The following is a 109,982-nucleotide window of genomic DNA, read 5'->3' as shown; positions in this document are numbered from 1 at the left end:
CAACCCGCTCAACGCGACGAACGTGGACCGCGACAACGTGCGGGCCTACTTCGGCGGCAGCGAGCAGCTCGTTGGGACCGCCTACAAGGAGGTCTCCTTTGACATCGAGCTGGCTGGCAGTGGCACCGCGGGCACCGCGCCGCCCTGGGGCGCGCTGCTGTGCGCGTGCGGCTTCGCAGAGACCACGGCGGCGACGCCTGCCCGCATCGAGTACACGCCCATCACGGACAACGTGCCGAGCGTGACCATCTACTACTTCATGGATGGCGTGCTGCACAAGCTGCTCGGTGCCCGTGGCAACTGCGAGATCAGCGCAGGCATCGGCGAGATCCCGAAGCTGAAGTTCACCTTCCAGGGGATCGACGGCGGCGACACGGTGGCGGCCACGCCCGCCACAACGCTCAGCGCGTTCAAGACCCCCGTCGTCATCAACGATGCGAACAGCGGCGACGTGACGCTGGGCGGCACGCTGACGGCGGGCGCCGTGACCGGTGGTCAGGGTTACCCGGGCAAGGGCCTGTCGCTCAGCCTGGGCAACGAAGTGCAGTTCGTCCCGCTGACCAGCGGTGAAGGCATCGACCTGACGGGCCGCGCGGTCAGCGGCAAGGTCTCGCTGGACCTGACGCCCGCGCAGTACGTGGCGGCCATGGCGGACGTGAAGGCCAACGTGGTCAGCGCCCTGTCCTATCAGTTCGGAACGCAGGCCGGCAACACGGTCCTGCTGTTCGGCCCCGCGGTGCAGCGGTTGAGTCCGAACTATGAGGACTACAACGGCCGCGCCATGGCCAGCTATGACCTGCGCTTCGTGCCGAAAAGCGGCAACGACGAGCTGCGTCTGATCCTGCTGTAACTCCCGCCGCTGCGAGGCGGCTTCATCCACATCCATCGGGCGCACAGGCGCCCAGCTGCGCGGCCCCGGCGATCTGTCCGGGGCCGCTGTCGTTTCAGATTCTCAGGAGCATCTATGTCTTACAAGTTCGCCGTCGCCCCCATCGTCAACGTGCCGGTCCGCCTCGTCGTCAATGACGGCGAAAAGCCGACCACGTTCAAGTTCTCGCTGCAGTGCGAGCGCCTGAACCAAGCCGAGGTCTCCGAGCGCGTCAAGGACGACAGCCAGACCGTCAAGGACTTCATGACCGACGTGACCAAGGGCTGGACCGGCCAGACGCTGGTGCTGGAGGAGAGCACGGGCAAGCCGGCCGACTTCTGCGCTGACGCGCTGGCGGCTCTCTTCAACTTCCCCGGTGCGGCGTTCGCTGCGTATCAGTCCTACCTGAAGGAGTTCGGGGCTAAGGAAAAAAACTAACCGAGACCGGCCGGCTGCTGGCGCGCGGTGAGTTGCAGCTGGGCGGTGAGGTGGAGCAGCAGAAAGGGGCGGTCGCGGATGCGCTAGCTGCTCTCGGTCTGGTGCTGGAGGAGGGGGACGCCGCGGCGCGGGAGCGCGAGTGGCACCTCTGGCCGGAGTGCTTGGATGCATTCGAGCTGTTCCTGGCCCTGCAGACCCAGTGGGTGGTCGGAATGGCTGGTCCGGTTGGTCTGTCGTATCCGAGCGTGGAGGCGCTTCTGCGGCTGCGGGGGCTCAAGACGCGGGAGCGCCGAGAGCGCTTCGCCGAGATCCAGTGCCTTGAGCGCGGATGGATTCAGGGCTGGCGCCAAAAGCGGGAAGCCGCGCAAACCTAGGAGGACAACGGGTGTCCGAGATCAAGTACCGATTGGCGGTGGACCCTTCGGGCCTGCAGACGCAGCTGACCGGCGTGGAGCGCATGTTTGGCTCGCACTCGGCGAGCGTGTCGCGGGAGCTGGATGCGATGCGTCTGGCAAGCACGCGGTTCGGAACGACGCACGTGGGCGAGGCCGCCCGGGCCATCGAGGCGACTGACCGTCTCGCTTCTGCCGTTGGCAAGGTGGGCACCGTCACGGGTGCGGTGCTGGGCGGGGTGGGGCTGGGGCAGGTCACCTCGGTGCTGTCGGGGATGGCGGATGAGCTGGCGGGAATGGAGGGCCGGCTGAAGCTGGTCACGAGCAGCTCGCGCGAGTATGCGCAGGCGCAGGAGGACATCGCGCAGATCGCCGAACGTCAGCGAGCTGGCTTGACCGAGATCGGCGGCCTGTATACGAAGACGGCCAGCGTTGCGTCTGACCTTGGCGCGAGCCAGAAGGATGTCGCGAAGTTCACCGAAGCGGTTGCCGCGTCCCTTGTGCTCAACGGCACCAGCGCGCAAGAGTCTGCGGGCGCAATCCTGCAGCTTGGCCAGGCTATCGGGGGCGCGAACCTGCAGGCGGAGGAGTTCAACAGCATTCTGGATGGCGCTCGACCCCTGCTGGCTGCAGCGGCTCAACACATCGACGGCGCTGGCGGCAGCGTGTCCAAGCTCAAGGAGCTGGTCAGCGAAGGAAAGGTGTCGAGCAAGGAGTTCTTCTCCGCGGTCGTTCAGGCGAGCGAGGAACTGACGCAATCCACCTCCAAGCTGCCGCTGACCATCGGGCAGGCGACCACTCTGCTGCGGAACGACGCGCTGCGCCTCGTCGGCGACTTCGACAAGATGACCGGAGCCAGCCAGCTCGTAGCCGAGGCTATTCAGGGCCTTGGCGCGCATCTGGACGTGTTGGCGGTTGCTGGCGCAGCGGTCGCTGGAGTGATGGCCGGCAAGCTGCTGCAATCGCTGGGCAGTTCCATCGTGGCCAAGATCGCGGATCGAGCCGTCACGCTTGAGCTGGCCAGGGCGACGGTGCTTCAGACTGAGGCGGCAGTGGCGCAGGCCATGGCACAGGTCGGAGCGGCGCAGGCCATGAATCTTGGCGTGGGCAGCGCAACGGCCCTGGCGGCAGCTGAGCTGCGCCTTATGCAGGCCCAGACGGCGCGCGCGGCAGCTCAGGCCGGGCTCAACGCGGCGACGACCGCGGGCGGCATGGCTGCCTCGCTGGCGACCGGTGCCGTTGGTCTGCTTGGTGGTCCTCTCGGCATCATCCTCACCTTGCTCAGCGCGGGTGCGGCGGCGTGGGCGTTCTGGGGCAATTCCAGCAAGCAGGCGACGGATGTCGCCGCGTCCCTCAGCGACAAGCTGGATGAATCGGTGAAGCGCTTGGAGCGCGAGGTGGAGCTGCTGCAGAAGCGAAACATGCTGGTCGGCAGCGGCCAGAAAGGGCTCGCGGCCGGGTCCGATGAGGATGTCCTATCTATCGTGGCGGCCCGGGCTCGGCTGGTCGAGCTGGAGGGGGAACTGGCCCAGCGCCGTGGCTGGAACGCTTCCACGCTTGATCTGGAGAATGAGAAGTACGCGCTCAACCTGCACCTTGGCAGGATGAAAGCCCTTGCCGAGGAGAAGGACCGCCAGAAGGCCATTGCCGACGAGAGGGAGAACGGGGACAAGCGGACGAAGTGGCTGGCCCAGCTCGGCGACAAGGCCGTGCAGCTGCAGCAAGAACTGAAGAAGGCGCGCACCGACTTCAACGGGGTTGTCCCGCCGGATGTGGAGGCTGCCATCCGCAAGAAGTTCGCCGAGCCGGTCAACAAGGCGGCGGCGGACATGGTGAAGGCGGGGACCAAGCTCTACGGCGACTTGACTGCCCAGGGCGGAGGGCTCGCAGCGGACTTCGCCGAGAAGTGGGACAGCCTGAGTGCGGCGTACCGCGCCAACCGCATCAGTGTCGTGCAGCTGGAGCAGGCGCAGCGCCTGCTGCTGGAGCAGCAGCCTGCCATAAAGGCAAGCATGGAGGCCGAGCAGAAGGCCGCCCAGGCTGCGCGTGAGGAGGTTGAGAAAACCTACTTGGCGACAGTCAAGGCAGCTGAGCAGGATGCCAAGCAGGCGGTGGAGCGCCTCGCGGCGCTGCAGCTGGAGGAGGCCGGGCTGGCGCTTGCGACCCGCGCCAACATCACGCTGGCCGAGGCTGTCGAACAAGTGCAGATCGCGCGCCTGCAAGAGGCGGCAACGGTAGCGCGCTCCAACGGCGAGCAGGAGCGCCTCGATGCAATCAATGCTGAGATCGCTGCTCGGCAGAAGCTGGCCAAGCTGGCGGGTGCGAAGGAGCTTCGGGAGCAGGGGAAGGAGGCGGCAGAGGCGCTCAAGCAGTATCTGGGCAAGGACATCGGTACAGACCTGGCCGCAGGCTTCGACAAGGCGAGCCAAAGCCTGGGCCAGTTCGTCGCGGGCGTGCGCGGGTTGGTGGACGTGCAGCAGGCGCAGGCGCAAGCGATGCGAGACAACCTGAAGGCGAACGGGAGCGACTGGTCTAAGTTCGCCAAGGTCCAGCAGCAGATCACCGACAAGGGGACCACGCAGCAACTGAACGCATACGGGAACATCGCTGGGGCCGCGAAGGGCTTCTTCAAAGAAGGGACGAAGGGGTACTCTGCGCTGCAGAAGGCGGAGCAGCTGTTCCGTGCCTTCGAGCTGGCGATGTCGGTGAAGGCCATGGCGCAGCGTCTGCTGGAGGTGACGACCGTCACCACGGCCAAGGTGGCCGGCGATCAGCTCGCAGCCCAATCGAGCATTGCATCGGCGACGCAGCAGGTTGCGGCGAACACCGTCGCCGGGCAATCCGCGGCGGTGGCTGGTGTGGCCAATCAGGCGATGGGTGATCCCTACTCGGCAATTCCGCGAATGGCGGCCATGGCGGCCATCATGGCGGCGCTCGGCTTCCTCGTCGGTGGTATCGGTGGGGGATCGAAGGCGGACCCCGGCAACACGGGGACGGGAACGGTCCTGGGTGACAGCTCAGCCAAGAGCGCGAGTATCACGAACGCCATCGAACACTTGGCCAAGAACAGCGACGTGTCGCTGCGTTACAGCCAGGGCATGCTCTCGGCGCTCAACACCATTGCGAGCGGCATCAGTGGCCTGTCCGGCCTGATCGTGCGTGACGGCAATCTCACGACCGGTGCGAACTTTGGCGTTCAGGAGGGGACGAAGCTGCCGGGCTTCATCTCCAACCCGGCGCTGGCGGGCGTCCTGGGCGGGGTCGCCGGCGTCGCCGTCAGCCTCGCGAGCAAACTGCCCGTGATCGGCAAGGTGATGGGCTCGTTGTTCGGTTCAAAGACCAGCGTCAACGCGACCGGCCTTTACATGGGCAATCAGACGTTGGGCAGCATCGTCAACGACGGGGCAAGCCTGCAGAACTACATCGACGTCACCAAGAAAAAGAAGGCGTTCGGCGTCACCTACAGCAGCAAGTCGAGCACACAGTTCTCCAGTGCGGACCCGTTGCTGCAGCAGCAGTTCGGTCTGATGTTCCAGCAGTTCTACAACGGCATCGAGCTGGCCGCGCAGCCGCTAGGTGCCAACCTCGATGAGGTTCGCAAGCGCCTCTCGTCCTTCGTCGTCAGCATCGGAAAGATCGACCTCAAGGGCCTGACCGGCGAGCAGATTCAAGAGAAGCTCACAGCGGTGTTCGGCGCTGCGGCCGACAACATCGCTGGCGCTGCATTGCCGGGGCTCCGCGACTTCCAGAAGGTCGGGGAGGGCTACTTTGAGACAGTCGTTCGGGTGGCTTCGGGTGTCGAGTCGGCAAAGTCCGTCCTTGATCGCTTGGGCGTGTCCGCGATCGCGTACACGAACATCGCGAACAAGCAGGGCGACGTGGGCACCGAGGTGATTCGCGAGAGCCTGCTGGCCTGGGAGCATGCGCGATATGGGTTGACCACTGGCGTCGGTGACATCGTGGAAGCGTTCAGCGGGTCTGCGGATGAGCTGGCGACCCTGTGGGGGAGCTTGGCCGGGATGCGCGATGGGCTTCGGGCTATCGGCGTCGATGTTCGCGCCCTGGGGGTGGAGATGATCCGCGGTGCCGGTGGCGTGGATGCCCTCAACGATGGACTGCAGACCTACTTCGACAAGTTCCTGACGGAAGGTGAGCGCACCTCGGAAATGTCACGGCGGTTGTCCGAGAAGTTCTCGGCGCTCGGGCTCTCCATGCCGTCCTCCATCGATGGCTTCAGGCAGCTCGTGCAAGGGATCGACACCAGCACGGCGGCGGGGCAGGAATTGTTCGGTCGAGTCATCACGCTTTCCGGCAGCTTCTCCGAGCTGCAGGACGCGCTGGCCGGCGCGGCCGAAGCCTCCAGCCAACTCGCTGCAGATCGCCTGCAGCTGGAAAACGAGCTGCTGCAGCTCCAGGGCAATACCGCGGAGCTGCGGCGTCGCGAGCTTGCTGGCATGGACGCGAGCCTCCGGCCTTTGCAGGAGCGCATCTGGGCGTTGCAAGACGAGCAGGCTGCTGCGCAAGCCGCAGCTCAGGCGCAGCAGCAGCTGGCCAGTCAGCGCGAGAGCTTGGAGGGCCAGCTGCTGCAGCTGCAGGGCAATACCGCCGAGCTGCGGCGCCGCGAGCTGGAGAAGCTCGATGCGAGCCTGCGGCCTCTGCAGGAGCGCATCTATGCACTGCAGGACGAGCAGGCGGCGGCCCAGGCTGCGGCGCAGGCGCAGCAGCAGCTTGCCAGCCAGCGCGAAGGGCTGGAAGCTCAGCTGCTACAGCTGACGGGCACGACTGCGGAGATCCGGGCTGCTGAACTGGCCAAGATGGATGCGAGCCTGCGGCCTCTGCAGGAGCGCATCTGGGCCATTCAGGACGAGAAGGCGGCGGCGGAGGCTGCGGCTGAGGCTGCGACGCGAGCAAGCGAGGCGTGGGAGCGTCTGGGCGACGGGATCGAAGACGAGATCAACCGCATTCGCGGGCTGCTCTCTGACAGTCCGGGCTCGAGTCTGACCACCCTGCAGGCGCAGTTCGCGATTGACTCCGCGGCAGCTCGCGCTGGGGATCAGGAGGCAGCGGCTCGGCTTCCGCAGCTCAGCGGATCGCTGCTGGAGGCTGCGGAAGCGAGCGCGAGCAGTTCTGTGGAGCTGCGTCGACTGCAGGCGGCCACGATGGCCAGCCTGGAGGCGACGCTGGCCGAGGTTCGCGCTCGGCAGCAGCAAGGTGCCGTGTCTGCAGCTGTTATCGCCCAAGGGGCTGCAGGCTATGACGCGTCCTTGATCGCAGGCGGTGCCTCGGCCGCGGCGTCGCCGAATGACGAGCTGCTGCAGGAGGTTCGCAAGCTGCGGGCCGAGGTGGAGCAGTTCCGTGCTGAGCAGGAGGCTTCGCAGTTCGCCATCGCCTCCAGCACCCAACGCGCTGCCAAGGTGCTTGAGCGCGTGTCCCCCGCGGGGGATGCGCTGGTCACGAGGGAAGCGGCGGCCTGACCTACAACCGCCCGGCTTCGGCCGGGCTACTTCTTCAAGCCATGAAAGTGATCCGACCTATGAAGGTCACGGACGCGGCGCTGCTGCGCAGCAACGTGCCCGAGACCGATCATCCCGCCTGGGCGGCAGCCACGACCTACAAGAAGGGCGACCGAGTGGTGGTGGCAGCAACCCATCGGCGATACGAAAGCCTTGTCGATGGCAACACCGGCAAGGCTCCGGCCACAACCCCGACCGCCTGGGTGGACGTTGGCGCAACGAATCGCTGGGCGGCGTTCGATTCGGCGGTCGGTACCACGACCTCGATGCCGGCGCTGATCGACATCACGATTCAAGGCGAAGGGCGAGTGAATGCTGTCGCCGTGATGGACATGGAGGCGACCAAGGTCCGCGTTCGCGTGACCGACAAGGTGGATGGCTTGGTCTATGACCGCACCGTCGATCTGGTCAGCACCAGCGGCATCAGCGATTGGTACGCGTACTACTTCGAGCCGATCCTGCGGCGTCGCGATCTCGTGCTGTTCGATCTGCCGCCCTACAACGACGCGGAGGTGCAGATCGAGATCATGAACAGCGAGGGCGACGCCAGCGTCGGCGTGGTCGCTCTTGGTCAGCAGCACGAGCTGGGGGATACAAAGTTCGGCCTCAGCCTGGGGATCACGGACTACAGCGTGAAGGAGCGCGACAGCTTCGGCGAGTGGCGCGTGGTGCAGCGCCCTTACAGCAAGAAGGTGCGTGCGCCGATCCGCATCCGTGCTGGCGACGTTGATCGCGTCTTCCGTCTTCTGGCGCAGTACCGCGCGGTACCGCTGGTCTGGGTGGCCACGGCGATCTATGACGCCTCCATCGTCTACGGCTATTACAAGGACGTGGACATCGTGATTTCCGGGCCGAAGTGGTCCGACTGCTCCCTTGAGATCGAGGGGCTCATCTAATGCCAATCTACGACATTACCGACCTCCCACCAGCGCCGAGCCGGCAACAGTCACCGGACGCCTTCGTGCTCGCCGCTGACAAGCACGTTGCGTCCCTCACCGTAATGGTCAGAGAACTCAACACCGCCTTTGACCAAGTGGATGCCAGCGTGGCCCGGGCTGATGCCGATGCGGTTGCGACGGCGGCAGACCGCGTGGCCACGCGAGCAGATCGCACTGCGGCGCAAACCAGCGCCGAGCTGGCGGCGGGGTATGCCGGCGCAGCACCGTGGGCAGCCGCAACGGTCTATGCGGCCGACGCGGTTGTCTACTCGCCGTCGAATCGCATGCTGTACCGACGCAAGGCGGCCGGAAGCTCGGCCTCTGATCCGGCTGTGGATGCGGCGAACTGGGCATCGGTCATCTTGGCCGTCGGAGGGAATGCGGTCTGGCACGCTGGAAACTTCAACCCTTCGAACTACCTCCCCATCTCGGGCGGAACTCTGACCGGTGCCCTGGCGGTAAACGGTGCGCTCACTTCCACAGGTGCGGTGCAAGCTGCAGGAGCCTCGGGCTTTGTCAGCGCGTCCTACGCCCCGAACCAGCGCAATCCGATCTGGCGATTCGGCAACGCGGACAGCTATGGCCTTAGTTACTTCCAAGGCACTTCCGGGTGGGGCGGTGACGATTCCATTGGCGTGCATTTCGGCACCCCGACTGGCAGTGGATCGAAATTCGTCTTTCGCATGACAGGGGATTTCTACGCGGCTGGCGCGATGTACGCCGCGGGTGGAAAGGCCGTTTGGCATGCAGGGAACTTCAATCCAGCCAACTACGCGCCTCTAACTAATCCCAACCTACCCGGGACGCTGGAGGTCGTCGGTGCGACCTACCTGCGGGGTGACCTTCATTCTTTGAATGCCAATGGCGATGGCTGGGTCAAGGTCATGGAACGCAACGGCGGCAATCCTCGGCTGAACGCTGCCGAGTGCTTCATCGGGACCAACGGACGGCTCATGTTTGCCCCAAATGGCACGTGGGGCGGCGTCCTTGCAATCGGCGGCGACGGCGCGAATGGTCTGACGCGCACAGACAAATTGGCGACCGTAACGGTGACTAACGGCAACCTGCATATGGATGCCGGGACTGGACGCGGGCTGCATCTGAACTGGTACTCGGGTAGCGGAATCCTCATCGGCAACGGCGCGAGCCAGCAGATCGTCGGCATCGACACGGCCGGCAATGTCAACATCGCTGGTCGCCTGGACGTATCGAATGGCAAGCCAGTTGTCGCCAATCGCTTCACCGTCGGCAACATCAATCCCGATGATGGAGTTGCTTGGAGCGCTCCGTGGTATGGACTCGGGTACATAGCGAACCTGTTCGGCAATAGTGGCAACGCCGTCCACCTCGCTGGGTATTACGGTCTTCGCATGCGGTCTGCAAGCGCAACGCTCGATGTCCAGAATGACGGGGTTACTGCCGTCACTTCCGGTGCAAGCTCATACGGCATGTTGCAGCTGTTCGGGACGGCGGGCAACGATCAAGAAATTTCCTTGCACTTCCGCGCATCCACCGAGCAGCGAGATAACGGGTGGACCATGGGGCGCTATGCCGACCGGTTCTTTTGGTACAAGAACGGCGCCCAAAGAATGGGCCTCTTCAACGATGGCACGCTCGGCGTCAGCGGTCGCATCTTCGGCAATGACGTGAACCGCGCCGGGAATGGGCTGGGTCGCATCACTGTTTCGACGGGCACGCCTTCCGGAGGCGCTCAGGGCGATATTTGGGTGATGTACTGATGGCTCGCGCGCTCCACTTCAATGATGGTGCCGTCTGGCGCCGCGCTCGCTCGCTCTGGGTGAACGATGGCACGGCGTGGCGTAAGGCTAGAGCCGTGTTCGTCCATGACGGCACCGCGTGGCGGCAGTCCGCGGCAAGCCAGCCGGTCAACTTTTCTGGCCGGGCCGCTGATTACTTCATCGGAATGACCGGTTCGTCTGCGTGCTCCTGCACCGTCGACAGCGACGGAATGGTGTCGTTCTCCGGGTCGGACAGCGGGTCCAACACCGTTTGGTATGACGCCCCTGTCGCCGGCATCGGCGCGGAGCACTGGATTCGCGCAACGGTCGTGAGCGGACAGACGCCCAACAGTGGCTCCGGCGTAAATGCGTGGCTGTCGCTGAGCACGGCAAGGTGGTGGGGCTACTCGACCACCACGACGGGAGCCACCGCTAGCCGGTCGGGAACGATTCGCTTCGACATCAGTAGTGATGCCGCGGGTAGCGTGATCGTGTGCTCCGGCTCCGTCGATTTTTCCGCCTTCCGCGAGGCATGAGGACTTTAAGGAGAGAGGCTATGCCCAACTATCGTGAGAACCAGACCAGTGCTGTGTCCTGGCGTCGTGCCTTCAGTGGCGTCATTCACAACCCGCTTCCCGGTGCCGGTGCGCCGCGCATCGAGTTCACGGAGCAGGATGTCGTGAGCGCGGACGGCAAAGTGCTTTCCGCGAATCAGGTTTTTGACTTCGAGCCTGTGTCGATCCAGTTCGACCCGGCAGGGGTTATCGACCTGCGCGATCCTGATAGCGGCGCGACCACTGGCGAAACCATGACCCATCAGCAACTGCGGCAAGCGCTCTATTCGCTGTATATGGCGGGCGCGCTGGGGCGCGACGAACGAGCAGCCGCTGCCGCGGCGGCTGCCGAGCAAAAGTGATCGACCAAAGAGAGAAGCATGAACAAGACTGAAGATCCCATCATCACGATTTCCCTGCCGCTGAGCGGCATCAACGGCCTCCTGGCTGGTGCCGCGCGGCTGCCCTATGGCGAGGTCGCGGGTCTTATCCACGAGGTGCAGCAACAGGCGAACGGGCAACTGCAGCGGTCGGAGACCCCCGCAGGCGAGTTGACCAGTTCGCAAGGCTGATCCAAGCGCTCCACCTCCCTCTCTCTCTCCATCAGAGCCCACCCCGGCCATGCGCCGCGGTGGGCTTTTCTTTGTCCCTTTGGAGAGATCCATGAGCGTGAAAACGCAAGCAGCGGACGCGGCCTTGGCGGCGTCGGCGAGTAAGGCCACCTATGGGGGCGCAGCGAGTTCAGGGCTTGGCGTCATGTTCTCCAGTGAGGCCGCAGCCCTCGCTGGCGCGCTGGTGGCAATCCTTGGCCTGCTCATCAATCTCTACTTCCGGCGCCGCCAAGATCGGCGCGAGGAGCGAGAGCACGAACTGCGTATGCGAACCATCGAACGAGAGGTGATCGCCAGCGGCAGCTGTCGCGGCGACTGCCATCACAACGAAAGGAGCGGACGATGAACCTGTCCGAGCACTTCACGCTGGCCGAGTTCACGGCTAGCGCCACCGCCGCGGAGCGCGGCATCAAGAACATCCTGCCGGCCGAGAAGCTGGAGGAAGCCAAGCGCACTGCCCAGATGCTGGAGCGCATCCGCGCTGAGCTGTCAGCGATGAAGGGGCGCGATGTGCCCATCTTGCTGAGCAGCGGCTATCGCTCCGCTGAGCTGAATCGTGCCGTGGGCAGCGGCGTGACGAGCGATCACATCAAGGCCATGGCCGCGGACTGGTCGGCGCCCGCCTTCGGCACTCCGTACGAGGTCGCGAAGGCGCTGGCGCCATTGGTGCGCGGCCTCGGCGTTGGGCAGCTCATTTACGAAAAACCCGGCCGGGTCCCATGGGTGCATACGTCCACGCGTCTCCCGACGGCACCCGTCAATCGAGTCATCACCGTCGGACCGGCCGGCGCGCTGCTGGGCATTCAAGAGGTCTGACCATGAACATTCAACCGGACAAGGTGAAACACGCGCTGGCGGGCTTTCTGGCCGGCCTGACGGGCGTCGCGCTGGCCACGGTGGTTCCTGCGCTTGCCGGGCGGGCGCCGGACCTGATCGATGCCGCCTCGGGTGCGCTGATCGCGTCCACGGTCGCCGGCTTCACAAAGGAGGTGGCGGACTATCAGGACAACAAGATCCAGCCGGGCATGCATGGTGTTGAGCTGGCCGACGCGCTGGCAACCGCAGTACCGGGCTGGCTGCTCGCGCTCGTGCTGGTGGCGCTGAAGGAGGTGAATCGATGAACGAGCTGCAGAAACTGCTGGGGAAGGTTGCTCCGTGGATCGCGGCTGCCGCGGCTGGCCCGGGCGGGTTGGCGGTGCAGGCGCTGCGCACCGCCGCGGAGGCATTGGAGGCGCCCAGCGACACCGTGGCGCATGTGACCGAGGCCATTGCCGGTGCGTCGTCGGAGCAACTGGCCAAGCTGCGCGAGGCGGAGCTGGGCTTCCAACTCCGAATGCGTGAGCTGGGCTTCAGCAACCATCAGGCACTCACCCTTGCCGCGACCCAGGATCGAGCGGACGCGCGAAAGCGTGAGGCGGCGACCGGCGACAGCTTGACGCCCCGACTGCTGGCGGGGGCCATCGTGGCCGGCTGGTTCGTGGTGCAGGCGTGGCTGCTGGCGCACGTGGTGCCCGCGGAAATGCGGGAGATCATCATGCGGACGCTTGGCACGCTGGACATGGGGCTAGGGCTGGTGCTGGGATACTACTTCGGCAGCAGCAACCCCCGCGCCCCGCATCCGGCCGAGGATCAGCGCAAGGGCTAGAGGGTCATGGGGTAGGCGCGAACTCCGCGCCTGCGACCCATTGGCCTTTCTTGTCGATACGGAGGAGCCGGGCCTTGCCGCCCTTGGCGCGAAGCAGTACGTCCATCGTGCCTGCGGGCGTGGTCTCCGGGTCGATGCCGACCCGGTAGACCACGATCTGGTCGAACGTGTCGGCGATGAGTTGCCGCGCTTGCAGTCGCGACTCTGTGTCGAGCTTCTCGACGCCGGCCGACAGTTCGCGCCAACGCTCCTCGGAGCCGGTGATATCCAACCGGCCAGCATCGGCTAGCGCTCGTTCGGCCGTTTGCAACTCGCGGTCAAGCTGGTCGCGCTGCTCCTCCATTTGTCTGGCTCGACGAACGAAGACGGCAGGTGCGCCGCCTTCGTCGTCCAGCATGGCCTCCGTCAGGCGTTCCAGTTGGGTGTCGAGCTTCTTGATCTTCGCCTTCGCGGCGGCGACGGCGGCCCGCGGGGCGGCCGTTGCGTCGCCGGAGTACAGCGACTGAAGGTTGAGCATGTCCGAGCAGAAGTTCATCAGGGCGCGCTCGATTGGTGCGGCGGAACAGGAGCTGCGCACCGGACACTTGGTCGCGCTGTTGTCGCTGCAACACTGCAGTCGGCGGTTGCCGTCTGGGACGCTGCCGTCCGCCTTCATTCGCGAGGTCATCGTCTGGGTCTTCTTCGATGCTCCGCAGTAGCCGCAGATCGTCACACCGGATCCTGTGAGGATCGCAGGGACGGATCGCCGCACTTGCTTTCGTGAGCGCTGACCCAGCAAGGCCTGCAGTTCGTCCCACTCGGATTTCGTGATGGCGGCTGGGTAGTAGTTCTCCAGCACGAAGGTCTCTCCGTCGAGGTCCAGGTGCTTCTCTCCCTTGAGGGCTGGGTGGGACAGGAGCCGCAGCATCTGCCCCGACCTAACCTCGACCGTTCCCAGCTGCAGGCCTCGCTCGTGTAGCTCCTGAACGATAGGCCCCAGGCCAGCGCCGGCACGAAAACGCTCAACCGCATACCGGTATGCTTCGGCTCGCTCGGGGATCAGCTCCCACTTGCCGTTCTGGACTCGAAGCCAGCCGGGTGTCTTGCCGTAGCGGATGAGCCCTTTGTAGGTGCCTTCCATCCAGCCGCGACACATCCGCCGGATGGCGTCTCGCACGCGCTTGCTCTTTGTGGCGCTCTCCTCGTGCGCCCGAATCATCACGAGAAGGCTGTAGACCAGATCCATGGGATTGGCCTTCAGGCTCTCGCGGCTGTACTGTTTGTTATCGCCCGCCGTGACGACGGTAATGCCTGCCGTGATGATTTGCGCGAGCTGGCCCTGCGCCACCATCGGCTCTGCGCGCGAAAGGCGGTCTAGGCCTTCCACGACCAGCACCGATCCGATGGGGACCTTTTCGTCCTCGATGGCTTTGAGGAATGCCCCGAGCGCGCCGCGCTTGACGTGCTTTTGATGGTAGGCGGACAGTCCCTCGTCCCTCATGCTGAGGGAGTCGTCCAGCCGCAGGCCGTTCTGCTTGGCCCACTCCTGCGCATAGGCGCGCTGCCGTTCGCTGCTGGCGCCTGCCGCCTGCTTGGCGTCGCTGAACCTGAGATAGCTGTAAACCTTCGCGCGCATCGGACCTCCGTCGAGTGCGAGAGTTTATCTTTGTAGGTTGAGACTTGGCCTGTACACAAAGCGTGTACGGCGAGAGGGAGTCGGAAAGAATGCGGCCCCTGCGTCGCCGAGGCCCCAACAGCTCATCGCGTCTTGAATGGCTGCGCGCTCAGGGAGGAAGAGCATGGAGCGCATCTTCGACGGTCGCGGGATGCCAGGAGCGAAGCCATGATTCGGCTATCGAGTTTTCTCGCTCGTCGGCACAATTGAGGCTCCTGGAGGGGAGAAACGATGAATAGAAACGCGGTCCTCGCATGCATGCTGTACTCGGCATCGATTGCCATGTCGGCGGTTCCCGACCCGCTGCAAAAGCTGGTTGAGCAGCCGGGCCTATGGGCTACGTTTGACTGGGCGAAGGTGGCATCTAGCGCCGTCATCCGAGACCCGCTTTGGCGCGTAATCGAGCCTACGGCGAAGGCGGGTGAGCCGTACTCGTCATCCTTTAGCAAGAGAACCATCCAACTTCGCGGCGCAGAGTGGGATGCGGTTTGGCAGCCGGGCGAAGATCCGACGAGCGGCGTCTTCTTCGTTTCAAGAGACATGCCGCTGTCGGAGTGTGAAGCGTCGGCATTGGAATATGGGAAGTCTCTGGGAAAGCCCGTGTACAGCGACGGATCAGTTCGCTTCTCTATAAGCGACACGGACAGGATGACGCTGACGCATCGACGTTGGGAGTGGACCGTTGGGGCGACCCGCATCAATGCTTCCTGCACTGCGCTGGTCTCCTCGACGGACGCACAGGGCAACGCGCCGTCGTTGAGTCTATCTTTCAAGGCCACTGCGCGGTCGGTAGCGCTGGTGGCTCCGTTCATGCTGCGCTGCAGTCGTACCTACGCGTCAGTGAACGGGCAGCTTGAGCGCAAGTTTGAGGATGTAGTCTTTTGGGTGGTGCCGGGATCACCCAAAAGCACGATCAAGTCGCCGACCAATGACGCGATTTCTTCAAATGCTGAGGTCGATGAAACATCGATCGCATTCACGCAAGAAACGAAAGCAGGGCCTGTGAGGTATTTGGTGAGCAGGATCACCGGCTCTCTAACGGCCGACGCGCGAGACGCCAAAGGCGAACTGTTCGGAAGGATGGCCGGCACCTGCGAAAAGACCACGAGCGCGGCGAAGTTCTAAGAGGCAGCGAGCGCACCAAAAAAAAGCGGCCCCGGCATCGCCGAGGCCCCAACAGCTCATCACATCTTGACTCGCTGCATGCTCAGGGAGGGAAGAGCATGGAGCGCAAAGGCTCGGACGTAATTCTAGACCGGCGCCATCAAGCAGCAATCAGAGCGGAGTTCGGTCAAAAACAAGGATCTGCTCTCCGAACTCGGCGACCGACTTGTCCTTGATCGAGTCCATCGCCATTCCAAGCTCAACTAGATCATTCCCATAGTCGGCTTGCACGTCTTCATCGGTGGTTGTGTTGCAGATGGTCCGCCATTTTTCTTTCAGCTCGGCCATCGCGAGGAGGACTAGCCTGGCCTCCCATTCCAGCAGCTCGACGGTTACCTTGCTCATACCTGCGCCCCTTGCTTGTAAAACACTCTCGTTGCCTTCAATGCTAGCTCCTCAAGGAGCCCCTTGTATTTGTCAAGGGGCATGTCGGAGGTCGGGGCGATGCAGAAGTGGCCCGGCTTGTCATTCACCAGCTTGAGCCCAGACGGGAAGGGGGTGCTTGGAGCAAATTTCCAGACCCATCCGCTCATGTCGGTACGTGCAATCCCGTCCTTGTCGAAGACGCTGATGCCCTTGTTGTTCGCGATCACCACGATGATCCCGTTAATTACGGTCTGTCGAACATCGTGCGGACGAATGTGGGCGAGCTTGGGGCTGGATGAATTGCCGAGGCGGAACACCTCTTCGGGCACTATGAAGAACTCTTTGGGAAACATCGTGCGATCTGCTGAGCGTTGACGCAGCGAGTGGACATCGCTCCCAACAACTCAGCTAGTGACGTAAGTCCATCGGCGGCGTCTCGTCCACGCAGTTGAGCGAAGCCTGTCGACTTCGATGAGCTCCAGCGAGCCTTAAGAGAGGAGCCTGCCAGCAGCCAATCCCGTGGTTCTAGGCGAGAGGCGTGAGAGACCGATGGCAGTCGTCAACGCCTGGACGAGATCAGAGCGAGCTTTCAGAACGAGGAAGCAAGTGGGTCTAGCGGGCACGAATAGCTAGGAAGGCCACATCCGTTGGACGCCAGCTAGATGGTGCGCAGCGTCTGTCGCGCTAGCATTGGACAGGGAGGCAACACGTCCCAGGAGATGAGAAATGGACGAGCGATCCAGGGCGCGGCGTGGAAAGGTGTTGCTGCTCGACGACTATCCCGACGCTGCAGACGCTTTGTGCGAATGGTTCAGGCTGGAAGGCTGGGAAGCCTCCAGTGTTGGAACCGTCGAAGAAGCGCAGCGCGCGATAGCCGACTGCCTTCCTGATGTGATCGTGATCGAGCCTTGGCTGCGGAGCGGCAGCGCGATGAGCGTTGCGATGTCAGTGAGGGCAAGGAAGGCGGGGACGCTTCTCGTCGCGATCAGTGCATCCTGCAGGGCAGGCGATGACACAGGCTATGAGCCAACCCTGTTCGACTTCAATTTGGGGAAGCCCGCAGACTTCGACAAGCTGCGGCAGGCCTTGCGGACGGTCACCGAGAGGTGAGCTGCCGCCAGTGTTTATCTTTGTAGGCTGAGGCTTACCTCTGCCGCCAGAGGGCGGCATCGAAGTCCACCGTTGCCGGTGGCTTCAGAACAGGTTCAAAGGGACTTTCTCAGCCGTGCCGTCGACGGATCGATGGCGCAGCACCCCTAGCGAAACTCGCCGGACGGGCTGGCGAGTGGTGGTGATTCTAGTCGAGCATCACTGCCCGCATCGACGGCCAGGCCTGTCGCGCGCCGAGGGCCGTTCCCGTTTGTCCGCCGCCCATGCAGTTCACGCCGCCGCCGCGCAGCTTCGTCTCCTGACGCTCGCAATGAGCCGGGCCGATGACGACACTGACTCCATCGACACAGCAAACGCCTTCAGGAGATCGACATGAACGCCACCCGCCTCAGCATCACTTCCGCCACCAGCACCACCGTCAAGGCCGTCGCCTTCGGTGCCATCGCGGCGCTGGCCCTGGGTCTCGGGATCGCTCATGCACAAGGGCAGCGCGAGATGCGTGCGTCGATCGTCACGCTGGATCCGGTGGTGATCACCGTGAAGCGCGAACAGCTGCCCACGGTCTACATCACCGGCCGTCGCAGCGCCGACGCGGTCGACACGCAAGTCGCCTCGGCCGAGTGAACGTCCCAGGTCGCGCTGTATCGGTGGAGCGATCCACGGACTGACGCCCTTCGGTTCGCTCCAATGCAAGACGCCCGGCAATGCCGGGCGTCTTGCTTTGTGCCGGCGATTGTTGCGGCGATCACAACGGCCCATTCCGACGCGGCCCGTTTATCCAGACGAGGCCCGCGCCTAACCTTCAGTCATCGGCAAACGACGCCGGCCCAAGACCCCAGACACCCCGATCCAACGCTCTCTCAAAGGAAACCATCATGACCGCCAAGACCCTGATCGCCACCGCCCTGATCGCCCTGTCTGCCGCTGCCGTGCCGGCCTTCGCGCAGAGCTACAGCCACCTCGACCCGATCACGCAGACCCAGAAGAGCCGTGCCGAAGTTCTGGCCGACCTGGCGATCTATCGTGAATCCGGCCTGGCCGCCGTGGACCGTACCGAGGACTTCGCCCTGAACGCCAACCAACGCGCCCAGGCTGAAGCCCGCTACGCGGCGCTGAAGTCCTCGCCGAAGTACGCCGAACTGGTGCAGCGCTTCGCTGCCAAGGAAGGCAAGGGCGCCGTCACGGAAGGCGTGTCCGCCCGCTGAGCCTCGATCCAGCCCCCCGCAGCGCCGCCCGGACGCAGGTCCTGGCGGCGTTTCTCATTGAGAGCGTCCGATGGCGCTGTCCGTTTGTCCGTCGCTGATGCAGTTCACGCCGCCGCCGTGCAGCTTCGTCTCCTGACGCTCGCAATGAGCCGGGCCGATGACGACACTGACTCCATCGACACAGCAAACGCCTTCAGGAGATCGACATGAACGCCACCCGCCTCAGCATCACTTCCGCCACCAGCACCACCGTCAAGGCCGTCGCCTTCGGTGCCATCGCGGCGCTGGCCCTGGGTCTCGGGATCGCTCATGCACAAGGTCAGCGCGAGATGCGCGCCTCGATCGTCACGCTGGATCCGGTGGTGATCACCGTGAAGCGCGAACAGCTGCCGACCGTCTATATCACTGGCCGCCGCGATACGTCGGCTGATGACATCCAGGTCGCTTCCGCCCAGTAAGCGCTGACGGTTGAGCTGTATCGATGGAGCAAGCCCCTGGCTGACACTGCCCCTGACGCTCCCCCCCAACGCCCGGCCCGTGCCGGGCGTTTTGCTTTCTGACTACCGGAGCTTGTCTACTCGGTCTGAAGAAGTTCCAGCAGGGCTTCAAGGGCCTCGACGTGGTGCTCTTGAGTCAGGCTTTCGACGGGATGCTGCGCCAGCTGCGCGCGTATGCGCTCCAGCGATCCAGTGGGGGCCGTGTTGTCCTCAAGAATGGCGAAAGCCCCCATGGAGACTTCAAAATTCCCCGTGAGGGCGAGAGACACGAGCGATTCCAGGTGCTCCGACTGATCGAAGGCCGACAACGCATGGACCAGCGTGCCGCGATGGTTAACGTTCTCTGGCCGATTGATGACCCTCCACAGGACGGGGACCGCTCGCGCGTCGCCGCGGTCCATCAGTTCGAGCGCCGCCACATGGCGAACGCCGGCATCCGTGCTCTCAACCTGCTGGAGCAGGGTGTCGATGGATTTCACGGGCGTCACTCGCTGGCGCCACCCGCAGGCTGATGTAGCCGGATCTCCGAGTATCTTGGCCTGAAGGGGTCGCCGGCGACCTCCAGCGTCCCAAGGCCTCCGAGCTCTTGCACGCGATAACTCAGGAACTCAAACGGCATATCCGGGAACCTCCGTTCGAAGTCGTTCATCACCGTGGCGATGACACGAGCGACCTTCTGCCATCTGGTGCTGGATGCGGCCAGCAACAGCGCATCCACCTGAGACGCCTCGGCAGGTGTCGGCGCGCGCATTGACGCCAGTTCCTCGTCGGAGAGTGCGTCCCAAGGGTGTTGATCGTCGTCCAAGTCGGATGCCATGGTGAAGGTTGTCGATGACAAGGGTACACGCCCTGATCGGCGCCACGCTCCAGCACCAGCGATTCGCCGGCCACTGGCCCGACCTGACGTACCGGCGCGGTTGAGCGCGGGCGATTGTTGCGGCGATCACAACGGCCCATTGCGACGGGGATCGTTTATCCAAACGGGGCCCGCACCTAACCTTCAGTCATCGGCAAACGACGCCGGCCAAAGACCCCAGACACCCCGATCCGACGCTCTCTCAAAGGAAACCATCATGACCGCCAAGACCCTGATCGCCACCGCCCTGATCGCCCTGTCCGCCGCTGCCGTGCCGGCCTTCGCGCAGAGCTACAGCCACCTCGACCCGATCACGCAGACCCAGAAGAGCCGTGCCGAAGTTCTGGCCGACCTGGCGATCTATCGTGAATCCGGCCTGGCCGCCGTGGACCGTACCGAGGACTTCGCCCTGAACGCCAACCAACGCGCCCAGGCTGAAGCCCGCTACGCGGCGCTGAAGTCCTCGCCGAAGTACGCCGAACTGGTGCAGCGCTTCGCTGCCAAGGAAGGCAAGGGCGCCGTTACCGAAGGCGTGTCCGCCCGCTGAGCCTTGAATCAAGCCGCACAGCGCCGTCAGGACGCAGGTCCTGGCGGCGTTTTCCGTTGAGGACCGCCCGGAGCCGCTCCCGCTCGTCCGCCGCTGATGCAGTTCACGCCGCCGCCGCGCAGCTTCGTCTCCTGACGCTCGCAAGCAGCCGGGTCGATGACGACACTGACTCCATCGACACAGCAAACCCCTTCAGGAGAACGACATGACCACCGACCGCTTCCACATCGCTTCCGCCACCGAAACCACCGTCAAGGCCGTCCTCTTCGGCGCCGTGACCGCCGTGGTGCTCGGCCTGGGCATCGCCCACGCCGAAGGCCAGCGCGAGATGCGCGCCTCGATCGTCACGCTGGATCCGGTGGTCATCACCGTCAAGCGCGAACAGCTGCCGACCGTGTACATCACCGGCCGCCGCGACACGTCGGCCGACGCTGTCCAGATCGCTTCGGCTCAGTAAGCCCTGACGGTTGCGCTGTAGCGATGGAGCAAGCCATCGGCTGACACAGCCCCTGACGCTCCCCACAAACGCCCGGCCCGTGCCGGGCGTTGTGCTTTCAGTCCTGTTGGGGGCGTGCCAGCCATTGGCATGTGGGCCGAGCTCGGGGTAATGGGTGTTTCGACAGCAGATGGCTTAAAACTTGATGCCGCCCGGGAGCAGGCGGAAGAACGTCCAGACCAGGAACGCGATCACCGGGATCACGATCGCATAGACGTTCAACACCTGTCGCCAGTTCAGCGGCACGGGCTCTGCGGCCACGGATTGTCCCGTGAGGCTGGCGCCGCTGCTGAGCAGATGCGAGTGATCCTGCGGGGCGCCACATCATGGGGCGGAAAGACGCGCCATGAGCTGAGTGGCACCAGTGGCAGTCCGAGGAGGACGATCCACTTCGTCGTGATGTATCGGCCGCCGCGATCGTGCTCGCGTTCGCCGACGTACTTCGTCCCGGTCCCGTTGAATGTGGATGGCATCGGTCTTTTCTCCCTCACAAGAAATGCCCGCATAACGCGGGTCTGGCGGGGATTCTCTGGCATCCGGTGAGGGGCTCGGGGATCTAGGCTGGCCGCGTGATCTCACGCGGCCAGCGCGAATCGATCGTCGACCTGGCCCAGCTTCATCGCCCGCCAACCGAGGCAGGCCAATGCCACGGTCCGAGGAACAGCCTTCGCCCCGCTGCGGTAGTACGCGACCATGCGACGCGACATCCCCAAGGCGATGGCCGCCGTCTCCAGATCCAGCCCGTTCTCGTACATCCAACTGACGATGAACTCGTGGGAGATGCCGCCCGTCTGTTCGATGCCCATCGCGCGAAGGTTGTCGGCCGCGAGTTCCAACGCGCCATCCTCGTCCCAGACGACGGTGTCGTCGAACTCACCCAGGCGCGCTTTCATGAAGAGAGTCTGGTCCTTCAACGGTTCGAGAGAGCGAAGCTTCGTGATGACGTCGACCAGATCGACCTCGAACTTCTCCCCGTCGGCGAAAGTCAGGAGCAACGACGCCCGTGGCGTCGGCGCGACGCTGGTCAGAGTGAACTGCGGTGTCTTCATGAATTCAGTTCCTTCCATGCCTTCATTAGCAGGGCCGCTTGGTCTCTGCCCAGGCCAGCGCTTCCGACAAGGCAGCGCGGGGCACGTCTCCCGCGATCACTTTCAGATCCCTGATGGCCACAGCTGCCTTGCTGCCGTCGTTGGCGCGGATATGGAAATGCGGTGGGAGGTGATCGTTGGCGTAGACATCGTCCCCTTCTTGTTCGATCCCTGCATTGACCAATCACAAGCTTGCGCCTCCCACCAATGGGGGAGGGTGATTGACTGCCGCGACCTCGCCCGGTCCACTCCGCTCTCGGAGCGGAAAGAGGACTTCGGAAAAATCTGAGGGGTCGCCAGAAAATGCGGCGGAACTCGATTGTTGACGAGTGAATTCATATGAATACACTGGACTCGTCCCAACGCTTTTCGGCCCTCGACATGACTCCGAGCAGTTCGCCCCCCACCATGGAGCCCCTGTCGGCCCGCGTCCCGAGCGACCTCTACTTCTGGCTGTCGCAGCTTCAGGTCGAAGGCGCGGCCACCAACAGCGACAAGCTCCGCGTGCTGCTCGGCCAGCTCAAGCGGCAGCACGACGGCGCCTTCGACTACGTGACCGCCCATGCCTGGACCCGCGACCTGACGGCGCGGCTCCGTGAGTCGCTGGTCCGGGTCGAGAACGATTCCGGCCAGCATTCCGAAGTCGTCAGCCTGCTGCTTGACCACTTCGTGGGCGCGCTCGCGCTGGCCATCAGCCAGGCGCCCGCCGACGCCGACGAGGCCCGCAAGTTCGAGGAAGCGCTGGTGCGCCGCGCCTCCGCGCTGAGTGAAACGCTGCTCAGACAGGGTACGCCGCTCACCGCCTCCGCCTACGACCCGCAGGTCGTGCGCCGTCACCTGGGCAACACGCTCGAACTCGCCCATCCCCTGCAATCCGCTCCGCTCCCGAAAGGCAACTGAGATGACCGACTCCCTGAAGACCCGCGTCGGCCGCGTGATCGCCGGCGGCGTCCATGCCCTCCTTGATCGCATCGAGGACCAGGCCCCCGAGGCCACGATGGAGCAGTCGATCCGCGAAGCCGATGCCGTCATCGACGACGTGCGCCACGAGCTGGGCACCGTCTCCGCCAACCGGCATCTGTCCCAGCGCCAGCACGCCAACCTCAACCAGCTGCACGCGTCGCTGTCGTCGCAGGTCGACGAGGCGATGACCGCCGGCCGCGAAGACCTCGCCCGCGCCGCGGTCGCTCGTCAGCTCGACATCGAGGCGCAACTGCCCGTGCTGGAGACCACGCTCGCCGAGCACGCCCGCCAGGAAAACGAGCTGACCGGCTTCGTCGCCGCCTTGCTGGCGAAGAAGCGCGAGATGCAGGACGCGCTCGCCGAATTCCGCAGGAGCCGCGCTGCCGCTGCCGCCACCGTGACGGCTCCTGCGGGCGCCGGCGGCGCCGCCGGTGCCGCCCACCGCATCGGCAAGGTCACCGACGCCTTCGACCGCGTCTACGAACGCCAGACGGGCCTGGCCGGCACCGCGCGCCAGAACAGCCTGCAGCAGGCCGCCCAGCTCAAGGAGCTGGACGACCTCGTCCGCGACAACAAGATCGCCGAGCGCATGGCGCAACTGAAGGCCACGAAGTCATGAGCCTGTTCACCGCGCCGCAGAACCTGCCGTTCGGCATCGGGTTCGCGCTGATCGTCGGTGTCGCGCTCGTCGAGGGCGCGGGCATGCTGATCTCGTTCAGCCCGAGCAACCTGATCGACGACTGGCTGCCCGACATCCATGGCGACAGCGCACTCGACCGCGTGCTCGGCTGGCTGCATCTGGGCAAGGTGCCGGCGCTCGTGCTGCTGCTGCTTTTCCTGACCGGCTACACGGTCTTCGGCTACAGCCTGCAGGTCGTGATGAACGGGCTCTTCGGCGGCTACCTGCCGGCCGCCGCCGCCGGCATCGCCGCCGTGCCCGCCGGACTGGCCACCGTCCGCGGCCTGGGCGCGCTGATCGCGCACATCATTCCGCAGGACGAGACCAGCGCCATCAGCGAGCAGAGCCTCGTCGGCCGGGTCGGTGTCGTCGTTGCCGGCGCCGCCCGCCGCGGCCTTGCCGCGCAGGCCAGGGTCAAGGACGTGCACGGTCGTTCGCACTACCTGATGGTCGAGCCCGATGTCGACGACGAGGTCTTCGAGGAAGGCGTGCAGGTGCTCATCGTCAGCAAGGTCGGCGCCTTCTACCGCTGCATCCACAACCCGCATCCGACGCTGATGTAGACCGTCGCCCGCCGCAACGAACGCCCGGCACGTTCCTCCGTTCCAGAGCGCCGGATCCACCGGCCCACCCGAATTCAAAGTTTCATCGAGGGAGCAAACAGTCCATGGACAACCTGATCGAGCTGCTGGTCATCTCCGGCATCGCCCTGCTGGCGCTGCTCACGATCGGCATCATCTTCGCGCGCCTCTACAAGCGCTCGACGAAGGAAACCGCCTTCGTCCGTACCGGTCTCGGCGGCCAGAAAGTGATCATGGACGGCGGCGCCATCGTGCTGCCGGTCTTCCACGAGCGCGTGCTGGTCAACATGAACACGCTCAAGCTCGAGGTCGTGCGTCGCGAGCGCGAGAGCTTGATCACCCGTGACCGCATGCGCGTCGACGTGACCGCCGCGTTCTTCGTCCGGGTGAAGCAGACGGAGGAAGCCGTGAGCATCGCCGCCCAGACGCTGGGTGCCCGCACGCTGAGCCCGAACGAGCTCAAGGCGCTGGTCGAAGACAAGTTCGTCGACTCGCTGCGCGCGACCGCCGCGACGATGTCGATCCAGGAGCTGCAGGACAAGCGCCGCGACTTCGTGCAGGCCGTGCAGAACGCCGTCGCCGAAGACCTGGAGAAGAACGGCCTGGAACTGGAGTCGGTCTCTTTGACCAGCCTGGACCAGACGGACAAGCAGTTCTTCAACCCGAACAACGCCTTCGATGCGGAGGGCCTGACGCGGTTGACCGAGCAGACCGAGGCGCGCCGCAAGCAGCGCAACGACGTCGAGCAGGACACCGAAGTGCAGGTCCGGACCAAGAACCTGGACGCCACGCGCCAGAAGCTGACGATCGACAAGGATCAAGAGTTCGCGAGCCTGGCGCAGCAGCGTGAGATCGAGATCACCCGCGCCGAGCAGGTCGCGTTGATCGCGTCGCAGCAGGCCGAGCGCGGCCGCCAGGCCGAAGCCGCCAAGATCGAGGCCGAACGTCAGGTGAGCCAGAAGCGCATCGAAGCCGATCGCGAGATCAAGTCGGCGGAGATCGAAAAGAATCTGGTCCTCCAGACCCGCGAGATCGAATTGGAGCGCAAGACCGAGATGCAGCGCGCCGAGCAGCGCAAGCAGGTCGAGATGGCGCGTCAGGACACGCAGATCGCGATCGCGACGAAGTCGCGCGAGCAGTCCGACGCGGACGCGGCCGCCAACCTGGCGCGCTCCGAGGCCGTGAAGGCAGAGGAACTCGTGAACACGGCGCGTCAGGTCGCGGTGGCGGAGCGGGAAAAGAGCATCCAGCTGATCGAGGCCTCGAAGGAAGCCGAACAACTGGCCATCGCGGTCCGCGTGTCGGCCTCCGCCGAGAAGGAGGCCGCGTTGGACCGTGCCGAGGCGCTGACCATCGAAGCCACGGCCAAGCAGGCCGCGGCGCTGGCGGAGGCCGAAGGTCGCCGCGCGATCAACGAAGCGCTGAACACCTTGTCTGCCGCTCAGATCGACCTGCAGGTCCGCACGATGCTGCTGCAGCAGCTGCCCAACATCCTGGAGCAGGCCGTGCGTCCGATGGAGAAGATCGACTCGATCCGCATCTTCCAGGTCAACGGCATGCCGGGTGCGGGCGGCGACGGCACAGGCGCGGCGAACGGCCAGGGCGCCCATGGCGCGGCCGGCGGCGCGACCTTCCCCGAACAGGTCATGAACTCGGCGCTGCAGTACCAGATCGCCAAGCCCATCGTCGACGCGGTGATGAAGGACGCGGGGCTGTCCAACGAAGGCATCACCGGCGTTGCGCAGTCGCTGGCCGGCATGCTCTCGCAGGGCAGTGGCGCGTTGCCGCACGCCGCGAAGCCGGCGATTGAAGGTCCGCAGGCCTGATCGAGAGCGGCGTGCCTTCACGGCGCGCCCGCTCACTCGAGCGCGCTGGATCGACCGTGCGCTGTCAAGCAACAACAAAGGAAAAAGCCCGCAGGCATCGCCAGGCGGGCTTTCTTTCTGTCGGGGACCTGCGGTCCTGCGAGGTGGGACTCAGTCGAAATTCGGCGTCTCGACGCCCAGCACCTTGTGCAGCTTCGGGCTGGTGGTCGTGTACTGCAGGTGCACGCGCTTGTCCGGGTTGATGATCGGCATCGCGCCGAACGCGGCCAGCGCGGCCTCGTGGAAGCCCGACAGGATCAGCTTCTTCTTGCCCGGGTAGGTGTTGATGTCACCCACCGCGAAGATGCCCGGCACGCTGGTCTGGAACTTCTCGGTGTCGACCTGGATCTGCTTCTTCTCCAGCGCCAGACCCCATTCGGCGATCGGGCCCAGCTTCGGCGACAGGCCGAAGAACACCAGCACCTGGTCCGCCGGCACGATGCGCGTCACGCCGTCCGCGCCCGTGACCTTCAGGCCCTTCAACGAATCCTCGCCCTCGTCCAGGTCGCTGACCTGACCGACGATGAACTGCATCTCGTAGGCGTCGCACAGCTCCTTCATCTTGGCGACCGACGCCGGCGCGGCACGGAAGCCGTCTCGACGGTGCACCAGGATCACGCTCTCCGCCTTGTGCGGATTGCCATCGTCATTGGCCGCGCAGAAGTTCAGCGCCCAGTCCAGCGCCGAGTCGCCGCCGCCGATGATCACCAGGTTCTTGCCCGCGAACTGCGACGGGTTGCGCACGCGGTAATGGACCTGCGAGCCCTCGAACTTGTCGATGCCCTCGATCTTCAGCGTGCGGGGCTGGAACGAGCCCACGCCGCCCGCGATGAAGATGGTCTTGGTCAGGAACTGCGTGCCCTTGCTGGTCGCGACGAAGAAACGCCCGTCGTCCTGCTTCTCGACCGTCGTGACCTCCTGGCCCAGATGGAAGGTCGCGCCGAACGGCTCGATCTGCTTCATCAGGTTGTCGGTCAGCTCCTTGCCCGTCACCACCGGCAGCGCCGGGATGTCGTAGATCGGCTTGTCCGGGTACAGCTCGATGCATTGGCCGCCGGGATAGGCCAGCGAATCGATGATGTGGGCCTTGATCTCGAGCAGGCCCAGTTCGAACACCTGGAACAGGCCCACCGGGCCCGCGCCGACGATGACGGCATCGGTCTCGATCACGCCCGCGTGCGGGGCGGAGGTCGCTTCAGTCACTTGCGTTTCCATTCTTGTGTGGGGCGGCCGCCGGCAGGGTCCGACGCCGCGGGATGAGGGGATCGGTCAGCGGACCAGCTGATCGATCTTGCCCGTCTTGTCCTTCCACTCCTCGGCGTCCGGGAGCGGGGCCTTGCGCTTGGTGATGCTGGGCCACTTCTTCGCCAGGTCGGCGTTCAGCTTGATCATGATCTGCTGGTCGCCGGGCACGTCTTCCTCCGGCACGATCGCGTTCACCGGGCACTCCGGGATGCAGACCGCGCAGTCGATGCACTCATCGGGGTCGATGGTCAGGAAGTTCGGACCTTCGCGGAAGCAGTCGACGGGACAGACATCGACGCAATCGGTGTATTTGCAGCGAATGCAGGCTTCGGTGACGACGTGGGTCATGGCGGCTCTTCTAGTGGCGGGGCCGGCGGTGGGGCCCTCGAAAATCAGCGATCCCTGGCTATGGGCGAGGTGGCGCTGACGGAAAACGGGAGATTTTAAACGTTCGGTGTTTGGACCAGGGATTCCGGCCCGCGCGGCTCAAGGTCTTGGCGTGAGGACGGCGTCGCGTAATCGCCCAGATCGGCACGCGGCGCCCCGGCCAGCGGGGCCGCGCCCGCCCCGACGATCACCACCGTCGGCCGCCCCTTGTGCAGCATCGACGCCGCGCCCAGCGACGCCACCTCGTGCTCGCTGGACAGCGCATCGGCGCAGCCCGCCCGCGACACGACGCTCACCGGCGTCGCGGCCTCCCAGCCCGCGGCGAGCAGCCGGCGGGAGAGGGCGGCCAACTGCTGGCCGGCCATGTAGAAGACTTCGGTGTCGGCGGACCTGCCGGCCTGGAGCTCGCCCTCGCGCGTCATCGCGGTCGTCAGCGCGACGCTGCGGCCCGCGCCGCGCCGCGTGAGCGGGCGCCCGGTCTGCGCCGCGGCCGCGATCGCAGCCGTGACGCCAGGGACGATCTCGTACGGAATGTCCGCTTCGGCCAGCGCCAGCAGTTCCTCCTCGAGGCGACCGAAGACGCTGGCATCGCCGCCCTTCAGGCGGACGACGGTGTCATGCGACTTGGCCTCGCGGACCAGCGCGGCATTGATCGCCGTCTGCTTGGTGGAATGGCAGAAGCCGCGCTTGCCGACGTCGAGCCACTTCGCCTGCGGCGCGAGGTCGCGCAGCGCGGGGTCGGTGAGCGCGTCGAAGAGCACGACGTCCGCCAGCGCGAGCGCCCTCGCGCCGCGCAGCGTGATCAGGTCGGCGGCGCCGGGGCCGGCGCTGACGAAGAGGACACGTCCCATGGCGGTGGCTCCTGGCGGTCGTTCGGGGTGGACGAGGTCAGCGGACCAGCAGCGCGCCGCTGGTGCGGTTGCTGGTGGGGTCCACGACGATCAGCGCGCCGCCGACGCGGTTGTCCGCGTACGGCTGCAGCGGCAGCTCGGCCTGCAGCTCGATGGTGACGTGGCCGATCTCGTTGACCGACAGCTCATGCGCCTCGGTCTCGGCCAGCGTCTGGATGTCGAGCCGGTGGTCGATGGCGGCGATGCGGGCCTGGACCCAGCGGTTGCCGTGGCGAACCCAGTACTTGCGGCCGAGGACGGCGGGCTCGGTGTCGAGCCAGGCCAAGGTGGCTTCGAAGGTGCGCCGGGGCGTGGCCGCGCCCGGGGCGACGATCCAGTCGCCGCGCGAGACATCGACCTGGCGGTCCAGCAGCAGGCCGGCCGATTCGCCGGCGACCGAGGCGGCCACCGGCTCGCCGGCGCGGCGCAGCTCGCCCACGATGGCGGTCTGGCCGCTCGGCAGGATCTGCACTTCATCGCCGACCTGCACCTGGCCTTGCGCGATCCGGCCCCACAGCACGCGCGGGTTGTTGCCGGTGCCGTCGCCGTCCTTGGCCACGTACTGGACCGGCAGCGCCAGCGGCGCCTCGACCGTTTCCTGCACCGTCGGCAGCGACTCCAGCACCTGCAGCAGCGACGGGCCGTCGTACCAGTCCGCTTCGAGCGGCTGCGTCACGTTGTCGCCGCGCAGCGCGGAGACCGGCACGATCGCGGTCACGCGGATGCCGGCGGCCGACGCGAATTTCTCCAGTGCGGCCGAGACCTTGCGGAACGCGTCGCCCGGATTCGCGGCGGCGTCGATCTTGTTGATCGCGAAGACGATGCCCGGCACGCGCAGCAGGTGCGCGAGCAGGCTGTGGCGGCGCGTCTGCGGCAGCAGCGGGACGTCGTCGACCGCCAGGTCCAGCTTGGTCACGTCGACCAGCACCACGGCGGCATCGCTGCCCGCGGCGGCGGTGACCATGTTGCGCGTGTACTGCTCATGGCCCGGCGCGTCGGCAATGATGAACTTGCGCTGCCTGGTCGCGAAGTAGCGGTAGGCCACGTCGATCGTGATGCCCTGTTCGCGCTCGGCCTCGAGGCCGTCGGTCAGCAGGCTCAGATCGATCGGCTGGCCGGCGGCGCGCTTGGCCAGCGTGTCGAGCTGGTCGGCGAGGATCGCGCGGCTGTCGAAGAGCAGGCGCCCGATCAGCGTGCTCTTGCCGTCGTCGACGCTGCCGGCGGTCAGGAAGCGCAGCGCGCGGTGGGTCGTGTCGACGTCGGATTGATGGATCTTGTGAAGGACGGTCATCGGGACTCCTGCCGGGCCGCCCCAAAGGAGGCCCGCGCCCCCTCGGGGGGCAGTGAACGAAGTGAACGTGGGGGCCGCATCATTTCAGAAGTAGCCCTCTTTCTTGCGACGTTCCATCGACGCATCCGAGGTGCGGTCGTCCATGCGCGTGGCACCACGCTCGGACACGGTGACGGTCAGCGTCTCGGCGACGATGTCGGCGGCATTGGCGGCGGGGCTCTCGACCGGGCAGGTGCAGGTCATGTCGCCGACGGTGCGGAAGCGCACCTGCGCCGTCTCGACGGTCTCGCCGGCTTCCGGCGGGGTCACGTCGGTCAGCGGCACCAGCAGGCCCTTGCGGCGGATCACCTGGCGGTCGTGCGCGAAGTACAGCGACGGCAGCGGGATGTTCTCGCGGGCGATGTAGAGCCACACGTCCAGCTCGGTCCAGTTGCTGATCGGGAAGGCGCGGAAGTGCTCGCCCGGACGGATGCGGGTGTTGAAGAGGTTCCACAGCTCGGGCCGCTGCTCCTTCGGCTGCCATTGGCCGAAGCTGTCGCGGTGGCTGAAGATGCGCTCCTTGGCGCGCGCCTTCTCTTCGTCGCGGCGGGCGCCGCCGATCAGCACGTCGAAGCGGTGTTCCTCGATCGTCTCCAGCAGCGTCACCGTCTGGTGGCCGTTGCGCGATTCCAGCGGATGCGCCAGGCGGATCGTGCCCTTCTTGATGGAATCTTCCAGGTGGCCGACGACCAGGCGCTCGCCCATTTCCTCGACGCGGCGGTCGCGGAACTCGATCACCTCCGGGAAGTTGTGGCCGGTGTCCACATGGACCAGCGGGAAGGGCAGCTTGCCGGCGAACTCGTTGCCGGCGATGCGGCGCTTGAAGGCCTTCTCGGCCAGACGCAGCACGACGCACGAATCCTTGCCGCCCGAGAACAGCAGGGCGGGGCGCTCGAAGGCGGCGGCCACCTCGCGCAGGATGAAGATGGCCTCTTCTTCGAGGTGGTCCAGATGGCGGTGGTCCGCCAGCGGCAGCAGTTGTTCGAGGTTCACGGGGGCGTTCATGCCGGGGCTCCGGAGGTCGCGTTCAACGTCGGGGGGACGCTTCGGGTTCAGATGCGGTGTCAGGCTCGGCGTGCGTGGCGTGCAGGCCGCATTCCTTGGCGGAGTCCTCCCACCACCAGCGGCCGGCGCGGAAGTCCTCACCGACGGCGATCGCGCGGGTGCAGGGCGCGCAGCCGATGCTGGGCATGAACTGGTCATGCAGCGGGTTGTAGGGGACCACGTGCTGCTGCACGTAGTACCAGACGTCGGCCCAGGTCCACTCGGCCAGCGGATTGATCTTGGTGCGGACCTGGCCGTCGCCAGTCGTTTCGGTTTCGCGGAAGGGGACCTCGGCGCGGTTGGCGCTCTGCTCGCGGCGCAAGCCGGTGATCCACGCGCTGCGGCCGGCCAGCATGCGCGACAGCGGCTCCAGCTTGCGCACGCCGCAGCAGGCCTTGCGCAGCTCGACGCTGCGGTACATCGGTTCCTCGCCGTTGGTCCGGACGAAGTGGACGACTTGCTCGTTCACCGGCGCGAAGACTTCCACCGCGATGCCGTAGCGTTCATGGATGCGCGGGATCAGCGCCAGCGTCTGCTCGTGCAGCTTGCCGGTGTCCAGCGTCGCCAGCGCGATGGGCAGGCCGTGGCGCGCGATCAGGTCGGTGATGACCATGTCCTCGACGCCCAGCGAGGTCGACTGCAGCGTGCCCGGACCGAAGTCCGCCGCGGCCTGCTTCAGGACCTCGACCGTGCGCGCGACGCGTTCGTCGAAGCCGGCGGTCTTGCGGGCATAGAGGCCGATGGCCGAGCCGACGCCCGCATCGGCGGCGCCGGGCAGCGCGGACACGCCGTTCGACGGGGTACCGGAGACGCCGCCGATCGGCGCGAAGTCCAGCGAAGACAGCTCGCCGCTCATGCTCAGGCCTCGGCCTTGTGCCCCTGGCGGGCGAACAGCGGGCGCGTCTCGTTGACGTCCGCCTGGTAGTGGCCGGGGAAGAAGCCGAGCGCGCGCTCGGCCGCTTCCTGGTTCTGATCGCCGCGCAGCTGGACCGCGTCGACGCCGCAGCGCTGCAGCAGCGGCAGCATGTCGACGAGGACTTCGCCGATCGCGCGCACCTCGCCGGCGTAACGCAGCCGCGAGCGCAGCACATGCGCCTGGCTGTAGGCGCGGCCGTCGACCCACTTCGGGAACTGCAGCACGACCAGCGCGAGGCGCGGCAGGTCGGCCTTCAGGTCGAGCACGTCGATGTCGTTGGGCAGGATCACGCCGGTGGCCAGGCCTTCCGGCCAGGTGTCGCGCACGGCGTGCCACTGCTCCAGCGTCAGCAGCTTGTGGTCGGCGGCGGCGGGGTGCGGCTGCGGGCCGTCCTCGCCCGCGCAGGTGTGCCAGGGATCTTGGGCCTTGGAGACGAACTTCATGATGCGGCGGCGGTCCGTGTTCGGGGTCAGTGCTTGGCGGTGGTGCGGCGGATCTCGTTGGTCGCCTGCTTGAAGGCGTCCAGGCCGATGCGGCGGACCGTCTGGAGGAAGCGTTCGCCGGCCTCGCGCTCGCGGCGGTAGGTGGCGATCACGGCTTCGACCGCGTCGGCCGCCTCATCGGCGGCGAAGGACGGGCCGATCACCTTGCCCGGCACCGCGGTGCCCGACAGCGTCGAGCCGTCCGAGCCCCCCAGCGTGATCTGGTACCACTCGCTGCCGTCCTTGTCGACGCCGAGCACGCCGATGTGCCCGCTGTGGTGGTGACCGCAGCTGTTGATGCAGCCGCTGATGTGCAGGTCGATGTCGCCGATGTCCCAGAGCTCGTCCAGGTCCTGGAAGCGGTCGGTGATCTCCGCCGCGACCGGGATCGAGCGCGCGTTGGCCAGCGCGCAGAAGTCGCCGCCGGGGCAGACGATCATGTCGGTCAGCAGGCCGATGTTGGGCGTGGCGAAACCGTGTTCCTTGGCGGCCTCGAAGAGCGCGGGCAGGTCGCTCTCGCGCACCCAGGGCAGCAGCAGGTTCTGGTCGTGAGAGACGCGCAGCTCGCCGTGGCTGTACGCGTCGGACAGCGCGGCGGCCGCGTCCATCTGCGCGTCGGTGATGTCGCCCGGCGGCAGGCCGACGCGCTTGAGCGACAGCGTCACCGACCGGTAGCCGCTGACGCGGTGCGCGTGGACGTTGCGCTCCAGCCAGCGGCGGTAGGCCGGCGAGGCGCCGTCGAAGATGTCGACGCCCGGCACCGGGGTCACGCCTTGCGGCTCGACGAAGCTGGCGGCGACGCGCGCCAGTTCGGCCTCGGGGATGATCTGTTCGTGGCTGCCGGTGTCGTCGCTCAGGATGGCCTGGTACTCGGCGTTGACCGCGTCGAAGTAGGCCTGGCCCTCGGCCTTCACCAGGATCTTGATGCGCGCCTTGTACATGTTGTCGCGGCGGCCGAAGCGGTTGTAGGTGCGCACGATCGCCTCGAGGTACAGCAGGATGTGCTGCCACGGCACGAAGGGGCTGATCTCCTGGCCGATGATCGGCGTGCGGCCCATGCCGCCGCCGACGAAGACCTGGAAGCCGATCTCGCCGGCGTCGTTCTTGCGCAGTTGCAGGCCGATGTCGTGCCACGCGATCGCGGCGCGGTCTTCCTTCGCGCCGGAGATCGCGATCTTGAACTTGCGCGGCAGGAAAGCGAATTCCGGATGCAGCGTCGACCACTGGCGCAGCACCTCGGCATAGGGGCGCGGATCGATCAGCTCGTCCGCGGCCACGCCGGCGGTGACGTCGCTGGTGATGTTGCGGATGCAGTTGCCGCTGGTCTGGATGCCGTGCATGTCGACATCGGCCAGCAGGTCCATCACATCGGCCGACTGCGGCAGCGGGATCCAGTTGAACTGCAGGTTCTGGCGCGTGGTGAAGTGGCCGTAGCCGCGGTCATGCTCACGGGCGATGCGCGCGAGCTGGCGCAGCTGGCGGCTGTCCAGCACCCCGTACGGCACGGCGATGCGCAGCATCGGCGCATGGCGCTGGATGTACCAGCCGTTCTGCAGGCGCAACGCGCGGAAGTCGTCGTCGGGAAGCTGACCCGCCAGATGGCGTTCGAGCTGGTCGCGGAACTGGGCCGCGCGGGCGTGGACGAACTGGCGGTCGAAATCGGTATAGGCGTACATGGCGTCAGCTAGGGCCCGGCCGGGTTTCACAGGGGTCCCCGCCGCGTCGACTGACACCGCGGCTGGCCCAGGGCTGGCCGGGAGTCTGCACTCTATGAACGCTTTATATATATGAGAACTACAAATTCGTAGATTGCTTATGGCCAGATAAGCATATGAAGAATCCTGCAAAGGGCAGGACTCGGCTTGATTTCCTCCCGCAGAGGCGGGGGAGAGGGAGGGTGAGGGGCGGGATTGGCGGCGCCAGGCCGCGCTCAGTCCCGCGCCAGCCGGCTCAGGGCCGCGATCTGATCGGCGATCCGCGGCGGCAGTGGCTCGGTGCCGGCCAGGATCGCGCGGATGAAGGCGGCATTGGCGGCGGGCTCGCAGGCGGTCGAGAGCGGCCAGTCCAGATCCTCGTTGCTTGCCGGGTTGAGATCCAGGCCTTGCCCGTTCGCGAAGCCTTGCAGGTGGGCCTTGCGCCGCAGGTGCAGGTAAGCCTCGCCCTCGCTGGCCCGCATGAGGAGGGCGCGGCCGTCGTCGGCGCTGAGCCGCGGCAGCGCCTGGCCCATGCTGTCCACGTATTCCGGATGGGTCACCGCGACGACGCGCACGCTGCGACCCGGCAGCGGGTCCAGCAGCTTGGCGACGCTGTGGCTGCTGTTGCGCAAGCCCATGCGGGGGCGCAAGGCCATCATCGCGTCCAGACCGGGATGAAGGACGTCGGTCGGCAGGATCGCCAGGCGGTCCGAAGCCAGGCGCTGGCCGGCTTCGGTCACGTTCCGGGAGACGGGAAGTTCCAGGGCCTCGAAGAGTTCGAACGGACTGATGCGGCTGTCGAAGTCGTGCCGGCCGTGGATCAGCACCGGGATGCCGTCGCGCGCCAGCAGCATCGCCACCAGCGGCATCAGGTTGGCCTGCTTGCGCGCGCCATTGAAGGTCGGCAGCACGACCGTCCGGGGGCCGTCTGGCGCATCCACGCGGGCCGCGCCGGCCTGCATGGCCTCGACGAAACCGAGCAGTTCTTCGAGGCTCTCACCCTTGATGCGCATCGCGATCAGGATGGCGCCGCGCTCCAGGTCCGGCACGGTGCCGTCCAGCAGCGCGGCGAACAGCGTGCGTGCCTGCTCGCGCGTCAGGTCGCGGGCGCCGCGAGCGCCTCGGCCGATTTCCTTAAGGAGGGGGGCGTAGTCCATGCGTCCTTCCGGTGAGGGACGCAGTTTAAGAGGGCCGCCCGGAGGCCCGCCGGGACGCCTGTCGCGGTCTCGGCGACGGGCGTCAGGTCCAGTTCGCCGAACAGGTCCTTCGGGTCGTCCATCTCGGGCACCAGCGCGAGCTCGCGACCCAGGCCGAGGGCCTCGGCGCGGTCGCCCAACCAGCGCAGCGTCGCGAAGTCCTCGAGCGCGAAGCCGACCGAATCGAAGACGGTGACCTCGTCGGCGCTGCGCCGGCCGGCCGCCTCGCCGCGCAGCACGCGCCAGAACTCGGTGACCGCGAAGTCCGCCGGCATCTGTTGCACGTCGCCTTCGATGCGCGACTGGGGCTCGTACTCGACGAACACGTTGGCTCGTGCCAGGACGTCGCGATGCAGCTCGGTCTTGCCGGGGCAATCGCCGCCCACGCCGTTCACGTGCATGCCGGGCTCGATCATGTCGGGCGTCACGATGGTCGCGTTGCGCTTGTCGGCCGTCACCGTCGTGACGATGTCGGCACCGCGCACGGCCTCGGCGGTGTCGCGGCAGCGGATCAGCGTCAGCCCGTCGATGCGCGACAGGTGACGGACGAGCTTGTCGGTCGCGGCCGGGTCGACGTCGAAGAGGCGGATCTCATCGATGCCCAGCAGGTGGTGGAAGGCCAGCGCCTGGAACTCGCTCTGCGCGCCGTTGCCGATCAAGGCCATCTTGCGCGAGCCCGGTCGTGCCAGGTGTTGCGCGACCAGCGCGGAGGTGGCCGCGGTGCGCAGCGCCGTGCTGAGCGTCAGCTCCGACAGCAGCCGCGGCGTGCCGGTCGCGACGTCGGCGAGCACGCCGAAAGCCATCACGGTGGGCAGGCCCACGAGGTGGTTTTTGGGGTGGCCGTTGACGTACTTGAAGCTGTAGAGCGAGGCGTCGGAGATCGGCATCAGCTCGATCACGCCGTCGTCCGAGTGGTTGGCGACACGGGCGCTCTTGTCGAACTGGCTCCATCGGACGTAGTCGTCGGCGATGTAGCGGGCGAGGGTCTGGAAGCTCTGGGCGATGCCGTCGTGCCGGACGACGCGGGCGACGTCGGGCGTGAGGAGGAGGCGGGTCGTCATCGGCAGTCTCATGGCTGTGGGAATGCCTCCATTCTTCGGATCGGCGTGTCAGCAGGAAGCCGGAGAACTGATCAATAATCGAAGCGCCTTGTGCATTTCGTCAGCGAACTCTGACGAAATGCCGTGAAATCCGGGTTAACCCAGGGCGGTCCGCGCGCAAGGCGGCCGCCGGTGCACCAATATGGACACACTCGACCATCAACTGATCGCGCTGCTGCGCCAGGACGCCCGCGCCAGCATCGCGACGCTGGCGCACAAGCTGAAGGTCTCGCGCGGAACCGTGACCAACCGGCTGACGCGGCTGGAGGACAGCGGGCAGATCGTCGGCTACACGGTGAAGCTGCGGGCCGACGTGGTCCAGCCGCACATCACGGCGTGGATGAGCATCGCCGTGGAGGGCAACCGCACGCGCGAGGTCGTCGGCATCCTGCTCGGCGAGCCCGGCGTGGCGGGACTGTTCGATACCAACGGACGCTGGGACCTGCTGGCCGAGCTGCGCGCGGACAGCCTCAACGAGCTGGCCGAGATCCTGGAACGCGTGCGCCTGATCAAGGGCATCGGCGCGACCGAGACCAGCATCCACCTGCAGACGTACAAGCTGGCCTGAGCGCTTCAGCGCTTCAACGCTTCAGCGCCTCTGCGGCTCCACGCTTCGGGCGGACGTCGGCGCATCGTCGTCGTCCGGCTCGGGCGCATCCGGTTCGAGCTGGAAGCGGCCGTCGCGCAGCTCCATGCGCGTGCGCTGCACCACCGCGCGGAGCGCGTTGCACGCACCCTCGTTGAATCGCAGCACGATCTCGACACGCGGGCCGCGTCCGGGGCTCAGCACGCTGACGCCCGACGTCTGCGGCGCCGCATTCGCGCCGCAGGCGAGCGGCCCGGGCTTGTTGTCGAAGCCGAGTTCCGCGCCGAGCTGCATCTCGCCGTCGCGCTCTAGCACCAGCCGTTCGGTGCGGCTTTCGCGCCCGCGGTCGACGTCGTAGCGGCGGCTGCGCAGGATCCAGCGCTCGTCGGCGATCTGCAGCAGCTGCAGGTCCTCGTCGCCGGAGCCGGGCGCGCCCGGCATCAGCAGCAGGCCCTTGGCGCGGAGCTTCCAGCGGCCGGCCTCGTCGGCGGCCAGCACGGCGGCGCCGAGCGCCGGCACGCAGGCCGCGCAGCGGAACTGGTCGCGCGGGCCGGGCGTCAGCTGGTAGACCAGCATCAGCTTGTCGACGTTCGATTCGACGTAACGCGCGCGGAACACCTCGCGGATCTCCGCGCGCAGGGTCGGCGATCGCCCGCCGAAGAAGGCTGCCGCGCGTTCGTGGCGCCAGGTGTTGCCCCCGTAGACCAGCTTCATCGCCGTGGCGGCATCGGGCGGCTTGTCGATGGCGATGGGGATCTGGGCGCGCACCGCCGCCGTGACGAGCAGCAGCAGCAGCGCCGCGGCGCACAGGCGACGAAGGAGGCCGAGGCTGCGGCGGTGGGCGAGGGGCTCGTGCACGAAGGGCGGGCTCGGCGTGTGGCGAAGTCGCGATCATCGCCGAGCCGCGCGGCCCCCGGGTACAGTCCCCGCCCATGAGCCGTCCCGACGCCACTGCCCCCGTGATCCGCAGCCTGCTGGAGACCGATCTCTACAAGTTCACGATGTGGCAGGCGATGCTGCATCGCTATCCGCAGGCGCAGGCCGAGTACCGCTTCGCCTGCCGCAACACGCCGCAGTACCCACTGGCGGAGCTGGTCGCGGACCTGGAACGCGAGATCGACCACCTCTGCGCGCTGACCTTCCGCGCCGACGAGCTCGAGTACCTGAGCGGCCTGCGCTTCATGAAGCCGGACTTCATCGACCTGCTGCGCATCTTCCGCTTCCAGCGCGCGTTCATCACGGTGCGCGCGGACGGCGAGAAGCTCGACATCGTCGTACGCGGCCCGCAGGTCCACGTGATGGCCTTCGAGATCTTCGTGCTGGCGATGGTCAACGAGCTGTACTTCCGTCGCTTCGACCAGGCGGCCGCGATCGAGGAGGGGCGCCGACGGCTGGCGGAGAAGATCGCCTCGATCCGGACCTTCGCGCGCGACGAGGCGCCGCGCCGCCACCCGTTCCAGTTCTTCGACTTCGGCCTGCGGCGGCGTTTCTCCGGCGCCTGGCACGAGGAGGTCCTGCGCACGCTGCGCGACGAGTTGCCGGAGACCTTCCGCGGCACCTCCAACGTGCTGCTGGCCAAGGAGCTCGGGCTGGTGCCGATCGGCACGATGGCGCACGAGTACCTGCAGGCCTACCAGGCCACTGGCGTGCGGCTGCGCGACCACCAGAAGGCCGCGCTCGAGGACTGGGTCCAGGAGTACCGCGGCGACCTCGGCATCGCGCTGACGGACGTCATCGGCATGGACGCGTTCCTGGCCGACTTCGATCTCTACTTCGCCAAGTTGTTCGACGGACTGCGCCACGATTCGGGCGATCCGGTCGAATGGGGCGAGAAGGCGCTGGCGCACTACGACCAGCTGCGCATCGACGCCAACACCAAGCGCCTGGTGTTCTCCGACGCGCTCGACATGCCCAAGGCGCTGGCGCTGTACCGGCACTTCGCGGACCGCGTCCAGCTGGGCTTCGGCATCGGGACCAAGCTCAGCAACGACGTGGGCCTGCCGACGCTCAACATCGTCATCAAGCTCACCCACGTCAACGGTCAGCCGGTGGCCAAGCTCTCGGACAGTCCCGGCAAGACCATGTGCGAGGACCAGACCTTCCTGGCCTACCTGAGGCAGGTGTTCAACGTGAAGCCGGCCAACGGCTGACGGCTGACGGCTGACGGCTGACGGCTGTCACGCCGGTGCGGGACGGCGGTGCCGACCTCTGTCGGCGCGCGGCCGGCCGGATGCGCGCCGCTCAGTCGCGATGCGCCGTGATCCGATGGATGATGGGACCGGCCAGCAGTGGCGTGGGTTTGCCTTCGACCCAGTCCTGATGTCCCGCGCCGTAGAACGGCGACATCGGATGGCCGCTCTGTCCGCCCGGCATCGACAGCCAACCCTGCTCCTCGCGGCCCGGCGACACGACCAGCCGTTCCGACTGTCCGAACGCGGGTCCGGCGACATGGGGCAGGTTGCTGTCGCCGCTCTGCGGCAGCGACGGCATGTCGAGCCAGCGGGACAACGCCGGGATGGCCTTGGCCAGCGGATGCTGGATGCGGCTCGCGTTCTGCGCGCCCCAGGTGGCGCCGCCGAGGTTGCCGTCCGGCGCGATCTCGCGGGCCGCGCCGTCCAGTTGCGCCAGCAGCAGCGCATCCCAGCTCGCGAACGCGGCCGGCAACAGGTGCGGTGGCCGTTCGTCGACGGCGCGCGCGGCGCTGTACTCGAACTGGTTGCGCCAGCGCATGCGCCGTGCCGGGTCGAGCTGCCGCTCGCCGAGCGCTGGCAGCGTCCACGCATCCCACAAGGTGTCCAGCACCCGCAGGCGCGTCTGGCGCACCAGCCGGTAGGCCGCCGAATCCGCATCGGCGCGGCCGTTCCAGTTCTCCAGCAGCTGCACGAAGGCGCGGTGCGTCGGATTGGCGCCGGCATCGGTGCGGGACGCCGCCAGCAGGCGCGCCGCCCAGGTCTTCATGAAGCGCGCCTCGTCGTCCCGGTGGATGGCGCCGATCGAGGCCTCGTCGTGCTTCTCCCGGGCCGAGAGCCGGTCGCGGATCTGCTGCGCGCGCGCGCCGAGGTCGAAGCCGCCGTCGCCCAGCAGCTCGCCCGGCGCGCCGTCGAGCTGGCGGTTGTTGGCGGTCCACAACTGACCCTGGGCAGGAGAGAGCACCTGCGGCGCACGATCCGGATCGAGCCAGTCGCGCCGCATCGCCGACGGTGCGATGAACCGGCCGTAGCCCTCGGGCAGAGCCGGCTGCGCCCACAGGCGTCCGGCGACGGTCCAACCGATCTGGCCATCGCGATCGGCGGCGAGCAGGTTCTGGTGCGGCATGCCGGCGCGTTGCGCGAGCGCCAGCGCCTCGCTGACGTGACGCACCTGCAGCATGCGGTCGAGTTCCAGGTTGTAGGCCGCGCCCTGGTGCGCAATCCAGTGCAGCGCGAAGCGGCGTCCGCCGTCGACGGTCACGATCGGCGCGTCGTCGATCTCGTTCACGTCCAGCGTCACCGCCGGACCGCCGTGGACCTCGATCGTTTCGGTGCGCGTCGAGACCTTCGTATCGGGCGGGACCTCGATCCAGTCGAACCATTGCCCGTAGGCATTGGTGAATCCCCAGGCGACGGCCCCGTTGGAGCCCACCACCAGCGCCGGCAGGCCGGGCAGCGTCACGCCCGCCGCGCGCAGGCCGCCCGGTCCGGCGCCGATCTGGAACTGCGCGCGGTACCAGATGCTGGGCACGCCCAGGCCCAGGTGCATGTCGTCGGCCAGGATCGCGCCGCCATGCGTGGAGCGGGAACCGGCGACCGCCCACTGGTTGCTGCCCAGGACCGGCAACTCTCCGCTCGAGCGGGCGCTGGCCGGCGTGCCCGCCGGGATGCTGGCGGGTGCGCTGGCCGACGTGGCGGGCGTCGCCGGGGCGCGGGCCTGGCTCACGTCGAGCTGTTCCGGCGTCGGCATTGGTGGCGAGGGCAACTGGCTGCCGTCGAGCGCCGCGTCCCAGCGACCGCCGCGCGGGCTGAGCCAGTCGAAGAGCGCATCGCCGGCGTGCTCGCGCAGCGTCGCGCGGTCGAAGCCCGCCTCGAAGCTGCCGGACTGCAGCATGAAGTACATCTCCGAGATCACCAGCAAGGAGTCCACCGGCGTCCAGTCCTGCGGCCTGGCGCGCAGCAGCAGGTACTGCCAGGGGCGCATCGGCAGCGCGTGGAGGCCGGCGTTGACGCCCTCCGTGTACGCGAGCAGCAGCAGCCGGTCCTCGCCGGACAGTCCTTCGAAGCGGTCGGTCAGCCGCGCGCGCAGGCGGTGGACGCGGCGCGCGCGGTCCCGCTCCAGCGCCTTGGCGCCGAACAGCGCGGACAGCTCGCCGGCCGCGGAACGGCGCGTCAGGTCCATCTCGAAGAAGCGTTCCTGCGCATGCGCGAAACCCAGCCCGCGAGCGACGTCCAGTCGCGTGCGGCCCTCGACCACCAGCGTGCCCAGCGCGTCGCGGCCCAGGCTGACCGGCGCGCTCAGGCCGGGGATCTCGGCGTCGCCCTCCAGCTGCGGCAGGCTGGCGCGTACGCAGGCCCAGGTCGCGATGACCAGCGCCACCAGCAGGAACGGCAGCCCGACCAGGCTCCGCACGGTCCAGCGCCGCAGCGCGCTCTTTCCACTCATGTGCTCTCCTGCTCCGGGCCCTGATGGCGGCCTCGATGTCGGGTCCTGATTTCGGGCCGCGATTGTGCGTGCGCGCTGCAACAGCATTGCTACAGAGCTTCCCTAGAATCCCGCGCCATGCCCCGAGACGACCGCGACCATACCAAGCCTGTCCCCGCCCTGCCGGCGCTGCCTTCCCGCCGACGCTGGCTGACCGCCGCCGGCGCGCTGGGGTTGAGCGCGCTGAGCGCCTGCTCGACGCTCACCACGTCCCCGGCGCCGCCGCCGGTCGTGGCAACACCCGACCCCGAACTGCCGACGCCCGTCACGCCCAAGCCCATTCCCAAGCCGCCGCGCGTGGGCCTGGCGCTGGGCGGCGGCGCGGCGCGCGGCTTCGCGCACATCGGCGTGATCCAGGTGATGGAGGAGAACGGCATCAAGGTCGACCTCGTCTGCGGCACGTCGGCCGGCAGCCTGGTCGGCGCGCTGTATGCGGCGGGTCGGACCGGCAAAGAACTGCAGACCGTCGCCGAGGCGATGGACGAGGGCGCCATCACCGACTGGACCTTCCCGATGCGCGGCCTGATCCGCGGCGAGGCGCTGGCGCGCTACGTCCGTCAGATGACGGGCAACCGCGGGCTGGAGCAGTTGCCGCTGCCGCTGGGCATCGTCGCGACGGACCTGGGCGACGGCTCGCCGATCCTGTTCCGGCAGGGCGACGTGGGCACCGCGGTGCGCGCGTCGAGCGCGGTGCCGGCGGTGTTCCAGCCGGTCAAGATCGGCAACCGCGAGTACGTGGACGGCGGCCTGGTCGCGCCGGTGCCGGTGCGCTTCGCCAAGCAGATGGGCGCCGAGTTCGTCATCGCCGTCGACATCGGCGAACCGCCCGATCCCAAGATCCCCGGCGACGCGATGCGCATGCTGCTGCAGACCTTCTCGATCATGGGCAAGTCGATCAACCAGTACGAGCTGCAGGGCGCGGACGTCGTGCTGCGGCCCAAGCTGGACGGCTTCAGCGGCTCGGACTTCACCACGCGCCGCCGCGCCATCGCGCTCGGGCGCGAGGTGGCGACGGCGATGCTGCCGGAGATCCGCAGGAAGATCGCGGCGAAGACGCGTTGAGCGCCGCCTTGGCGCGGCCTCCGCGCCGCTGATCGGATCGGCGACGGTGGCGGACCGGGTCCGCCGTCCCACGGCTCAGAGTCGTTCGCCGCGCGCGCTCGCCTCGATCAGCTTGTCCAGGCGGGCGAGCTGCGTCTCGGGCTTCTTCGCGCTGAGGATGTGCCAGATGCTGGTGCGGCGGTAACCGTCCGGCTGCGCCTGGAAGAACGCCCAGGCCTTGGCGTCGCGCATGAAGATGACCTCGTGCGACGGCGAGAGCTCGACCAGTTCCTTGGGTTGCTCGAACGCGTAGACGCGCGAGCGCTCTTCCTGCCGGCGCTCGAACGCCGCGAGGCCGGCGGGCTTCATCCGGCCTTCCTGGATCAGCGCCTCGGCGCGACCGATGTTCACGGCGCTCCAGATCGACACCGCCTTGCGCGGCGTGAAGCGGATCTTGTAGCGCTTGTCGTCGATGCGGGTACGCACGCCATCGATCCAGCCGTGGCACAGCGCCTCGTCGACCGACTCGGGCCAGGCCAGGCTGGGCTCGCCGGTCGCGCGCTTGTGGAAGCCGACCAGGACCTCCGTGGCCGTGGCGGCATGCTCGTCGAGCCAGGCGCGGAACGCCGCGGCGCTGGCGAAGAAGATCGGGGTGCGGGTGGCCATGGGGCGCCAGTATGCCAACCCTCACCCCCGCCTCTCCCGCAGGCGAGGAGAGGGCGCATCGTCGGTGTCTGGATCTCCGTCGCTCGCTTGCGACGAGGGCAGGGAGGCGGGGCGTTCGCGTTCAGGCGACCTTGAACACGGACACCACCTCGGACAGACGCTGCGCCTGCTCGCGCAGCGAGCCGGAGGCGGCGGTCGATTCCTCGACCAGCGCGGCGTTCTGCTGCGTCATCTGGTCCAGGTTCGCGACGGCCTGGTTGACTTGCGAAATGCCGTCGCGCTGCTCGATGGCGGCGGCGGAGATCTCGGCCATCAGGTCGGTGACGCGGCGCACGCCATGGACGATCTCGTCCATCGTGCGGCCCGCTTCGGCGACGTCCGACGAGCCGGCCTCGACCGTCTCCACCGAGCGGTTGATCAGCGTCTTGATTTCCTTGGCCGCCTCCGCGCTGCGCTGCGCCAGCGTGCGGACCTCCGACGCCACGACGGCGAAGCCCTTGCCGTGCTCGCCCGCGCGCGCCGCCTCGACGGCCGCGTTCAAGGCGAGGATGTTGGTCTGGAACGCGATGCCGTCGATGGTGCCGATGATGTCGGCGATGCGGATCGAGGAGGCGCTGATCTCCTGCATCCGCGACACGACCTGTCCGACGACGTGGCCGCCGCGCGTCGCCGCGGCGGCGGCGCTGTCGGCCAGCTGGTTGGCCTGCCGCGCCGTGTCGGCGGACTGGCCGACCGCGCCGGTCAGCTGTTCCATGCTCGACGCGGTCTCCTCCAGATTGGCCGCCGTCTGCTCGGTGCGCGCCGACAGGTCCTGGTTGCCGACGGCGATCTGCGACGAGGCGCTCGACACCGACTCCACGCCGTCGCGCACCTGTGCCACCACGGACTGCAGTTGACCGACCATGCGCATCAACGCGGTCTGCAATTGGGCCACCTCGTCGCGGCCTTGCACGCGCAGCGTGCGGGTCAAATCGCCCGCAGCGACCGCCTCGGCGATCACGACCGAGGCCGCCAGCGGCCGGGTGATCTTGCGGGTGATGGCCAGGCCCAGCGCCGCGCCGATCGCGACGGCCAGCAGGGTCATGCCGACGATCATCCACTGGCTGCGGGCGTAGATCCGGTCGCCCAGATCGTCGGCCGCGGCGGCGCCGGCGGTGTTGATCTCGACCAGATCGTCCACGGCCTTGCCCATGGCCTCGTACGTCGGCAGGCTGTCGACGGCGAGCAGGCGCCTGGCCGTGTCGTCTTCGCCGTGCAGCGCGGCCTCGACCAGCTTGACGTTGTCCGCCCGGTACGCGTCCCACAGGCCAAGGAGCTGCCGCAGCTTCTCGCCCTCGGCGGGCGACGACACCATCGGCTCGTAGGCCTTCAGCCGCTGTTCGATGCCCTGGCGGCCTTGCACGACCTTCTCGGCATAGGTGGCGCGTGCATTGCCCTCCGTCAGCAGGAGCCGGTACTCCCGGGTGCGCAGCCGCGTGACCTCCTGGTTGATCGACTGCGCGGCGCGGGACGAGGGCAGCCAGTTCGATGCCATGTCGGTGGCGGTGTCGTTGACGCGACCCAGCTGGAACAGGGCCAGGGCGCCCAGCAGCACGGTGATCAGGAGAACGCAGGAAAAGGCCAGGCTGAGCTTGGCGCCCACGGACAGGCGGTCGAGCATGAGGAACTCTTTGCAGGTGGAGGAACCCGCAAAAGAGGCGCGGGCATGCCGTTTGCAGCTATTTTCGTACGCGTACGTGATTAGCAATGATGCTTAACAACCAGGGTTCGTGAGTATTTAACGTGGTCCCCGGTGTGAGATAACGTACGCCGACAATAACCTTCTGAGACAGGAACGCCGTGCGAAACAACGATCAGGACCCCGACCGCGAGCGGCCCCGGCTGCGGCGCGGTCCGGCCGAGATGGCCGCGCTCAAGCGCGAGATGCTGGAGCGCGCGCGCAAGATCTACCGCGACGAGGGCGTCGAAGCGCTCAGCATGCGCCGGCTGGCGCATGAGCTGGGCATCTCGACGATGGCGATCTACAGCTACTTCGAGAGCAAGAAGGCGCTGCTGGACGGCCTGTGGATCGAGGTGTTCGAGTCGCTGACCGATGAACTGCTGGATGCATCCAAGGACCAGCGCGGGCCGCGCAAGGTGCTGGAGGCGCACACGCGCTGCCTGCTCGACTTCTGGGAGCGGCACCCGGAGCAGTTCCGCATGATCTACATGTCGCTGACGCAGACCGGCACGCTGGAGGAGATCGGCCAGGCCCAGCAGCCCGTGTACAACCGGTTGCTCGGGCTGATGCGGGAACGTGTCGCCGCCTGCGCGCCCGACGGCTTCGAGCCGGGTGAGGTCGCGATCCGCTCGATGTGCGACCAGATGTCGGTGCGGACCATGGGCTACCTGATGATGGTGATCGGCCTGCCGCGCTACCCGCTCTACGATCGGGAGGCGCTGCGCGAGTTCACCGTCCAGGGCGTGCTGCGCGACGTGGCGGACCAGTATGTGCGGTTCGCCGCGGGCGCCACCGTCCCTCCTGCGCCGGCGGCGTCATCGACGGCCGCGGACTGAAGCCCGCGGGCTCACGCGCCGGTCACGCGCCCATCACGCGGGCGCCTGGGCGATTGCCGGAGCACCGTCCCGGTGCCCGTGACGCCCCGTGGGGCGCGGCAGAAGAGGCGCCGCGCGGAGACCGCGGCGATCCGATCCGTACAGGCGAAAAAAAGCCCAGCATGAAGCTGGGCTTGAAGGGCACTTGGGAAGCTTGACTTCCTTGGGTACCGAGGAGACAACCGATACGGCAACTCGTTCGCTCAGGCCGTGGCGCGCTTGGCGCTGCGGGTGGCGTTCTGGGTCGCCTTCACCGCCGTGTTGGTCACGGCGTTGAAGTTGGATTCCGCGATGTCGGTGGCTTGCTTGGCGGCCTTGTTCAGGGTTTCGTAAGCGTTGTTGGCCGCAGCGACCGCCGACTTCACCAAAGCAACAGCATTTTCCGTGCCAGCCGGTGCGTTCTTGGTCGCGTTATCGACGACGGCGCCGAACTTGACCTGGGCGTCAGCCACTTGCGACTCGGCCAGCTTGACGAACTCCGAGGAGGTCGACGTCGCGATGTCGTACAGGTGGCGGCTGTAGGCGACGGCCTTTTCAGCCGACGGTTGCAGCAGCGCGGCCTGCAGGGCCCACAGCTCTTGCGGATCCTTGACCGTGATCGCCTGCTGGGCGGTTTCGGCGGCTTCGCCGAGCGCGGTCTTGGCGACCTGCAGGTTCAGCTCGACCAGCTTTTCATAGCCTTCGAAGGCCTTGGCGGTCAGGCCGAACCACGAGGCTTGCAGGTTCTTTTGTTGGTCGAGCACTTGGTCAGCAGTCAGCATGCGAAATCTCCTTAAGGAATGAGGTCAGCCGGGGAAAACGCGGCGGGCTGAGCGCCGTCGCCACACATTTGTTGCGGTGCAGCATGTAACCAGTATAGGACCGCGTCCGATGATTGCAAGCACTTTTTGTGCATTGCAGCAAAGTTCGGCCATCGGCCCTCTCACGACACCCTGGACGCCTGCCGGAGCGGGGTTCCGGGCCCTCTGCTAGGGTTGGACCATGCTCGCCTTCCATTACGACCATTTGACGCTGGCGCTGCCGCCAGGTCACCGCTTCCCGCAATCCAAGTACCAGATGCTGCGCGAGCGGGTCGAGCGGAACCCGGGCGTGATGCGGCCCCAGGTGGCGGAAGCTGCCGGGACGGAGGCGCTGGCACTGGTCCACACGCCCGACTACATCGACGCGGTCCTGCACGGCACCCTGAGCGCGGCGGCGCAGCGCGAGATCGGCTTCCCCTGGGCGCCGGGGCTGCCGCGGCGCTCGATGTGCTCCGTGGGGGCGACCATCGCCGCGGCGCGCGCCGCCCTGGAGGAGGGCGTCGCCGCCAGCTTGGCGGGCGGCACGCACCATGCGTATGCGGACAAGGGCAGCGGCTTTTGCGTGTTCAACGACGTCGCCGTCGCGGCGCGGCTGATGCAGGCCGAATGGCACCGTCGACATCCCGGGGGGCCGGGACTGCGCGTGCTGGTCGTCGACCTGGACGTCCACCAGGGCAACGGCACGGCGAGCATCTTCCGCGACGACGACAGCGTGTTCACCCTCTCGATCCACGGCGACAAGAACTTCCCCTTCCGCAAGGAGTCCAGCGACCTGGACGTCGGCCTGCCCGACGCCTGCGGCGATGCGGTCTACCTCGACGCGCTGGAGGCGGCGCTCGCCGAGGTCTGGCGACGGATGGCGGACCGGTCGCCCGGGCTGGCCTTCTACCTTGCCGGCGCCGACCCGCACGAGGGCGACCGGCTCGGCCGCCTCAAGCTCAGTGCCGACGGCCTGCTGCGCCGCGACCACCTCGTGCTGGAGGCGCTGTTCGATCGCCGCATCCCGGTCGCGCTGAGCATGGCGGGCGGCTACGGCGAGGACCTGAACGTCACCGTCGATGTGCAGATGCGGACGCTGGACGCCGCGGCGCGTGCATGGGAGCGCTGGCGGCACGCCGACTTGAATCGGACACCCGCCACGTCGACCGGCAGTAGCCCGCGCGACACCTGACCCCGCGCGGCGGTGGAAGAATCGGCGCATGACCGCCGACACCACCGCTCCCGCCGCCGAGGCCCGTCCGGCCCCCGAGCCGCGCGAGGCCTTCGCCCGCTTCCTGCCGGTCCCGACGCGCTGGATGGACAACGATCTCTACGGCCACCTGAACAACGTCGTCTACTACAGCCTGTTCGACACGGCGGTGAATCGCTACCTGATCGAGGAGGGCGCGCTGGACCTGCACCAGGGCGAGGTCATCGGCCTCGTCATCGAGACGCATTGCAACTTCTTCGCGTCGCTGGCCTTCCCGCAGCATGTGGAGGCCGGCTTGAGGGTGGCCAGGCGCGGCCGCTCCAGCGTCCGCTACGAGATCGGCCTGTTCGCCGAAGGCGAGCCCTTGTGCGCGGCGCGCGGCCACTTCGTCCACGTGTATGTCGATCGCCAGACGCGACGCCCGGTGGCGCAACTGCCCGAGTCCTACGTGAAAGCGCTCAGCGCGCTGGAGATGCCATGACCTTCCCCGCTTCCTTCCCCGATCCCTTCGTCCCGCCCACGTCCGAGCAGTCCGCCGCCGTCGAGGCCGCGATCGTCACGCGGCATTCGATGCGCGCGTTCCTGCCGACGCCGGTGCCGCGCGCGCTGATCGAGGAGCTGCTGGCCGTCGCGGCCCGCGCGCCGTCGGGCACGAACACGCAGCCCTGGCAGGTCCACGTGCTGACGGGCGCGGCCAAGGACCGGCTGGTCACGCGCATCCAGGCGGCGTACGACGATCCCGAGGAACTCGCCACCCACGGCGAGGAGTACGCCTACTACCCGCGCGAGTGGATCTCGCCCTACATCGACCGCCGCCGCAAGGTCGGCTGGGACCTGTACGGCCTGCTGGGCATCACCAAGGGCGACAAGCTGCGCATGCACGAGCAGCACGGCCGCAACTACCGCTTCTTCGACGCGCCGGTCGGCCTGATGTTCACCATCGACCGCGTGATGCAGCAGGGCAGCTGGCTGGATTACGGCATGTTCCTGCAGAACCTCATGGTCGCCGCCCGCGGTCGCGGTCTGCACACCTGCCCGCAGGCGGCGTTCACCCAGTTCCACCGCGTGATCGCGGAGGAACTCGGCCTGTCGCCGCAACAGCAGCTGGTCTGCGGCATGTCCCTGGGCTACGCGGACCCGGCGGCCGTCGAGAACACGCTGGTCACCGAGCGCGATGCGGTCGCGTCGTTCACCCGCTTCCTCGAATGACCCGTCGGCGCTGAACCGCGCCAGCCGGTGGCGAGGCACGACGGACTCGTGGGCGATCCGCGAGCGGGCGCGGCGCCCGTCCGGCCTACAGTTGGCGCTTCCCTGCAAGGAGATGCGCCCATGAGCAAGCCCAGCGTCCTGGTGGCCCGCAAGACCTTCGACGACATCGTCGACCGGCTGCGCCCGCACTTCGAGGTCGAGACCAACGACAGCGACACCGGCTGGTCGCAGGACGAGCTGATCCGGCGCCTGCAGGGCAAGTCCGGCGCGTACATCGCCGGCGGCGACAAGATCGACGCGACGCTGCTCGACGCCTGTCCCGAGCTGAAGGCCGTCTGCACGATGGCCGTCGGCTACAACAACATCGACGTGCCGGCCTGCACCGCGCGCGGGGTCGTCGTGACCAACGCGCCGGACGTGCTGACCGAGACCACCGCCGACTTCGGCTTCGCGCTGATGATGGCCACGGCCCGCCGCATCACCGAGAGCGAACACTTCCTGCGCCGCGGCGAATGGAAGCAATGGTCGGTGACGATGTTCGCCGGCGCCGACCTCCATGGCGCGACGCTGGGCGTGCTCGGCATGGGCCGCATCGGCGCGGCGATCGCGCGGCGCGGGCATCTCGGTTTCGGCATGCCGGTGCTGTATCACAACCGCTCGCGGCTGCCGGCGGACCAGGAAGGACCGCTGGGCGCGCAGTGGGTCGAGAAGGACGAGCTGCTGCAACGCGCCGACCACCTGGTCATCGTCGTGCCGTACAGCGCGTCCTCGCACCACCTGATCGGCCAGCGCGAGCTGCGCCTGATGAAGAAGACCGCGACGCTGACCAACATCGCGCGCGGCGGCGTCGTCGACGACGCGGCGCTGGCCGCCGAACTCCAGGCCGGCACCATCGCCGCCGCGGGCCTGGACGTGTTCGAAGGCGAACCGACGGTGCACCCGGCGCTGCTCGCCTGCACGAACGTCGTGCTCACGCCCCACATCGCCAGCGCCACGATCGCGACGCGTCGCGCGATGAGCGATCTGGCCGTGGACAACCTGATCGCCGCGCTGACCGGCGGCGTGCCGCCGACAGCGCTGAATCCCGAGGTGCTGAAGCGCTGAGAGAATCGGACGCATGTCCTTTCCCGACCTGCTGCAGCTGGCCCTCTCCGGGCTGATCCTGATCCTTCTCGTCGTGGTGCTGTTCACCCGGCGACGGACGTCGGACGGCGACACCGCGGCGGCGCTGGCGCCGCTGATGCAGCAGTCGGGCGAACGCATCGAACGCCTGGAGCGCGCGCTGCGCGACGAGCTCAGCCGCGGCAACGCCGGGCTGCGCCAGGAGACGCTGGCCACGCTGACGCAGTTCCAGCAGGCGCTGGCCCAGCAGGCGGCGCGCGCGCGTGAGGCCCAGGACGCCGCCGCGTCCCGCATGACGACGGCGCTGACCGAACAGCTGCAGGCGCTGGCGCAGCGCAACGAGGCCGGCCTGGCCGAGACGCGCCGCACCGTCGAGGCGCGCCTGCAGGCGATCCAGCAGGACAACGAGAAGAAGCTCGAGCAGATGCGGGCGACCGTCGATGAGAAGCTGCACGCCACGCTGGAGCATCGCCTGGGCGAGAGCTTCAAGCAGGTCGCGGAGCGGCTGGAGCAGGTCTATCGCGGCCTGGGCGAGATGCAGACGCTGGCGCGCGATGTCGGTTCGCTGAACCGCGTGCTGACCAACGTCAAGACGCGGGGCATCTTCGGCGAGGTGCAACTGGCGGCGCTGCTGGAGCAGGTCTTCACGCCCGAGCAGTTCGCCTCGAACGTCGAGACCGTGCCGGGCACCGGCGCCCGCGTCGAGTTCGCGCTCAAGCTGCCGGGCCAGCGCGACGACGGTCAGCCGATCTGGCTGCCGATCGACGCGAAGTTCCCGCGCGAGGACTACGAGCGCCTGCTCGACGCCCAGGAGCGCGCGGACGCCCCCGCGGCGGAACTGGCCGGCCGTGCGATCGAGACCCGGCTGCGGCTGGAGGCGAAGAGCATCCGGGAGAAGTACCTCGGCCCGCCGCACACGACCGACTTCGCGCTGCTGTTCGTGCCGACCGAGGGCCTGTACGCCGAGGCGCTGCGCCGTCCCGGCCTGAGCGAGGCCCTGCAGCGCGAGCACAAGGTGATGCTGGTCGGCCCGACGACGCTGCTGGCGACGCTGTCCAGCCTGCAGATGGGCTTCCGCACACTGGCCCTGGAGAAGCGCTCCGCGGAGGTGTGGGACGTGCTGCGTGCCGTCAAGACGGAGTTCGGCAAGTTCGGCGACGTGCTGGCCAAGACGAAGAAGAAGCTCGACGAGGCCAGCAACAACATCGAACTCGCCGAGCGGCGCACCCGCGTCATGACCCGCGAGCTGAAGTCCGTCGAGGCCCTGCCCGAGGACCAGGCCGCGCGCGTGCTGAAGCTGGGGGCCGGTGCCGTGGGCGACGCCGGCATCGGTACCGGAGGCGATGCCGAGCTCGAGGACGAAGGCGCCGCGGGATGAACGATGACGCGTCGGCGGCGAAGGGCTACACCGGGCTGAGCGCCGGTTTCGTGGCCGTGATCGCGTCACTCGTCGCGGTGCATGCCTGCATGGCGACGACGCGCGTCGCGGCCACGCTGTGGGTGCTGCACCAGGGCTACGGCGGCGGTTTCGTCGGCGTGCTGCTCAGCCTGTTCGCCGTCGCGCCGCTGGGCTTGTCGCTCTGGGCCGGCCGGCTGGCGGACCGCCACGGCTTCCATCGCCCCGTGGGCATCGGCGTGGCGATGGCCTTCGCCGGCGCGGTGCTGGCGCTGGTCGCGCAGGTGCTGGGCTGGATCTGGCTGCTGGCGTTGGGCTGTCTGCTGTGCGGCGGCGCGGTGGCGGTCGCGGCCGTGGCGATCCAGCGCGAGGCGGGCTTGATGGCGCGCGACGCCTCGCAGCTCAAGCGCGTGTTCAGCTGGGTGGCGCTCGGTCCGGCGCTGTCCAATGCGTTCGCGCCGGTCATCACCGGCATCGTCATCGACACGGCCGGCTTCACCGCGGCGCTGGTGTTGTCGACGCTGCTGCCGCTCGCGGCCTGGGCGATCGCGCGGCGCGTGCCGCGTCATGCGCCCGCGCCCGCCGCCGTCGGCGTCAAACCGCGGCCTGCATGGGACCTGCTGAAGGACCGTGGCCTGCGCAACCTGCTGATCGTCAACGTCGCGATGTCGTCGTGCTGGGACGCCCACAGCTTCGTCGTGCCTGTCGTGGGCCATGCGAAGGGGCTGTCGGCGTCGAGCATCGGCCTGGTGCTGGGCAGCTTCGCGGCGGCGGCGACGCTGGTCCGCCTGGCCATCGTGCGCTGGGCCCACCGGATCGACGACGTGAAGGCGCTGCGCCTCGCAATGGCGGTCGCGACCTTCACGCTCATCGTCTATGCGTGGCTGCCGGGCACGCTCGGGCTGATGCTCGGTTCGGCGGTGCTGGGACTGGCGCTCGGCGCGGTGCAGCCGATGGTGCTCGCGACGATGCATCAGGTGACGCCGCCGGACCGCCACGGTCAGGCGCTCGGGTTGCGGATGCTGGCGGCCAACGGCGCGACCGTGGCGATGCCGCTGGGCTTCGGCGTGCTGGCCGCGGCGAGCGTCGCGGCCGCGCCGCTGTGGCTGATGGCGTCGGTGCTGGTCGGCGCGCAATGGGCCGCGCGCCAGATCGAGGCCCCTCCGCGCTGAACGTTCAGCCGCCCGGCGCGATGGCGACCTGGCGGCGCGCTTCCTTGTGCTTCATGGCGACGTACTCATCGAGCGACTGCTCGTGGAGCTGACGGGCATAACGCTCGGTGGCCGCGAACCAGTCGCGCAGTCGCCGGTCGAGCCGCTGCTCGGGCGGCACGGGCAGCGTGTCGAGGTAGGACTCGATCGCCAGGAAGTAGCGCATCGTGTTGCGCTCCGCGATGCCCTGGATGCCGCCGACATAACGGGGCCGCCCCTCGTCGTCGCGTCCGACCACGGTGAAGCCGACCTTGTCGCGACCGGACGTGGAGAGGTAGGCGCTGGTGGCCACCCGCGCCGCGAGGTTGTTCATGTAGGCATAGCGCAGCCGCACGAACGAGCGCTTCGCGTCGATCGGCACCGCCTCCAGCGTCAGCCGGTAGTGGCTGGTGCCCATCGGGCCCTTGTTCGCGCTCATCTCGACGAGCAGGTACTGCGGCTGCTCCGCCAGCACCTGGAAGCGGAAGTCGAGCGCGTAGGCGTCCTCGATGGGCTGATCGAACTTGCGGCCGACGGCCATGTGCAGCGTCGCGCCGGGTGCCGGGTCGTCCTCGACCGCGCAGCGCTTGACGTTGGCCGGCAGCGTCAGCAGGTCGCACCAGGCGTCGGCGCTGCGCAGCGCGCCGGACAGCGTGCCGAACGGATGCTGGACCACCGCGTGCATCTCGCCGGTGGGGCGCTCGGTGCTGTCGGCGGAATTCAGCACGATCGGCTTCTGGAACGGACTCTTCGCGAGCTGCGGCGCCATCTGCTCGTACTGCGCGCGCAGGCCGGCGCCCTGCTCGGCGGAGACCTCGGTCGCGATCAGCAGCAGCGCCAGCAGCACCGCCGCGTGGGACAGCCAGAACATCGGACCATGGTGCGGCGCCGCCGGCTTCCGAGGCCGGTCGTGATGGCCGAAGGACGAATGGGGAAGGATCGAACGCATGGCGAACTCCTCGCGCGGTCGAGGGACCGTTCTTCCAGCTTAGGTGGGCGAGCGGCGTTCCCGGGTCGGCGCGCGGAGGCCGGCGCTGTCGGAGAACGCCGCGTCGCGGGCCTCAGGCCAATTCGGTGGGCGGCGCTGCGGCAGCGTGCAGGGCCGCTGCCTGTTCGACTTCCTTGTCCAGGCGATGCGCTCGGGTGATCAAGCGCGCGCTGCGCTTGTGGATCAGGTCTTGAATCACAGGGTCGGGCTCGGGATCGATGGCAAAGGGCTCTGCTTCGGGGCGGGGCGCCAAGGCGGGCGCCTGACCCGCCGGCCACAGCGTCGTCCAGACGGCGGAAGGGAGCATCAGATCGTCATCCACCGCGCAGCGTGCCAGCGCCAGCAGCTTCGTCAGCTCGGGCGTGCGCCGGCCCGTCGTCGCGGATCGATCCACCTGGCTCGGCGTCGCGGGATCCTGGCCGGCGCGCTGGCACTGGGCCAGCAGACGCAGGGCCTGCACGGTGTCCGCCGACGACGCACGTTCCGCCAGGAACGCCGCGAGACGCGCCGGATCGAAGCGCAACGCAAGCAGGGCGTCCGGCAGCGAGGGGTCTTCCAGCTTGCCGGCACCCATGCGATCCAGCAGACCGCGCGTGACCAGGACCTCGCCCATCAGAAACGCCGGCCCGTCGTCTCCTGTGCTTGCAGCCGGGCGATGCAGTGCGTGGCGCGCGTTCCACCACGCGAGCAGCGGCTCCGCATGCTGGCCGCCGCTGAGGATGAAGCTGCGTCCGTCCTCGACCACCTTGGGTGTGGCTCGCACGGACTCACCGTCCAGGGTCAGCATCAAAGTGCCGCCAGGCTGCCGGTGTCGCAGATCGTCGCCCGGTCCCAGCACCAGCTTGCGGCCTGCGGCTGAACCTTCTCCGCTGCCGATCGCGTTGGTGCGGACGCTGGCCGACAGGCCGGGCCGGTCGAATCCTTGCGGTCCTGCCGCGGCGCGGAGGAAGCGTGGTCCGAAAGGTTCGAACACGTCGTTGTCCATGTAGCAGCTGACGAGGCTGATGTGATCCGGCACGGCCGGCATCTCCAGCCCGTCTTCCTTCGACAGCGTCCTGACGGCCTTGACCGCCACCGCGGCCAGCGCCTCGGGGTCGCGACCGGACAGGCGCATGCCGCCGGTGGCGGGGTTGACGGATGAGCCGCCCCGCAGCACCACGCGCAGCGAGGGCGGACGGCTCGACGCCCAGGGCGCGACATGCGGGGCCGGCAGCACGCGGCTCTGGCCTGCGGCGTCGATCTGCAAGGCGCGCACGCGGGGCAAGTCCTGGCACTTGACGTCCGGGATGAGGTAGGGCGAGAACTGCACGATGTACACGCGCTCGTGCTTCGCGGCGATCGGCGAACCCCCGGCGGACGTGTCCGCGCCGTAGAGGTTGATCGGCGCCCAGTTGGCGACGTGCCGCTGCGGGGGGCGGCCAGGACATAGGAGCGAGCGCAGTTCCCGGAGGTGGTGGCGCGGAAAACACCACAAGTCCCGGGCGGGATTGAACCGGCCGACGACGAGCTTGCTGGTCTGCAGGACGTCGCCGTCCAGCGCGAGCCGGGGAGGCAGGGGCCAGTAGGTGTCGCACACCTCCATCGGGGCGTTTTGGAGTCGTTTCAGCAGATGCTGCGTGCCGGCGGCGAGCCGTTCCAGCCGGGGCAGGCCGGTGCCGTCCGCGCCAGGCACGCGCGGGCGGAACCGGAGCTCGGTGGCGCGTCCAGGGTCTGCCCCTGTCAACCGGGCGAGCCCGGCGTCGAGATCGACCGCGCAGCGGCAATCCGGACCCAGGTAGTCGACGAGCGCTGCCAGGCGGGGACAGTCCTTGAGCGCGACGGATCCGGGCGCGGGCGAGGCCGGCTCCAACAGGGCGTCCGCGGGGTCGGCGGAGGCGGGGGTGAGGGAAGGCAAGGAAAGCAATCGAAGCTCCGAACGTTTTGGCGGGCCGGCTGAGTGGTGCTTTCCCTGCCGATGGACACTGAGTCGCGGTGTTGGGCGGTGCAGATCGTTGGCCTAGGATGGTCGCCAACCCGGCGATGTCCGGGACAGGAGCCGCACAAGATGTTGGGAACGCGCCGGACACCGACGCGGCGTCGATGCGCGCCGACACGAGCCTTCGGACAGCGAACGGCGGCGTGGGTGATCGCCGGCGCGGCGCTCGTGGCGTTCGCCTCGGGCGTGCGCGCGCAGGAGGAGGCGTCCGGCAGCGCGGCCACCGAGGACGTGGATCCGCAGGACGCCCTGGCGGGCGGGCTCAGTGCGGAGGAGGCGCGTCGGCTGCTCGCCGAGCCGCTGCCCGATGCGCCGGATGCGCGTTATGCGCTCCTCCAACGGCAATGGCCGGCCGCGCGACGGATCGAGGACCGCGCCCGCCAGATCGAGATCGCCCGGGCGCTGATGACGCTGGGCCGCGGGCGGCCCGACGGCGAGGGCTGGATCCGGCTCTACCTGATCACCGAATACACCTGGGGCAGCTCCGGCGCCGCGCTGGCGGCCTGCGAGCCGCTGCTGGCCGACCGGCAGCTCAGTCCGGCCGTGCGAGCGGGCGTCGCGCTGCGCCAGACCTACTTCCTGGCCAACGGGGGCCAGGATCGCAACGTGATGCTGCGGGCCTGGAGCCGCGCCGACGCGCTGGCGGCGGAGGCGCTCAAGCAGCAGCCCGCGCTGCCGCTGACGATCGACCGGCTGCAGGTGCGCTCCGAGGTCGAACGCCTGACCGGCGACGGCGCTGCGGCGGTCGCGACCTTGCGCCAGGCCGTCGCGCGCTCGCGGGAACTGGTCCGCAGCGACCGCGAGCAGCGCGTCACTGCGGAGACGATGCGGCAATGGCAAGGCTGGCTCGACGGCTCTCAGGGGATGCTGGTCTATGCACTGGTCGCGCAGGGCCGCACGCGCGAGGCGGCCGACATCGCGCAGGACAACCTTGCCCTGTGGCGGGCCGGTCAACTGGAGGAAGGCCCCGGCGCCCGCTGGCACTATCGCGCCGCGACGGCGCTCAACGCCTCGCAGCAGCACGAGGAGGCGCTGGCCGCCGCTCGGCAGTCCGAGGCGATGCTCGCCAAGGCGAATGCGTCGGCGGCGAGCCAGACGCGCTGGCTCGCGCGCCAGGAGATCGTGCGGGCGCTGCTCGGCCTCAAGCGCTGGGTCGAGGCCGATCAGGCCTATCGTCAGTTCCTCGACGAGCTCGGCGGCGACGGCGTCGCGCGCAGCCGGGCGCAGGACAACCGGCTGAGCGCGCTGCTGGCGGCCAAGGCCGGCCGGCTGGACGAGGCGCTGGAGACGGCCGAGCGGACGCTGTGCTACCGCACGCGGATCTACGGACAGGACCATCCGCAGACGCGCGAGAGCGCCGGCGTGCGCGCGGTCGTGCGGCTGCTGCGCGGCGACACGGGCGGCGCGATGAGCGACTACGAGCAGCTCTTCGCCGCGACGCTGGACCGCAGCGACGGCTGGGTGGACCTGGACGCGCGCGGCTTCCGGGGCTTCGTGCTGGGACTGGCCTTCGACGAATTCCTCGCGCATGTGGCGCGGCGCGCGATCGCGGGCGAGACGCTGCCGCCGGCGATGGTCGACCGCGCGCTGCAGATCGCCGACCGGCGCAAGCTCGGCAGCACGCAACGCGCGCTGGCCGACAGCACCGCGCGGATGCTGGCGGCGACGCCGCAATTGCGGGGATGGCTCGACGAGGAGCAGACGCTGCGCAAGGCCGCGTCCGGACAGTACAGCCAGGTGGCCGCGTTGATCGCGGACGAGGACAAGCTGCGCAAGGAGTTGTCGGGCGAGGCCTTCAAGGCGCTGCCGAAGGAACAGCGCAAGCCGCGCGAGGATGCGCTGAAGGCGCTGCGCCAGCAGCTGCAGGCGCAGCAGGGCGTGGCCGCCACGGCGCGCGAGGCGCTCGCGGTGCACCGGCAGAAGCTGGCCGCGGCCTATCCCGCGTACGCGGACCTGATCACGCCGGCGACGCCCGGCGCGGCCGCGTTGAGCGGCCGCCTGCGCGCGGGCGAGGGCCTGCTGGTCGTGCACGCGCTCGATGAACAGACGCTGGTCTGGCTGCTGCGCGCCGATGCGCCGGCGCAGTTCCGCGCGGTGCCGGAGGGCGCTGCCGCGCTGGCCCGGCGCGTGAAGGCGCTGCGTCAGCGGCTCGACCTCAGCGCGATGCCGGCCGGGCGCGAGACACCGCTCGCACAAGCGCTGCCGGAGCTGCACGCGCTCCATCGCGAACTGCTGGCCCCTCTCGACCGGCAGGGGCTCCAGACGCTGATCGTCGCGGGCGATGGACCGCTGGCGGGGCTGCCGCTCGCGGCGCTCGTGACCGAGACGCCCTCCGCCGGACGGCCCGCCGCCTGGTTGTTGCGGCAGCACGCGGTGGTGCAGCTGCCGTCGGGCGCCTCGCTGCAGGCGCTGCGCCGTGCCGGCCCGCTGGCGGCGGCGCCGAAGGCGCTCCTCGGGTTCGGCGATCCGGCGTTCGATCGCGGTGCCGCCTCGCAGACATCGCGGGTTTCGCAGACCCGGCAGGCCAAGCCCGGGGCCGACGCCCGCCCTCTGCTCGCCCCGACACCCACGCGCGCCGCCGGCAGCTACGACGCGCAGCTCGGCTTCCGTTATGCCGACATTCCGCCGCTGCCGGAGACGCGCGCGGAGCTGCTCGCGATCGCGCGCACGCTGGGCGCCGATCCGGTCGCCGATCTGCGCCTGGGCGCCGCCGCGACACGCACCGCCGTGCTGACGACGCCGCTGGCCGATCGGCGCGTCCTCGCCTTCGCGACGCACGGCCTGATGCCGGGCGAGCTGCCGGGCATCTCGAAGCCGGCGCTGGCGCTGGCGGCCGAGGCGGACGACGCCGCCTCGCCCTTGCTCGAACTCGACGACGTGCTGACGCTGCGCATGAACGCGCAGTGGGTGCTGCTGTCGGCCTGCAACACGGCGGCCGGCGAGCAGGGCGGCGCGGCGATGTCGGGGCTGGTGCGCGGCTTCTTCTTCGCTGGCGCGCGGTCGGTGCTGGCGACGCATTGGGCGGTGGAGTCCGCGTCCGCCGCCGCGCTGACCAGCGCCGCGCTGCAGCCGGCCGAGACACGCGCCGGTGGCCTGCGTCAGGCGCAGCTCCGGCTCGCCGACGGCCAGGAGGGGCAGGGGCGCTGGACGCATCCGTACTACTGGGCGGCCTACGCGCTTTTCGGCGACCCGGCGCAGTGATGATGTCGGCCGCCGCATTCACCCGCGATGAACACACCATGACCACAACGATGACACACGTGATGAGGGATGCCGCGCTGATCGCGGCGGTGACGATGGTCTCGCTGGCCGCGCGGGCGCAGGCCTGCGAGGTCGCCGCGCTGGCGGGCGACGCGACGCGCATCGTCTCGGGCCAGGCGCGGCCGCTGAAGCTCGGCGAGTCGGTGGGCGAGGGCGCCCAGCTGCGCACCGGCGACAGCGGCCGCGTGCGGCTGCGCTGCCCGGACGGATCGAGCCTGGTCGTCGGCGACCGCAGCCAGCTGACGCTGACGAAGCTGAACCTCGGCACCGGAGGCACACCGGGCTATGCGGACGGCGCGCGCGATGTGTCGCTGCTGTTGGAACGCGGCCTGCTGGGGCAGAAGGTCACGCCATCCGGTTCGGGCAAGTGGGAGGTCCGCACGCCGTCGGCGGTGACGGCGGTTCGCGGCACGGAGTTCCTCGTGGAGGTCGGCGACAACGAGCAGACCTCGGTGCACGTGCAGTCCGGGCAGGTCGCCGTGCTGCCGGGACCGCGCGCCGCGGGCCGCACCCGCGGACTGGGCGCGCAGTTGCCGGTCGTCGTCGACCGCGCCGGCGGCACGGAATGCGACGTGTCGCAAGGCTGTGCCGCCGCGACGCCATGGCCGGCGGACAAGGTGCGTGCAGTGCTGGATCGCCTGGCGGGGGTCTGATGCGCTGGCCCTCGCGTTGGGCATGGGCCCAGATGATCGTCGCGCTGCTGGTCACGGCGGCGGTGGCGATGCTGTGGCTCTCGCGCTTGCAGGCGGGGCCGCTGGCGCGCCTGGACGGGCTCGTGCAGGACGCGCAGGCGCAATGGCGCGGCAGGCTGGCGCCGGGCACGGCCTACCCGATCACGCTGGTGCGTTTCGACGACGCCAGCGCCGCGCGCTTCGGCGGCATGGCGCCTGGCCGCCCACTGCTGGCCGATGCGATCACGCGGCTGCAGGCGGCCAAGCCGCGTCTGATCGCCGTCGACATGCTGCTGCTGGACGCGAAGCCGGACAGCGACGCGGTGCTCGCGGCCGCGATGCGCGGCGGCGCGCCGGTGCTGCTGCCGTTCGCGATGCCGCCGGGCACTGGTGGCATCAGCGGCGGTGGCGGCGTTGGAGGCCATGGTGGCAGCGTGGGCGTTGCCGCCGGTGGCGCTTCGGCGCCTTCCGGAGGGGTTCCGTCGGCCCTGCTCGCGCAGGCCTTCATGCGGGCCGAAGGGATGCCGCGCAGCGCGCTGCTGCCCGAGCGCGCCGATGCGCCACCGGAGCCGCTGCTGTCGGCGGCGAAGTCGCTCGGCCATGTCCAGGCCGAGCGCGACGTCGACGGCACCCTGCGCCACGACCTGCCGGCCTTGCCGCTGGACGGCGAGGTCTATCCGTCGCTGGCCGTGCGCATCGCCGGCGATGCGATGCGCCAGCCTTGGTCCGAGGCCACGCTGCGCTGGAGCCGCGACCTGCGCTGGGGATCGTTGCGGGTGCCGCTGGATCTGCTGTCGCGGCAGGGCGTCAACTACTACGGCCCGGCGGGCACTTTCCCGTCGGTGACGGTGGCGGACCTCGTCGACGGCAAGGTGCCCGAGGAGGCGCTGCGCAACCGCGTCGTGATCATCGGTGTGTCGGCGCTGGGCGCGGGCGACCATTTCCCGAGTCCCTTCGACGCCGGCCTGCCCGGCATGGAGCGGCTCGCGACCGTCGTCGACAACATCCTGACCGGCCGCACGCTGACGCGGCCGTCGTGGGCCTCGCTCGCCGAACTGGCCGCGCTGCTGGTGCTGCCGCTGCTGTGCGCGTTGCTGCTGGCGCGCGGATCGCTGTGGCGGGGGCTGCCGATCGTGGCGCTGCTCGTCGGCGGCGGCCTCTACGGCGCGCAGTGGGCCTTCGAGGAGGAACACCTCGTCCTGGCGCTGGCCTATCCGCTGCTGGCGGTGGCCGCGGCGAGCCTGGCCGCGTTGACGTTGCGGGCCCTCGCGGACCAGTCCCGCCGGCGCGAGGCGCTCAAGCGCCTGACCGTGAGCGAGGAGCGCTACGCGCTGGCCGCGCTGGGCGCGAACGACGGGCTGTGGGACTGGGACATCGCCGCGGACCGGCTGGACGTGTCGGCGCGATGGCTCGCCTTGATGGGTGATGCCAGGGCGCCGGGCGAGGCGCCCGGTGGCGGCACGACGCGGCGTTTCTGGCGTCGAGCGGCCAAGACTGCGGCGCAGGACATGACGCGCGGCAGCATCGAGCGCTTCACGCGTCCGCTGGACGAGCCGGCGGCGGGGCTGTTCCGCGCCGATCTCGACGCGCACCTGCAGGGCCGCAGTTTCCAGTTCCACCATGTGCTGCATTTCGAGCAGGGCGGTCAGACGCGCGCATTGCTGGCGCGTGGCGTGGCGGTGCGCCAGGACGGCCGGCCGGTGCGCATGGCCGGCTCGCTGACCGACATCAGCGAGAACGAACGCCTGCAGGCCCAGGTCGCGCACGAGGCGCTGCATGACCGGCTCACGGGACTGCCGAATCGCGCGCTGTTCGTCGAGCTGGTGGCGCAGCGGCTGGCCAATCCGACGCCCGGCGTGCCGATCGGCGTCGCGCTGGTGGGCCTGGACGATTTCCGCGCGTTCAACGAGCGTCACGGCCTGCTGGCCGGCGACGCCGTGCTGATCGAGAGCGCGCGTCGACTGGTCGGTGGAACGGGGCGGACGGCCCGCGCCGGACGCGTGGTCGCGCGACTGGGCGCGGACCAGTTCGGCCTGCTCTTCGAGGCTCGCATCGAGGCCGGCGCGCTCGTCGATCGCGTGCCCGAGTGGGCGCTGGCCCGCATCGAGGAGCCCTTCCTGTTCGAGGCCCTCGACGCTGGTCTGGGCGCGGAAGCGACGGCAGCCACGGCGGCGTCGCCGGGCGGTCCGGTCGCGCGCACCGGGGCCCATCGCCTGACCGCCTGCGCGGGCTGGGCGTTCACGGGGCAGGGCAACTTCAGTCCGGACGACCTGATGTCCGCCGCGGAAAGCGCGCTGGCGCGCGCCAAGGCCGCCGGTGCCGGCCATGCGCGCCTGTTCGATCCGGCGCAGCAACTGGTCGAGCAGTCGCGGCGCTGGGTGAAGGAGAACATCGCGCGCGGTCTGGAAGCGGGCGAGTTCCAGCTCCACTACCAGCCCTTCGTGAGGCTGTCGGACCGTGCGCTGCTCGGCTTCGAGGCCCTGATCCGCTGGAAGCATCCGACGCGCGGCATGGTGATGCCCGGGGACTTCATTCCCGTGGCCGAGGAGAGCGGCCAGATCGTCGAGATCGGCCGCTGGACGCTGATCGAGGCGGCACTGCAGTTGCGACGCTGGCGCGAGATCGGCTTCAAGGGCGAGATCGCGGTCAACGTGTCGGGTGTTCAGCTGGAGCGGGACGACGAACTGCTCAACGACGCGCGCGAGACGCTCAAGGCGCTCGGCGACGTGCCGGCCGCGCAACTCAAGCTCGAGGTCACGGAGAGCATGGCGATGGCCAATCCGCAGCGCAGCGCCGAGGTGCTGCAGGAGCTGGCGCGGATGGGCTTCAAGCTGTCGATCGACGACTTCGGGACGGGGTACTCGTCACTGGCCTACCTGCACCGCTTCCCGTTCGACACGCTGAAGATCGACCGGAGCTTCGTGATGCGGCTGGGCGCCGGTCGCGAGTCCCGCGAAATCGTGCGCACGATCGTCGGTCTCGCCGACGCGCTCGGCAAGCAGACCTTGGCCGAGGGCGTCGAGGAGGAGGCGCAGGCCGCGCTGCTGGAGGAGCTCGGCGTACAGGTGGCGCAGGGCTGGCTGTTCGCCAAGGCGCTGCCGGCCGAGGACGCGAAGCGACTTATCCAGACGGTGCCGTGGAAGAAGCCGCCGGGCTGATCCCGAAGCCGACGTCGAGGCCGGCCCGGGGGCATGCTGACGCGGCGAGCGTCAGGCCATGCCTTGATGCCTCAGCAGCGCATCGATGCGCGGCTCGCGACCGCGGAAGGCCTTGAAGTTGTCCATCGCGTCGCGCACGCTGCCCATGGACAGGATCTCGTCGAGGTAGCGTCGGCCCGTCGCCGGGTTGAACACGCCTTCTTCCTCGAACGCGCTCCAGCAGTCGGCCGAGAGCACCTCCGCCCACTTGTAGCTGTAGTAGCCCGCCGCATACCCGCCGGCGAAGATGTGCGAGAAGCTGTGCTGGAAGCGGTTGAACGCCGGCGGCGGCAGCACGGCGACCTCGCCGCGCACCTCGTCCAGCAGTTCCTGCACGCGCGTCTCCGCGCCCGGCTCCGCATGCAGGCGCATGTCGAAGAGCGAGAACTCGATCTGGCGCAGCGTCTGCAGCCCGGCCTGGAAGTTCTTCGCCGCCAGCATCTTGTCGAACAACGCGCGCGGCAGCGGTTCGCCGGTGTCCACGTGCGCGGACAGCTGCTGGATCACTTCCCACTCCCAGCAGAAGTTCTCCATGAACTGGCTCGGCAGTTCGACGGCGTCCCACTCGACGCCCGAGATGCCCGACACGCCCAGCTCAGCGACCCGCGTGAGGAGGTGGTGCAGGCCGTGGCCGCATTCGTGGAAGAGCGTCGTGACGTCGTCGTGCGTCAGCAGCGCCGGTTTGCCGTCGGCGCCCTGCGGGAAGTTGCACACCAGGTGCGCGACAGGGATCTGCTCGGCACCCGTGCCCGCCAGGTCCGGCCGCGCCCAGCGGCTGCGGACCTCGTCCATCCAGGCGCCGGGTCGCTTGCCCGTGCGCGCATAGAGGTCGAGGTAAACCTGCCCGATCAGGCGTCCGTCGCGGCGCAGCTCGCAGAACTGCACCGACTCGTGCCACACCGATGCCTTCGCCGGCACCAGCTGCACGCCGAACAGGCGGTCGACGATGCGGAACAGTCCGTCCAGGACGCGAGGCAGGGTCAGGTATTGCCGCACCTCCTGGTCGGAGAACGCGTAGCGCGCCTCCTTCAGCTTCTCGGACACGAACGGCAGGTCCCAGGCCTGCAGGTCGTCCATGCGCAGCGCGGCCTTGGCGAAGTCGCGGAGTTCGTCGAGATCGCGCTGCGCATACGGACGGGCACGGCCGGCCAGGTCGCGCAGGAACTCCAGCACCTGCGCGGGCGAGGTCGCCATCTTGGGCACGAGCGAGGCCTCGGCGAAGCTGGCGAAGCCCAGCAGGCGGGCTTCCTCCTGGCGCAGCATCAGCAGTTCCTGCATCAGCGGACCGTTGTCCCAGTCCGGCTTGTCGCCGAGTTCGCTGGCCCGCGTCACGTAGGCGCGGTACAGCCGCTCGCGCAGCGCGCGGTCCTCGGCGTACTGCATCACCGGCATGTAGACGGGGAAATGCAGCGTCAGCTTGTGCGTGTCCGGATCGGTGCTGCCGTCCTTCTCCGCCGCGGCGCGCGCGTTGGCGATCACGTCGGCGGGGACGCCTTTCAGCTCCGACGCCTTCGCGAGGTAGCTCCAACCGTCGGTGGCGTCCATCACGTGCTCGGAAAAGGCCTGGCCGAGTTCGGCGCTGCGTTCCTGGATCTTCGCGAAGCGTTCCTTGGCCTCGCCCTGCAGCTCGGCGCCGGACAGCACGAAGTCGCGGATGGCGTGCTTCAGCAGCTGGGCGCGCTCGGGCGTCAGGTCGGGCAGGGCGGCGATGGCCTTGTACTTGGCGTAGAGCGCCTCGTTGGCGCCGAGCGCCGTGTAGAACTCGGTGACCGCCGGCAGCATCGCGTTATAGGCCTCGCGCAGCGCCGGCGTGTTGGCGACCGCGTTCAGGTGGCCCACGGCGCCCCAGGCGGTGCCCAGGCGCTCGGAGGCCACGTTCAGCGTGCGGGACAGGAAGTCGTAGTCGGCGGGAGCGTCGGAGGCCGTGACCTGGTCGAGCGCTTTCTGGGCCTCGGTCAGCAGCTCGGCGATGGCGGGCTGGATGTGCGAAGGATCGATCGCGGCGAAATCGGGCAGCGGCGCGGTGGAGAGCAGGGGGTTCGCGGCAGGAGATGCGGCGGCTGGCGCGGCGGCGGTGGAGTCGGTCATGCAGGCCTCGTGAGTCTGACGAAATGCCGGGACAGTGTCTCAGCCTTTCGCGCGCGGATGCGCGGGAGGTTTCTATCGTGGGGGCGGCGTCCGGGCTATCAAGCCGGACCGGCCGCGCACGAGATCTGCATTCTCTGCCTCAGAACGTCTCCCAGTCGCCATCGTCGGCGGCCGGCGCGGGCCGTGGCGGCGGCGGGGCGACCGGCGCTGCGGGCTTCGGGGACGACTTCGGTAGCGGCTTCGGTGCGGCGGCCGACGACGCGGGGGAGCGCTTCGGCGAGGGGGCTGCCTTCTGCACCGCGTTCGGCGCGCCGGACTTCAGGGACTTCGAGGGCGCCGCAGGTGACGCGGCGGCGGACGTCGGTCGGGGCGCCGCCGCGGACTTCACAGGCCGGGCGACCGATGCCGTCCCGTCCGTGCCCAGGCGGAAGACCGACACGATCTCGGTCAGCCGGTGCGCCTGGTCCTTGAGGCTCTCCGCGGCGGCGGCCGATTCCTCGACCAGCGCCGCGTTCTGCTGCGTCATCCGGTCCAGTTGCACGACGGCGTCGTTGACCTGCGCGATGCCGCTGCTCTGCTCGGTGGACGCGGCGGTGATCTCGCCGATGATGTCGGTCACCCGCTGCACGCTGCCCACGATGTCGCTCATCGACTCGCCCGCCGCCTGCACCAGCCGCGAACCGGCCTCGACGCTGGTGACGCTCGCGCCGATCAGCGTCTTGATCTCCTTGGCCGCCTCGGCGCTGCGCTGCGCCAGCGAGCGCACTTCGCTCGCGACCACGGCGAAACCGCGGCCCTGCTCGCCGGCTCGCGCGGCTTCCACCGCCGCGTTCAGCGCCAGGATGTTGGTCTGGAACGCGATGCCGTCGATGGTGCCGATGATGTCGTTGATCTTCCTGGAACTCGCGGTGATCTCGTCCATGGTCGAGACCACCTGGCCGACGACCTCGCCGCCGCGCGCCGCGGCGCTGGAGGCGCTCGACGCGAGCTGGTTGGCCGTCTGCGCCGCGTCGGCGGTCTGGCGCACCGTCGCGGTCAGTTCCTCCATCGACGACGCCGCCTGCTGCAGGTTGGATGCCGTCTCCTCGGTGCGCTGCGACAGGTCCTGCGAGCCGATCGCGATCTCGCTGGAAGCCGTCGTGATCGAGTTGCTGGCCGCGCGCACGTCCAGCAGCATGCGCTGGATCTTCTCGGCGAACAGGTTGAACGAGGACGCGATGCGGCCGACCTCGTCGCGGCCGCCGGCGGGCAGGCGCTGGGTCAAGTCGCCGTCGCCGGCGCTGATGTCGTCGAGCGCGGCGCGCACGCGGTCCACGCCGCGCAGCATCGCGCTGATCGTGCCCGTCATCGCCAACGCCGCGACCGCCATCATGACCAGTGCCGTGATCACGGCGGTGCGCAGCAGGGCGCTCAGGGACGCCAGCGCCTCATCCTTCTTCGCCGCGACGAAGAGCTGCCAGTCGGTGTCCGCGATCGGCGTGCCGCTCACGAGGAAAGTATCGCCACCAACGGCCGCCTCCACCCAGCCAGCGGCCGGATCGAGCGCCGTGGCCAGCGCCTGCGGCGTCAACTGCTCGGAGATGGCGGTGGCGTCTTTCAGCGCCAGCTTGGCGTCCGGGTGCGCGACGATCTTGCCGTCCTTGGACATCAGGAACGCGAAGCCGCCGGGCGTCGGCTTGATCGCCTGGACCGTCGCGACGACGTCGTCGAGGAACACGTCCGTCGCGATGACGGCCTTGGTGCCGCCGCCGCCCTTGTCCGCCGCGGCAAAGGTGACGACCAGCCGGCCCTTGGACGCATCCATGTAAGGCGCGGTCAGCACGGTGCCCGACGCACCCGCCGCGCCGGTGTACCAGGGCCGCCGCGTGGGGTCGTAGTCGGCCGGCAGGTTCTGCGGCGTATTGAAGACGATCTTCTTGTCGGCGAAACCGACGTAGGCGGCCTCCAGCCGACCCGACTTCGCCGCCTGCTGCAGCAGCGGCACCGGATCGGCGGCCGCGACGGCCGGTTGCAAGGACGCGACGATGTCGCGTTGCGAGCGGACCCACTGGCGGATGGCGTCGGAGCGCGCCGCGGCCAGTTCATCGAGGGATTGGGACACCTGCTGGCGCGTATGGCCCCGCACGGTCACGTAGTTGGCGACGGTGATCGCCAGCAGCGTCAGGGCGACGATGCCGACGCCCAGCGCGATCAGCCGGGTCTTGATCGAGTCGAACATGAACGGGCTCCTTGGCTTGTGCCTGTTGCCTGCTGGCGGCGCCGGGCCATCCGCTCTCTGGCGCCATCCCCCCACGAACCACTCTCTCTGCACGCGCCTTGATGGCGCGGACCGACCAGAAAAAACGCCCGGTCGAGCCGGGCGTTGTCGTCGTTCGGTCAGGCGACCGTCATCGCGTCCATCAGTCCCATGTCCGCGCTGGACATCAGGCCCTCGATGTCGATCAGGATCAGCATGCGTTCGGCGACGGCGCCGATGCCCATGATGAAGCTGGTGTTGACGGTGCTGGCGCTGAGTTCCGGCGCCGGACGGATCACGTCGCGGTTCAGTTCCAGCACGTCGGACACCGAGTCCACCACCGCGCCGACGACGCGGTTCTTGACGTTCAGCACGATCACGACGGTGAAGCTGTTGTATTCAGCCGTCGCGCAGCCCAGCTTCAGGCGCAGGTCGACGATCGGCACGATCACGCCGCGCAAGTTCACGACGCCCTTGATGAAGTCGGGCGCGTTGGCGATGCGGGTCGGCTGCTCGTAGGAGCGGATCTCCTGGACCTTCAGGATGTCGATGCCGTACTCCTCCTGACCCAGGCGGAAGGTGAGGTACTCGCCACTGGCGGGGGCGGCATTCGCGGCACCTTGCGGGACCAGCGCGCCAGAGTTCGCTTGCACGACTTGCGTGCCGGTTTGTTGGACGATTTCCATGTGTTGACCTCGTGCGGCTGATTAGAAGGTTTCCCAGTCGCCGTCATCGGCGGTGGTGGCCGGTGTTGCCGGCTTGGGAGTGAACGGTGCGGGCGCGGCCTTGGGCGAGGCTGCGGGCTTGACGATGGCCGGCTGGGCCGCGGTCGTCGTGGTGGATCTGGCGGCGGCCGTTGCGGCCGGCTTGGCCTTGAACGCGGCCTTCGCGGCAGCGGGCTTGGCCGGCGCGGCCTTGCTCTCGAACCTGGCGGCCGGCTTGACCGGCGCCATCGTCGTGGCGGCTGCGACGGTGGACGGGGTGGCCGGCTTCGTCTCCATGCTCGACTTGGCGGTGAACGCCGTCGCCGAAAGCGCCGGCGCGTGGCCCGACACACGGAAGCGGTCGACCACGCCGCCCAGGCGCTCGGCCTGGTCCTTCAGGCTTTCGGCCGCGGCGGCGGACTGCTCGACCAGCGCCGCGTTCTGCTGGGTCATCTGGTCCAGGTTGCTGACGCCCTGGTTGACCTGGCTGATGCCGTCGCTCTGCTCGCTGGACGCGGCGGTGATCTCGCCGATGATGTCCGTCACGCGCTGCACGCTGGAGACAATGTCGCTCATCGTGCTGCCCGCTTCCTGCACCAGGCGCGAACCGGTCTCGACACGTTCGACGCTGGCGCCGATCAGGGTCTTGATCTCGCGCGCGGCTTCCGCGCTGCGCTGTGCCAGCGAGCGGACCTCGCCGGCCACGACCGCAAAGCCGCGACCCTGTTCCCCGGCGCGGGCCGCTTCCACGGCGGCGTTCAGCGCCAGGATGTTGGTCTGGAACGCGATGCCGTCGATCGTGCCGATGATGTCGCTGATGCGCTTGGAGCTGGCGTTGATCTCGTCCATCGTCGAGACGACCTGGCTCACCACCTCGCCACCCTTGGCCGCCGCGCCGGACGCGGAGGAGGCGAGCTGGTTGGCGGTGCGCGCCGAGTCGGCCGTCTGCTTGACGGTGCCGGTGAGCTGGACCAGCGAGGACGCGGCTTCCTGCAGGTTGGAGGCGGTCTGTTCGGTGCGGCTGGACAAGTCCTGGTTGCCCGTGGCGATCTCGACCGAAGCGGTGCGGATCGAATCGGCCGCCGTGCGCAACTGGCCGACCATCGATTGCAGCGCTTCCTGCATGTGGTGCAGCGAGCGCATCAGCTTGGACGCCTCGTCGACGCCTTCGACCGGCTTCATCGTGCGCGAGAGGTCACCCTCGGCAATCGCGGCGGCCAGGGCCTCGGCGTCGGCCAGCGGGGCGCAGATCGTCTGCATGTTGAGCAGCGTGAGCGGCACCACGACGATCGCCGCGAACACCAGCACCAGGCCGAAGGTCCACAGCACGCCGCCCTGGGTGCTCTCCATGCCCTTGCGCATCGATTCCGACTGGGCCTCGAGGCGCGTGGCCAGTTCTTCGAGCTGCTTCTCGGCCTCGACCACCTGGTCCTTGGCCGGTTGCAGCAGCCGGTCGGCGACCGCCGCGTGGTCGTACGCACCGGCTTCCAGTTGCGACACGACGTTCGCGGACTTCGCGCCGTAGGTCTCCAGCGCGGTCTGCAGCTTCTTGATCGCGTCCTGGTCGTCGGCACCGCTGAGCTTGGCGAGCTCGGCAAGCTGTTCCGAAGCCTTCTTGCGGGCGGCATCCCACTTGGCGTGGCGCTCCTTGACCACCTCGGGCTTCTCGTAGTTGATGATCATGTCCTTCTCATGGACACGGAGCTTGCCCATCGTGCCCGCGAGGTCGCCGAGCAGATTGCCGCGCGCGGTCGATTTCTCGAGGAACTCCTGCGTCTGGCCGCGCATCGATTGCATGCCGAACAGGCCCACGCTGCCGACCACCATCAGCAATGCGAGCACGATGCCGATCGCGCCGATCATGCGGGTCCGGATGCTGAATTGACGCATCAACGCGCTGAAATTCATGTCTACCTCTTATGCGTTGGGCGCCGGCCTTCCGGCCGACGTCCTCCCTGATTCAAAGACGCCCGGAAATCTCAGTGACGCGAGCGGCGCACCAGGCTGCCCACGTCCAGGATCAGCGCCACGCGGCCGTCGCCCATGATGGTGGCGCCGGAAACGTCCGTCACCTTGCGGTAGTTCGCCTCGAGGTTCTTCACCACGACCTGTTGCTGGCCGAGCAGTTCGTCCACCAGCATGGCGACCCGGCCCCCCTCGGCCTCCACGACGACCATGATCGAGCTGACATGCTCGAAGTCGAAACGGGGCACATTGAAGACCTGCTCCAGTTCGACGACGGGCATGTACTCGTCGCGGACCTCGACCACGCGGCCGGAGCCGCCGACGGTCTTGATCGTGTCGGACTGGACCTGGAAGGACTCGACCACCGACGACAGCGGGAGGATGTAGACCTCTTCACCGACGCCCACGCTCATGCCGTCCATGATGGCCAGCGTCAGCGGCAGGCGGACCGAGACCTTCATGCCGTAGCCCTCGGCGGAGTCGATCTCCACCGTGCCGCCGAGCGAGGTGATGTTCTTCTTCACCACGTCCATGCCGACGCCGCGGCCGGACACGTCGGTGACCTGATCGGCGGTCGAGAAGCCCGGAGCGAAGATCAGGCCCCAGACCTCCTGGTCGGTCATCGTGTCCGGCGCGTCGATCCCTTTCTCGCGGGCCTTGCGGATCAGCTTCTCGCGGTTCAGGCCGCGGCCGTCGTCGCGCACCTCGATGACGATGGAGCCGCCCTGATGGGAGGCCACCAGCGTGATCGTGCCCTGTTCGGGCTTGCCCTTGGCGGCGCGGTCGGCGGGCGACTCGATGCCGTGGTCGCAGCTGTTGCGCACCAGGTGGGTCAGCGGGTCGGTGATCTTCTCGACCAGGCCCTTGTCCAGTTCCGTGGCTTCCCCTTGCGTGACCAGCTCGACCTTCTTGCCGAGCTTGGCCGCCAGGTCGCGCAGCATGCGCGGGAAGCGGTTGAACACGACCGACATCGGGATCATGCGGATCGACATGACCGATTCCTGGAGATCGCGCGTGTTGCGCTCCAGATCCGCCAGGCCGGAGGCCAGTTGCTGATACAGGCCCGGGTCCAGGTTGCGGCTGTTCTGCGCCAGCATCGCCTGCGTGATGACGAGTTCGCCAACCAGGTTGATCAACTGGTCGACCTTCTCGACGGACACGCGCAGCGTGGACTGGTCAGGGCTCGCGCCGCCGGCGCGCGGGGCGACCTCGGTGCGCGCGGGCGCCGTCGGCTTGGCGGTGGGGGCCGGCACGCTGGCCTTGGGCGCTTCGGCCCTGGCCTCGGCGGCGGTCGCTTCGGGCACGCCGGGCGCGTCGTCGAAGAAGCCGTAGCCGGGGTCTTCGTCCTTCTTGGTCTCCACCGGCGCGCCGGGCGCGCCCTCATGGAAGCCGAAGCCTTCGGTCAGTGGCAGCAGCTTGACCTGCTCGCGCGAGACATGGAAGGTGAACAGGTCCAGGAGGTCGTTGTCGGTGCTGCTCGTCAGCACCTTGAAGCGACGCATGCCATCGGCAGGAATGCCGCCGTCCAGCGGCTCGATCGTGCCGAGGTCGGTGATTTCCTTGAACAGCTCGACCAGGTTGTCTGCCTGCTCCGTGTTGCTCAGCGGGCCGACGAGCAGCTCAAGCTGCCGGACGTTCGACTTGAGCGGGGCCGGTGCCGGAGCCGTCGCGGGAGCCGCGGCGGGCGCGGCCGAGGCGGCCGGGGCCGCAGGCGCGCGAGCACCGTCCAGCGTGCCGCCTTCCACCAGCGTGCGGATGCTGCTCAGCAGGGCGGAGGTGTCCACCGCGTCGGCGCCCGAGCCCTGATGCCGGGCCAGTTGCGCCTTCAGCGCGTCGCCGGACTGCAGCAGCACGTCCACCATCGGCGAGGTCGGCGCCAGTTCATGGCGGCGAAGCTTGTCCAGCAGCGTTTCCATCTGGTGCGTCAGCTCGGCCACGTCGTTGAAGCCGAACGTCGCCGCGCCACCCTTGATCGAGTGGGCGCAACGGAAGATGGCGTTCATCTGCTCGTCGTCCGGGTTCTCGATGTCCAGGTTCAGCAGCAGCTGTTCCATGTTGTCGAGGTTCTCCCCGGCTTCCTCGAAGAAGACTTGGTAGAACTGGCTCAGGTCGATGCCTGCGCCCAGGTTTGCGCCTTCGGAGGTCATATCTCCCATGAATCTCTCCAGCTTGCCTTCAGCGGATCACCTTGCCGATCACTTCGATCAGCTTGGCCGGGTCGAAAGGCTTCACCAGCCAGCCTGTGGCGCCCGCCGCGCGGCCCGCCTGCTTCATCTGATCGCTGGACTCGGTGGTCAGGATCAGGATCGGCGTGGTCTTGAACTTGGGGTTGTCGCGCAGCTTCTTGGTCAGGCTGATGCCGTCCATCCGGGGCATGTTCTGGTCGGTCAGCACCAGGTCGAAATCGCGTTGCGACGACTTCTCCCAGGCATCCTGCCCGTCCACCGCCTCCACGACGTTGAAACCCGCATTCTTGAGGGTGAACGAGACCATCTGGCGCATGGAGGCCGAATCGTCTACGGCGAGGATCGAGGGCATTTTGAGTTCTCCGGATGACAAGCGGTTTTCGGGTGGACCTGAAGATTCTTGAGGACCTTGAGGGCGGTCTGGTGACGGTGCCCGGTGATTTCGTGACCTAACGGACGGATCGGGGGAACATTCAGAACAGTTCTATCGAACCGGCATCCATCTCGTCCTGCGTGACGGGATTGGGACGCAGGGGGGCGGTCTCGACAACGGCCAGACCGTCCTCATCATCTCCGAACGTATCGCGGGCGAGCTGGTCCGAGCAGTTGCGCAGCCGTTGGCTCGTGTGCGCGATCAACTGCGTCGACATGTCCTGGAACTGCAGTGCGGTGATCGCACCGGCCAGATGCAACATCAACTGCTGCAACGCATCCTGGTCCTTGGCTTCTGGCAGACGTTCGCGCATCTGGTCCACGAGGCCCGATGCGCCGAAGAAATGCGTCGACAACGCTTCGCAGGCGTCGTCGAGCAGGCGCTGCAGGCGCTCGAGATCGTTGTTGACCGTCATCAGATGGTCCTGCAGCTCGGCAGCGGCGAGCAGCGGCATCAGTCCTGTGCCTTCCGGCTCGACCGACGTCTCATCGATTTGCATCTTGGCTCCACATAGGGTGTCCTGGTGCGTCTTCATGTCTGCCCAACTCAAACATGCGCCCGGACTTGTCGGCTGGCAAGAATCTTCGGCTTTTGCCACGCATCTGTCGACGGGACTAACCGTGCAAAGTCGTCCCAATAGCGAAGATCGGTTGGCCATCGACTTGACCGTGACAAATCTCGATAAGGGTAAACCCAAGACTCTACGGTTTCCAGATGAATAAAGCGTGGGGCTTCCCTGCATAGATGAGGGATACGCGACAAACTTGGCATACTCCCGGCCATGCCGACTCTCCCCCTGGCCGAGCGCTCTCTGCGCCTGCTTCATATCGAGGATTCCGACCTGGATCATCAACTGATCCTGGCCCAGTTGCAGCGAGCCGGATTGCGATTCGAGATCACGCGGCTGGACACGCTGCCCGATATCGAGGCAGCCCTCGACCGGCACTGGGATGCGGTGATTTCCGATTACAACCTGCCGGGGTATTCGGGCCTGGTCGTGCTGGACATGATCAAGCAGCGGCAACTGGTGCTCCCGTTCGTGCTGGTGTCGGGCGAGATCGGCGAAGACACGGCGGTCGCGGCGATGCGCACCGGCGCGTCGGACTATCTGCTCAAGAACAACCTGGCGCGGCTGGCGCCGGCGCTGCTGCACGCGATCGAGTCCTGCGAGGCCCAGCTTGCGCGGCAGGAGGCCGACCGCGAGCTGCTCAAGTCCAAGCAGCAACTGCACGAACTGGCGGGGCATCTGCAGACCAGCGTCGAGATGGAGCGGGCGGCGATCGCCCGCGAGATCCATGACGACGTGGGCGGATCGCTGACGGCGCTGAAGTTCGACCTGGCCTGGATCGCGCGGCACAGCAAGGACGAGGACGTCCAGCAGCGCGTGCAGTCGGCGCTGGAGACCGTGACCAGCGCCATCGAATCGAGCCAGCGCATCATGCACAACCTGCGCCCGGCGATCCTGGAACAGGGATTGCTGGCAGCAGTGCAGTGGCTGGCCGCGCGCTTCGAGCGCCGGACCGGCATCGCGACCGCGGTGCGGCATGTCGGCGAGCAGTTCCAGCTGCCGGCGGGCGTTCCGCTGGTGGCCTACCGCTGTGCGCAGGAGGCGCTGACCAACGTGTCCAAACATGCCGGAGCGACCAAGGTCGATGTGGAGTTGAGCATGGAGGGTGGCGTGCTGACGCTGGAGATCAAGGATAACGGCCACGGCGTCGCGCCGGGCGACCTGAGCAAGGCCCGCAGCTTCGGCATTCGCGGGTTGCGCGAGCGCGCGGCGACGGTCGGCGGCTGGGTCGACCTCAGCAGCGGTCTGCAGGGCACGGCGCTGATCCTCTCCGTGCCCTTGCGCGGCGTGATCGGCGACTTCGAGTTCGACGACGACGGGGAGCCGATCCCGGCCGGTGCCGGGCATGATCCCTCCTCGTGGGGCGCCCTATGATCAAAGTCATCCTCTGCGACGACCACGCGCTGATCCGCCGCGGGATCCGGGACACGCTGTCCGACGCGCCGGACATCGAAGTGGTCGGCGAGGCCGGCGACTACGGCGAGCTGCGCAGCCTGATGCGCACGCTGCCGGTCGACCGGCAGTGCGATGTGCTGGTGCTGGACATCAACATGCCGGGGCGCAGCGGCCTGGACGTGCTGCACGTCCTCAAGGATGAAGGCACGACGACCCGGGTGCTGATCGTGTCCATGTACCCCGAGGACCAGTACGCGATCCGCGCGCTGCGCGCCGGGGCCTTCGGCTACGTGAACAAGGGCGGCGATCCGCAACTGCTGGTGCAGGCGGTGCGCACGGTGGCCCAGGGGCGCAAGTACGTGACGCCCGAAATCGCGCAGATGCTGGTCGAGAGCCTGACCGCGCCGGCCCCGGAGCAGGCCCACCAGAAGCTGTCGGACCGCGAGCTGCAGACCCTGGTGATGATCGCCTCGGGCAAGCGCCTGTCGGACATCGCCGAGGAGCTGATGCTCAGCCCGAAGACGGTGAGCGTGTACCGCGCTCGGGTGCTGGAGAAGCTGGCGCTGTCCAACAACTCGGAGCTGACCGTCTACGCCATTCGCAACGGACTGGTCGAGAGCTGAGTCGAAATCCGCCATCCCCGTTCGTCGTCATCCGGGGACGTTCACGCCAGCCAGCCGCCATTCATCGCAGTCAGCATTGACGAGCAGGGGGCGCCTCGGAGAATGCGCCCCGTACTGACACACAGGGGGCTGTCATCGATACCGCACTGTTGAAAGAGCTGCGCATCCAGGGGAGCGAGCGCGACGACCACGGGGGTGGACCGCCCAGATGGGTCTGGACGCTGCTGGCGGTGCTGGTCGTGCTGGCGCTGCTGGCCGCGGGCGGCTGGTGGTGGTGGCGGCAGTCGCAGGTGCCGGAGGTCGAGACCGCCTCGGCCCAGGCGCGTGGCGGCGCAGGTGGCAATGCCGTTCTGCAGGCCACCGGCTACGTGACGGCGCGTCGCGCCGCGACGGTGTCGACGCAGATCACCGGCACGCTGACCGAAGTCCTGTTCGAGGAAGGCGACAAGATCCAGAAGGGTCAGGTGTTGGCCCGGCTCGAGGACCATGCCTTGCGCGCCGCGCTGGACATGGCCCGGGCCAACGTGAAGAGCGCGCAGGCCAACATCGAGGCGACGCGCGCGCAGTGGCTGCAGTCGCAGTCCGACCTGAAGCGCCAGGACGAGCTGGCGCTCAGCGGCATGACGACCAGGCAATCCGCCGAGCAGGCCCGTACCGCGGTGAACGCCTACGCGGCGCAACTCGAAGCGCGCCGCCGCGAGGCCGATGCCGCCCTGGCCCAGGCGACGCAGGCGCAGGTCAATTTCGATTACACGGTCGTCAAGGCGCCGTTTTCCGGCGTGATCACCGCGAAGGCGGCACAGGTCGGCGAAATCGTCTCGCCGCTGTCCGCCGGCGGTGGCTTCACGCGGACCGGCGTCGGCACCATCGTCGACATGGAATCGCTGGAAGTGGATGTCGACGTCAACGAGGCCTACATCGGCCAGGTCAAGGCCGACATGCCGGCCCAGGCCGTGCTGGATGCGTATCCCGACTGGCGCATTCCGGCGCACGTGATCGCGGTCGTGCCCTCTGCCGACCGCGGCAAGGCGACGGTCAAGGTACGCGTGGCGCTCGAGCAGAAGGATCAACGCGTCGTGCCCGACATGGGCGTGCGCGTGTCCTTCCTCGCCGCCAAGGAAAGCGCGCAGACCGCGCCGCCACCGGGCGTCCTGGTGCCGAAGTCGGCCGTCGTGTCGCGGGACGGCGGCGACATCGTCTTCGTCGTGAACGGCCAGACCGTCGCCCAGCGCAAGGTGCGCCAGGGCACGCCGGTCGGCGACCAGGCGGTGGTGCTCGACGGCGTGAAGGCCGGCGATACCGTCGTCCTCAATCCTCCCGAAGCGCTGCGCGACGGCGCAGAGATCAAGCCGGCGGCCGGCAAGTGAAGCCGACAGCGCGGGGACGTGCCGTCCCCGCTGGAAGTGCAGGAAACCGAAGCGAGGAGTCACCGTGAGCAATCTGATCGAGATCCGTGACCTGTCCAAGGTCTACACCCGCGGCAAGCAGAAGGTGGAGGTGCTGCATCACATCGACCTCGACGTGAGGCAGGGCGAGTTCCTGGCGCTGATGGGGCCGTCGGGTTCGGGCAAGACGACGCTGCTGAACCTGATCGGCGGGCTGGACCAGCCCAGCGGGGGCAGCATCGCGATCGGCGGCGAGCGCATCGACCAGCTCAATTCCGCGGCGTTGGCGAAGTGGCGCGCCGCCAAGGTGGGCTTCGTGTTCCAGTTCTACAACCTGATGCCGACGCTCTCGGCGCAGCGCAACGTGGAGCTGCCGCTGCTGCTGACCAAGCTCTCGGCGGCCGAGCGCAAGAAGCGCGCCGCGATCGCGCTGCAACTGGTGGGACTGTCGGACCGCGCCAGCCACAAGCCGACCGAGCTCTCCGGCGGCCAGCAGCAGCGCGTGTCGATCGCGCGGGCGATCGTGTCCGATCCGACGCTGCTGGTCTGCGACGAGCCCACCGGCGACCTGGACCGTCAATCGGCCGAGGATGTGCTGGCGCTGCTCCAGGCGCTCAACCGCGATCACGGCAAGACCATCGTGATGGTGACGCACGATCCGAAGGCTGCCGAGCGCGCCCGCCAGACGCTGCACCTGGACAAGGGCACGCTGGTCGAGCAGACCGTGTCCACTGCGGCCTGAAGCCGCGCGCGCAAGGTCAAGTCCCGCAAGAAAGGGCTCGCCATGAAATACCTCCATCTCATCTGGGCGGCGCTGTTCCGGCGCAAGCTCCGAACCGTGTTGACGCTGGTGTCCATCATCACGGCGTTCCTGCTGTTCGGATTGCTGGACGCGGTCCGGACGTCCTTCGACCAGGCCGGCCAGTCGGCCAACGGCGCGTCGCGGTTGCAGACCGGTTCGCGGCTGTCGTTCATCCAGACCCTGCCGATGGCGCTGACGCAGCGCATCCAGTCGGTGGACGGCGTCAAGCTGGTGACCTATGCCAACTGGTTCGGTGGGGCCTACCAGGATCCGCACAACCAGGTCTTCAGTTTCGCCGTCGCGCCGAACTACCTCGACATGTATCCCGAGATGCAGGTCACCGACCAGGCCAGGCAGGCCTTCGCGACGACGCGCATCGGCGCGCTGGTCGGCGAGGGTCTCGCCAAGCGCTTCAACTGGAAGGTCGGGGACAAGATCCCGCTGCAATCGACGATCTTCCCGGACCGCAGCGGCAGCAAGAACTGGCAGTTCGAGATCGTCGGCCTGATCCATGCCGCGGACAAGAAGTCCGGCGGCTGGTACGACCAGATGTTCCTGCTGAACTGGAAGTACTTCGACGACACGACGCCCTACAACCAGGGCGCGGTCGGCTGGTACGTGACGCGGGTCGCGGACGCGAACCAGGCGGACCGCGTGGCCAAGGCGATCGATGCGATCTCGGCCAACTCGGACCATGAGACGCGCACGCAGACCGAGCAGGCGGCGATGGCCTCGTGGATGAAGCAGGTCGCGGACATCGGACTGATCGTCAGCTCGATCATGGGCGCGGTGTTCTTCACGCTGCTGCTGCTGTCGGGCAACACGATGATGCAGGCCGTGCGCGAGCGCACCAGCGAGATCGCGGTGCTGAAGACGATCGGCTTCTCCGGCCGCAGCGTGCTGGCGATGGTGCTGGCGGAGTCGGTGCTGCTGCTGGTGATCGGCGGCGTCATCGGCCTGGGACTGGCGAGTGTCATCGGGCCGGCCGTCAGCGCGGGCAGCGGCGGCACGCTGAACCTGCCGGCCGCCGGCTTGAACAGCTGGGCGACCGGCGTCGGACTGATGGTGCTGTTCGGCGTGATCGTCGGCGCGCTGCCGGCCTTGAACGCGATGCGGCTGAACATCACCGATGCACTGGCGGGGAGGGCCTGACCATGAAATTCCTGAAGAACCTGGGCTTGGTGCTGCTGCTGGTGCTCGTGCTGGTGGCGTGGGTGATGCTGCCGTGGGTCGGCGCGCTCGGCCTGGCCGTGCTGCTGGCGCTGTGGATGCTGTTGACGCGACGAGGCGCCCAGGCGCGCTCGGTGACCGGCGTCGGCGTGAGCACGCTGCCGCAGCGGATCGGCTCGTCGGCGGTGATCGTCGTGGGCATCGCGGGCGTGGTCGGCGTGCTGGTGGCGCTGCTGGCGATGGCCGAGGGCTATTCGGAGACGCTGCGCAAGTCCGGCAGCGAGGACACGGCCATCGTGCTGCGCGGCGCGTCCGCGGCGGAGGTGGCGTCCGTCATGACGCGCGACGACATCACGCAGATCGGGCAGGCGCCGGGCGTGGCGAAGTCCGCGAAGGGCGAGCCGCTGCTGTCCGCCGAGACGGTGGTCGCGGCCAACCTGCCGGTCAAGGGCACGAAGACCGACGAGGAGGGCAGCGTCCAAATGCGAGGCGTCGGGGACGAGGCCTTCGCGGTGCGGCCGCAGGTCAGGATCGTCGCCGGGCGCAAGTTCCAGCCGGGCCTGAAGGAGTTGATCGTCGGCCAGGGCGCCGCGCGTCAGTTCGAAGGCTTGGAGCCCGGCAAGCAGATCCGCCTGGGCAGCCAGATGTGGACGGTGGCCGGGGTGTTCGCGTCGGGCGACTCGATGGAATCGGAGTTGTGGGCCGATGCGCCGGTGGTCGCCGAAACCTACCGGCGTGGTGCGAGCCGCAATTCGGTGACCGTGAAGCTGACCGATGCGAAGGCCTTCAAGGAGTTCAAGGCCGCGCTCGAAGCCAATCCGCAACTGAAGGTCGACGCGACGACGACGCTCGCGTTCTTCGCGAAACAGTCGGAGCAGATGACCAAGATCCTGCGCATCATCGGGATCGTGGTCGGATCGATCATGGCGGTCGGTGCGGTGTTCGGCGCGTTGAACACCATGTTCGCGGCCGTCGCGACGCGGGCCCGCGAGATCGCCACCTTGCGCGCGATCGGCTTCCCGGGACTGCCGGTGGTGGTGGCGGTGATGCTGGAGACGATGCTGCTGGCTGCCCTTGGTGGGGTCATCGGCGGCGGGATCGCCTACCTGATCTTCAACGGGCACGCGGCATCGACGATGGCGGCCGGGTCCGTCGGCAAGCTGAGTTTCGAGCTGAGGGTCTCGGGCCAATTGCTGTGGGAGGGCCTGAAGTGGGCCTTGGCCATCGGCTTCATCGGCGGCCTGTTCCCCGCGGTGCGGGCAGCGAGCCTGCCGGTCACGACGGCGCTGCGCGAGCTGTGACGTGAGACGCCGGCCGGCGCTGGGAAGCATCGGCCGGCGTGAGTGCCGCCGCGGTCAGTTGAACGCGGCCAGCATCCTCTCCAGCGCGATCATGAACGGCTGATGCATCAGCGGCAGCGTCGCGACCAGACCGACCAGGCCAATGCTGACCGTCAGCGGGAAACCCACGGAGAACACGTTCAACTGCGGCGCCACGCGCGAGATGATGCCGAGCACGAGGTTCACGAACATCAGCATCGTGATCAGCGGCAGCGCGATCCACAGTCCCATGCGGAAGATTTCCGCACCCCACACCTGGGGCTGCGCGATCCGCAGGAAGCGGAAGGGCTCCTCGCCGACCGGGAAGGCCTGGAAGCTCTCGACCAGGGAGTTGATCAGCATCAGATGACCGTTGATCGCGACGAACAGGAACGCCACCATCGAGCCCAGGAAGCGTGATGTCGACGTGCCTTGCGAGCCCGTCGACGGATCGAAGAAGCCGGCGAAGTTCAACCCCATCTGCAGACCGATCAGCTCGCCGGCGAATTCCAGCGCGGCGAACACGACCCGCACCGCGAAGCCCATCGACAGCCCGATCAGCAACTGCTGCGCCGTCACCGTCAGGATCTGTGGCAACGAGTCGAGCGGGATCACCGGCATGGCCGGCAGCGACGGCTGTGCCGCCACCGCGATGAACAGCGCCAGCCCGATGCGCACGCGCGCCGGCACCTGGCGCTGACTGAAGACCGGCATCCCGGCGAACAGCGCCAGCGTGCGGATGAACGGCCACAGGATCGGATTGATCCAGGCGAGCAATTGCGCTTCGCTGAAGGAGATCATCGGGATCGGGGCCGTGGGATCTTGCGGCGGTGGCGGGGCAGGACGGCGGCGTGCGCCTCAGCCCAGTGCCTGCGGGATGCTCTGCAGCGTGCGCTGGATGTATTCGACCAGCGTCGTGATCATCCACGGTCCGGCGACGGCCAGCACCAGCACGGCGGCGACGATCTTGGGCACGAACGACAGCGTCGATTCGTTGATCTGCGTCGCCGCCTGGAACACCGACACCAGCACCCCGACCGCCAGCACCGTCAGGAGGATGGGCGCCGCCACCATGAGCAGTACGTACAGCCCCTGCTGGCCGATGGAGAAGACCTGTTGAGCATCCATGACTTGTCCTTCGATTCGCGTCGGAACGGGCGGGCCGCTACTGCGCGAACGACGCCGCCAGCGATCCCAGCAGCAGATTCCAGCCGTCCGCCAGCACGAACAGCATCAGCTTGAACGGCAGCGACACCAGCACCGGCGACAGCATCATCATGCCCAGGCTCATCAGCACGCTGGAGACGATCATGTCGATCACCAGGAATGGGATGAAGATGAGGAACGCGATTTGGAACGCGGATTTCAGCTCGCTGGTCACGAAGGCAGGCACCAGCACGCGGAAGGGCACGTTCTCGGGCGCGACATTGGGTTCGAGCTTGGCCAGCTTCGCGAACAGCGCGACGTCCGACTGACGCGTCTGCTTCAGCATGAAGCCCCGCATCGGCACCTGCGCACGGTCGAGGGCGACCTCGAAGCCGATCTGCCCGGCCTGGTAGGGCTGCCAGGCTTCGGTGTAGACGCGGTCCAGCGTCGGACTCATCACGAAGAAGGTCAGGAACAGCGACAGCCCGACGATCACCTGGTTCGGTGGCGCCGCCTGCGTGCCCAGCGCCTGACGCAGGAGCGACAGCACGATCACGATCCGCGTGAAGCCGGTCATCATCAGCAGCACGGCCGGCAGGAAGCCCAGCGCGGTGAAGAACAGCAGCGTCTGGATCGGCACCGAATAGCTGTTGCCGCCGGCACCCTGGCCGATGATCAGCGGCACGCTCGCAGGCGCGCCGCCCTGCTGGGCCCAGGCCGCGGCCCCGAGGCCACCGAGCGCGAGCGCGCCGACGATGCCCAGCGCGCGCCGCGACAGCCGCGGACGGGGCTCGGGCAGGGCGGGGGAGGTCGAAGCGGTCATGCGCCGTTCCCGATCAGGCCGAAGTGCTGGAACCGGGGCCATCGGCGTGCCTGCCGCCCAGGCTGCGCTTGAGCATCGAGGAGAACGACGGTTGCGCCGCCTGCAGCGCCGCGCCGGCGTCGGCCTGCGGCGGCATCACATGCAGCGTGCGGATCTGCTGGCCGGTGATGCCGAGCACCAGCCATTGGCGGTCCTCGTTCTGGCCGACCTCGACGATCACGAGGCGCTGGCTCGGCGAGATCACCAGCTGCGCGACGGTGCGCAATTGCCCGCCCATCGCGCCACCTCCCAGCGGCGTGCGCTTGAGAAGCCAGAGCACGACCGGGATCAAGGCCAGGATGGCCAGGAACCAAAGCAGGGGGACGAGGCTGTTGTTCATGGCGTTGAATTATGCGTCCCTGAAACGCATCAGCCCCACCGGAGTGGGGCTGAGGGGTCAGGCCTTGCTGAGGCGCCGCATCCGTTCGGACGGCGTCACGATGTCGGTGAGGCGGATACCGAACTTGTCGTTCACGACCACGACCTCGCCCTGGGCGATCAGGTAGCCGTTGACCAGCACGTCCATCGGCTCGCCGGCCAGGGCGTCGAGTTCGACGACCGAGCCCTGCGCCAGCTGCAGGATGTTCTTGATCGGGATGCGCGTGCGGCCGAGTTCAACCGTGAGCTGGACGGGGATGTCCAGGATCATGTTGATGTCGCTGCCGGGCAGGTTGCCCGGTGTCGGCGAGAAGTTGGTGAAGGCCGCCGGCGCGACCTGCTCGGTCACCTGCTGCACTTCGGCCGCGACCTCGCTGCCGCCGCCGCCGGCTTCCGCCAGCGCCGCCGCCCATTCGGCGGCCATCGCGTCCTGTTCGTCCATCGGGGTGTTGTCAGCCATTGCGGGCTCCCAGCCAGCCGGCATCCGGGCCGGTCAGCATCTTTTCAATCTTGATCGAATACTTGCCGTTCGACGTGCCGTAATGGCAGTCGAACACCGGCACGCCGTCCACCTTGGCCTGGATGATCTGCTCCAGGTCCAGTTCGATGAAGTCGCCCGGCTTGAAGGCCAGCAGCTGTTCCACCGTCGCGGGGGCCTTGGCCAGCTCCGCCACCAGTTCGACCTCGGCCGACTGGATCTGGTGCTTGAGCAGGTTGACCCAGCGGCGGTCGGGTTCGCTGGAGTCGCCCTGCGTGGTGCTGTACAGCACGTCGCGGATCGGCTCCAGCGTCGAATACGGAATGCAGAAGTACACCGTGCCGCTGGTCTCGCCGATTTCCAGCGTGAACGACGTGGACACGATGATTTCGCTGGGCGTGGCGATGTTGGCGAACTGGGGCTGCATCTCCGAGCGCTGGTACTCCAGCTCCAGCGGATAGATGCCCTTCCACGCCTTCGTGTACTCCTGGATGATCACTTCGACCAGGCGCAGGATCACGCGCTGCTCGGTGGCGGAGAAGTCCCGACCCTCGATGCGGGTGTGGAACTTGCCGATGCCGCCGAACAGCGAGTCGATCACCGCGAACACCAGCGTCGGATCGCAGACGATCAGCCCGCTGCCGCGCAGCGGCTTCACCGACACGATGTTGAAGTTGGTCGGGACCACGATCTCGCGCAGGAAGGCGCTGTACTTCTGCACCTTGATGCCGCCGATGGCCACTTCCGGGCTCTTGCGGATGAAGTTGAACAGCCCGATGCGGATGTTACGCGCGAAGCGTTCGTTGATGATCTCCATCGTGGGCATGCGCCCACGGACGATCCGTTCCTGGCTCGCGAGGTTGTACTCGCGGATGCCACCGGTCTGGACCTCCTCGGCCTCGAGCTTCTGGCTCTCGCCGGTGATGCCCTGCAGCAGGGCATCGACTTCGTCTTGCGACAGGATCTGCTGATTCATCGCGCGCTCCTTGCTGTCCGGCCCGTCACTGCACGATGAAGGTCGAGAACAGGACCTGCGTCACCGGGCTCTCGACCTGGCGCTTCTTCTTCTTTTTCTTCTTCGGCGCGGCGTCCTCGTCCTCATCCTCGTCGTCGAGCTCGATGCCCATCGGACGCACGGCCTCGCGGCGGATTTCCTTGGCCAGCTTTTCCTTGCCTTCGGCGCTCAGCAGCTCGGCCGAGGTCTTGTGCGACAGCACCAGCAGCACGTTGTTGCGGATCGCCGGCATGTAGCCCTTGAGCTGGTCCGCGAACTTCGCATCGTTCACTTCCAGCGTGATGCCGATCTGCGCGAAGCGGTCGACTTCCTTGTCGGCCAGGTTCACCGTGAACGGGTCCAGCGGGACGAAGGTCGGCGGGGTGCCCGGCTTGGCGTGGGCGGCGGCCGCGGGCTTCTCCTCGGCGGCGGCGCCGTCCTCGTCGTCGGCATGCGACTTCTTCTTCATCATCAGCAACGCGGCGACGCCCACCAGCACCACCACCAGGACGATGGCGACGATGATGATCAGCTTCTTCTTGCCGCCGCCCTTGACGGCGGCGTCGTTGCCTGCGGCGGCTGTGGCCATGGGCGCTCCGGTGATGAAAAGAGGGAAGTTGGCGGGGAACCGGACCTGACGACCCGGCAATGTCTCCCATTGTGAAGCGCCGCCCGAGCGCTCAACGCGCGAAAAGGCGGCGGATTCCGGTCAGACTCGCGGACAGTCAGGCGTACAGATCGACCAGGCCACGCGGTGCGGAGCGGCGCTCCGACCGGCCGCCGGCGGCGATTGCGCCGTCATCGTCCGAGCCTTGCCCGCGCCCGCCCCGGCGGCCATTGCCGTTCGAGGCGCCGTCAGCGGATCCATCACCACGATTCTGGCCGCCGCTGGACTGCGACTGGGCGAACACCCCACCACCGCTCAGGGTCAAGCCCTGGGCCTGGAGGGCGGCTGCCAGGTCCGGCAGGCTCCGTTCCAGCACTTCGCGAGTCGCGGCGTGCTGGGCATGGAAGTTCACCTGCGCCTGCTGGCCGTCGAGCTGGATGTTGATCGACACCGGCCCCATGTCGGTCGGGTTGAGCTGGAGCTGTGCCTCGTGCACGCCGTCCTGGATGAGCAGGCTGACGCTGGCAGACAGTTCCGGTGCGAATTCGGGGCTGTCCAACGGCTGGCTGAGCGGGACGCTGGGGGCCTGGGCCGCCGAAGTCGCATCGGCCCCGGAGGTGCCGGATGCGGCGCCGGTCTGCTGCGCCGCGGCCAGCAGCGCTTCGAAGCTCGGCTGCGGCCCCTTGGCGGCACCGTCGCCCATCGAGATCTCGTGCGCGCCGCCGGAGGCGGCTTGCAACGCCTCGGTCCGGGCGGTCTTGTCGGTGCCATCGGCCGCGCCGGCGGTGCCCGCGGCCGCCTGGCCCAGTTCACGCTGGAGCTGCTGGCGCTCGCGCAACGCGTCGCCGGTGGTGGGCTGCTTGCCATGCGCATGCGCGCCGCCGGGCAGGGCGGCCGTGCCCGCCTCGTCGCCTTCCGTCGCGGCGGTCCCGGCGCGCGGAGTGGCCCTGGCTTCGGCGGGCGCTTCGCCGCGCAGCATCGCCAGGATCTGCTCAGCCGTCGAGGCGGCGCTGTCCTTCGCAGCCTTGGCGTCCTGCTTGTCCTGGTCGTCGCCGTCCTTCGCATCGATGCGTTCGGCGTCCTTGCCGCCGGCGGCATCGGCCCGGGCGGTGTCCTGGGGGGCGGTCGCCTCGGCAGCGTCGGCGACGTCCGCCGCCTCGGCGGTATTCGCCGGATCAGCCTTCGTGGCACGGGACGCGGTCTTGGCATCCTCGGCCTTGTTCGCGCTGCTGCGGGCGGCGGCATTGCGCGCGGCCAGCTTGCTCTCGTCCCTGGCGGCGGTGTTCTCGGGCGCGCGAGCGGGCGCAGAGGCGGGCTTGGGCGGCGGAGCCGACTCCTGGCGCTGTGCCTGCTGCTGGGCTTCCAGCTGCCGGGCCTGCTGCTGCGTTTGTGCCTGCTGGCTCGCCAACTGCTGCGACTGCAGCTGGGCCATGGTCGTCTTGGCCGATTGCGCCGACTGATTCTGCAGCTGCTGATTGCTCTGGTTGAGCAGGCGGGAGAAGTCCGCCGACGCGCCGTCCTTGCGGCCGGTATACGCGGGGTTGTTCGCGCCAAGGCCGCCAAGGGCGCCCGGCATCGGAGTCGTGTTCTGGATCTGCGTCATGGCGAGGGAGGTTCCGGGAGGACCGGGTCGCGATCAGGCGACCAGTCGGGACATCGGATTGCCGCCGCGCGAAGCCGCACGGGCGGCCTGCTCGTCGGTGGCGCGCTGTTCCTGGCGCATCTGGCTGCGCAGCGTTTCGGCGCGACGGCGCTCGATCAGCTTGCGCACCGACGCGACCCGCAGTTCGCGCTCCCGGAGCAGGTCGCGGGCGGCGGACAGGCGCTGGTCGGCGTAGTCGGCGATGCCGCCTTGCTGGCCGATGGCCTGGTCCAGCCGCTGGCCGAAGTTCTGATAGCAGCCCAGCAGTTGCACGGTCGTCCGTTGGGCAAATTCCTGCGACCAGCGGGTGCGGTAGTCCGTGCGGTACTGCGACAGCTGGTCATGCTGGTTGCGCGCCGCGTTCGCACGCGACTGCGCGTCCTGCAGATGACGCAGCGCTTCATCGCGCTCGGCCTCCGCGCGTTCGAGGAGAACGTTCAGGGCCTGCAGATTGGAACTACTCATATCGATGACCTCGCTCTACGGATGTCGGCAGCTATCACGCAAAGTTAAGTGTGGCGGTCAACTGATTGAGGCAATCGTTCAAAGAAGCGGGGGAATGCATGTCTTGTTGGAGCAATCGGTCCATGTCGCCGTGCAGGCGGACCGCCATGTCCAACTCGGGATCATGGCCGGGCTGATAGGCGCCCAGCTGGATCAGGTCGCGCGCCTTGTTGTACTTCGCGAGCAATTGCCGGAAACGGCGCGCCAGTTCGACATGGCGCTTGTCGGCCACGCTGGTCATGACGCGCGAAATGGACCGCTCCACGTCGATCGCAGGGTAGTGCCCACTCTCCGCCAACTCGCGGCTGAGCACGATGTGGCCGTCCAGGATGCCTCGGGCGGCGTCGGCGATCGGGTCCTGCTGGTCGTCGCCTTCGGACAGCACGGTGTAGAAGGCGGTGATCGAGCCTTCGCCGGCCAAACCGTTTCCGCTGCGCTCCACCAGTTGCGGCAGCTTCGCGAAGCAGGAAGGCGGATAGCCCTTGGTCGCCGGCGGTTCGCCGATGGCGAGGGCGATCTCGCGCTGCGCCATGGCGTAGCGGGTGAGCGAGTCCATCAGCAGCAGCACGTGCTGGCCGCGGTCGCGGAAGTGCTCGGCGATCGCGGTGGCATAGGTCGCGCCCTGCATCCGCAGCAGCGGCGGTGCGTCGGCTGGGGCGGCGACGACGACGCTGCGGCGCAGGCCTTCCTCGCCGAGGATGTCCTCGATGAATTCCTTCACTTCCCGGCCGCGCTCGCCGATCAGGCCGACGACGATGACGTCCGCCTGCGTGTAGCGGGCCATCATGCCCAGCAGCACCGATTTGCCGACGCCGGTGCCGGCGAACAGGCCCAGGCGCTGCCCCCGGCCGACGGTCAGCAGCGAGTTGATGGCGCGCACGCCCGTGTCCAGCGGACGGCGGACCGGGTCGCGGTCCATCGCGTTGATCGGGCGGCGGACCATGGGTTCATCGCGGATGTCGGCCAGCGGGCCGCGGCGGTCGATCGGTTGCCCCTGCGGATCGACGACGCGACCCAGCAGGCCGTCGCCCATCGGCAGATGCAGGCCGCGATCCTCGTCGCGCCGCCAGGGATGGCGTTCCTCGCCGAGCACGGGGCCGTGCAGGGCCGCCGGTCGCGGCAGCACCATCGCGCCGCTGGACAGGCCCTGGATCTCGTCGGTCGGCATCAGGTAGGCGCGGTCACCGGAGAACCCGACCACCTCCGCCGTGACCGGACGCTGCCCGCGACGCGGCGAGGCGGCGGTCGAGGGCATGTGGATCTCGCAGACCGACCCGACCGGCACCTTCACGCCGGTGGCTTCCAGCACCAGGCCGGCGACGCGCACCAGCTTGCCCTGCGGCTCGATCGGCGGCGCATTGCCGGCGAAGGCCTGCAGGTCGTCGAAATACTGGCGCCAGCGGTCGGTGCGTGCGCTCATGACTCGCGGTCCTCGGGCGCGCCCTGGTTCGCTCCATGGGGCAGGCCGCCGTACTGGCTCGGCGTGGGCTCGAGGCGGAAGTCCAGCCGCGCATCACGTTGTTCATCGGCGGCGCTGCGGCGGTTCTCCCAGACGGAGGTCTGGCCCAGCGCGCCGACCGCCGATTGCCAGCGCGCCGGCAGCGAGGCGTCGACGCTGCAGATGTCGGCGTCGACCTTGACGCCGCCGCGGGCGATCGTGGGATCGGGGATGACCTGCGCCTCGCGGGCGCGCAGTTCCTGGCCGGCGCCGTCCAGCACCAGCGGGAGGTCGTCGGGGTGCACGCGCACGCGCACGTGGCGGGCGTTGATCAACAGTGCTTCAACGGCGTCATGCGCCACCTTGGAGACGAGCTCCGGCGCCGTTTCCAGTTCATTGCGGACGACCTGGCGAGCCAGTTCGACGGCCGTGCGCGCCAGTGCGTCGGCCATGTCCTGTTCCATCGCGGACAGGTCCTGGTCGAAGCTCGCGACCAGTTGTCCGACCTGGGCGCTGATCTGCTTGGCGAAGCTCTGCTTGAAGGCGTCGAGCGCCGCCATGCCGTCGCGGTAGCCGTCCTGGTAGCCGGTCTGCCGGGCCTGCTGCAGCAGCTCCTCGATGCTGGGGCCGGGCGGCGGGGGCGGGGGCGGCGGTTCGACCGGGGCGGGCGCGGTGACAGCCGGACGGCGCGGCGCGGCGCCGCCTTCGAGGGCGCCGGGATTCCACGCAGCGAAGCCGGACAGCTCCTCGCGCGGAATGATGCGGCCATAGGTGCTGCCGCGCTGCTGATCGCCGTCGGCGCGAGGCGGTGGCGGAACTTGGCGGGGTGGGCGGGTGACCATCGGTGCGGGTATCCGTCGGCGGAAGGGTCGACCAGCGTATTACAGGAACTGGTCGTCGCCGCCGCCGGCGAGCACGATCTGGCCCTCGTCGACGAGACGGCGGACGACCTTGAGGATTTCCTTCTGCTCGGCCTCGACCTCGGAGAGGCGCACCGGACCGCGAGAATCCAGATCCTCGCGCAGCGTTTCGGCGGCGCGGGTGGACATGTTGCGGAAGATCTTCTCGCGCAGTTCCGGCCCGGCGCCCTTGAGCGCGACGATGAGCGATTCGGACTGCACTTCCTTGAGGATGGCCTGGATGCCGCGGTCGTCGATCTTGTCCACGTCGTCGAACGTGAACATGTTGTCCATGATCTTCTGTGCCAGGTCGGAGTCGGCCTCGCGGATGTAGTCCAGCACCGAAGCCTCGACGCTGGTGCCCATCATGTTGATGATCTCGGCCGCGGTCTTGACGCCGCCCAGGTTGGACTTCTTCATGCGCTCGCCGCCGGCCAGGATCTGTCCCATGACCTCGTTGAGATCCTTCAGCGCCATCGGCTGGATGCCGTCCAGCGTGGCGATGCGGATCAGCACCTCGTTGCGCTGGCGCTCGGTGAAGACGCGCAGTACCGAGCTGCTCTGGTCGAAGTCCAGGTGCGACAGGATGGCGGCGACGATCTGCGGATGCTCGTTGCGCAGCAGTTCCGCGACCGAACCCGGGTCCATCCACTTCAGCGATTCGATCGAGGAGACGTCCGAGCCCTGCAGGATGCGGTCCAGCAGCAGGTTGGCCTTGTCCTCGCCCAGCGCCTTGCGGAGCACCGAACGGACGTACTCGTCGGTGTCGCTGACCAGGGTGCTCTGGGTCTCGGCGACGAGGTCGAACTTGTCCAGCACGCGCTCGACGCGCTCGCGCGGCACGACCTTCATCTTGGCGATGGTCTCGCCGAGCTTCTGCACTTCCTTGGGCGCGAGGTGCTTGAAGACCTCGGAGGCTTCTTCCTCGCCCAGCGACATCAGCAGGATGGCTGCGTCTTCTACGCCTTTGTCGTCCATGGTGGTGTCTCGCTATCGATCCGGGTGGGCGTACTGGTCGGCGGTGCTCAGCGGCGGCCGCCGGCGGGGGCGGCTGTTTCCAGCTCCTCGCCGTTGACCCAGGCGCGCATGATGTTGGCCACGGCGATCGGGTTCTCCTTGGCCAGCAGGCGGGCGCGCTCCAGCTTGTCGTTCGAGATCGGCGCCTCCAGGGCCGGCAGGCCGCCGGGACCGCGCGGACCGCCGAGCGCCAGCTGTTCGTCCTCCACCACGCTGAGCGCGTTGTTGCTGGCAGTGTCGTCCTTCTGTTCGACGGGCGGCGGGAAAGCCGCCTTGAGAGCAGGGCGAACCAGCCCGAACACGGCGATCAGCGCGACCAGCACCAGGGCGGCGGGCACGGCAAAGTCGCGGGCGACGTCGCGCAGCCACGGTTGCTGCCACAGCGGCACGTCGGCGTTCTCGATCTTGTCGGAGACGAACGGGGCGCTGAGCACCTTGATCGAGTCGCCGCGATCCTGCGAGAAGCCCAGCGCTTCCTTGACGAGGGAGTCCAGCTTCTGGATCTCGTTCTCGGACAGCGGCTGGCTGGAGGTCTTGCCGTTCTTGTCGGTGACGGTCTTCTGGTTCACGACGACGGCGGCGTTCAGGCGACGGATCTGGCCGATCGCGTTGCGGGTGACGCGCACGGTGCGGTCGAGTTCGAACTGCGTGTCGTTGTTGCGGCGCAGGTTCTGCGTGCCGCCGGACTGCCCGGCCGGCTGCAGTTGCTGGGCCTGGCCGTTGATCGGCGCGGCGGCCTGCGGCGGAACCTGGTTGGTGGTCGCGCCGGGCACGCCGGTGGGCACGCCGGCGGTGCCGCCGGATTGCTCTTCGGAGGTCAGGCGGCGCACGCTGCTCTGCGTGTTCGGGCCCTGGTTGGGCTTGTATTCCTCGGCGGTCGACTCGACCTGGCTGAAGTCGACGTCGGCGGTGACCGTCGAGCGCAGGTTGTCGCGGCCGACCATCGGCTCGAGCAACTCGGCGATCCGCTTGTTCAAGTTGGCTTCGATCTGCTGCTTGTACTGGAGCTGCTGGCTGTCCAGGCCGATGGCGTTGCCGTCCGGGTTCTGGGAGAGCAGGGCGCCCGTGCTGTCAAGCACGCTGACGGCTTTGGGGTTCAGTTCCGGCACCGACGAGGACACCAGGTGGACGATGCCGGCGATCTGGGCGCGGTCCAGCGTGCGGCCGCCGCGCAGCGTCAGCATGACGGAGGCGCTGGGCTTCTGCTGCTCGCGGAAGAAGCCGTTCTGCTGCGGCATGGCCAGATGGACGCGCGCGTCGGCGACGTCGGCCATGGCGGTGATGGTGCGGGTGAGCTCGCCTTCGAGCGCGCGCTGGAAGTTCAGGCGCTCGTTGAAGGCGGTCTGGCCGATGGACTGCTTGTCCATCAGTTCGAAACCGACGACGCCGCCCTTGGGCAGGCCGGCCGAGGCCAGCTTCATGCGCAGGTCGTAGACCTGGCTGGCGGGGACCATGATGACGCCGCCCGGGTCATTGCGGTAGGGCACGTTCAACTGCGCGAGTTGAGCGATGACGGCGCCGCCATCCTTGTCGGACAGTCCGGAGAACAGCGGCCGGTAGTCGGGCTTGGCCGTCATCATCGACATCGCCACGATGACCGCCAGCAGCGCGGCCACGCCGCCGCCGAGCATCATCTTGCTCTTCGTGGGCATTGCCGCCAGGCGGGCGGGCAGGCCGGCCGGCTTGGCGGTCTGCTGCACCTCGGGGAGTCCGGCGGCGGGGCTGCTCAGGGCGTTGTCCATGGGGCGGTGGTGTACGGCTGGTGTCGAACGGAGTACCCAGGCGGACGCCTCGGCACAGGTCTGGATTATTTCGATCGGAGCCCTCAAGAATGGTGGGAACAGGCCGAAGAAGGCCCCCCAGTTCGGAGCTATGGACGGCGCGTGGATCCGTACGATGCGTTCCGTGGACCTGAAACTCAAACCCTTCGACTTCGCCAACGCGGTGGCGCGCGCCGGCCTGACCCCCCAGGGTCAGCCGGTGGCCAAGGCCGCGTCGGGCGGCACGAGCTTCGCGGATGCGATGAGCTCGGCGTTGAAGTCCGTCAGCACGCAGCAGAACGAGGCGTCGCGGTTGCAGCGGGAGGTTCAGCTGGACAATCCGACCGTCAGCCTCGAAGAGACCATGGTCGCCATGCAGAAGGCGCAGATCGGTTTCCAGGCGACGCTGCAGGTCCGCAACCGGCTGGTGTCGGCCTACTCGGAAATCATGAACATGCAGGTCTGAACGGCTTCGCTGCCTGCAGCAGTGCCGCGCGAACGAAAAAGCCGCCTCTGGGGCGGCTTCTTGCATTCCTGGATCGAACGATCAGAGGCTGCGACGCATCAAACGTTCGCGCTTCTGCGCCTGGTCAATGAAGATCTGAAGCGCGCGGGCCGCGTTAGGCGACAAGGAGACGAAGGCGCAGCCCGCCTGGCGCGGTGCGCCCTGTTCGGCGTCCGACATGTGCTGGATCCGCAGGAGCGTGGAAAAGCTGACTTCGCGCTCAAGTTCCAGGGTCCCGCCGATTTCCTCGCCCGCCTGGGGGACGGGGACGACGTTGGCCGGCCACTGCAGTGCGACGCCGCCGGCGCTCACGTTGATGACGCGGATGCGGGGAAGGGCCGGGTCGGCCAGCTTCAGCGCCGGATACAGCTGCCCGGCGGACGCGACCCGATAGGCCTGGCGCCGCTGGAAGCGGTAGAGCCGCAGCGGCACCGGCGAGCGCAGCACCTCGGCGCCGTCGCCGCGGATGGCCACCAGCCCCGAGACGTCGAACTGCAATTTGATCTTGTCCAGGAAGGCCGTCGCCACCAGCTCGTCGCTGGCCAGCACCGGCGCGAGCGTGCCGCCGACCTGCGGCGCTTCCATCGTCAGCATCCCGTGCGGCGTGTCCAGCGCCCGCAGCACCGTGTGGATCGCCTCGCCGTCCGGCGTCGACAGCTGGATGCGCGCCTGCGACTGCAGCAGCTCGCGCAGCCAGTTCATGATCTCGCCGGGCGCGTCCATCCGGAAATCGGTGTCCGCAGCGTCGGGGGGGCTCGGGGATAGCTTCAGGTCGCTCAAGGCCAGCATCCGGCAGGATTCGGTGGAAAAATTCTCTCGCATCCCCAAGGCAAACGCCGCGCCGACCCCATGCGTTCAAGGGGCCGGTCGCGGCGCCGTCGTGAGTCCGGAACCCGCATGCGTGACCGATGTCTCGGATCGCGGAGGCGCTCGGACGAGGAACCGATCAGCGTGCCGATCAGTGGACCGTCTTGGACTTGCCCTTCATCAGCTGGTCCAGATCTTCCAGCCACGGCTCGGCCAGGTGGCGGATCTCGGCGTCGTTGACCAGGATGCGCTGCATGATGCGCGTCTTGAGCTGCGCTTCGTCCGGACCCAGGTTCTGGCTGGAAGCCGCATGCTTGAGCTGCGAGATCAGCAGCACGCAGGCGCCTTCGAGCTTCACCACTTCGTCCCAGTTGCCCGAACGGGCGGCGCTCAGCATGTCGGCGCTGGCTTGTTCGATGGCTTCGTAGTAGCTCAACAGTTGGGTGCTCATGAGGCGGTCCGGGGTCGGGGCGGCTTGGGCGGCGGAGGTCTGGGGCTTGGCGGTGTACTTGGACATGGAACTTCTCAAGTCGTCAGGCGGAAGGGGGTGTCCGGGGCTCAGGCCGCGGCACGTTGGTCGGCGGCGGTCGGGGCGATGCTGGCCCAGGCCTCCTTGATCGGTTGCAGCAGCTTCACGCATTCCTCGATCGCGACATCGTCGCTGCGCAGGTTCGCATAGGTCAGCCGCGTGCAGATGTAGGCATACAGGTCGCGCAGGTCCAGGGCCAGTTCGCCCGATTCCAGATTCAGGGCCGCTTTCAGGCCTTCGTCCAGGATGCGGACCGCACGGCTCAGGCTGCGGTTCTTCACTTCGACATTGCCGGAGCGGATCGCGCCGATGGCTTGCGTCATCGAATCGAACGCGCCGTCCAGCAGGAGGCTCACCAGCCGATGCGGCGAGGCCGTCATCACGTCCGTTTCGACGCCGACGCGGTTGTACATGCTGCTGGCGCGCTGACCGTGGGAGGCGAAGGGGGAAGAGTTGCCGTACATGATTGTTGCTGCGGTGTGCTGAAGTGCTTGAATCAGTTTTCGGCCCCCGCTGGCCCAACTTGAGCCTCCCCCGTGTCGAATTTGTCTCGAAATTCTGCTCGCGTGAAGAAAAAGGAAAGCCTCCGTGAGGAGGCTTGTCGGCGCCTTTTTCGAAGCGCCGGAGAAGGGCGGTGGCGACGGTCCTGTTCCGACCGCGACCGCGGTTGTCGCGTCAACTGCTGCTGCTGATCATGCTGGTGATCTTGTTGACGTAGCTCTGCAAGTCGTTGAGCTTGGCCATCTGCGTGTCCAGCGCCGTGTACTGCGCGCGCAGGCGCTTCTCGTAGGCGTCGGCACGGTCGTTGAGTTCGTCCACGCGCTTGCCGTTGGCCGTCACTCGAGACTGCAAGCCGGTGGTCCGGGTCGTGATCGAGCCGTCGAAGCCGGTCACCTGGTCGGCGAAGGCGCGCCAGCGCGTGGCCATGCCGTTGTTGTTCGGGTCGCTGCTGTCCACACCCATGAACAGGTTCTTCAGATCGCCCATGCTGCCCAGCGCGCTGGTCAGCTTGGTGTCGGTGACCTTCATCGTGCCGTCCGCGCCGATGTCCACGCCGATGTCCGATAGCCGGCCGAACTGGCCGCCCAGGGTGCTGCCCGAGGCGGTGATGTTGCGCAGCTGGCTCTGCAGGCCGACCGCCGTGCTGTCGCCCTGGAGCGTGCCGGCGGTCTTGTTGGCATCGTCGTACTTGGTGTCGTTGCGCATCAGCGTCATGAGGCTGTTGTACGACGTGACGAAGTCATTGATCGCCTTCTTGACGCTGTCCTTGTCCTGGCCGACGGTGATCGTGGACTGCGCGGGAATGATCGTCGCGCCCGTGGGGTCCGACGGGTCCTTCGTGCCGCCCTTGAGCAGGTTGATCGTCAGGCCGTCCACGGCGCCTTCGATGTTGTTGGACGCGGAACTGATCGCCAGGCCGTTGACCGTGAGGTTGGCATTTTTGGCCGCGGTGTTCTGCGTCATCGACGTGACCGAGGCCGTCGGGTCATACGCCAGCGCCGACAGGCCATTGGCGTCCGAGCCGTTGCCGTCGTCGTCGGCGGTGGTGATGCGAAAGCCGTTCGCCTCGCCGGTGTCCTTGGATCGGATCACCAGACGCTGACCGTTGGCGTCGGTCACGACCGAGGCGAGCACACCCGCACCCGAGCCGTTGATCTTGTCGCGGATGCTGGACAACGTGTCGGTGGCCGAGATGGAGACGCTCACCGGCGACGCGCCGTTCTTGCCGGTGAAGGTCGAGTTGTCCGAACTCCATTGGCCCAGTTCAATGGTCATCGACCCCGACCCGACCGTCGCGTTGGTCGCGAAGGCCTTGCTCGACAACGACTGCGGCGAGGCGAGGTTGGTCACGCTCAGCGCGTAGGAGCCTGCGCCCGAACCGGCGCCGGCAATGACGGTCGCCATGCTCGTGTCGGAAGAGGTGGCGGTGAGCGCGGCCCAGGTGCTGGGATTGGCCAGCTTGGCGGCTGCGTCGCGCATCGCGCTGAAGGCACTCTTGATCTTTCCGTATTCGGAGATCTGCGTCTTGATCGTGTCGGTGCGCGTCTGCAGGTCGGTGATGGGCTGCTTCTCGAGCGAGACCAGCTTCGTGACGATGCTCTCGACGTCCAGGCCGCTGCCGAGACCTGCCGAAGTAATGGATGCCATCGTTCGTACTCCCTGTGACCCTGGCCACTGTTGCCGGATTTCCTCGTCGGAAACCCCATGCGCGACAGGGCCTCGCGTGAACCGCGTGAGGCCCTGTCCTGCATATCGGCGCCCCTCGCACCGACTTTAGGACGGCGACCCGGGGGATTGATTGCGTTTTTCTATCAGCCCTTGAGCAGCGACAGCACTTGCTGCGGCAACTGGTTCGCTTGCGCGACCATCGCGTTGCCCGCCTGCTGCAGGATCTGCGCGCGGCTCAGGTTGGACGTTTCCACCGCGAAGTCCGCGTCCATGATCCGGCTGCGGGCGGCGGTCTGGTTCTCATAGGCCACCTGCAGGTTGGAGATCACCGCGTCGAAGCGGTTCTGCGTCGCGCCGAGCGTCGCGCGCTGGCTGTTGACGGTGTCCAGCGCGGTGTCGATGTTGGCCACGACGGCGGCGATCGCCGCTGCATCCGCCGTGCGGTCGATGACGGCCCGGCCCGTGCCGTTGGCGTCCTGGCCGGCGACGTTGGTGATCGTCGCATCTTCCGACATGTTCGGCGTGGTGACCGTGATCTCGTCGTTGGACGTCGTGTTCGGGCCGACCTGGAAGGTCTGCGGCGTCGACGCGTCCTGCCCGAGGATGTACTTGCCGTTGAAGGTCGTCCCCGCGGTGACGCGCTGGATTTCCTTGGCGAGCTCGCCGAACTCCTTGTCCAGCGAATCCTTGTCGCTGTCCGCGTTGGTCGCGTTGCGGGCCTGGATCGCCAGTTCGCGCATCCGCTGCAGCGAATCGGCCACCTTGCCCAGCGCGCCTTCCGCGGTCTGCGACAACGAGATGCCGTCGTTGGCGTTGCGCATCGCCACCGTCATGCCGCGAGCTTGCGCGTTCATGCGTTCGGCGATCGCCAGGCCGGCGGCGTCGTCCTTCGCGGAGTTCACCCGCAGGCCCGACGACAGGCGCTGCATCGAGGTCGCCAGCGACGACTGCGATGAGTTCAGATTGCGTTGCGCGTTCAGCGAGGCAATGTTGGTGTTGATGGTCTGTGGCATTGATGCACTCCTGCGGAGATCCTGTCCTGGCTGCGATCCCGGTTAGGTGGGTCGGTTCCCGACCTCACCCGCGGATCCTCGCTGCGCCATCGCAGTCATTGTTTGGATCTGCCGGTTGGACCGGTGGTCGAGCGGTACTACGTGCTCGATGGTTCCCATTGTGCGAAACGTGCTTCAACGCCGATTGGCCGATTAGCGGGCGGAAAACCCGCCATTAACCAACCAATAAAAGAAGGCCCCGCATCGGTCCCGAAGGGGCGATGCGGAGCCTTTGGAGGCCCGGCCACGAAGGCCGGTGCTTGAGGAGTCAACCGATAGAAGGGGATCAGCTGCGCAGCAGCGACAGCACCTGTTGCGGGAGCTGGTTGGCCTGCGCCACCATCGTGTTGCCGGCCTGCTGCAGGATCTGCGCGCGGCTCAGATTGGCCGTTTCCGCGGCGAAGTCGGCATCCATGATGCGGCTGCGGGCGGCGGTCTGGTTCTCCACCGAGACCTGCAGGTTGGAGATGATCGCGTCGAAACGGTTCTGCGAGGCGCCCAGGATCGCGCGCTGGCCGCTGACCGTGGTGATGGCCGCGTCGATGTTGTCGATCACGGTCTTCAGCGCGTCGGGCGTCGAGGCGTTGTCGATCACGCCGCCGGTGACCGCGGTGATCGTCGCATCGTTGGTCATGTTGTTGGTGATCACGTCGACCGAGTCGTTGGCGCTGGTGTTGGCGCCGATCTGGAAGGTCTGCGTGCCGGCGTCGTTGCCCAGGATGGACTTGCCGTTGAAGGTCGTGCCGCCGATGACGCGGCCGATTTCCTGACCCAGCTGGGCGTATTCCTTGCCGATCGAATCCAGGTCGGTCGTCGTGTTGGTCGCGTTGCGGGCCTGCACCGCCAGTTCACGCATGCGCTGCAGCGAGTCGCCCACTTTGGACAGCGCGCCTTCAGCGGTCTGCGCCAGGGAGATGCCGTCGTTGGCGTTGCGCACCGCGACGTTCATGCCACGGACCTGGGCGTTCATGCGCTCGGCGATCGCCAGGCCGGCGGCGTCATCCTTGGCGGAGTTGACACGCAGCCCCGAGGACAGGCGCTGCATCGACACCGACAGCGACGACTGCGAGGACGACAGGTTGCGCTGGGCGTTGAGCGATTGCAGGTTGGTGTTGATGATCTGAGCCATGATTCATTCCTTCAAGTTTCAAAGACCTTCTGGCGGTCTCGGCGGACGGTTGATTAATCGTCCGACTGAGCCGGACCACGTGGCCCTTGCTGTTGAATTGCGGACCCGTTGATGCAGTTATCGGGACGCGCAGGAATGGACTTGAGGCCTTCTTGAAAAGAAAGCTTGCAACGCCCCGTGGCGGGCGTGAAGAAGTGGCGGGAGCCACTGTGGGCGGGCTCTTGCGGCACGCCGGTGTCAAACGCCTTCCCGGCCGGTTTCTGGGCCGGCGCGGAGGCCATTTGGTATGAAGCCTTCGGGAGGCCTGGCGCGGGCTCTCCACGGGGCATGGGGCGTCCCCCCGGGAACCCCAAGCCCCATTCCGGCCCCACCCTCGCTCGTTGACTTCTCTTTTCACACCCCGGCCCTGCTGGTGATGCGAAAAGAGAAGGGGACCGCGTCCCCTTCGAGGCTCTGGGATCCGCCGACGGCTGGCGTCGACGGAATCCTCTTCGTCCTATCAGCGCAGCAGGGCCAGCACTTGCTGGGGAGCCTGGTTGGCCTGGGCGATCATCGCGTTGCCGGCCTGTTGCAGGATCTGCGCACGGCTCAGGTTGGCGGTTTCCGAGGCGAAGTCGGCATCCATGATCCGGCTGCGGGCGGCGGTCTGGTTCTCGACCGAGATCTGCAGGTTCGACACGATCGCGTCGAAACGGTTCTGCGAGGCACCCAGCTTCGAACGTTCGCCCGAGACCGTCTTGATCGCCGAGTCGATGTTGTCGATCACGGTGGCCAGGTCGGTCGTCGTCGAGGCGTTGGTGATCGCGCCGCTGGTCACGCCGGTGATGGTCGTGTCCGTGGTCATGTTGGTCGTCGTGACGTCGACCGAGTCATTGGCCGTCGTGTTGGCGCCGATCTGGAAAGTCTGCGTGCCGGAGTCGCCTGCCAGGATGGCGCGGCCGTTGAAGGTCGTGCCGCCCAGGACGCGCTGGATTTCAGAGCCCAGCTGGGCATATTCCTGTCCGATCGAGTCCAGGTCGGTCGTCGTGTTCGTGGCGTTGCGGGCCTGCACCGCCAGTTCACGCATGCGCTGCAGCGAATCACCCACCTTGGAGAGCGCGCCTTCAGCCGTCTGCGACAGGGAGATGCCGTCGTTGGCATTGCGCTGGGCGACGTTCATGCCGCGGACTTGCGAGTTCATGCGGTCGGCGATCGCCAGACCGGCGGCGTCGTCCTTGGCGGAGTTGACGCGCAGACCCGAAGACAGGCGCTGCATCGACGTGGCCAACGAGGTGGCGCTGGTGCTGGTGTTGCGCTGGGCGTTGAGCGACAGCAGGTTGGTGTTGATGACTTGGGCCATGATTGCTCCTAACAGCTATACGTAAATACCGGCAAAAGCGCCGAACCACACATGAGCGCCTGAGTCCTCCGATCCTCCGACCCGCCGTGAGGCGAACCGGCCGAGGATCTCGGATGCTCCTGCTGAACCGCCCGGGCCATTTCCCGGTTCGGTCCCAGTCCGACGCTAGTCAACCGTTGCCGTCCCACCCCTCATCGGAAGCCAAGAACGTCAGGCCTTCTAACCGGACCACGTGCCGCCTGCCTGCTTCGACCTGCTAGCAAGACTGCTTGTCTTTGCTTGCCTGTCGCTGCGTTCAGCAGCCCCGTTGTGTTGGTTATCGGGCCCCTCTCCTTAGAACTTGAGGGCAATTTGTCAAGACTTGTGATCCGGAGATAAGCAGGCCTTGCAACGCGTTGTTTGTCGTTTGACTTCGACCCGGACTCGTGCCCGGGTGTCGGTCTGGCGACGGACATGGGGGTATCTACGGCCTGAATGCGGCGGGATTGAGGGGGAATGCCGGCGCTTTTCGTGTGCTCGATCACGGGGGTGCCCCCCTAAAGTGCCTCCTGGCGATGCCGACTTGCGGGATCGCCGCTTCCGCCACCTTCGCCGGGACCGGTCTCGGCTCGAGACCGGACTCGATCGACGAGTCCCAACGACCATGGAGAGGTCTATGCCACTGCAAGCGCAAACCGAGGCACGGTCCACCGTGTCGATGATCGACGCGTCGATCGAGGAACAATGTCACGGAACGATCCGTCCGGGATCCAGCGAGGCTCGCCTGTTGCTGGCCCAGGCGCGCAACGCCGCCTATGCGCAAGCCGCGCAGGGGCGCATCGGCGACGGCGTCGCGCTGCTCTACAACGCGCTGGAAATGGCGCCGATGAGCGTCGACCTGCTGTCCGACGTCGGCGCGCTGCTGCTGGCTGCGGGGCAACTGAGCGACGCCGCGTTGTATGCGCATCGTGCGGTGGAGCTCTCGCCGCAACATGCGCCTTCTCTCTATACCCTCGGCTTCGCGCTGTCGGGTCTGGGCGAGGTGAAGGCCGCGATCGAGGTGTTGAGCATCCTCAATGAAGGACAGGCGCTCGAGATGCTGCGCCGCGATTCGCCGGAACTGATGGCGATCGTCGACTCCGAATTGCTACGCCTCCAAGCCGCCTGAACGGTCGACGATTCGTCGTTGCCGGGACGGCCCTGACAGGCTGTCTCCCCGAAAAACCGCCGCCGAGCCCGCAACCACGGGCTTCGGACGGCGGTTTTCTCTTTGGGGGCTGGCAACGTGTAGGAATCAGGCTGACAAGGCGGTCGTCCCGCTCCCTAGCTTGTATCTGGCGCCACCCTGATGTCGCACGGATGGGTGTTTCTTCAGAATTCATTCCATCGCAGCAACGCAATCCACCAGGAGCCACCCGATGAACAGCGACCAGATCCTTGCCGAGATCCGCGAAGCCAACCTGTCGTACCTGATGCTGGCCCAGAGCCTGATCCGTACCGACCGGGAACAAGCGCTGTATCGCCTGGGCATCTCGGAAGAGACGGCGACGCTCCTCAACACGCTGAGCCCGGCGCAGATGATGAAGATGGCTTCGGGCAACACGCTGCTGTGCCGCTTCCGCATGGACGACGACCTGGTGTGGGGCCTGCTGACCTCGCACGGCAAGCCGGCCGCCAACGACAGCGTCTCCCGCCTGCATGCCTCCATCCTGATGGCGGGCCGCCACCAGGAAGCCGCTGCCTGATCCAGAAGATTCAGGCAACTGCCTCAGGCAGAGAAATTGCCGCCCGAGAACATCCGACAGCACCCGGAGCACCCCAATGCGCACCAAGTCCATCCTGACCGAAGCCAAGCAGATCGATCGCGCCGTGACGTTGATCAAGCTGGGCGCGCGCCTGCAAGTGCTGGAGTCGGAAACCGACCTGAGCTACGAGCGTCTGCTGCGCCTGTACAAGGAAGTCTCGGGCAAGAGCCCCAGCAAGGGCCAGCTGCCGTTCTCGACGGACTGGTTCATGACCTGGCAGCCCAACATCCACGCCAGCCTGTTCCTGAACATACACGAGTACCTGAACAAGGTGGCCGAGATGGACGAGATCGACGTCGTCATCAAGGCCTACCAGCTGTACCAGGAACAGACCGCGGCGCAGAACCTGGAGCAGCTGCTGTCGGTCACCCGCGCGTGGCGCCTGGTGAAGTTCGTGGACAACGGCATGCTGACGATGACCAAGTGCAGCAAGTGCGGCGGCCACTTCGTGACTCACCCGCACGAGGTCGCCAAGCATTACGTCTGCGGCCTGTGCAACCCTCCGGCGCGCGCCGGCAAGGGCAAGGCGGCCGGCGGCATCCAGATGCATTGAGCGTATCGCGTCAGGATCATTTCGTCGAATGTCTACCCGCTGGCGCAGCTGCCTGGTTGTCATCGCCCGCAACGAGGCGGCGACGATCGGCCGGCTGTTGACCAGCGTTCGTCCGTTCGTCGACGAACTGCTGGTCATGGATACGGGCTCCACCGACGACACCCTTCGTCTGGCTGAAGCTGCCGGCGCCCGGGTCGTGCATTTCCGCTGGATCGACGATTTCGCCGCCGCGCGCAATGCGGCGCTTGACGCGGCCGGCGCCGACTGGCACGTCGTGCTCGATGCCGATGAATGGTTGATCGGGGAGGGCAGTGGTGCGGCCCTTGAGGCGTTGCGCAGTACCGCCCCCGAGTTTGTCGGCACGATCGCGCTTCAAGACCATTTCGACGGCGGCACCGCGCAATCGCGTCTCAGCCGCGTGCTGCCGGGGCGCATTCGCTACACCGGCCGCATCCACGAACAGCCTGCGCATGTGTTGCCCGTCAGGGCGCTCGACATCCATGTCGCGCACGACGGCTACCTGCCTGAACGACTTCACGTGAAGCAGGGACGCAACGAGCGGCTGTTGCGTGCGGCGGTCGATGAAGATCCCGTCAACCCGTATCTCTGGTACCAGCTCGGCAAGGACTTCTCGGTCTATGACCGCTTCGCGGATGCGGAAGCAGCGTTCGTGAATGCCGTTGACCGCTTGACCTCGTTGCCCCTGCCGCCTGCATGGTGGAACGATCTGGTCGCGAGAAGACTCTTCGGTCTGAAGTCTCTCAAGCGCCATGCCGATGGTCTGGTCTTCGCGGAAACGCAGTTGCAACGATGCGGGGACTCGCCGGACTTCTTCTTCGCGCTGGGCGATCTGTTGCTGGATTGGGCGGCGGACCAGCCGCAGCAAGCCGAAGCCTTGATCCCGATGATCGAAGGCGCCTGGCGTCGCTGTCTGGAGATTGGTGAACGCCCTGACCAACCGGGTGCTGTCGAGGGGCGGGGCAGTCATCTCGCCGCCTACAACCTGGCACTGCTCCTGGAAGCCACCGGGCGCCCGGAGGAGGCGAGGGGGCTGCGCGAGGCGCGGTGATCCCTCAAAAAGCAGCGCCGGGATGGCGCTGATCTGGCATCTTGTAGGAATTCATCTGACAAGCGCGTCGGCGCGCTCCCTAACCCGGAGATGGAAGCGACCTGATGTTGCTTGCGTGTCGCCATCTCTACAGTTCGTCTCACGCTGAAACAAAACGACATCAGCACCCAACACTCCAGGAGCCGAACGATGAACGCCGACCAAATCCTCGCCGAGATCCGCGAAGCCAACCTGTCGTACCTGATGCTGGCCCAGAGCCTGATCCGCGCCGACCGCGAACAGGCGCTGTATCGCCTGGGCATCTCGGAAGAGACCGCGACGTTGCTGACCACGCTGAGCGCAGCCCAGATGCTGAAGATCGCCTCGGGCAACACGCTGCTGTGCCGCTTCCGCATGGACGACGACCTGGTGTGGGGCCTGCTGACCTCGCACGGCAAGCCGGCCGCCAACGACAGCGTCTCCCGCCTGCACGCCTCCATCCTGATGGCTGGACGTCATCAGGAAGCCGCCTAAGTTATATCGACGCCCAACGCGTCAACTGAAGCTGAATTGAAGCCGGAGACACCGACATGCGCACCAAGTCCATCCTGACCGAAGCCAAGCAGATCGATCGTGCCGTGACGCTGATCCACCTGGGCGCCCGCCTGCAGGTGCTGGAGTCGGAAACGGACCTGAGCTACGAGCGTCTGCTGCGCCTGTACAAGGAAGTCTCGGGCAAGAGCCCCAGCAAGGGCCAACTGCCTTTCTCGACGGACTGGTTCATGACCTGGCAGCCCAACATCCACGCCAGCCTGTTCCTGAACATCCACGAATACCTGAACAAGGTGGCCGAGATGGACGAGATTGATGTCGTCATCAAGGCCTACCAGCTGTACCAGGAACAGACCGCGGCGCAGAACCTGGAGCAGCTGCTGTCGGTCACCCGCGCGTGGCGCCTAGTGAAGTTCGTGGACAACGGCATGCTGACGATGACCAAGTGCAGCAAGTGTGGCGGCCACTTCGTGACCCATCCGCACGAGGTTGCCAAGCATTACGTCTGCGGCCTGTGCAACCCTCCGGCACGTGCCGGCAAGGGCAAGGCGGCCGGCGGCATTCAGATGCATTGAGGGCGCCGTCATGGCCGCCCGACTCCCCCACGCCGCTTCGGGAGATGCTCGCTCCGCGCTACGCTGGCCGACGCTGGCGCTGCTGAGCTGGGCCGCCTGTTTCGTTGTCTGGCGCCTGTTCGGGCCCGATTGGCCGGCGGCGATCGTCGCCTCGGGCCTCGGGCTGATTCTGGCCGGGCTGCATCGCCAGACCTGGCGCCGCATGATCGTCGCCGCCGGCTTTCCGATGGCCTTGCTCTTCACCGGTACCGACCTGCCGGCCTGGATCTGGCTGATCCCGCTGGGCGTGCTGGTGCTCGCCTATCCCCGCCGAGGCTGGAGCGACGCCCCGCTGTTCCCGACACCGCACGACGCGCTGCGCGCGCTCCCCGAGCGTGTGAAGCTGCACGGCGGCGCCCGCGTGCTGGACGCCGGCTGCGGGCTAGGCGACGGATTGGTGGCCCTTCGCCGCGCTTATCCGGGCGTGCGTTTCGCGGGCATTGAATACAGTGGCTTCCTGTGGCTGCTGGCCCGCCTGCGCTGCCCCTGGGCCGATATCGCCCGGGGCGACCTGTGGGTCCAGTCGTGGCGCGACACGGACCTGGTCTACCTCTTCCAGCGGCCCGAGTCGATGCCGCGCGCGCTGGACAAGGTGCGCACGGAAATGCGACCGGGCAGTTGGCTGGTCAGTCTGGACTTCCCGCTGCCGGGACAACCCGTCTTCGCGCAGCTGGATACCGGCACCCGCCACCAGCTCTACGCCTACCGGGTGCGCGACCTGCAGGCCTGAGGCCGGGACGCGCTTCATCAATGTCGAACGACACGAGACAGCGACGCCCGACCGGCGCCCGCGAGACACCGGCCGTCACAGGCCGGGCTCAAGCGGGCGGGGAGCCGGTCGATAAGGGATGAGATGGCCCGGACCGCGAGGGGACGCGGCGGCAACTTCAGGACGGAACGAATTCCATGTTTGTCATCATCGGTTGGCTGCTGGCACTGGCCTGCATCTTCGGCGTGTTCATCGCGCACGGAGGCAACATCAGCGTGGTGCTGCACGCGCTGCCGTTCGAGATGACCACCATCTTCGGCGCGGCGATCGGCGGCATGCTGGCCACGAACCCGCCCAAGGTCATGAAGGCCACCATGAAGGGCCTGGGCGACTGCTTCAAGGGCAGCAAGTACACCAAGGCGCGCTACATGGAGTTGCTGGCGCTGCTCTACGACATCCTGCAGAAGGCGCGCAAGGAAGGTCTGATGTCCATCGAAAAGGATGTCGAGGACCCGCACAGCTCGCCGCTCTTCCAGAAATACCCGACGGTGGGCAACGACCACCACGTCACCGAGTTCATCACCGACTACCTGCGGATGATGGTCTCGGGCAACCTCAATGCGCACGAGATCGAGTCCCTGATGGACGCCGAGATCGATACCCACCACCACGAGGCCTTCCTCGCCGTGATCGCGCTGCAGCGCCTGGCGGGCGGTCTGCCGGCCTTCGGCATCGTGGCCGCGGTGCTCGGCGTGGTGAACACCATGGGCTCGGTCGGCCAACCCCCGGCGGTGCTCGGCGGGATGATCGGCTCGGCGCTGGTCGGCACGTTCCTGGGGATCCTGCTGGCCTACGCCTTCGCCGAGCCGCTGGCTGGCGCGCTCGAAGCCAAGGTCGACGAGGCCGGCAAGGAACTCCAATGCATCAAGACCACGCTGCTGGCCTCGATGCAAGGCTACGCGCCGCAGGTGGCGATCGAATTCGGACGCAAGGTGCTGTACTCGACCGAGCGCCCCACCTTCGCCGAGCTCGAAGGCCACGTGAAGAAGAAGTGAACGGAGTGAATCACCATGGCCGGTGACGCCAAGAAACTCCAGCCCATCATCATCAAGCGCGTCAAGAAGGGCGGCCATGCCGCCCATGGCGGCGCGTGGAAGATCGCGTACGCCGACTTCGTGACGGCGATGATGGCCTTCTTCCTGCTGATGTGGCTGCTCGGCTCGACGACCGAGGGCGACAAGAAGGGCATCGCGGACTATTTCGCCTCGCCGTTGAAGGTCGCCATGTTCGGCGGCTCGGGTTCGGGCGACGCGTCGCACATCATCAAGGGCGGCGGTCAGGACCTGACGCGCCAGACCGGCCAGGTCAAGGCCGGCGACGTCGAATCTCCTCGGAAAACCATCAACCTGAAGGCCCTCAAGGAAGAGCAGCGGCGGGCGGAACGCGTACGCCTGCAGCAGTTGAAGGACAAGGTCGAGAAAATCATCGCGGAGAACCCCAAAATTGCGGCATTAGGTGGGCAAATCCGGCTCGATATGACACGCGAGGGCTTGCGGATCCAAATCGTGGACGAGAATAATCGTCCGATGTTTGACAGCGGCAGCGCGGTGGTGAAGCCGTATATGCGCGAGTTGCTGCAGGAACTCGGCAACGTGTTGTCCGAGGTGCCCAACCGGCTGACGCTGGAAGGACATACGGATTCACAGCCGTTTTCTGCGGGCGAGCGTGGATACAGCAACTGGGAACTGTCGGCGGACCGGGCCAATGCCTCGCGGCGAGAGCTGGTGGCGGGCGGTCTGCCGGATGCCCGGGTACTTCGCGTGCAGGGGTTGGCGTCAAGCAAACTGCTGGACACGAAAGACCCCAAAGCCCAAGTCAATCGCCGCATCAGCATCATCGTGATGAATCGCGATGCCGAGGATGCGGTGCTGAAGAACCTGCCCGATGAGGACGAGGACACTTCAGACCCCGCGGCGAGCGCGCCGCAGGCCTCAAGTTCCGCGCCCGCGGGCCGATAACGTTCCGGATCGACGTTCTGTCATCTATAACCAGATCTCGCCTTAAGCCCTCCAGTCCCCTCAGAGGAACGCCATGAGCACTGACATGAAATTCTTGATCGTCGACGACTTCTCGACCATGCGCCGGATCGTGCGCGGTCTGCTGAAGGAGATCGGCTACAACAACGCCGAAGAGGCGGAAGACGGCGTCGAGGCCCTGAGCATGCTGAAACAGGCGAAATACGATTTCGTCGTCAGCGACATCAACATGCCCAACATGAATGGCTTCGAGCTGCTCAAGGCCATCAAGGAAGACGCCACGCTGAAGCACCTGCCGGTGCTGATGGTGACGGCGGAAGCCCGCAAGGAAGACATCGTCCTGGCCGCCCAGAGCGGCGCGGCGGGCTACATCGTGAAGCCATTCACGAAGGCCACGCTGGAGGAGAAGGTCCTGAAGATCATGCAGAAGCTGGCCGCTGCGGCCTGACGCTGGGAGTCCCACCATGCAGATGGAAGAGCTGGCCAAACTGACCTCGCAATCCAACGAGCCCTTGACGGTCTCGCCCGAGGTGTTCCAACAGATCGGCACGATCACGCGCGTGCTGCACGACACGATGCAGCAGCTGGGCGTGATGCCCAAGCTGCAGGTCGCGACCGACGGGCTGCCCGACGCGCGCAGCCGCCTGACCTACATCGCCAACAAGACCGCCGACGCCGCCAACAAGGTGCTGAACTCGGTCGACCAGGCCAAGGCCGAGCACGCCAAGATCACCGAGGCCGCCAACGCGATGGCCCAGGCGATCACCGCGGACCCGGTCCGCGCGGTGGCGTCGGGCGCGGTGCTGAACTTCGTCAAGGAGGTCGAATCCTCCACGTCGAAGATCGACACCCACCTGACCGACATCATGCTGTCGCAGGACTTCCATGACCTGACCGGCCAGGTGGTCGCCAAGGTCGTGACGCTGGCCAACGACCTGGAAGATTCGCTGGTGAAGCTGCTGGTCTCGGTGGTGCCGCCGGAACAGCGCGAGAAGGTCGACCCGAGCATCCTGCAGGGCCCGGTCGTGAACCCGGAAGGCCGCGCCGACGTGGTGGCCAACCAGTCCGAAGTGGACGACCTGCTGGCCTCGCTGGGCTTCTGATCTTTCGAAGCCGGCATGGCCGCAACGAAACCCGCGCCTCGGCGCGGGTTTCTGCTTTCTGGGTTGGCGAGATCGGAAGTCGGGCCGATTTCGGGCCCTTATCCGGCCAAGGCGAAACCCCCTCCGGCCAAACAATGGCGGGGCCACGGCATAGGGCCGTGACCACCCATGGCCGATCAAGACGCACAAGACCGCAACTTACCCGCCTCGCAGAAAAAGATCGAAAGATCTCGCAAGGAAGGTCAACTGCCGCGCTCCCGGGACCTGCCGCATTTCGCGGTGATGGCCACGGGCGGCGCCTTGTTCGCGACGTCGACGCCGTACGCCGTCGAAACCCTGCAGCGCATGCTGGAAGGTGCGCTGCGGTTTGATGCCGAACAGCTGCGTTCCGCCGGCATGATGACCGAGCGCCTGTCGACGCTGACCTGGCAGGGTTTCATGCTGGGCCTGCCGGCGCTGATCATCCTGGCAATGGCGGCGATCGCCGCGCACATCGCCTCGGGCGGCTGGAACTTCACGATGAAGCCGCTGGCCCCGAAATTCACGAACCTGAATCCGATCACCGGTTTCGGCAAACTGTTCCAGATGCAGAACCTGACCACGGCGCTGAAGGCCGTGGCGCTGTCGCTGGTGCTGGGCGTCGTCGGCGCGATGGCGCTGAAGGACCGCATCGCAGGTTTCATCGGGATCATGTCGGTGCCGCTGCCGTCGGCGCTGGCCTTCGCCGGCAAGCAGCTGATGGGTGGGCTGATGATGCTGGGCCTGTGCCTGGCGTTGTTCGCCGTGATCGACGTGCCGCTGCAGCGCCACCAGTACCTGAAGCGGCTGAAGATGTCCCGCGAGGAAGCCAAGAACGAGCTCAAGGAAGCCGAAGGCAACCTCGAGATGAAGCACAAGATGCGCGCCAAGGCCCGGGAGCTGGTGAAGCGCCGCATGCTGCAGGCCGTGCCGAAGGCCGACCTGGTCGTGATGAACCCGACCCACTATGCGGTCGCCATCGCCTACGACGAGACCAAGTTCGGCGCGCCGCGCGTGGTGGCGAAGGGCCTGGACCTGCTGGCCTTCAAGATCCGCGACATCGCCAAGGAAAACAAGGTCCCGGTGCTCCAGGCGCCGGCGCTGGCCCGCGCCCTGTACGCCCACGCCGAGCTGGACCGGGAGATCCCCGGCGCGCTGTTCGGCGCCGTGGCGCAGGTGCTGGCCTACGTGTATCAGCTGAAGGCCGCGCTGAAGGGGCAGGGCGCCTCGCCGCAGGCCGTGCCGAACCCGCCGGTGCCCGACGAGCTCGACCCGCACAAGAAGCCGGGCTGGACGCCGCCGGAAGAGGAGCTGGACGATCAGTTCCCGGAAGGCAAGCCGGCCTGATCTCGGCTGTTCGATGTACCGAGCGGGCGGGGACCGGGCCGGTGCCCCCTTTCCGCTCAATCTCCTCCTCGCCGCTCGGAATTCGCTCCAAGGGGGCACCGGCCCGGTCCCCTCTGGCGAGGGCGCGCCGGAGTGGCGCCGAGGTAGGCGCGATTCCGGGGGGAATTCCCCCCTTTATCCGGCTAAAGGAAAACTGGCTCTCGCCGAACAATGGCGTGGCCCGACGGCAGTGTCGGGCAAGTGAATTCCCCTCCGGCATCCAACAGGTTGAAGGCAGCACCGATGAACGAGCTGATGGCCCGTTTGCAGAACTTCCTCGGACCCCGCGCCGCCATCGTGCAGGCGCTCGGGGCGCCGATCGCCATCATGATCATCCTGTCGATGATGGTGCTGCCGCTGCCGGCCTTCGCCCTGGACCTGTTCTTCACCTTCAACATCGCCATGTCCATCATGGTGATGCTGGTGGCCTCGCAGATGCTGCGGCCGCTGGACTTCGCCGCGTTCCCGACCGTCCTGCTGATCACGACGCTGCTGCGCCTGTCGCTGAACGTGGCCTCCACCCGCGTGGTGCTGCTGGAAGGCCATACCGGCGCCGGCGCCGCGGGCAAGGTCATCGAATCCTTCGGCCACTTCCTGATCGGCGGCAACTTCGCCGTCGGCCTGATCGTGTTCGCGATCCTGGTGGTCATCAACTTCATCGTGGTCACGAAGGGTGCGGAGCGGATCGCCGAAGTCGGCGCGCGTTTCACCCTGGACGCGATGCCCGGCAAGCAGATGGCGATCGACGCCGACCTGTCCGCCGGCCTGATCGACGAGAAGGAAGCCAAGCGCCGCCGCGCCGAACTGGGCGACGAGGCGGACTTCTTCGGCTCCATGGACGGTGCCTCGAAGTTCGTCCGCGGCGACGCGATCGCCGGCATCCTGATCCTCTTCATCAACATCGTCGGCGGCTTCGTCATCGGCGTGGCCCAGCACGGGCTGTCCGCCGGCCAGGCCGCGGACAGCTACATCCTGCTGGCCGTCGGCGACGCGCTGGTGGCGCAGATCCCGGCGCTGCTGATCTCCGTCTCCTCCGCCCTGGTCGTGTCGCGCGTCGGCAAGGACAAGGACGTCGGCCAGATGATCGGCTCGCAGGTGTTCGGTTCGATCAAGGCCGTCGCCATCACCGCGGGCGTCGTCTTCATCCTGGGCTTGATCCCGGGCATGCCGCACCTGGTGTTCATGATCATCGCCGGCGCCCTGGGCTACCTGGCCTACTGGCTGCGCACCAAGGAGCAGGCCACGAAGGCCGCCGAGACCCGCAGCAAGGCCGCCGCCCCGGTGCCCGGCGCGCCGAACCCGGATGCCGAAGCCTCCTGGGACGACGTCGTCGCCGTGGACACGCTGGGCCTGGAGGTCGGCTACCGCCTGATCACTTTGGTCGACAAGACCCGCGAAGGCGACCTGCTGAGCCGCATCAAGGGCGTGCGCCGCAAG

The 109,982-nt window shown here is 67.6% G+C and carries 109 protein-coding genes (2 of these 109 running past the window's edge); 57 read left to right on the top strand and 52 right to left on the bottom strand.

Annotated features, from left to right (window positions below):
• The 13 genes from AC1VNM_RS15370 to AC1VNM_RS15310 all read left to right on the top strand — a co-directional run.
• Positions 1-850 carry the 3' portion of a phage tail tube protein gene (locus AC1VNM_RS15370; RefSeq protein ID WP_483107463.1) on the top strand. 113 nt of this gene lie to the left of the window's left edge, so only the last 850 of its 963 coding nucleotides appear in the window; its start codon lies beyond the left edge, outside the window; it ends in the stop codon at positions 848-850.
• 114 nt (positions 851-964) lie between these two features.
• Positions 965-1,306, top strand: a complete 342-nt coding sequence (locus AC1VNM_RS15365; protein ID WP_483107462.1) for a hypothetical protein — start codon at positions 965-967, stop codon at positions 1,304-1,306.
• Between the two features lie 32 nt (positions 1,307-1,338).
• Positions 1,339-1,680 carry a DUF1799 domain-containing protein gene (locus tag AC1VNM_RS15360; RefSeq protein WP_483107461.1) on the top strand — a complete coding sequence of 114 codons (342 nt, stop codon included), beginning with the start codon at positions 1,339-1,341 and terminating at the stop codon, positions 1,678-1,680.
• 11 nt (positions 1,681-1,691) lie between these two features.
• On the top strand, positions 1,692-7,172 hold the full coding sequence (locus AC1VNM_RS15355; protein ID WP_483107460.1) for a tape measure protein: 5,481 nt from the start codon (positions 1,692-1,694) through the stop codon (positions 7,170-7,172).
• Between the two features lie 59 nt (positions 7,173-7,231).
• Positions 7,232-8,107, top strand: coding sequence for a carbohydrate-binding protein (locus AC1VNM_RS15350; protein WP_483107459.1), 876 nt, complete (start codon positions 7,232-7,234; stop codon positions 8,105-8,107).
• Entirely contained in the window at positions 8,107-9,888 is a 1,782-nt protein-coding gene (locus AC1VNM_RS15345) for a hypothetical protein (protein WP_483107458.1), read from the top strand. Before AC1VNM_RS15350 ends, AC1VNM_RS15345 begins: the two co-directional genes overlap by 1 nt.
• A gap of 95 nt (positions 9,889-9,983) precedes the next feature.
• Positions 9,984-10,424 carry a hypothetical protein gene (locus AC1VNM_RS15340; protein ID WP_483107457.1) on the top strand — a complete coding sequence of 147 codons (441 nt, stop codon included), beginning with the start codon at positions 9,984-9,986 and terminating at the stop codon, positions 10,422-10,424.
• Between the two features lie 20 nt (positions 10,425-10,444).
• Positions 10,445-10,804, top strand: coding sequence for a hypothetical protein (locus tag AC1VNM_RS15335; RefSeq protein WP_483107456.1), 360 nt, complete (start codon positions 10,445-10,447; stop codon positions 10,802-10,804).
• 18 nt (positions 10,805-10,822) lie between these two features.
• On the top strand, positions 10,823-11,014 hold the full coding sequence (locus AC1VNM_RS15330) for a hypothetical protein (protein ID WP_483107455.1): 192 nt from the start codon (positions 10,823-10,825) through the stop codon (positions 11,012-11,014).
• A gap of 91 nt (positions 11,015-11,105) precedes the next feature.
• Positions 11,106-11,399, top strand: coding sequence for a holin (locus tag AC1VNM_RS15325; RefSeq protein WP_483107454.1), 294 nt, complete (start codon positions 11,106-11,108; stop codon positions 11,397-11,399).
• Positions 11,396-11,869, top strand: coding sequence for a D-Ala-D-Ala carboxypeptidase family metallohydrolase (locus AC1VNM_RS15320; protein WP_483107453.1), 474 nt, complete (start codon positions 11,396-11,398; stop codon positions 11,867-11,869). The genes AC1VNM_RS15325 and AC1VNM_RS15320 overlap by 4 nt, the downstream gene beginning before the upstream one ends.
• 2 nt (positions 11,870-11,871) lie before the next feature.
• Complete coding sequence (locus AC1VNM_RS15315; protein WP_483107452.1) at positions 11,872-12,174, top strand: hypothetical protein; 303 nt, start codon at positions 11,872-11,874, stop codon at positions 12,172-12,174.
• Entirely contained in the window at positions 12,171-12,698 is a 528-nt protein-coding gene (locus tag AC1VNM_RS15310; protein WP_483107451.1) for a hypothetical protein, read from the top strand. The genes AC1VNM_RS15315 and AC1VNM_RS15310 overlap by 4 nt, the downstream gene beginning before the upstream one ends.
• A gap of 4 nt (positions 12,699-12,702) precedes the next feature.
• Here the strand turns inward: AC1VNM_RS15310 and AC1VNM_RS15305 are convergent, their stop codons facing one another.
• The gene (locus AC1VNM_RS15305) at positions 12,703-14,313 is read right to left on the bottom strand and encodes a recombinase family protein (protein WP_483107450.1); all 1,611 of its coding nucleotides are present in this window, start codon (positions 14,311-14,313) and stop codon (positions 12,703-12,705) included.
• Between the two features lie 297 nt (positions 14,314-14,610).
• Here AC1VNM_RS15305 and AC1VNM_RS15300 point away from each other — a divergent pair, with 297 nt between their 5' ends.
• Positions 14,611-15,477 carry a hypothetical protein gene (locus AC1VNM_RS15300; RefSeq protein WP_483107449.1) on the top strand — a complete coding sequence of 289 codons (867 nt, stop codon included), beginning with the start codon at positions 14,611-14,613 and terminating at the stop codon, positions 15,475-15,477.
• A gap of 150 nt (positions 15,478-15,627) precedes the next feature.
• Here AC1VNM_RS15300 and AC1VNM_RS15295 read toward each other — a convergent pair whose 3' ends face one another.
• Both AC1VNM_RS15295 and AC1VNM_RS15290 read right to left on the bottom strand, forming a co-directional pair.
• Positions 15,628-15,861 (bottom strand): hypothetical protein, encoded by a 234-nt coding sequence (locus tag AC1VNM_RS15295; protein WP_483107448.1) that lies wholly within the window; start codon positions 15,859-15,861, stop codon positions 15,628-15,630.
• Complete coding sequence (locus AC1VNM_RS15290) at positions 15,858-16,235, bottom strand: Tse2 family ADP-ribosyltransferase toxin (RefSeq protein WP_483107447.1); 378 nt, start codon at positions 16,233-16,235, stop codon at positions 15,858-15,860. The genes AC1VNM_RS15295 and AC1VNM_RS15290 overlap by 4 nt, the downstream gene beginning before the upstream one ends.
• Positions 16,236-16,608: 373 nt before the next feature.
• On the opposite strand from AC1VNM_RS15290, the gene AC1VNM_RS15285 reads away from it, so the two are divergent.
• The 4 genes from AC1VNM_RS15285 to AC1VNM_RS15270 all read left to right on the top strand — a co-directional run bounded on the left by AC1VNM_RS15285 (position 16,609) and on the right by AC1VNM_RS15270 (position 18,655).
• Entirely contained in the window at positions 16,609-16,992 is a 384-nt protein-coding gene (locus AC1VNM_RS15285) for a hypothetical protein (RefSeq protein WP_483107446.1), read from the top strand.
• Positions 16,993-17,364: 372 nt separating this feature from the next.
• Positions 17,365-17,616 carry a hypothetical protein gene (locus AC1VNM_RS15280; protein WP_331615332.1) on the top strand — a complete coding sequence of 84 codons (252 nt, stop codon included), beginning with the start codon at positions 17,365-17,367 and terminating at the stop codon, positions 17,614-17,616.
• 251 nt (positions 17,617-17,867) lie between these two features.
• On the top strand, positions 17,868-18,197 hold the full coding sequence (locus AC1VNM_RS15275; RefSeq protein ID WP_377161182.1) for a DUF4148 domain-containing protein: 330 nt from the start codon (positions 17,868-17,870) through the stop codon (positions 18,195-18,197).
• Between the two features lie 206 nt (positions 18,198-18,403).
• On the top strand, positions 18,404-18,655 hold the full coding sequence (locus AC1VNM_RS15270; RefSeq protein WP_377161184.1) for a hypothetical protein: 252 nt from the start codon (positions 18,404-18,406) through the stop codon (positions 18,653-18,655).
• Positions 18,656-18,771: 116 nt separating this feature from the next.
• Here the strand turns inward: AC1VNM_RS15270 and AC1VNM_RS15265 are convergent, their stop codons facing one another.
• Together AC1VNM_RS15265 and AC1VNM_RS15260 are read right to left on the bottom strand one after the other, a co-directional pair.
• Positions 18,772-19,173, bottom strand: coding sequence for a HEAT repeat domain-containing protein (locus tag AC1VNM_RS15265; RefSeq protein ID WP_377161186.1), 402 nt, complete (start codon positions 19,171-19,173; stop codon positions 18,772-18,774).
• A 5-nt stretch (positions 19,174-19,178) separates the two neighbouring features.
• A complete protein-coding gene (locus AC1VNM_RS15260; protein WP_377161188.1) occupies positions 19,179-19,511 on the bottom strand; it encodes a DUF3658 domain-containing protein in 333 nt (110 codons plus the stop codon).
• Between the two features lie 256 nt (positions 19,512-19,767).
• Between AC1VNM_RS15260 and AC1VNM_RS15255 the strand changes: the two genes are divergently transcribed.
• Positions 19,768-20,097 carry a DUF4148 domain-containing protein gene (locus AC1VNM_RS15255; protein WP_377161182.1) on the top strand — a complete coding sequence of 110 codons (330 nt, stop codon included), beginning with the start codon at positions 19,768-19,770 and terminating at the stop codon, positions 20,095-20,097.
• A 205-nt stretch (positions 20,098-20,302) separates the two neighbouring features.
• On the top strand, positions 20,303-20,554 hold the full coding sequence (locus tag AC1VNM_RS15250) for a hypothetical protein (protein WP_377161190.1): 252 nt from the start codon (positions 20,303-20,305) through the stop codon (positions 20,552-20,554).
• A gap of 174 nt (positions 20,555-20,728) precedes the next feature.
• Here AC1VNM_RS15250 and AC1VNM_RS15245 read toward each other — a convergent pair whose 3' ends face one another.
• The 3 genes from AC1VNM_RS15245 to AC1VNM_RS15235 all read right to left on the bottom strand — a co-directional run bounded on the left by AC1VNM_RS15245 (position 20,729) and on the right by AC1VNM_RS15235 (position 21,865).
• The gene (locus AC1VNM_RS15245; protein ID WP_483107445.1) at positions 20,729-20,854 is read right to left on the bottom strand and encodes a hypothetical protein; all 126 of its coding nucleotides are present in this window, start codon (positions 20,852-20,854) and stop codon (positions 20,729-20,731) included.
• A gap of 314 nt (positions 20,855-21,168) precedes the next feature.
• Complete coding sequence (locus AC1VNM_RS15240; protein ID WP_483107444.1) at positions 21,169-21,642, bottom strand: DUF2442 domain-containing protein; 474 nt, start codon at positions 21,640-21,642, stop codon at positions 21,169-21,171.
• A 25-nt stretch (positions 21,643-21,667) separates the two neighbouring features.
• On the bottom strand, positions 21,668-21,865 hold the full coding sequence (locus AC1VNM_RS15235; RefSeq protein ID WP_483107443.1) for a DUF4160 domain-containing protein: 198 nt from the start codon (positions 21,863-21,865) through the stop codon (positions 21,668-21,670).
• A 224-nt stretch (positions 21,866-22,089) separates the two neighbouring features.
• Here AC1VNM_RS15235 and AC1VNM_RS15230 point away from each other — a divergent pair, with 224 nt between their 5' ends.
• The 4 genes from AC1VNM_RS15230 to AC1VNM_RS15215 all read left to right on the top strand — a co-directional run bounded on the left by AC1VNM_RS15230 (position 22,090) and on the right by AC1VNM_RS15215 (position 25,730).
• Entirely contained in the window at positions 22,090-22,581 is a 492-nt protein-coding gene (locus tag AC1VNM_RS15230; protein ID WP_377161198.1) for a hypothetical protein, read from the top strand.
• A 1-nt stretch (position 22,582) separates the two neighbouring features.
• Entirely contained in the window at positions 22,583-23,263 is a 681-nt protein-coding gene (locus tag AC1VNM_RS15225; protein WP_483107442.1) for a PspA/IM30 family protein, read from the top strand.
• Entirely contained in the window at positions 23,260-23,886 is a 627-nt protein-coding gene (locus tag AC1VNM_RS15220; protein ID WP_377161202.1) for a YqiJ family protein, read from the top strand. The genes AC1VNM_RS15225 and AC1VNM_RS15220 overlap by 4 nt, the downstream gene beginning before the upstream one ends.
• Before the next feature lie 104 nt (positions 23,887-23,990).
• Complete coding sequence (locus tag AC1VNM_RS15215; protein WP_377161204.1) at positions 23,991-25,730, top strand: flotillin family protein; 1,740 nt, start codon at positions 23,991-23,993, stop codon at positions 25,728-25,730.
• A 150-nt stretch (positions 25,731-25,880) separates the two neighbouring features.
• On the opposite strand, the gene AC1VNM_RS15210 is transcribed toward AC1VNM_RS15215, so the two are convergent.
• From AC1VNM_RS15210 to AC1VNM_RS15165, 10 genes are all read right to left on the bottom strand, one after another.
• Positions 25,881-26,984 carry an NAD(P)/FAD-dependent oxidoreductase gene (locus AC1VNM_RS15210; RefSeq protein ID WP_431099748.1) on the bottom strand — a complete coding sequence of 368 codons (1,104 nt, stop codon included), beginning with the start codon at positions 26,982-26,984 and terminating at the stop codon, positions 25,881-25,883.
• A gap of 54 nt (positions 26,985-27,038) precedes the next feature.
• Positions 27,039-27,362: a ferredoxin FdxA gene (gene fdxA / locus AC1VNM_RS15205; RefSeq protein WP_297529664.1), complete on the bottom strand. Its 324-nt coding sequence runs from the start codon at positions 27,360-27,362 to the stop codon at positions 27,039-27,041.
• A 95-nt stretch (positions 27,363-27,457) separates the two neighbouring features.
• Entirely contained in the window at positions 27,458-28,252 is a 795-nt protein-coding gene (gene cobA, locus AC1VNM_RS15200; RefSeq protein WP_377161208.1) for a uroporphyrinogen-III C-methyltransferase, read from the bottom strand.
• 37 nt (positions 28,253-28,289) lie between these two features.
• The gene (locus AC1VNM_RS15195) at positions 28,290-29,582 is read right to left on the bottom strand and encodes a sulfate adenylyltransferase subunit 1 (protein WP_483107441.1); all 1,293 of its coding nucleotides are present in this window, start codon (positions 29,580-29,582) and stop codon (positions 28,290-28,292) included.
• Between the two features lie 84 nt (positions 29,583-29,666).
• Positions 29,667-30,626: a sulfate adenylyltransferase subunit CysD gene (gene cysD / locus AC1VNM_RS15190; RefSeq protein WP_431099745.1), complete on the bottom strand. Its 960-nt coding sequence runs from the start codon at positions 30,624-30,626 to the stop codon at positions 29,667-29,669.
• Between the two features lie 22 nt (positions 30,627-30,648).
• Complete coding sequence (locus AC1VNM_RS15185) at positions 30,649-31,521, bottom strand: phosphoadenylyl-sulfate reductase (RefSeq protein ID WP_483107440.1); 873 nt, start codon at positions 31,519-31,521, stop codon at positions 30,649-30,651.
• A 2-nt stretch (positions 31,522-31,523) separates the two neighbouring features.
• Positions 31,524-32,024 carry a DUF934 domain-containing protein gene (locus AC1VNM_RS15180; RefSeq protein WP_377161216.1) on the bottom strand — a complete coding sequence of 167 codons (501 nt, stop codon included), beginning with the start codon at positions 32,022-32,024 and terminating at the stop codon, positions 31,524-31,526.
• Between the two features lie 26 nt (positions 32,025-32,050).
• Positions 32,051-33,739: a nitrite/sulfite reductase gene (locus tag AC1VNM_RS15175; protein ID WP_377161218.1), complete on the bottom strand. Its 1,689-nt coding sequence runs from the start codon at positions 33,737-33,739 to the stop codon at positions 32,051-32,053.
• A gap of 254 nt (positions 33,740-33,993) precedes the next feature.
• Positions 33,994-34,914 carry a DNA-binding protein YbiB gene (ybiB, locus tag AC1VNM_RS15170; RefSeq protein ID WP_483107439.1) on the bottom strand — a complete coding sequence of 307 codons (921 nt, stop codon included), beginning with the start codon at positions 34,912-34,914 and terminating at the stop codon, positions 33,994-33,996.
• Positions 34,854-36,014 carry an ornithine cyclodeaminase gene (locus AC1VNM_RS15165; protein ID WP_483107438.1) on the bottom strand — a complete coding sequence of 387 codons (1,161 nt, stop codon included), beginning with the start codon at positions 36,012-36,014 and terminating at the stop codon, positions 34,854-34,856. Before AC1VNM_RS15165 ends, ybiB begins: the two co-directional genes overlap by 61 nt.
• Positions 36,015-36,195: 181 nt before the next feature.
• Between AC1VNM_RS15165 and AC1VNM_RS15160 the strand changes: the two genes are divergently transcribed.
• Positions 36,196-36,621 (top strand): Lrp/AsnC family transcriptional regulator, encoded by a 426-nt coding sequence (locus AC1VNM_RS15160; RefSeq protein WP_377161224.1) that lies wholly within the window; start codon positions 36,196-36,198, stop codon positions 36,619-36,621.
• A gap of 21 nt (positions 36,622-36,642) precedes the next feature.
• Here the strand turns inward: AC1VNM_RS15160 and AC1VNM_RS15155 are convergent, their stop codons facing one another.
• The gene (locus tag AC1VNM_RS15155) at positions 36,643-37,497 is read right to left on the bottom strand and encodes a hypothetical protein (RefSeq protein ID WP_483107437.1); all 855 of its coding nucleotides are present in this window, start codon (positions 37,495-37,497) and stop codon (positions 36,643-36,645) included.
• A gap of 74 nt (positions 37,498-37,571) precedes the next feature.
• Here AC1VNM_RS15155 and pncB point away from each other — a divergent pair, with 74 nt between their 5' ends.
• Positions 37,572-38,789: a nicotinate phosphoribosyltransferase gene (pncB, locus tag AC1VNM_RS15150; protein ID WP_377161228.1), complete on the top strand. Its 1,218-nt coding sequence runs from the start codon at positions 37,572-37,574 to the stop codon at positions 38,787-38,789.
• A 91-nt stretch (positions 38,790-38,880) separates the two neighbouring features.
• On the opposite strand, the gene AC1VNM_RS15145 is transcribed toward pncB, so the two are convergent.
• Complete coding sequence (locus tag AC1VNM_RS15145; protein ID WP_483107436.1) at positions 38,881-41,274, bottom strand: penicillin acylase family protein; 2,394 nt, start codon at positions 41,272-41,274, stop codon at positions 38,881-38,883.
• A 117-nt stretch (positions 41,275-41,391) separates the two neighbouring features.
• Between AC1VNM_RS15145 and AC1VNM_RS15140 the strand changes: the two genes are divergently transcribed.
• Entirely contained in the window at positions 41,392-42,375 is a 984-nt protein-coding gene (locus AC1VNM_RS15140; protein ID WP_377161232.1) for a patatin-like phospholipase family protein, read from the top strand.
• Positions 42,376-42,450: 75 nt separating this feature from the next.
• On the opposite strand, the gene AC1VNM_RS15135 is transcribed toward AC1VNM_RS15140, so the two are convergent.
• Both AC1VNM_RS15135 and AC1VNM_RS15130 read right to left on the bottom strand, forming a co-directional pair.
• Positions 42,451-43,020: a YdeI/OmpD-associated family protein gene (locus AC1VNM_RS15135; protein ID WP_377161234.1), complete on the bottom strand. Its 570-nt coding sequence runs from the start codon at positions 43,018-43,020 to the stop codon at positions 42,451-42,453.
• A gap of 121 nt (positions 43,021-43,141) precedes the next feature.
• Positions 43,142-44,680: a methyl-accepting chemotaxis protein gene (locus AC1VNM_RS15130; protein ID WP_377161236.1), complete on the bottom strand. Its 1,539-nt coding sequence runs from the start codon at positions 44,678-44,680 to the stop codon at positions 43,142-43,144.
• A gap of 179 nt (positions 44,681-44,859) precedes the next feature.
• On the opposite strand from AC1VNM_RS15130, the gene AC1VNM_RS15125 reads away from it, so the two are divergent.
• Entirely contained in the window at positions 44,860-45,576 is a 717-nt protein-coding gene (locus AC1VNM_RS15125) for a TetR/AcrR family transcriptional regulator (protein ID WP_377161238.1), read from the top strand.
• Positions 45,577-45,818: 242 nt separating this feature from the next.
• Here AC1VNM_RS15125 and phaP read toward each other — a convergent pair whose 3' ends face one another.
• Positions 45,819-46,376: a TIGR01841 family phasin gene (gene phaP, locus AC1VNM_RS15120; RefSeq protein WP_377161240.1), complete on the bottom strand. Its 558-nt coding sequence runs from the start codon at positions 46,374-46,376 to the stop codon at positions 45,819-45,821.
• Between the two features lie 220 nt (positions 46,377-46,596).
• Here phaP and AC1VNM_RS15115 point away from each other — a divergent pair, with 220 nt between their 5' ends.
• From AC1VNM_RS15115 to AC1VNM_RS15090, 6 genes are all read left to right on the top strand, one after another.
• Complete coding sequence (locus AC1VNM_RS15115; RefSeq protein ID WP_483107435.1) at positions 46,597-47,586, top strand: histone deacetylase family protein; 990 nt, start codon at positions 46,597-46,599, stop codon at positions 47,584-47,586.
• Positions 47,587-47,614: 28 nt separating this feature from the next.
• Positions 47,615-48,085 (top strand): acyl-CoA thioesterase, encoded by a 471-nt coding sequence (locus AC1VNM_RS15110; RefSeq protein WP_483107434.1) that lies wholly within the window; start codon positions 47,615-47,617, stop codon positions 48,083-48,085.
• Positions 48,082-48,813 (top strand): nitroreductase, encoded by a 732-nt coding sequence (locus AC1VNM_RS15105; RefSeq protein WP_483107433.1) that lies wholly within the window; start codon positions 48,082-48,084, stop codon positions 48,811-48,813. Before AC1VNM_RS15110 ends, AC1VNM_RS15105 begins: the two co-directional genes overlap by 4 nt.
• 120 nt (positions 48,814-48,933) lie before the next feature.
• On the top strand, positions 48,934-49,917 hold the full coding sequence (locus tag AC1VNM_RS15100; RefSeq protein ID WP_483107432.1) for a 2-hydroxyacid dehydrogenase: 984 nt from the start codon (positions 48,934-48,936) through the stop codon (positions 49,915-49,917).
• A 13-nt stretch (positions 49,918-49,930) separates the two neighbouring features.
• Positions 49,931-51,313, top strand: a complete 1,383-nt coding sequence (locus tag AC1VNM_RS15095; RefSeq protein ID WP_483107431.1) for a DNA recombination protein RmuC — start codon at positions 49,931-49,933, stop codon at positions 51,311-51,313.
• A complete protein-coding gene (locus AC1VNM_RS15090; protein ID WP_377161252.1) occupies positions 51,310-52,503 on the top strand; it encodes an MFS transporter in 1,194 nt (397 codons plus the stop codon). Before AC1VNM_RS15095 ends, AC1VNM_RS15090 begins: the two co-directional genes overlap by 4 nt.
• Positions 52,504-52,507: 4 nt before the next feature.
• Here the strand turns inward: AC1VNM_RS15090 and AC1VNM_RS15085 are convergent, their stop codons facing one another.
• Together AC1VNM_RS15085 and AC1VNM_RS15080 are read right to left on the bottom strand one after the other, a co-directional pair.
• The gene (locus tag AC1VNM_RS15085) at positions 52,508-53,470 is read right to left on the bottom strand and encodes a hypothetical protein (protein ID WP_483107430.1); all 963 of its coding nucleotides are present in this window, start codon (positions 53,468-53,470) and stop codon (positions 52,508-52,510) included.
• Positions 53,471-53,582: 112 nt separating this feature from the next.
• Positions 53,583-55,403 (bottom strand): hypothetical protein, encoded by a 1,821-nt coding sequence (locus tag AC1VNM_RS15080; protein ID WP_483107429.1) that lies wholly within the window; start codon positions 55,401-55,403, stop codon positions 53,583-53,585.
• 150 nt (positions 55,404-55,553) lie between these two features.
• On the opposite strand from AC1VNM_RS15080, the gene AC1VNM_RS15075 reads away from it, so the two are divergent.
• From AC1VNM_RS15075 to AC1VNM_RS15065, 3 genes are read left to right on the top strand one after another with little or no spacing between them, the layout of a single operon-like run.
• Positions 55,554-58,685, top strand: coding sequence for a CHAT domain-containing protein (locus AC1VNM_RS15075; RefSeq protein ID WP_483107428.1), 3,132 nt, complete (start codon positions 55,554-55,556; stop codon positions 58,683-58,685).
• A gap of 38 nt (positions 58,686-58,723) precedes the next feature.
• The gene (locus AC1VNM_RS15070; protein WP_483107427.1) at positions 58,724-59,398 is read left to right on the top strand and encodes a FecR family protein; all 675 of its coding nucleotides are present in this window, start codon (positions 58,724-58,726) and stop codon (positions 59,396-59,398) included.
• Positions 59,398-62,574 carry an EAL domain-containing protein gene (locus AC1VNM_RS15065; protein WP_483107426.1) on the top strand — a complete coding sequence of 1,059 codons (3,177 nt, stop codon included), beginning with the start codon at positions 59,398-59,400 and terminating at the stop codon, positions 62,572-62,574. Before AC1VNM_RS15070 ends, AC1VNM_RS15065 begins: the two co-directional genes overlap by 1 nt.
• Before the next feature lie 51 nt (positions 62,575-62,625).
• Here the strand turns inward: AC1VNM_RS15065 and AC1VNM_RS15060 are convergent, their stop codons facing one another.
• From AC1VNM_RS15060 to AC1VNM_RS15030, 7 genes are all read right to left on the bottom strand, one after another.
• Positions 62,626-64,701, bottom strand: a complete 2,076-nt coding sequence (locus AC1VNM_RS15060) for a M3 family metallopeptidase (protein ID WP_483107425.1) — start codon at positions 64,699-64,701, stop codon at positions 62,626-62,628.
• Between the two features lie 139 nt (positions 64,702-64,840).
• Positions 64,841-66,919 (bottom strand): methyl-accepting chemotaxis protein, encoded by a 2,079-nt coding sequence (locus AC1VNM_RS15055; protein WP_483107424.1) that lies wholly within the window; start codon positions 66,917-66,919, stop codon positions 64,841-64,843.
• 158 nt (positions 66,920-67,077) lie between these two features.
• Positions 67,078-67,623: a chemotaxis protein CheW gene (locus AC1VNM_RS15050; RefSeq protein ID WP_483107423.1), complete on the bottom strand. Its 546-nt coding sequence runs from the start codon at positions 67,621-67,623 to the stop codon at positions 67,078-67,080.
• A 21-nt stretch (positions 67,624-67,644) separates the two neighbouring features.
• A complete protein-coding gene (locus tag AC1VNM_RS15045; protein ID WP_377161272.1) occupies positions 67,645-69,549 on the bottom strand; it encodes a methyl-accepting chemotaxis protein in 1,905 nt (634 codons plus the stop codon).
• A gap of 71 nt (positions 69,550-69,620) precedes the next feature.
• Entirely contained in the window at positions 69,621-71,762 is a 2,142-nt protein-coding gene (locus tag AC1VNM_RS15040) for a chemotaxis protein CheA (RefSeq protein ID WP_377161274.1), read from the bottom strand.
• A 19-nt stretch (positions 71,763-71,781) separates the two neighbouring features.
• Positions 71,782-72,144: a response regulator gene (locus AC1VNM_RS15035; RefSeq protein ID WP_067068294.1), complete on the bottom strand. Its 363-nt coding sequence runs from the start codon at positions 72,142-72,144 to the stop codon at positions 71,782-71,784.
• A 121-nt stretch (positions 72,145-72,265) separates the two neighbouring features.
• Positions 72,266-72,724, bottom strand: coding sequence for a hypothetical protein (locus tag AC1VNM_RS15030; protein ID WP_377161784.1), 459 nt, complete (start codon positions 72,722-72,724; stop codon positions 72,266-72,268).
• 282 nt (positions 72,725-73,006) lie between these two features.
• Here AC1VNM_RS15030 and AC1VNM_RS15025 point away from each other — a divergent pair, with 282 nt between their 5' ends.
• From AC1VNM_RS15025 to AC1VNM_RS15000, 6 genes are all read left to right on the top strand, one after another.
• On the top strand, positions 73,007-74,167 hold the full coding sequence (locus AC1VNM_RS15025; RefSeq protein WP_377161276.1) for a hybrid sensor histidine kinase/response regulator: 1,161 nt from the start codon (positions 73,007-73,009) through the stop codon (positions 74,165-74,167).
• Positions 74,164-74,811 (top strand): response regulator, encoded by a 648-nt coding sequence (locus AC1VNM_RS15020; RefSeq protein WP_377161278.1) that lies wholly within the window; start codon positions 74,164-74,166, stop codon positions 74,809-74,811. The genes AC1VNM_RS15025 and AC1VNM_RS15020 overlap by 4 nt, the downstream gene beginning before the upstream one ends.
• A 149-nt stretch (positions 74,812-74,960) precedes the next feature.
• Entirely contained in the window at positions 74,961-76,178 is a 1,218-nt protein-coding gene (locus AC1VNM_RS15015) for an efflux RND transporter periplasmic adaptor subunit (protein WP_377161280.1), read from the top strand.
• 64 nt (positions 76,179-76,242) lie between these two features.
• Positions 76,243-76,938: an ABC transporter ATP-binding protein gene (locus AC1VNM_RS15010; RefSeq protein ID WP_377161282.1), complete on the top strand. Its 696-nt coding sequence runs from the start codon at positions 76,243-76,245 to the stop codon at positions 76,936-76,938.
• A gap of 42 nt (positions 76,939-76,980) precedes the next feature.
• On the top strand, positions 76,981-78,150 hold the full coding sequence (locus AC1VNM_RS15005; RefSeq protein WP_377161284.1) for an ABC transporter permease: 1,170 nt from the start codon (positions 76,981-76,983) through the stop codon (positions 78,148-78,150).
• 2 nt (positions 78,151-78,152) lie between these two features.
• Complete coding sequence (locus tag AC1VNM_RS15000; RefSeq protein ID WP_483107422.1) at positions 78,153-79,469, top strand: ABC transporter permease; 1,317 nt, start codon at positions 78,153-78,155, stop codon at positions 79,467-79,469.
• A gap of 54 nt (positions 79,470-79,523) precedes the next feature.
• Here AC1VNM_RS15000 and fliR read toward each other — a convergent pair whose 3' ends face one another.
• The 13 genes from fliR to fliF all read right to left on the bottom strand — a co-directional run bounded on the left by fliR (position 79,524) and on the right by fliF (position 91,194).
• Positions 79,524-80,288 carry a flagellar biosynthetic protein FliR gene (gene fliR / locus AC1VNM_RS14995; RefSeq protein WP_377161288.1) on the bottom strand — a complete coding sequence of 255 codons (765 nt, stop codon included), beginning with the start codon at positions 80,286-80,288 and terminating at the stop codon, positions 79,524-79,526.
• 57 nt (positions 80,289-80,345) lie between these two features.
• Entirely contained in the window at positions 80,346-80,615 is a 270-nt protein-coding gene (gene fliQ, locus AC1VNM_RS14990) for a flagellar biosynthesis protein FliQ (RefSeq protein WP_377161290.1), read from the bottom strand.
• Between the two features lie 37 nt (positions 80,616-80,652).
• Positions 80,653-81,456: a flagellar type III secretion system pore protein FliP gene (gene fliP / locus AC1VNM_RS14985; protein WP_483107421.1), complete on the bottom strand. Its 804-nt coding sequence runs from the start codon at positions 81,454-81,456 to the stop codon at positions 80,653-80,655.
• Positions 81,457-81,469: 13 nt separating this feature from the next.
• Positions 81,470-81,835, bottom strand: a complete 366-nt coding sequence (locus AC1VNM_RS14980; RefSeq protein WP_377161294.1) for a FliO/MopB family protein — start codon at positions 81,833-81,835, stop codon at positions 81,470-81,472.
• Between the two features lie 57 nt (positions 81,836-81,892).
• On the bottom strand, positions 81,893-82,333 hold the full coding sequence (gene fliN / locus AC1VNM_RS14975; RefSeq protein WP_088403384.1) for a flagellar motor switch protein FliN: 441 nt from the start codon (positions 82,331-82,333) through the stop codon (positions 81,893-81,895).
• Positions 82,326-83,327, bottom strand: a complete 1,002-nt coding sequence (gene fliM, locus AC1VNM_RS14970) for a flagellar motor switch protein FliM (RefSeq protein WP_067276207.1) — start codon at positions 83,325-83,327, stop codon at positions 82,326-82,328. Before fliM ends, fliN begins: the two co-directional genes overlap by 8 nt.
• Positions 83,328-83,352: 25 nt before the next feature.
• Positions 83,353-83,934 carry a flagellar basal body-associated FliL family protein gene (locus AC1VNM_RS14965; RefSeq protein ID WP_483107420.1) on the bottom strand — a complete coding sequence of 194 codons (582 nt, stop codon included), beginning with the start codon at positions 83,932-83,934 and terminating at the stop codon, positions 83,353-83,355.
• Between the two features lie 136 nt (positions 83,935-84,070).
• Positions 84,071-85,555, bottom strand: coding sequence for a flagellar hook-length control protein FliK (locus tag AC1VNM_RS14960; RefSeq protein WP_483107419.1), 1,485 nt, complete (start codon positions 85,553-85,555; stop codon positions 84,071-84,073).
• A 33-nt stretch (positions 85,556-85,588) separates the two neighbouring features.
• Entirely contained in the window at positions 85,589-86,059 is a 471-nt protein-coding gene (gene fliJ, locus AC1VNM_RS14955; RefSeq protein WP_431099707.1) for a flagellar export protein FliJ, read from the bottom strand.
• Between the two features lie 34 nt (positions 86,060-86,093).
• On the bottom strand, positions 86,094-87,518 hold the full coding sequence (fliI, locus tag AC1VNM_RS14950; protein ID WP_431099706.1) for a flagellar protein export ATPase FliI: 1,425 nt from the start codon (positions 87,516-87,518) through the stop codon (positions 86,094-86,096).
• Complete coding sequence (locus AC1VNM_RS14945) at positions 87,515-88,378, bottom strand: FliH/SctL family protein (RefSeq protein ID WP_483107418.1); 864 nt, start codon at positions 88,376-88,378, stop codon at positions 87,515-87,517. Before AC1VNM_RS14945 ends, fliI begins: the two co-directional genes overlap by 4 nt.
• A 39-nt stretch (positions 88,379-88,417) precedes the next feature.
• On the bottom strand, positions 88,418-89,413 hold the full coding sequence (gene fliG, locus AC1VNM_RS14940; protein WP_431099704.1) for a flagellar motor switch protein FliG: 996 nt from the start codon (positions 89,411-89,413) through the stop codon (positions 88,418-88,420).
• 47 nt (positions 89,414-89,460) lie between these two features.
• Entirely contained in the window at positions 89,461-91,194 is a 1,734-nt protein-coding gene (fliF, locus tag AC1VNM_RS14935; RefSeq protein WP_483107417.1) for a flagellar basal-body MS-ring/collar protein FliF, read from the bottom strand.
• A 163-nt stretch (positions 91,195-91,357) separates the two neighbouring features.
• Here fliF and fliE point away from each other — a divergent pair, with 163 nt between their 5' ends.
• Entirely contained in the window at positions 91,358-91,678 is a 321-nt protein-coding gene (fliE, locus tag AC1VNM_RS14930; protein ID WP_377161309.1) for a flagellar hook-basal body complex protein FliE, read from the top strand.
• 81 nt (positions 91,679-91,759) lie between these two features.
• Here fliE and AC1VNM_RS14925 read toward each other — a convergent pair whose 3' ends face one another.
• The 7 genes from AC1VNM_RS14925 to AC1VNM_RS14895 form a co-directional block, all read right to left on the bottom strand.
• Positions 91,760-92,497, bottom strand: a complete 738-nt coding sequence (locus AC1VNM_RS14925) for a flagellar brake protein (RefSeq protein WP_483107416.1) — start codon at positions 92,495-92,497, stop codon at positions 91,760-91,762.
• A 178-nt stretch (positions 92,498-92,675) separates the two neighbouring features.
• Positions 92,676-92,975 (bottom strand): flagellar protein FliT, encoded by a 300-nt coding sequence (locus AC1VNM_RS14920; RefSeq protein WP_067282807.1) that lies wholly within the window; start codon positions 92,973-92,975, stop codon positions 92,676-92,678.
• 107 nt (positions 92,976-93,082) lie between these two features.
• Complete coding sequence (gene fliS, locus AC1VNM_RS14915) at positions 93,083-93,517, bottom strand: flagellar export chaperone FliS (RefSeq protein WP_377161313.1); 435 nt, start codon at positions 93,515-93,517, stop codon at positions 93,083-93,085.
• Between the two features lie 211 nt (positions 93,518-93,728).
• Positions 93,729-95,201 carry a flagellar filament capping protein FliD gene (gene fliD / locus AC1VNM_RS14910; RefSeq protein ID WP_483107415.1) on the bottom strand — a complete coding sequence of 491 codons (1,473 nt, stop codon included), beginning with the start codon at positions 95,199-95,201 and terminating at the stop codon, positions 93,729-93,731.
• A gap of 164 nt (positions 95,202-95,365) precedes the next feature.
• Positions 95,366-96,235, bottom strand: coding sequence for a flagellin N-terminal helical domain-containing protein (locus AC1VNM_RS14905; RefSeq protein WP_377161317.1), 870 nt, complete (start codon positions 96,233-96,235; stop codon positions 95,366-95,368).
• A gap of 325 nt (positions 96,236-96,560) precedes the next feature.
• On the bottom strand, positions 96,561-97,403 hold the full coding sequence (locus tag AC1VNM_RS14900) for a flagellin N-terminal helical domain-containing protein (protein ID WP_377161319.1): 843 nt from the start codon (positions 97,401-97,403) through the stop codon (positions 96,561-96,563).
• Positions 97,404-97,902: 499 nt separating this feature from the next.
• Positions 97,903-98,742 carry a flagellin N-terminal helical domain-containing protein gene (locus AC1VNM_RS14895; protein WP_377161321.1) on the bottom strand — a complete coding sequence of 280 codons (840 nt, stop codon included), beginning with the start codon at positions 98,740-98,742 and terminating at the stop codon, positions 97,903-97,905.
• 655 nt (positions 98,743-99,397) lie between these two features.
• On the opposite strand from AC1VNM_RS14895, the gene AC1VNM_RS14890 reads away from it, so the two are divergent.
• The 13 genes from AC1VNM_RS14890 to flhA form a co-directional block, all read left to right on the top strand.
• Complete coding sequence (locus AC1VNM_RS14890) at positions 99,398-99,889, top strand: tetratricopeptide repeat protein (protein WP_377161323.1); 492 nt, start codon at positions 99,398-99,400, stop codon at positions 99,887-99,889.
• A gap of 250 nt (positions 99,890-100,139) precedes the next feature.
• Positions 100,140-100,466, top strand: coding sequence for a flagellar transcriptional regulator FlhD (gene flhD / locus AC1VNM_RS14885; RefSeq protein ID WP_067276165.1), 327 nt, complete (start codon positions 100,140-100,142; stop codon positions 100,464-100,466).
• A gap of 76 nt (positions 100,467-100,542) precedes the next feature.
• Positions 100,543-101,079 carry a flagellar transcriptional regulator FlhC gene (flhC, locus tag AC1VNM_RS14880; RefSeq protein ID WP_088403400.1) on the top strand — a complete coding sequence of 179 codons (537 nt, stop codon included), beginning with the start codon at positions 100,543-100,545 and terminating at the stop codon, positions 101,077-101,079.
• 28 nt (positions 101,080-101,107) lie between these two features.
• Positions 101,108-102,148 carry a glycosyltransferase gene (locus AC1VNM_RS14875; protein WP_483107414.1) on the top strand — a complete coding sequence of 347 codons (1,041 nt, stop codon included), beginning with the start codon at positions 101,108-101,110 and terminating at the stop codon, positions 102,146-102,148.
• Between the two features lie 189 nt (positions 102,149-102,337).
• The gene (flhD, locus tag AC1VNM_RS14870; protein WP_377161327.1) at positions 102,338-102,661 is read left to right on the top strand and encodes a flagellar transcriptional regulator FlhD; all 324 of its coding nucleotides are present in this window, start codon (positions 102,338-102,340) and stop codon (positions 102,659-102,661) included.
• 56 nt (positions 102,662-102,717) lie between these two features.
• Positions 102,718-103,254 (top strand): flagellar transcriptional regulator FlhC, encoded by a 537-nt coding sequence (gene flhC, locus AC1VNM_RS14865; RefSeq protein ID WP_067276156.1) that lies wholly within the window; start codon positions 102,718-102,720, stop codon positions 103,252-103,254.
• A 10-nt stretch (positions 103,255-103,264) separates the two neighbouring features.
• On the top strand, positions 103,265-104,023 hold the full coding sequence (locus AC1VNM_RS14860; RefSeq protein WP_483107413.1) for a class I SAM-dependent methyltransferase: 759 nt from the start codon (positions 103,265-103,267) through the stop codon (positions 104,021-104,023).
• A 176-nt stretch (positions 104,024-104,199) separates the two neighbouring features.
• Positions 104,200-105,057 carry a flagellar motor stator protein MotA gene (gene motA / locus AC1VNM_RS14855; protein ID WP_088403404.1) on the top strand — a complete coding sequence of 286 codons (858 nt, stop codon included), beginning with the start codon at positions 104,200-104,202 and terminating at the stop codon, positions 105,055-105,057.
• Between the two features lie 15 nt (positions 105,058-105,072).
• Positions 105,073-106,020 carry a flagellar motor protein MotB gene (gene motB, locus AC1VNM_RS14850; protein WP_377161332.1) on the top strand — a complete coding sequence of 316 codons (948 nt, stop codon included), beginning with the start codon at positions 105,073-105,075 and terminating at the stop codon, positions 106,018-106,020.
• 73 nt (positions 106,021-106,093) lie between these two features.
• A complete protein-coding gene (gene cheY / locus AC1VNM_RS14845) occupies positions 106,094-106,486 on the top strand; it encodes a chemotaxis response regulator CheY (protein WP_067276146.1) in 393 nt (130 codons plus the stop codon).
• A gap of 16 nt (positions 106,487-106,502) precedes the next feature.
• The gene (locus AC1VNM_RS14840; protein ID WP_082938636.1) at positions 106,503-107,141 is read left to right on the top strand and encodes a protein phosphatase CheZ; all 639 of its coding nucleotides are present in this window, start codon (positions 106,503-106,505) and stop codon (positions 107,139-107,141) included.
• Between the two features lie 168 nt (positions 107,142-107,309).
• Positions 107,310-108,506 carry an EscU/YscU/HrcU family type III secretion system export apparatus switch protein gene (locus AC1VNM_RS14835; protein WP_377161335.1) on the top strand — a complete coding sequence of 399 codons (1,197 nt, stop codon included), beginning with the start codon at positions 107,310-107,312 and terminating at the stop codon, positions 108,504-108,506.
• Positions 108,507-108,788: 282 nt separating this feature from the next.
• Positions 108,789-109,982, top strand: partial view of a flagellar biosynthesis protein FlhA gene (gene flhA / locus AC1VNM_RS14830; RefSeq protein WP_483107412.1) — the 5' portion only. 909 nt of this gene lie beyond the right edge of the window; only the first 1,194 of its 2,103 coding nucleotides appear in the window; the start codon lies at positions 108,789-108,791; its stop codon lies off the right edge, out of view.

The organism is Mitsuaria sp. MSU3D (assembly GCF_056867975.1).
This window is presented reverse-complemented; position numbering and strand designations above follow the sequence as displayed.

What these genes read in the sequence shown, in the direction of transcription:
- AC1VNM_RS15365 (WP_483107462.1), top strand. Translation starts at nt 965, where the DNA reads ATGTCTTACAAGTTCGCCGTCGCCCCCATCGTCAACGTGCCGGTCCGC.
- AC1VNM_RS15350 (WP_483107459.1), top strand. Translation starts at nt 7,232, where the DNA reads ATGAAGGTCACGGACGCGGCGCTGCTGCGCAGCAACGTGCCCGAGACC.
- AC1VNM_RS15345 (WP_483107458.1), top strand. Translation starts at nt 8,107, where the DNA reads ATGCCAATCTACGACATTACCGACCTCCCACCAGCGCCGAGCCGGCAA.
- AC1VNM_RS15335 (WP_483107456.1), top strand. Translation starts at nt 10,445, where the DNA reads ATGCCCAACTATCGTGAGAACCAGACCAGTGCTGTGTCCTGGCGTCGT.
- AC1VNM_RS15330 (WP_483107455.1), top strand. Translation starts at nt 10,823, where the DNA reads ATGAACAAGACTGAAGATCCCATCATCACGATTTCCCTGCCGCTGAGC.
- AC1VNM_RS15325 (WP_483107454.1), top strand. Translation starts at nt 11,106, where the DNA reads ATGAGCGTGAAAACGCAAGCAGCGGACGCGGCCTTGGCGGCGTCGGCG.
- AC1VNM_RS15320 (WP_483107453.1), top strand. Translation starts at nt 11,396, where the DNA reads ATGAACCTGTCCGAGCACTTCACGCTGGCCGAGTTCACGGCTAGCGCC.
- AC1VNM_RS15315 (WP_483107452.1), top strand. Translation starts at nt 11,872, where the DNA reads ATGAACATTCAACCGGACAAGGTGAAACACGCGCTGGCGGGCTTTCTG.
- AC1VNM_RS15310 (WP_483107451.1), top strand. Translation starts at nt 12,171, where the DNA reads ATGAACGAGCTGCAGAAACTGCTGGGGAAGGTTGCTCCGTGGATCGCG.
- AC1VNM_RS15305 (WP_483107450.1), bottom strand. Translation starts at nt 14,313, where the DNA reads ATGCGCGCGAAGGTTTACAGCTATCTCAGGTTCAGCGACGCCAAGCAG.
- AC1VNM_RS15300 (WP_483107449.1), top strand. Translation starts at nt 14,611, where the DNA reads ATGCTGTACTCGGCATCGATTGCCATGTCGGCGGTTCCCGACCCGCTG.
- AC1VNM_RS15295 (WP_483107448.1), bottom strand. Translation starts at nt 15,861, where the DNA reads ATGAGCAAGGTAACCGTCGAGCTGCTGGAATGGGAGGCCAGGCTAGTC.
- AC1VNM_RS15290 (WP_483107447.1), bottom strand. Translation starts at nt 16,235, where the DNA reads ATGTTTCCCAAAGAGTTCTTCATAGTGCCCGAAGAGGTGTTCCGCCTC.
- AC1VNM_RS15285 (WP_483107446.1), top strand. Translation starts at nt 16,609, where the DNA reads ATGGACGAGCGATCCAGGGCGCGGCGTGGAAAGGTGTTGCTGCTCGAC.
- AC1VNM_RS15280 (WP_331615332.1), top strand. Translation starts at nt 17,365, where the DNA reads ATGAACGCCACCCGCCTCAGCATCACTTCCGCCACCAGCACCACCGTC.
- AC1VNM_RS15275 (WP_377161182.1), top strand. Translation starts at nt 17,868, where the DNA reads ATGACCGCCAAGACCCTGATCGCCACCGCCCTGATCGCCCTGTCTGCC.
- AC1VNM_RS15270 (WP_377161184.1), top strand. Translation starts at nt 18,404, where the DNA reads ATGAACGCCACCCGCCTCAGCATCACTTCCGCCACCAGCACCACCGTC.
- AC1VNM_RS15260 (WP_377161188.1), bottom strand. Translation starts at nt 19,511, where the DNA reads ATGGCATCCGACTTGGACGACGATCAACACCCTTGGGACGCACTCTCC.
- AC1VNM_RS15255 (WP_377161182.1), top strand. Translation starts at nt 19,768, where the DNA reads ATGACCGCCAAGACCCTGATCGCCACCGCCCTGATCGCCCTGTCCGCC.
- AC1VNM_RS15250 (WP_377161190.1), top strand. Translation starts at nt 20,303, where the DNA reads ATGACCACCGACCGCTTCCACATCGCTTCCGCCACCGAAACCACCGTC.
- AC1VNM_RS15240 (WP_483107444.1), bottom strand. Translation starts at nt 21,642, where the DNA reads ATGAAGACACCGCAGTTCACTCTGACCAGCGTCGCGCCGACGCCACGG.
- AC1VNM_RS15230 (WP_377161198.1), top strand. Translation starts at nt 22,090, where the DNA reads ATGGAGCCCCTGTCGGCCCGCGTCCCGAGCGACCTCTACTTCTGGCTG.
- AC1VNM_RS15225 (WP_483107442.1), top strand. Translation starts at nt 22,583, where the DNA reads ATGACCGACTCCCTGAAGACCCGCGTCGGCCGCGTGATCGCCGGCGGC.
- AC1VNM_RS15220 (WP_377161202.1), top strand. Translation starts at nt 23,260, where the DNA reads ATGAGCCTGTTCACCGCGCCGCAGAACCTGCCGTTCGGCATCGGGTTC.
- AC1VNM_RS15215 (WP_377161204.1), top strand. Translation starts at nt 23,991, where the DNA reads ATGGACAACCTGATCGAGCTGCTGGTCATCTCCGGCATCGCCCTGCTG.
- AC1VNM_RS15210 (WP_431099748.1), bottom strand. Translation starts at nt 26,984, where the DNA reads ATGGAAACGCAAGTGACTGAAGCGACCTCCGCCCCGCACGCGGGCGTG.
- fdxA (WP_297529664.1), bottom strand. Translation starts at nt 27,362, where the DNA reads ATGACCCACGTCGTCACCGAAGCCTGCATTCGCTGCAAATACACCGAT.
- cobA (WP_377161208.1), bottom strand. Translation starts at nt 28,252, where the DNA reads ATGGGACGTGTCCTCTTCGTCAGCGCCGGCCCCGGCGCCGCCGACCTG.
- AC1VNM_RS15195 (WP_483107441.1), bottom strand. Translation starts at nt 29,582, where the DNA reads ATGACCGTCCTTCACAAGATCCATCAATCCGACGTCGACACGACCCAC.
- cysD (WP_431099745.1), bottom strand. Translation starts at nt 30,626, where the DNA reads ATGAACGCCCCCGTGAACCTCGAACAACTGCTGCCGCTGGCGGACCAC.
- AC1VNM_RS15185 (WP_483107440.1), bottom strand. Translation starts at nt 31,521, where the DNA reads ATGAGCGGCGAGCTGTCTTCGCTGGACTTCGCGCCGATCGGCGGCGTC.
- AC1VNM_RS15180 (WP_377161216.1), bottom strand. Translation starts at nt 32,024, where the DNA reads ATGAAGTTCGTCTCCAAGGCCCAAGATCCCTGGCACACCTGCGCGGGC.
- AC1VNM_RS15175 (WP_377161218.1), bottom strand. Translation starts at nt 33,739, where the DNA reads ATGTACGCCTATACCGATTTCGACCGCCAGTTCGTCCACGCCCGCGCG.
- ybiB (WP_483107439.1), bottom strand. Translation starts at nt 34,914, where the DNA reads ATGGACTACGCCCCCCTCCTTAAGGAAATCGGCCGAGGCGCTCGCGGC.
- AC1VNM_RS15165 (WP_483107438.1), bottom strand. Translation starts at nt 36,014, where the DNA reads ATGACGACCCGCCTCCTCCTCACGCCCGACGTCGCCCGCGTCGTCCGG.
- AC1VNM_RS15160 (WP_377161224.1), top strand. Translation starts at nt 36,196, where the DNA reads ATGGACACACTCGACCATCAACTGATCGCGCTGCTGCGCCAGGACGCC.
- pncB (WP_377161228.1), top strand. Translation starts at nt 37,572, where the DNA reads ATGAGCCGTCCCGACGCCACTGCCCCCGTGATCCGCAGCCTGCTGGAG.
- AC1VNM_RS15145 (WP_483107436.1), bottom strand. Translation starts at nt 41,274, where the DNA reads ATGAGTGGAAAGAGCGCGCTGCGGCGCTGGACCGTGCGGAGCCTGGTC.
- AC1VNM_RS15140 (WP_377161232.1), top strand. Translation starts at nt 41,392, where the DNA reads ATGCCCCGAGACGACCGCGACCATACCAAGCCTGTCCCCGCCCTGCCG.
- AC1VNM_RS15135 (WP_377161234.1), bottom strand. Translation starts at nt 43,020, where the DNA reads ATGGCCACCCGCACCCCGATCTTCTTCGCCAGCGCCGCGGCGTTCCGC.
- AC1VNM_RS15130 (WP_377161236.1), bottom strand. Translation starts at nt 44,680, where the DNA reads ATGCTCGACCGCCTGTCCGTGGGCGCCAAGCTCAGCCTGGCCTTTTCC.
- phaP (WP_377161240.1), bottom strand. Translation starts at nt 46,376, where the DNA reads ATGCTGACTGCTGACCAAGTGCTCGACCAACAAAAGAACCTGCAAGCC.
- AC1VNM_RS15115 (WP_483107435.1), top strand. Translation starts at nt 46,597, where the DNA reads ATGCTCGCCTTCCATTACGACCATTTGACGCTGGCGCTGCCGCCAGGT.
- AC1VNM_RS15110 (WP_483107434.1), top strand. Translation starts at nt 47,615, where the DNA reads ATGACCGCCGACACCACCGCTCCCGCCGCCGAGGCCCGTCCGGCCCCC.
- AC1VNM_RS15105 (WP_483107433.1), top strand. Translation starts at nt 48,082, where the DNA reads ATGACCTTCCCCGCTTCCTTCCCCGATCCCTTCGTCCCGCCCACGTCC.
- AC1VNM_RS15100 (WP_483107432.1), top strand. Translation starts at nt 48,934, where the DNA reads ATGAGCAAGCCCAGCGTCCTGGTGGCCCGCAAGACCTTCGACGACATC.
- AC1VNM_RS15095 (WP_483107431.1), top strand. Translation starts at nt 49,931, where the DNA reads ATGTCCTTTCCCGACCTGCTGCAGCTGGCCCTCTCCGGGCTGATCCTG.
- AC1VNM_RS15090 (WP_377161252.1), top strand. Translation starts at nt 51,310, where the DNA reads ATGAACGATGACGCGTCGGCGGCGAAGGGCTACACCGGGCTGAGCGCC.
- AC1VNM_RS15085 (WP_483107430.1), bottom strand. Translation starts at nt 53,470, where the DNA reads ATGCGTTCGATCCTTCCCCATTCGTCCTTCGGCCATCACGACCGGCCT.
- AC1VNM_RS15075 (WP_483107428.1), top strand. Translation starts at nt 55,554, where the DNA reads ATGTTGGGAACGCGCCGGACACCGACGCGGCGTCGATGCGCGCCGACA.
- AC1VNM_RS15070 (WP_483107427.1), top strand. Translation starts at nt 58,724, where the DNA reads ATGACCACAACGATGACACACGTGATGAGGGATGCCGCGCTGATCGCG.
- AC1VNM_RS15065 (WP_483107426.1), top strand. Translation starts at nt 59,398, where the DNA reads ATGCGCTGGCCCTCGCGTTGGGCATGGGCCCAGATGATCGTCGCGCTG.
- AC1VNM_RS15060 (WP_483107425.1), bottom strand. Translation starts at nt 64,701, where the DNA reads ATGACCGACTCCACCGCCGCCGCGCCAGCCGCCGCATCTCCTGCCGCG.
- AC1VNM_RS15055 (WP_483107424.1), bottom strand. Translation starts at nt 66,919, where the DNA reads ATGTTCGACTCGATCAAGACCCGGCTGATCGCGCTGGGCGTCGGCATC.
- AC1VNM_RS15050 (WP_483107423.1), bottom strand. Translation starts at nt 67,623, where the DNA reads ATGGAAATCGTCCAACAAACCGGCACGCAAGTCGTGCAAGCGAACTCT.
- AC1VNM_RS15045 (WP_377161272.1), bottom strand. Translation starts at nt 69,549, where the DNA reads ATGAATTTCAGCGCGTTGATGCGTCAATTCAGCATCCGGACCCGCATG.
- AC1VNM_RS15040 (WP_377161274.1), bottom strand. Translation starts at nt 71,762, where the DNA reads ATGGGAGATATGACCTCCGAAGGCGCAAACCTGGGCGCAGGCATCGAC.
- AC1VNM_RS15035 (WP_067068294.1), bottom strand. Translation starts at nt 72,144, where the DNA reads ATGCCCTCGATCCTCGCCGTAGACGATTCGGCCTCCATGCGCCAGATG.
- AC1VNM_RS15030 (WP_377161784.1), bottom strand. Translation starts at nt 72,724, where the DNA reads ATGCAAATCGATGAGACGTCGGTCGAGCCGGAAGGCACAGGACTGATG.
- AC1VNM_RS15025 (WP_377161276.1), top strand. Translation starts at nt 73,007, where the DNA reads ATGCCGACTCTCCCCCTGGCCGAGCGCTCTCTGCGCCTGCTTCATATC.
- AC1VNM_RS15020 (WP_377161278.1), top strand. Translation starts at nt 74,164, where the DNA reads ATGATCAAAGTCATCCTCTGCGACGACCACGCGCTGATCCGCCGCGGG.
- AC1VNM_RS15005 (WP_377161284.1), top strand. Translation starts at nt 76,981, where the DNA reads ATGAAATACCTCCATCTCATCTGGGCGGCGCTGTTCCGGCGCAAGCTC.
- AC1VNM_RS15000 (WP_483107422.1), top strand. Translation starts at nt 78,153, where the DNA reads ATGAAATTCCTGAAGAACCTGGGCTTGGTGCTGCTGCTGGTGCTCGTG.
- fliR (WP_377161288.1), bottom strand. Translation starts at nt 80,288, where the DNA reads ATGATCTCCTTCAGCGAAGCGCAATTGCTCGCCTGGATCAATCCGATC.
- fliQ (WP_377161290.1), bottom strand. Translation starts at nt 80,615, where the DNA reads ATGGATGCTCAACAGGTCTTCTCCATCGGCCAGCAGGGGCTGTACGTA.
- fliP (WP_483107421.1), bottom strand. Translation starts at nt 81,456, where the DNA reads ATGACCGCTTCGACCTCCCCCGCCCTGCCCGAGCCCCGTCCGCGGCTG.
- AC1VNM_RS14980 (WP_377161294.1), bottom strand. Translation starts at nt 81,835, where the DNA reads ATGAACAACAGCCTCGTCCCCCTGCTTTGGTTCCTGGCCATCCTGGCC.
- fliN (WP_088403384.1), bottom strand. Translation starts at nt 82,333, where the DNA reads ATGGCTGACAACACCCCGATGGACGAACAGGACGCGATGGCCGCCGAA.
- fliM (WP_067276207.1), bottom strand. Translation starts at nt 83,327, where the DNA reads ATGAATCAGCAGATCCTGTCGCAAGACGAAGTCGATGCCCTGCTGCAG.
- AC1VNM_RS14965 (WP_483107420.1), bottom strand. Translation starts at nt 83,934, where the DNA reads ATGGCCACAGCCGCCGCAGGCAACGACGCCGCCGTCAAGGGCGGCGGC.
- AC1VNM_RS14960 (WP_483107419.1), bottom strand. Translation starts at nt 85,555, where the DNA reads ATGACGCAGATCCAGAACACGACTCCGATGCCGGGCGCCCTTGGCGGC.
- fliJ (WP_431099707.1), bottom strand. Translation starts at nt 86,059, where the DNA reads ATGAGTAGTTCCAATCTGCAGGCCCTGAACGTTCTCCTCGAACGCGCG.
- fliI (WP_431099706.1), bottom strand. Translation starts at nt 87,518, where the DNA reads ATGAGCGCACGCACCGACCGCTGGCGCCAGTATTTCGACGACCTGCAG.
- AC1VNM_RS14945 (WP_483107418.1), bottom strand. Translation starts at nt 88,378, where the DNA reads ATGGTCACCCGCCCACCCCGCCAAGTTCCGCCACCGCCTCGCGCCGAC.
- fliG (WP_431099704.1), bottom strand. Translation starts at nt 89,413, where the DNA reads ATGGACGACAAAGGCGTAGAAGACGCAGCCATCCTGCTGATGTCGCTG.
- fliF (WP_483107417.1), bottom strand. Translation starts at nt 91,194, where the DNA reads ATGGACAACGCCCTGAGCAGCCCCGCCGCCGGACTCCCCGAGGTGCAG.
- AC1VNM_RS14920 (WP_067282807.1), bottom strand. Translation starts at nt 92,975, where the DNA reads ATGAGCACCCAACTGTTGAGCTACTACGAAGCCATCGAACAAGCCAGC.
- fliS (WP_377161313.1), bottom strand. Translation starts at nt 93,517, where the DNA reads ATGTACGGCAACTCTTCCCCCTTCGCCTCCCACGGTCAGCGCGCCAGC.
- fliD (WP_483107415.1), bottom strand. Translation starts at nt 95,201, where the DNA reads ATGGCATCCATTACTTCGGCAGGTCTCGGCAGCGGCCTGGACGTCGAG.
- AC1VNM_RS14905 (WP_377161317.1), bottom strand. Translation starts at nt 96,235, where the DNA reads ATGCCACAGACCATCAACACCAACATTGCCTCGCTGAACGCGCAACGC.
- AC1VNM_RS14900 (WP_377161319.1), bottom strand. Translation starts at nt 97,403, where the DNA reads ATGGCTCAGATCATCAACACCAACCTGCAATCGCTCAACGCCCAGCGC.
- AC1VNM_RS14895 (WP_377161321.1), bottom strand. Translation starts at nt 98,742, where the DNA reads ATGGCCCAAGTCATCAACACCAACCTGCTGTCGCTCAACGCCCAGCGC.
- AC1VNM_RS14890 (WP_377161323.1), top strand. Translation starts at nt 99,398, where the DNA reads ATGCCACTGCAAGCGCAAACCGAGGCACGGTCCACCGTGTCGATGATC.
- flhD (WP_067276165.1), top strand. Translation starts at nt 100,140, where the DNA reads ATGAACAGCGACCAGATCCTTGCCGAGATCCGCGAAGCCAACCTGTCG.
- flhC (WP_088403400.1), top strand. Translation starts at nt 100,543, where the DNA reads ATGCGCACCAAGTCCATCCTGACCGAAGCCAAGCAGATCGATCGCGCC.
- AC1VNM_RS14875 (WP_483107414.1), top strand. Translation starts at nt 101,108, where the DNA reads ATGTCTACCCGCTGGCGCAGCTGCCTGGTTGTCATCGCCCGCAACGAG.
- flhD (WP_377161327.1), top strand. Translation starts at nt 102,338, where the DNA reads ATGAACGCCGACCAAATCCTCGCCGAGATCCGCGAAGCCAACCTGTCG.
- flhC (WP_067276156.1), top strand. Translation starts at nt 102,718, where the DNA reads ATGCGCACCAAGTCCATCCTGACCGAAGCCAAGCAGATCGATCGTGCC.
- AC1VNM_RS14860 (WP_483107413.1), top strand. Translation starts at nt 103,265, where the DNA reads ATGGCCGCCCGACTCCCCCACGCCGCTTCGGGAGATGCTCGCTCCGCG.
- motA (WP_088403404.1), top strand. Translation starts at nt 104,200, where the DNA reads ATGTTTGTCATCATCGGTTGGCTGCTGGCACTGGCCTGCATCTTCGGC.
- motB (WP_377161332.1), top strand. Translation starts at nt 105,073, where the DNA reads ATGGCCGGTGACGCCAAGAAACTCCAGCCCATCATCATCAAGCGCGTC.
- cheY (WP_067276146.1), top strand. Translation starts at nt 106,094, where the DNA reads ATGAGCACTGACATGAAATTCTTGATCGTCGACGACTTCTCGACCATG.
- AC1VNM_RS14840 (WP_082938636.1), top strand. Translation starts at nt 106,503, where the DNA reads ATGCAGATGGAAGAGCTGGCCAAACTGACCTCGCAATCCAACGAGCCC.
- AC1VNM_RS14835 (WP_377161335.1), top strand. Translation starts at nt 107,310, where the DNA reads ATGGCCGATCAAGACGCACAAGACCGCAACTTACCCGCCTCGCAGAAA.